Source organism: Micromonospora sp. NPDC023737 (genome assembly GCF_040639715.1).
Classification (GTDB): Bacteria; Actinomycetota; Actinomycetes; order Mycobacteriales; family Micromonosporaceae; genus Micromonospora.
Genome location: NZ_JBFAAL010000007.1, coordinates 168677 through 281981, shown reverse-complemented (window position 1 = coordinate 281981; position 113305 = coordinate 168677). Strand labels below are relative to the sequence as shown.

General features: G+C 71.2%; 104 protein-coding genes (2 of these 104 cut by a window edge). 57 read left to right on the top strand and 47 right to left on the bottom strand.

Annotated elements, in window-relative coordinates; all coding sequences use genetic code 11:
- From AB0F98_RS18300 to AB0F98_RS18250, 11 genes are all read left to right on the top strand, one after another.
- Positions 1 to 40: the 3' end of a proline racemase family protein gene (locus AB0F98_RS18300; RefSeq protein WP_357736472.1), read on the top strand. The gene continues 962 nt to the left of window position 1, outside the view; 40 of the gene's 1002 nt are visible here — the last part of the coding sequence; its start codon lies off the left edge, out of view; the stop codon is at positions 38 to 40.
- Positions 37 to 720, top strand: a complete 684-nt coding sequence (locus AB0F98_RS18295; protein WP_357736468.1) for a GntR family transcriptional regulator — start codon at positions 37 to 39, stop codon at positions 718 to 720. Before AB0F98_RS18300 ends, AB0F98_RS18295 begins: the two co-directional genes overlap by 4 nt.
- A complete protein-coding gene (locus AB0F98_RS18290) occupies positions 717 to 1955 on the top strand; it encodes an FAD-dependent oxidoreductase (protein ID WP_357736465.1) in 1239 nt (412 codons plus the stop codon). The genes AB0F98_RS18295 and AB0F98_RS18290 overlap by 4 nt, the downstream gene beginning before the upstream one ends.
- Positions 1952 to 2248, top strand: a complete 297-nt coding sequence (locus AB0F98_RS18285; RefSeq protein WP_357736462.1) for a (2Fe-2S)-binding protein — start codon at positions 1952 to 1954, stop codon at positions 2246 to 2248. The genes AB0F98_RS18290 and AB0F98_RS18285 overlap by 4 nt, the downstream gene beginning before the upstream one ends.
- On the top strand, positions 2241 to 3731 hold the full coding sequence (locus AB0F98_RS18280; protein WP_357736458.1) for an NAD(P)/FAD-dependent oxidoreductase: 1491 nt from the start codon (positions 2241 to 2243) through the stop codon (positions 3729 to 3731). The genes AB0F98_RS18285 and AB0F98_RS18280 overlap by 8 nt, the downstream gene beginning before the upstream one ends.
- Entirely contained in the window at positions 3724 to 5250 is a 1527-nt protein-coding gene (locus AB0F98_RS18275) for an aldehyde dehydrogenase (NADP(+)) (protein ID WP_357736455.1), read from the top strand. The genes AB0F98_RS18280 and AB0F98_RS18275 overlap by 8 nt, the downstream gene beginning before the upstream one ends.
- Positions 5251 to 5476: 226 nt before the next feature.
- On the top strand, positions 5477 to 6619 hold the full coding sequence (gene chvE / locus AB0F98_RS18270) for a multiple monosaccharide ABC transporter substrate-binding protein (RefSeq protein WP_357736451.1): 1143 nt from the start codon (positions 5477 to 5479) through the stop codon (positions 6617 to 6619).
- A gap of 176 nt (positions 6620 to 6795) precedes the next feature.
- Positions 6796 to 8334, top strand: coding sequence for a multiple monosaccharide ABC transporter ATP-binding protein (gene mmsA, locus AB0F98_RS18265; RefSeq protein WP_357736448.1), 1539 nt, complete (start codon positions 6796 to 6798; stop codon positions 8332 to 8334).
- Positions 8331 to 9584 (top strand): multiple monosaccharide ABC transporter permease, encoded by a 1254-nt coding sequence (gene mmsB, locus AB0F98_RS18260; protein WP_357736445.1) that lies wholly within the window; start codon positions 8331 to 8333, stop codon positions 9582 to 9584. The genes mmsA and mmsB overlap by 4 nt, the downstream gene beginning before the upstream one ends.
- A 165-nt stretch (positions 9585 to 9749) precedes the next feature.
- Positions 9750 to 9953: a hypothetical protein gene (locus tag AB0F98_RS18255; protein ID WP_357736442.1), complete on the top strand. Its 204-nt coding sequence runs from the start codon at positions 9750 to 9752 to the stop codon at positions 9951 to 9953.
- Positions 9954 to 10118: 165 nt separating this feature from the next.
- On the top strand, positions 10119 to 11084 hold the full coding sequence (locus AB0F98_RS18250) for a hypothetical protein (RefSeq protein WP_357736439.1): 966 nt from the start codon (positions 10119 to 10121) through the stop codon (positions 11082 to 11084).
- A 124-nt stretch (positions 11085 to 11208) separates the two neighbouring features.
- On the opposite strand, the gene AB0F98_RS18245 is transcribed toward AB0F98_RS18250, so the two are convergent.
- Positions 11209 to 12282 (bottom strand): hypothetical protein, encoded by a 1074-nt coding sequence (locus AB0F98_RS18245; protein ID WP_357736436.1) that lies wholly within the window; start codon positions 12280 to 12282, stop codon positions 11209 to 11211.
- A gap of 265 nt (positions 12283 to 12547) precedes the next feature.
- Here AB0F98_RS18245 and AB0F98_RS18240 point away from each other — a divergent pair, with 265 nt between their 5' ends.
- Positions 12548 to 14470: a DUF6461 domain-containing protein gene (locus tag AB0F98_RS18240; RefSeq protein ID WP_357736433.1), complete on the top strand. Its 1923-nt coding sequence runs from the start codon at positions 12548 to 12550 to the stop codon at positions 14468 to 14470.
- 32 nt (positions 14471 to 14502) lie between these two features.
- Here the strand turns inward: AB0F98_RS18240 and AB0F98_RS18235 are convergent, their stop codons facing one another.
- Positions 14503 to 16842 (bottom strand): heavy metal translocating P-type ATPase, encoded by a 2340-nt coding sequence (locus AB0F98_RS18235; RefSeq protein WP_357736430.1) that lies wholly within the window; start codon positions 16840 to 16842, stop codon positions 14503 to 14505.
- Positions 16843 to 17024: 182 nt separating this feature from the next.
- On the opposite strand from AB0F98_RS18235, the gene AB0F98_RS18230 reads away from it, so the two are divergent.
- Positions 17025 to 18035: a nitroreductase family protein gene (locus AB0F98_RS18230; protein WP_357736426.1), complete on the top strand. Its 1011-nt coding sequence runs from the start codon at positions 17025 to 17027 to the stop codon at positions 18033 to 18035.
- Between the two features lie 51 nt (positions 18036 to 18086).
- Here AB0F98_RS18230 and AB0F98_RS18225 read toward each other — a convergent pair whose 3' ends face one another.
- Positions 18087 to 19415 carry an alpha/beta hydrolase gene (locus tag AB0F98_RS18225; RefSeq protein ID WP_357736423.1) on the bottom strand — a complete coding sequence of 443 codons (1329 nt, stop codon included), beginning with the start codon at positions 19413 to 19415 and terminating at the stop codon, positions 18087 to 18089.
- A gap of 190 nt (positions 19416 to 19605) precedes the next feature.
- Between AB0F98_RS18225 and AB0F98_RS18220 the strand changes: the two genes are divergently transcribed.
- Positions 19606 to 20037, top strand: coding sequence for a VOC family protein (locus AB0F98_RS18220; protein WP_357736419.1), 432 nt, complete (start codon positions 19606 to 19608; stop codon positions 20035 to 20037).
- 184 nt (positions 20038 to 20221) lie between these two features.
- Here AB0F98_RS18220 and AB0F98_RS18215 read toward each other — a convergent pair whose 3' ends face one another.
- The 5 genes from AB0F98_RS18215 to AB0F98_RS18195 form a co-directional block, all read right to left on the bottom strand.
- Positions 20222 to 21556, bottom strand: coding sequence for a glycoside hydrolase family 18 protein (locus AB0F98_RS18215; RefSeq protein WP_357736416.1), 1335 nt, complete (start codon positions 21554 to 21556; stop codon positions 20222 to 20224).
- A 114-nt stretch (positions 21557 to 21670) separates the two neighbouring features.
- Positions 21671 to 22990, bottom strand: coding sequence for a cytochrome P450 (locus tag AB0F98_RS18210; protein ID WP_357736413.1), 1320 nt, complete (start codon positions 22988 to 22990; stop codon positions 21671 to 21673).
- Positions 22987 to 23742 carry an alpha/beta hydrolase gene (locus tag AB0F98_RS18205; protein ID WP_357736410.1) on the bottom strand — a complete coding sequence of 252 codons (756 nt, stop codon included), beginning with the start codon at positions 23740 to 23742 and terminating at the stop codon, positions 22987 to 22989. Before AB0F98_RS18205 ends, AB0F98_RS18210 begins: the two co-directional genes overlap by 4 nt.
- A gap of 283 nt (positions 23743 to 24025) precedes the next feature.
- Positions 24026 to 25066, bottom strand: a complete 1041-nt coding sequence (locus AB0F98_RS18200) for an aldo/keto reductase (protein WP_357736407.1) — start codon at positions 25064 to 25066, stop codon at positions 24026 to 24028.
- Between the two features lie 188 nt (positions 25067 to 25254).
- Positions 25255 to 27534 (bottom strand): hypothetical protein, encoded by a 2280-nt coding sequence (locus AB0F98_RS18195; RefSeq protein WP_357736404.1) that lies wholly within the window; start codon positions 27532 to 27534, stop codon positions 25255 to 25257.
- 387 nt (positions 27535 to 27921) lie between these two features.
- On the opposite strand from AB0F98_RS18195, the gene AB0F98_RS18190 reads away from it, so the two are divergent.
- Positions 27922 to 29319 (top strand): FAD-dependent oxidoreductase, encoded by a 1398-nt coding sequence (locus tag AB0F98_RS18190; RefSeq protein WP_357736401.1) that lies wholly within the window; start codon positions 27922 to 27924, stop codon positions 29317 to 29319.
- Between the two features lie 49 nt (positions 29320 to 29368).
- Here the strand turns inward: AB0F98_RS18190 and AB0F98_RS18185 are convergent, their stop codons facing one another.
- Together AB0F98_RS18185 and AB0F98_RS18180 are read right to left on the bottom strand one after the other, a co-directional pair.
- Positions 29369 to 30001 (bottom strand): hypothetical protein, encoded by a 633-nt coding sequence (locus AB0F98_RS18185; RefSeq protein WP_357736397.1) that lies wholly within the window; start codon positions 29999 to 30001, stop codon positions 29369 to 29371.
- A gap of 114 nt (positions 30002 to 30115) precedes the next feature.
- Positions 30116 to 31039: a LysR family transcriptional regulator gene (locus tag AB0F98_RS18180; RefSeq protein ID WP_357736394.1), complete on the bottom strand. Its 924-nt coding sequence runs from the start codon at positions 31037 to 31039 to the stop codon at positions 30116 to 30118.
- A gap of 132 nt (positions 31040 to 31171) precedes the next feature.
- On the opposite strand from AB0F98_RS18180, the gene AB0F98_RS18175 reads away from it, so the two are divergent.
- The 6 genes from AB0F98_RS18175 to AB0F98_RS18150 all read left to right on the top strand — a co-directional run bounded on the left by AB0F98_RS18175 (position 31172) and on the right by AB0F98_RS18150 (position 37296).
- Positions 31172 to 31873, top strand: coding sequence for a type 1 glutamine amidotransferase domain-containing protein (locus tag AB0F98_RS18175; protein ID WP_357736391.1), 702 nt, complete (start codon positions 31172 to 31174; stop codon positions 31871 to 31873).
- A 107-nt stretch (positions 31874 to 31980) separates the two neighbouring features.
- On the top strand, positions 31981 to 33501 hold the full coding sequence (locus AB0F98_RS18170) for an MFS transporter (protein ID WP_357736387.1): 1521 nt from the start codon (positions 31981 to 31983) through the stop codon (positions 33499 to 33501).
- A 10-nt stretch (positions 33502 to 33511) separates the two neighbouring features.
- Positions 33512 to 34306 (top strand): SDR family NAD(P)-dependent oxidoreductase, encoded by a 795-nt coding sequence (locus tag AB0F98_RS18165; RefSeq protein WP_357736384.1) that lies wholly within the window; start codon positions 33512 to 33514, stop codon positions 34304 to 34306.
- 90 nt (positions 34307 to 34396) lie between these two features.
- Entirely contained in the window at positions 34397 to 35350 is a 954-nt protein-coding gene (locus AB0F98_RS18160) for an NAD(P)/FAD-dependent oxidoreductase (protein WP_357736381.1), read from the top strand.
- A 17-nt stretch (positions 35351 to 35367) separates the two neighbouring features.
- Positions 35368 to 36453: an alkene reductase gene (locus AB0F98_RS18155; protein WP_357736378.1), complete on the top strand. Its 1086-nt coding sequence runs from the start codon at positions 35368 to 35370 to the stop codon at positions 36451 to 36453.
- Positions 36454 to 36657: 204 nt separating this feature from the next.
- A complete protein-coding gene (locus tag AB0F98_RS18150) occupies positions 36658 to 37296 on the top strand; it encodes a hypothetical protein (RefSeq protein WP_357736375.1) in 639 nt (212 codons plus the stop codon).
- Between the two features lie 97 nt (positions 37297 to 37393).
- Here AB0F98_RS18150 and AB0F98_RS18145 read toward each other — a convergent pair whose 3' ends face one another.
- The 9 genes from AB0F98_RS18145 to AB0F98_RS18105 form a co-directional block, all read right to left on the bottom strand.
- Entirely contained in the window at positions 37394 to 38377 is a 984-nt protein-coding gene (locus tag AB0F98_RS18145; RefSeq protein ID WP_357736372.1) for a LacI family DNA-binding transcriptional regulator, read from the bottom strand.
- Between the two features lie 163 nt (positions 38378 to 38540).
- Positions 38541 to 40046 (bottom strand): L-arabinose isomerase, encoded by a 1506-nt coding sequence (gene araA / locus AB0F98_RS18140; protein ID WP_357736368.1) that lies wholly within the window; start codon positions 40044 to 40046, stop codon positions 38541 to 38543.
- Between the two features lie 16 nt (positions 40047 to 40062).
- Positions 40063 to 41073, bottom strand: a complete 1011-nt coding sequence (gene yjfF / locus AB0F98_RS18135; protein ID WP_357736365.1) for a galactofuranose ABC transporter, permease protein YjfF — start codon at positions 41071 to 41073, stop codon at positions 40063 to 40065.
- Positions 41070 to 42143, bottom strand: a complete 1074-nt coding sequence (locus tag AB0F98_RS18130) for an ABC transporter permease (RefSeq protein ID WP_357736614.1) — start codon at positions 42141 to 42143, stop codon at positions 41070 to 41072. The genes yjfF and AB0F98_RS18130 overlap by 4 nt, the downstream gene beginning before the upstream one ends.
- A gap of 73 nt (positions 42144 to 42216) precedes the next feature.
- Positions 42217 to 43764, bottom strand: coding sequence for a sugar ABC transporter ATP-binding protein (locus tag AB0F98_RS18125; protein ID WP_357736362.1), 1548 nt, complete (start codon positions 43762 to 43764; stop codon positions 42217 to 42219).
- A gap of 186 nt (positions 43765 to 43950) precedes the next feature.
- Positions 43951 to 44958 carry an ABC transporter substrate-binding protein gene (locus AB0F98_RS18120; protein ID WP_357736359.1) on the bottom strand — a complete coding sequence of 336 codons (1008 nt, stop codon included), beginning with the start codon at positions 44956 to 44958 and terminating at the stop codon, positions 43951 to 43953.
- A 154-nt stretch (positions 44959 to 45112) separates the two neighbouring features.
- Positions 45113 to 45811: an L-ribulose-5-phosphate 4-epimerase gene (locus tag AB0F98_RS18115; RefSeq protein ID WP_357736355.1), complete on the bottom strand. Its 699-nt coding sequence runs from the start codon at positions 45809 to 45811 to the stop codon at positions 45113 to 45115.
- The gene (gene araB, locus AB0F98_RS18110; protein WP_357736352.1) at positions 45808 to 47505 is read right to left on the bottom strand and encodes a ribulokinase; all 1698 of its coding nucleotides are present in this window, start codon (positions 47503 to 47505) and stop codon (positions 45808 to 45810) included. The genes AB0F98_RS18115 and araB overlap by 4 nt, the downstream gene beginning before the upstream one ends.
- A gap of 364 nt (positions 47506 to 47869) precedes the next feature.
- Positions 47870 to 50962 (bottom strand): beta-L-arabinofuranosidase domain-containing protein, encoded by a 3093-nt coding sequence (locus AB0F98_RS18105; RefSeq protein ID WP_357736349.1) that lies wholly within the window; start codon positions 50960 to 50962, stop codon positions 47870 to 47872.
- 399 nt (positions 50963 to 51361) lie between these two features.
- On the opposite strand from AB0F98_RS18105, the gene AB0F98_RS18100 reads away from it, so the two are divergent.
- Positions 51362 to 52552: a cytochrome P450 gene (locus AB0F98_RS18100; RefSeq protein ID WP_357736346.1), complete on the top strand. Its 1191-nt coding sequence runs from the start codon at positions 51362 to 51364 to the stop codon at positions 52550 to 52552.
- 27 nt (positions 52553 to 52579) lie between these two features.
- On the opposite strand, the gene AB0F98_RS18095 is transcribed toward AB0F98_RS18100, so the two are convergent.
- The 5 genes from AB0F98_RS18095 to AB0F98_RS18075 form a co-directional block, all read right to left on the bottom strand.
- Positions 52580 to 53593: a LacI family DNA-binding transcriptional regulator gene (locus AB0F98_RS18095; RefSeq protein ID WP_357736343.1), complete on the bottom strand. Its 1014-nt coding sequence runs from the start codon at positions 53591 to 53593 to the stop codon at positions 52580 to 52582.
- A 178-nt stretch (positions 53594 to 53771) separates the two neighbouring features.
- Entirely contained in the window at positions 53772 to 54842 is a 1071-nt protein-coding gene (locus AB0F98_RS18090) for a LacI family DNA-binding transcriptional regulator (RefSeq protein ID WP_357736340.1), read from the bottom strand.
- Positions 54843 to 55238: 396 nt separating this feature from the next.
- Positions 55239 to 55898 (bottom strand): 4-carboxy-4-hydroxy-2-oxoadipate aldolase/oxaloacetate decarboxylase, encoded by a 660-nt coding sequence (locus AB0F98_RS18085; protein WP_357736337.1) that lies wholly within the window; start codon positions 55896 to 55898, stop codon positions 55239 to 55241.
- The gene (locus AB0F98_RS18080; protein ID WP_357736334.1) at positions 55895 to 56611 is read right to left on the bottom strand and encodes a PIG-L deacetylase family protein; all 717 of its coding nucleotides are present in this window, start codon (positions 56609 to 56611) and stop codon (positions 55895 to 55897) included. Before AB0F98_RS18080 ends, AB0F98_RS18085 begins: the two co-directional genes overlap by 4 nt.
- Positions 56608 to 57543 carry a DUF6282 family protein gene (locus AB0F98_RS18075; protein WP_357736331.1) on the bottom strand — a complete coding sequence of 312 codons (936 nt, stop codon included), beginning with the start codon at positions 57541 to 57543 and terminating at the stop codon, positions 56608 to 56610. The genes AB0F98_RS18080 and AB0F98_RS18075 overlap by 4 nt, the downstream gene beginning before the upstream one ends.
- A 356-nt stretch (positions 57544 to 57899) precedes the next feature.
- On the opposite strand from AB0F98_RS18075, the gene AB0F98_RS18070 reads away from it, so the two are divergent.
- From AB0F98_RS18070 to AB0F98_RS18060, 3 genes are all read left to right on the top strand, one after another.
- A complete protein-coding gene (locus AB0F98_RS18070) occupies positions 57900 to 58916 on the top strand; it encodes an ABC transporter substrate-binding protein (protein WP_357736328.1) in 1017 nt (338 codons plus the stop codon).
- An 18-nt stretch (positions 58917 to 58934) separates the two neighbouring features.
- On the top strand, positions 58935 to 59714 hold the full coding sequence (locus tag AB0F98_RS18065) for an ABC transporter permease (RefSeq protein ID WP_357736324.1): 780 nt from the start codon (positions 58935 to 58937) through the stop codon (positions 59712 to 59714).
- A 114-nt stretch (positions 59715 to 59828) separates the two neighbouring features.
- Positions 59829 to 60728 carry an NAD(P)-dependent oxidoreductase gene (locus AB0F98_RS18060; RefSeq protein ID WP_357736321.1) on the top strand — a complete coding sequence of 300 codons (900 nt, stop codon included), beginning with the start codon at positions 59829 to 59831 and terminating at the stop codon, positions 60726 to 60728.
- Positions 60729 to 60755: 27 nt separating this feature from the next.
- Here the strand turns inward: AB0F98_RS18060 and pobA are convergent, their stop codons facing one another.
- The 8 genes from pobA to AB0F98_RS18020 form a co-directional block, all read right to left on the bottom strand.
- Positions 60756 to 61928 carry a 4-hydroxybenzoate 3-monooxygenase gene (pobA, locus tag AB0F98_RS18055; protein ID WP_357736318.1) on the bottom strand — a complete coding sequence of 391 codons (1173 nt, stop codon included), beginning with the start codon at positions 61926 to 61928 and terminating at the stop codon, positions 60756 to 60758.
- A gap of 76 nt (positions 61929 to 62004) precedes the next feature.
- Positions 62005 to 63207, bottom strand: a complete 1203-nt coding sequence (locus tag AB0F98_RS18050) for an MFS transporter (protein WP_357736315.1) — start codon at positions 63205 to 63207, stop codon at positions 62005 to 62007.
- Between the two features lie 40 nt (positions 63208 to 63247).
- The gene (locus tag AB0F98_RS18045) at positions 63248 to 64708 is read right to left on the bottom strand and encodes a benzaldehyde dehydrogenase (protein ID WP_357736312.1); all 1461 of its coding nucleotides are present in this window, start codon (positions 64706 to 64708) and stop codon (positions 63248 to 63250) included.
- A gap of 41 nt (positions 64709 to 64749) precedes the next feature.
- A complete protein-coding gene (locus AB0F98_RS18040) occupies positions 64750 to 66357 on the bottom strand; it encodes a thiamine pyrophosphate-dependent enzyme (protein ID WP_357736308.1) in 1608 nt (535 codons plus the stop codon).
- Positions 66354 to 67193 carry an ABC transporter ATP-binding protein gene (locus AB0F98_RS18035; RefSeq protein ID WP_357736305.1) on the bottom strand — a complete coding sequence of 280 codons (840 nt, stop codon included), beginning with the start codon at positions 67191 to 67193 and terminating at the stop codon, positions 66354 to 66356. The genes AB0F98_RS18040 and AB0F98_RS18035 overlap by 4 nt, the downstream gene beginning before the upstream one ends.
- Positions 67190 to 67984 (bottom strand): ABC transporter permease subunit, encoded by a 795-nt coding sequence (locus AB0F98_RS18030; protein ID WP_357736302.1) that lies wholly within the window; start codon positions 67982 to 67984, stop codon positions 67190 to 67192. Before AB0F98_RS18030 ends, AB0F98_RS18035 begins: the two co-directional genes overlap by 4 nt.
- On the bottom strand, positions 67981 to 68817 hold the full coding sequence (locus AB0F98_RS18025; RefSeq protein WP_357736299.1) for an ABC transporter permease: 837 nt from the start codon (positions 68815 to 68817) through the stop codon (positions 67981 to 67983). Before AB0F98_RS18025 ends, AB0F98_RS18030 begins: the two co-directional genes overlap by 4 nt.
- The gene (locus AB0F98_RS18020; protein ID WP_357736295.1) at positions 68814 to 69782 is read right to left on the bottom strand and encodes an ABC transporter substrate-binding protein; all 969 of its coding nucleotides are present in this window, start codon (positions 69780 to 69782) and stop codon (positions 68814 to 68816) included. The genes AB0F98_RS18025 and AB0F98_RS18020 overlap by 4 nt, the downstream gene beginning before the upstream one ends.
- Before the next feature lie 302 nt (positions 69783 to 70084).
- Between AB0F98_RS18020 and AB0F98_RS18015 the strand changes: the two genes are divergently transcribed.
- From AB0F98_RS18015 to AB0F98_RS17970, 10 genes are all read left to right on the top strand, one after another.
- Positions 70085 to 70903, top strand: a complete 819-nt coding sequence (locus AB0F98_RS18015; RefSeq protein WP_357736292.1) for a CoA-transferase — start codon at positions 70085 to 70087, stop codon at positions 70901 to 70903.
- Between the two features lie 23 nt (positions 70904 to 70926).
- Entirely contained in the window at positions 70927 to 71667 is a 741-nt protein-coding gene (locus AB0F98_RS18010; protein WP_357736611.1) for a CoA-transferase, read from the top strand.
- Between the two features lie 8 nt (positions 71668 to 71675).
- Complete coding sequence (gene pcaH / locus AB0F98_RS18005) at positions 71676 to 72428, top strand: protocatechuate 3,4-dioxygenase subunit beta (protein ID WP_357736289.1); 753 nt, start codon at positions 71676 to 71678, stop codon at positions 72426 to 72428.
- Positions 72421 to 72990 carry a protocatechuate 3,4-dioxygenase subunit alpha gene (gene pcaG, locus AB0F98_RS18000; RefSeq protein WP_357736285.1) on the top strand — a complete coding sequence of 190 codons (570 nt, stop codon included), beginning with the start codon at positions 72421 to 72423 and terminating at the stop codon, positions 72988 to 72990. Before pcaH ends, pcaG begins: the two co-directional genes overlap by 8 nt.
- A complete protein-coding gene (gene pcaB, locus AB0F98_RS17995) occupies positions 72965 to 74305 on the top strand; it encodes a 3-carboxy-cis,cis-muconate cycloisomerase (RefSeq protein WP_357736281.1) in 1341 nt (446 codons plus the stop codon). The genes pcaG and pcaB overlap by 26 nt, the downstream gene beginning before the upstream one ends.
- On the top strand, positions 74302 to 75072 hold the full coding sequence (gene pcaD / locus AB0F98_RS17990) for a 3-oxoadipate enol-lactonase (protein ID WP_357736277.1): 771 nt from the start codon (positions 74302 to 74304) through the stop codon (positions 75070 to 75072). The genes pcaB and pcaD overlap by 4 nt, the downstream gene beginning before the upstream one ends.
- Positions 75073 to 75075: 3 nt before the next feature.
- Positions 75076 to 75456 (top strand): 4-carboxymuconolactone decarboxylase, encoded by a 381-nt coding sequence (gene pcaC, locus AB0F98_RS17985; RefSeq protein ID WP_357736274.1) that lies wholly within the window; start codon positions 75076 to 75078, stop codon positions 75454 to 75456.
- Positions 75453 to 76331: an IclR family transcriptional regulator gene (locus AB0F98_RS17980; RefSeq protein ID WP_357736271.1), complete on the top strand. Its 879-nt coding sequence runs from the start codon at positions 75453 to 75455 to the stop codon at positions 76329 to 76331. Before pcaC ends, AB0F98_RS17980 begins: the two co-directional genes overlap by 4 nt.
- A 224-nt stretch (positions 76332 to 76555) precedes the next feature.
- A complete protein-coding gene (locus tag AB0F98_RS17975) occupies positions 76556 to 77656 on the top strand; it encodes an aldo/keto reductase (protein ID WP_357736268.1) in 1101 nt (366 codons plus the stop codon).
- 88 nt (positions 77657 to 77744) lie between these two features.
- Entirely contained in the window at positions 77745 to 78350 is a 606-nt protein-coding gene (locus AB0F98_RS17970; protein ID WP_357736265.1) for a TetR/AcrR family transcriptional regulator, read from the top strand.
- A gap of 25 nt (positions 78351 to 78375) precedes the next feature.
- Here AB0F98_RS17970 and AB0F98_RS17965 read toward each other — a convergent pair whose 3' ends face one another.
- Positions 78376 to 79038, bottom strand: a complete 663-nt coding sequence (locus tag AB0F98_RS17965; protein ID WP_357736262.1) for a TetR/AcrR family transcriptional regulator — start codon at positions 79036 to 79038, stop codon at positions 78376 to 78378.
- A gap of 182 nt (positions 79039 to 79220) precedes the next feature.
- On the opposite strand from AB0F98_RS17965, the gene AB0F98_RS17960 reads away from it, so the two are divergent.
- Both AB0F98_RS17960 and AB0F98_RS17955 read left to right on the top strand, forming a co-directional pair.
- Positions 79221 to 79817, top strand: a complete 597-nt coding sequence (locus AB0F98_RS17960) for a DsbA family protein (RefSeq protein ID WP_357736259.1) — start codon at positions 79221 to 79223, stop codon at positions 79815 to 79817.
- A 66-nt stretch (positions 79818 to 79883) separates the two neighbouring features.
- Positions 79884 to 80426 (top strand): cupin domain-containing protein, encoded by a 543-nt coding sequence (locus tag AB0F98_RS17955; RefSeq protein WP_357736256.1) that lies wholly within the window; start codon positions 79884 to 79886, stop codon positions 80424 to 80426.
- Positions 80427 to 80442: 16 nt separating this feature from the next.
- Here the strand turns inward: AB0F98_RS17955 and AB0F98_RS17950 are convergent, their stop codons facing one another.
- Positions 80443 to 80967 (bottom strand): MarR family transcriptional regulator, encoded by a 525-nt coding sequence (locus tag AB0F98_RS17950; protein ID WP_357736253.1) that lies wholly within the window; start codon positions 80965 to 80967, stop codon positions 80443 to 80445.
- Between the two features lie 155 nt (positions 80968 to 81122).
- Between AB0F98_RS17950 and AB0F98_RS17945 the strand changes: the two genes are divergently transcribed.
- On the top strand, positions 81123 to 81608 hold the full coding sequence (locus AB0F98_RS17945) for a phage holin family protein (RefSeq protein WP_357736249.1): 486 nt from the start codon (positions 81123 to 81125) through the stop codon (positions 81606 to 81608).
- A 32-nt stretch (positions 81609 to 81640) separates the two neighbouring features.
- Positions 81641 to 82045 (top strand): ChaB family protein, encoded by a 405-nt coding sequence (locus tag AB0F98_RS17940; RefSeq protein ID WP_357736608.1) that lies wholly within the window; start codon positions 81641 to 81643, stop codon positions 82043 to 82045.
- 20 nt (positions 82046 to 82065) lie between these two features.
- On the opposite strand, the gene AB0F98_RS17935 is transcribed toward AB0F98_RS17940, so the two are convergent.
- Positions 82066 to 82665, bottom strand: a complete 600-nt coding sequence (locus AB0F98_RS17935) for a TetR/AcrR family transcriptional regulator (RefSeq protein ID WP_357736246.1) — start codon at positions 82663 to 82665, stop codon at positions 82066 to 82068.
- A gap of 124 nt (positions 82666 to 82789) precedes the next feature.
- On the opposite strand from AB0F98_RS17935, the gene AB0F98_RS17930 reads away from it, so the two are divergent.
- Positions 82790 to 83182 carry an ester cyclase gene (locus AB0F98_RS17930; protein ID WP_357736243.1) on the top strand — a complete coding sequence of 131 codons (393 nt, stop codon included), beginning with the start codon at positions 82790 to 82792 and terminating at the stop codon, positions 83180 to 83182.
- Positions 83183 to 83375: 193 nt separating this feature from the next.
- Positions 83376 to 84905, top strand: coding sequence for a metallophosphoesterase (locus AB0F98_RS17925; protein WP_357736240.1), 1530 nt, complete (start codon positions 83376 to 83378; stop codon positions 84903 to 84905).
- Between the two features lie 81 nt (positions 84906 to 84986).
- Here AB0F98_RS17925 and AB0F98_RS17920 read toward each other — a convergent pair whose 3' ends face one another.
- Genes AB0F98_RS17920 through ccsA form a run of 5 tightly spaced genes read right to left on the bottom strand, consistent with a single transcriptional unit; the run spans position 84987 to position 89508 of the window.
- Positions 84987 to 85877, bottom strand: coding sequence for a cytochrome c-type biogenesis protein CcmH (locus AB0F98_RS17920; protein WP_357736237.1), 891 nt, complete (start codon positions 85875 to 85877; stop codon positions 84987 to 84989).
- Positions 85874 to 86425, bottom strand: a complete 552-nt coding sequence (locus AB0F98_RS17915) for a redoxin family protein (protein ID WP_357736234.1) — start codon at positions 86423 to 86425, stop codon at positions 85874 to 85876. The genes AB0F98_RS17920 and AB0F98_RS17915 overlap by 4 nt, the downstream gene beginning before the upstream one ends.
- The gene (locus AB0F98_RS17910; RefSeq protein ID WP_357736231.1) at positions 86422 to 88356 is read right to left on the bottom strand and encodes a cytochrome c-type biogenesis CcmF C-terminal domain-containing protein; all 1935 of its coding nucleotides are present in this window, start codon (positions 88354 to 88356) and stop codon (positions 86422 to 86424) included. The genes AB0F98_RS17915 and AB0F98_RS17910 overlap by 4 nt, the downstream gene beginning before the upstream one ends.
- A complete protein-coding gene (locus AB0F98_RS17905; RefSeq protein ID WP_357736228.1) occupies positions 88346 to 88747 on the bottom strand; it encodes a cytochrome c maturation protein CcmE in 402 nt (133 codons plus the stop codon). Before AB0F98_RS17905 ends, AB0F98_RS17910 begins: the two co-directional genes overlap by 11 nt.
- Positions 88744 to 89508: a cytochrome c biogenesis protein CcsA gene (gene ccsA / locus AB0F98_RS17900; RefSeq protein ID WP_357736225.1), complete on the bottom strand. Its 765-nt coding sequence runs from the start codon at positions 89506 to 89508 to the stop codon at positions 88744 to 88746. Before ccsA ends, AB0F98_RS17905 begins: the two co-directional genes overlap by 4 nt.
- Before the next feature lie 134 nt (positions 89509 to 89642).
- On the opposite strand from ccsA, the gene coxB reads away from it, so the two are divergent.
- The 9 genes from coxB to AB0F98_RS17855 are packed head-to-tail and all read left to right on the top strand — an operon-like array spanning position 89643 to position 98431.
- On the top strand, positions 89643 to 90674 hold the full coding sequence (gene coxB / locus AB0F98_RS17895; protein WP_357736222.1) for a cytochrome c oxidase subunit II: 1032 nt from the start codon (positions 89643 to 89645) through the stop codon (positions 90672 to 90674).
- A gap of 15 nt (positions 90675 to 90689) precedes the next feature.
- Positions 90690 to 92618, top strand: a complete 1929-nt coding sequence (ctaD, locus tag AB0F98_RS17890; protein ID WP_357736219.1) for a cytochrome c oxidase subunit I — start codon at positions 90690 to 90692, stop codon at positions 92616 to 92618.
- 55 nt (positions 92619 to 92673) lie between these two features.
- Entirely contained in the window at positions 92674 to 93297 is a 624-nt protein-coding gene (locus tag AB0F98_RS17885; RefSeq protein ID WP_357736216.1) for a cytochrome c oxidase subunit 3, read from the top strand.
- Between the two features lies 1 nt (position 93298).
- Positions 93299 to 93700 (top strand): hypothetical protein, encoded by a 402-nt coding sequence (locus tag AB0F98_RS17880; protein ID WP_357736213.1) that lies wholly within the window; start codon positions 93299 to 93301, stop codon positions 93698 to 93700.
- Positions 93688 to 94569: a cytochrome c oxidase assembly protein gene (locus AB0F98_RS17875; RefSeq protein WP_357736209.1), complete on the top strand. Its 882-nt coding sequence runs from the start codon at positions 93688 to 93690 to the stop codon at positions 94567 to 94569. Before AB0F98_RS17880 ends, AB0F98_RS17875 begins: the two co-directional genes overlap by 13 nt.
- On the top strand, positions 94566 to 94955 hold the full coding sequence (locus AB0F98_RS17870) for a c-type cytochrome (RefSeq protein ID WP_357736206.1): 390 nt from the start codon (positions 94566 to 94568) through the stop codon (positions 94953 to 94955). The genes AB0F98_RS17875 and AB0F98_RS17870 overlap by 4 nt, the downstream gene beginning before the upstream one ends.
- 4 nt (positions 94956 to 94959) lie before the next feature.
- Positions 94960 to 95829 (top strand): c-type cytochrome, encoded by an 870-nt coding sequence (locus AB0F98_RS17865; RefSeq protein WP_357736202.1) that lies wholly within the window; start codon positions 94960 to 94962, stop codon positions 95827 to 95829.
- A complete protein-coding gene (locus AB0F98_RS17860) occupies positions 95826 to 96692 on the top strand; it encodes a Rieske (2Fe-2S) protein (RefSeq protein WP_357736199.1) in 867 nt (288 codons plus the stop codon). Before AB0F98_RS17865 ends, AB0F98_RS17860 begins: the two co-directional genes overlap by 4 nt.
- Entirely contained in the window at positions 96689 to 98431 is a 1743-nt protein-coding gene (locus AB0F98_RS17855; RefSeq protein ID WP_357736196.1) for a cytochrome bc complex cytochrome b subunit, read from the top strand. Before AB0F98_RS17860 ends, AB0F98_RS17855 begins: the two co-directional genes overlap by 4 nt.
- 16 nt (positions 98432 to 98447) lie before the next feature.
- On the opposite strand, the gene AB0F98_RS17850 is transcribed toward AB0F98_RS17855, so the two are convergent.
- The gene (locus AB0F98_RS17850; RefSeq protein ID WP_357736193.1) at positions 98448 to 100064 is read right to left on the bottom strand and encodes an ADP-ribosyltransferase domain-containing protein; all 1617 of its coding nucleotides are present in this window, start codon (positions 100062 to 100064) and stop codon (positions 98448 to 98450) included.
- A 214-nt stretch (positions 100065 to 100278) separates the two neighbouring features.
- Here AB0F98_RS17850 and AB0F98_RS17845 point away from each other — a divergent pair, with 214 nt between their 5' ends.
- Positions 100279 to 100950 carry a macro domain-containing protein gene (locus AB0F98_RS17845; protein ID WP_357736189.1) on the top strand — a complete coding sequence of 224 codons (672 nt, stop codon included), beginning with the start codon at positions 100279 to 100281 and terminating at the stop codon, positions 100948 to 100950.
- A 78-nt stretch (positions 100951 to 101028) separates the two neighbouring features.
- Here the strand turns inward: AB0F98_RS17845 and AB0F98_RS17840 are convergent, their stop codons facing one another.
- The 4 genes from AB0F98_RS17840 to AB0F98_RS17825 form a co-directional block, all read right to left on the bottom strand.
- The gene (locus tag AB0F98_RS17840; RefSeq protein ID WP_357736185.1) at positions 101029 to 102333 is read right to left on the bottom strand and encodes a vanadium-dependent haloperoxidase; all 1305 of its coding nucleotides are present in this window, start codon (positions 102331 to 102333) and stop codon (positions 101029 to 101031) included.
- A gap of 139 nt (positions 102334 to 102472) precedes the next feature.
- A complete protein-coding gene (locus AB0F98_RS17835; RefSeq protein ID WP_357736182.1) occupies positions 102473 to 102883 on the bottom strand; it encodes a hypothetical protein in 411 nt (136 codons plus the stop codon).
- A gap of 182 nt (positions 102884 to 103065) precedes the next feature.
- Entirely contained in the window at positions 103066 to 103743 is a 678-nt protein-coding gene (gene prfH / locus AB0F98_RS17830; RefSeq protein ID WP_357736178.1) for a peptide chain release factor H, read from the bottom strand.
- Positions 103740 to 104918: an RNA ligase RtcB family protein gene (locus AB0F98_RS17825; protein ID WP_357736174.1), complete on the bottom strand. Its 1179-nt coding sequence runs from the start codon at positions 104916 to 104918 to the stop codon at positions 103740 to 103742. The genes prfH and AB0F98_RS17825 overlap by 4 nt, the downstream gene beginning before the upstream one ends.
- Before the next feature lie 410 nt (positions 104919 to 105328).
- On the opposite strand from AB0F98_RS17825, the gene AB0F98_RS17820 reads away from it, so the two are divergent.
- From AB0F98_RS17820 to AB0F98_RS17810, 3 genes are all read left to right on the top strand, one after another.
- Entirely contained in the window at positions 105329 to 106147 is an 819-nt protein-coding gene (locus tag AB0F98_RS17820; protein WP_357736172.1) for an alpha/beta hydrolase, read from the top strand.
- Between the two features lie 132 nt (positions 106148 to 106279).
- Entirely contained in the window at positions 106280 to 106471 is a 192-nt protein-coding gene (locus tag AB0F98_RS17815) for a CsbD family protein (protein WP_350790136.1), read from the top strand.
- A gap of 82 nt (positions 106472 to 106553) precedes the next feature.
- On the top strand, positions 106554 to 106883 hold the full coding sequence (locus AB0F98_RS17810) for a YnfA family protein (protein ID WP_357736168.1): 330 nt from the start codon (positions 106554 to 106556) through the stop codon (positions 106881 to 106883).
- On the opposite strand, the gene AB0F98_RS17805 is transcribed toward AB0F98_RS17810, so the two are convergent.
- Together AB0F98_RS17805 and AB0F98_RS17800 are read right to left on the bottom strand one after the other, a co-directional pair.
- A complete protein-coding gene (locus AB0F98_RS17805; RefSeq protein WP_357736165.1) occupies positions 106864 to 108012 on the bottom strand; it encodes a low temperature requirement protein A in 1149 nt (382 codons plus the stop codon). The two genes, AB0F98_RS17810 and AB0F98_RS17805, sit on opposite strands and share 20 nt — an antisense overlap.
- Positions 108013 to 108090: 78 nt before the next feature.
- The gene (locus AB0F98_RS17800; RefSeq protein ID WP_357736162.1) at positions 108091 to 109497 is read right to left on the bottom strand and encodes a lysine 2,3-aminomutase; all 1407 of its coding nucleotides are present in this window, start codon (positions 109495 to 109497) and stop codon (positions 108091 to 108093) included.
- A gap of 152 nt (positions 109498 to 109649) precedes the next feature.
- On the opposite strand from AB0F98_RS17800, the gene AB0F98_RS17795 reads away from it, so the two are divergent.
- The 3 genes in view from AB0F98_RS17795 to AB0F98_RS17785 are tightly spaced (at most 52 nt apart) and all read left to right on the top strand, a layout consistent with a single transcriptional unit that may run on beyond the window.
- Positions 109650 to 110699: a zinc-binding alcohol dehydrogenase gene (locus AB0F98_RS17795; RefSeq protein ID WP_357736605.1), complete on the top strand. Its 1050-nt coding sequence runs from the start codon at positions 109650 to 109652 to the stop codon at positions 110697 to 110699.
- A 4-nt stretch (positions 110700 to 110703) separates the two neighbouring features.
- Positions 110704 to 112269 carry an amidohydrolase family protein gene (locus AB0F98_RS17790; RefSeq protein ID WP_357736159.1) on the top strand — a complete coding sequence of 522 codons (1566 nt, stop codon included), beginning with the start codon at positions 110704 to 110706 and terminating at the stop codon, positions 112267 to 112269.
- Positions 112270 to 112321: 52 nt separating this feature from the next.
- Positions 112322 to 113305, top strand: partial view of a lysine 5,6-aminomutase subunit alpha gene (locus AB0F98_RS17785; protein WP_357736156.1) — the 5' portion only. The gene runs 627 nt beyond the window's last position; only the first 984 of its 1611 coding nucleotides appear in the window; it begins with the start codon at positions 112322 to 112324; its stop codon lies beyond the right edge, outside the window.

Here is a 113305-nt window from a genome sequence, read left to right as displayed (position 1 = left end):
CGACCCCACCGACCCGTTCCCTGCGGGGTTCCTGCTGTGAGCCCGACGCCCGTCCCGGAGCTTCCCGACATCGGCCGCAGGGAGAACCTCCGCGACCGGATCAGGGAGGCCCTGCGCGCGGCGATCATCTCCGGCAAGCTGGAGCCCGGTGTCGTCTACTCGGCCCCGGCGCTGGGCGCGCAGCTCGGCGTCTCGCCCACACCGGTGCGTGAGGCCATGCTCGACCTGGTGAAGGCGGGCCTGGTCGTCACGCACGCGAACAAGGGCTTCCGGATCACCGAGATGTCCGAGGAGGACCTCGACGACCTGGCGGCTGTCCGGCTGCTCATCGAGCCGCCGACCGTGCGCAACGTCGTGCCGGTGATCCCGACGGAGGACTTCCCGGAACTGCGGACCCTCGCGCAGGCCATCGTCGACGCCGTCGAGTGCGGTGACCTGGTCGGCTACATCGAGGCCGATCACGTCTTCCACCTGACCCTGCTCGGCTACAGCGGGAACCGCTTCCTGATGGACGTCGTGTCCGACCTGCGGTCCAGGACCCGGCTGCTCGGCCTGACCCCGCTGCTGGAAAGCGGCAGGCTGGGCCGCTCGGCCGCGGAGCACCACGAACTGCTGGACCTCGTCGAGGCCCGCGACCCGGCCGGCGCCGAACTGCTGATGCACCGCCACATCGGTCACGTACGGGGGCTGTGGGCCGGCGGCGCCGGAGACACACCATGAGCGAGCGCCAGCCGACGCCGGACCCGGCACGACGGCGACCCGCCCGAGCGTCGGCGAGTGCGGAGTGGGGCGGCGGCACGAGCGCGGACCTGGTGGTCGTCGGCGCGGGTGTGGTGGGCGCGGCCAGCGCGTACTTCGCGGCGTCGGCGGGACTGCGGGTGGTCGTCGTCGAGCGTGGCGCGATCGCCGGCGGCACCTCGAGCGCCGGCGAGGGCAACGTGCTGGTGTCCGACAAGGAGGCCGGTCCCGAACTCGACCTGGCTCTGTACTCCCAGCGGGTCTGGCGTGCGGACCTCGCCGAACACGGTGACCTCTGGGAGTTCGAGTCCAAGGGCGGCCTCGTCGTCGCGGCCTCGCAGCGGGGCGTCGCGTCGCTGCGTGCGCTCGCCGTCCAGCAGCGTCGGTGCGGTGTCGAGGTCCGCGACGTCGCGCAGGACGAGTTGCGCGACTACGAACCGCAGCTCGCCCCGCAGCTAGCCGGAGGCGCCTTCTACCCCCAGGACGCTCAGGTCCAGCCGATGCTGGTCGCGGCCCATCTGCTCCGGCTGGCCCGCGAGCGCGGTGCCCAGGTGCGTACCCGCACCGAGGTGACCGGTTTCCTCCGCGACCGCACCCGGGTGACCGGGGTGCGGACCTCGTCGGGCGACATCTCCGCCGGCGCGGTGCTCAACGCCGCCGGCACGTGGGCCGGCGGCGTCGCCGACCTCGCCGGGGTGCACGTCCCCGTGCTGCCCCGGCGCGGTTTCATCCTGGTCACCCAGCCGATGCCGGCCCGGACGATCCGGCACAAGGTCTACGCCGCCGAGTACGTAGGTGACGTGGCCAGTTCCGACGCCGCGCTGCAGACGTCGCCCGTGGTCGAGGGCACCGCCGGCGGCACCATCCTCATCGGCGCGTCCCGGGAACGTGTCGGATTCGACCGGAGCGTGTCGGTCACCGCCATCGGCACGCTCGCGGCCAAGGCGATCGAGCTGTTCCCGATGCTGCGAAACGTCCGGGCGATGCGCACGTACCACGGATTCCGTCCGTACTGCCCCGACCACCTGCCCGTCATCGGGCCCGACCCCCGTGCGCCCGGTCTCTGGCACGCCTGTGGCCACGAGGGCGCCGGCATCGGGCTGTCCGCCGGGACCGGGAAGCTGATCGCGCAGGCGCTCGTCGGGGAGCGGACCGATCTGGATCTCGCGCCGTTCGCCCCGGACCGTTTTCCGGAGGCCGAGGAGGAACCCCGATGACCCATCAGATGACCTTCCGCGGCACGACCGTCGCGGCCGAGCCCGGCCAGAGCGTCGCCGCCGCGCTGATCGCCGCTGGAGTGACGGACTGGCGCACCACCGGCAGGGGTGGCCGTCCCCGTGGGGTGTTCTGCGGGATCGGCATCTGCTTCGATTGCCTGATCACGGTCGACGGGATCCCCGACCAGCGTGCCTGCCTCGTCGCCGCCGCCGACGGCATGCGGCTCGGCGCGTACGCCGAGCCGCATGCCGTTCTCGAAGACGCCGGCGGCCCGGGGGACGACGATGCATGACGTAGCCGTGGTGGGTGCGGGTCCGGCCGGACTTGCCGCCGCCGTCGAGGCCGCCGAGGCCGGACTCGGCGTCACGCTGATCGACACCGCCGCACAGCCCGGTGGGCAGTACTGGCGCCACTACGACCAGACCCACGCCCGCCCCGATGATCACCTCGGCCATCACGGCTGGTCCGTCTTCACGCGGCTGCGGTCCCGGCTGGACGCCCTCCGCGCCGCCGGCCGGATCCACTACCTGCCCGGTCACCAGGTCTGGCTCATCACCCGGGAAGCGAACGGCCCGTTCACGCTCCGGGTCACCGCCGCCACGGCCGCGGCCACCGCCGGCCGCTCCCCGGACGGCTCGGACCGGACACTCGCCGCGCACGCGCTGATCCTCTGCCCGGGGGGATACGACAGGCAGTTGCCCGTGCCCGGCTGGGACCTGCCCGGCGTGCTGACCGCGGGCGGAGCGCAGGCCCTGCTCAAAGGACACCGCACGCCGGCCGGGAAACGCGCTGTCGTCGCCGGCACCGGCCCGTTCCTGCTGCCAGTGGCCACCGGCCTCGCCCGGGCGGGGGTGACCGTCGCGGCCGTCGTCGAGGCCAACGGAACGCTGGGCTGGTTCCGCTCCCCGGCGGGCGCGGTGTCCGCGCCGGGCAAGAGCGTCGAAGCTCTCCGGTACGCCGCGCTGATGGCCCGGCACCGCATCCCGTACCGGACGCGAACCGTGATCCGTGAGGTGCTCGGCACGGACCGCGCGGAGGCGGTCCGGGTCGCGCGGGTGGACCGCGACGGCCGTCCGACCGGTCCGGACGAGGAGATCGCCGCCGACCTCGTGGCGCTCGGCTGGGGCTTCACCCCCTCCCTCGAGCTGCCGCTCATGCTCGGCGCGCGGACGGTGCTGGACACCGACGGCTCGCTCGTCGTGGCCGTCGACGACCGCCAGCGCAGCAGCGTCGACGGACTGTACGTCGCCGGCGAGGCCACCGGCGTGGGCGGTGCGGCACTGGCGGTCCACGAGGGGCGCCTGAGTGCCCTCGCCCTCGCCGCCGAACGTCGCCGTCCGGCCGACCCGGAGCTGATGAGACGGTTGCGCGGTGCCGTCCGGCGGGGCCGCCGGTTCGCCACCGCCATGCACCGGACCTACCCGTTGCCCCGTGCCTGGCCCGACTGGTTGACGGACACCACGCTCGTCTGCCGCTGCGAGGAGGTCGCCTACGGTGACCTGCGTCGGGCCCACCACGACCTCGGCGCGGAGGACGCCCGCACGCTGAAGATGCTGGCGCGGCCGGGAATGGGCTGGTGCCAGGGACGGGTGTGCGGCCTCGCCACCGCGGGCATCGCGGCCTGGCTGAGTGGACGCGAGACCGGCGTGGACGACCTGCGCCCGCTGGCCACCCGCAGCCTCGCCGTGCCGGTGCCGCTGGGCGAGCTGGCCGCACTGGTCGAGGAGACGACGCCGCCCGAGGCGGCCGAAGAAGGAGGACGAAACGGTGACTGACGTGCTGAGCCGTGACCCGCGTACCGGCAGGCCGCGGGAACGCGTCGCGACCGAGTCGACGGCGCAGGATGTGGATCGCGCGGTACGCGCCGCGGCAGCCGCCGGAGCTGCCCTGCGGGACCCCGTCCGTCGGGCGGACCTTCTGCGTACGGCCGCCGCGTTCCTGGAGAAGAGCGGCGAGGAGATCGTCTCGACCGCCGACGCGGAGTCCGCCCTCGGCCGGGTGCGGCTCACCGGGGAGCTCGCCCGCACCTGCTACCAGCTCCGCGCGTTCGCGGACGTGGTGGCAGCCGGCGCCTACCTGGACGTGATCATCGATCACGCCGACCCGTCGGCGGCACCCGCGCCCCGTCCCGACCTGCGCCGCTACAAGGTGCCGCTCGGTGTGGTCGCGGTCTTCGCGGCGAGCAACTTCCCACTGGCGTTCAGCGTGCCGGGCGGCGACACCGCGAGCGCCCTGGCCGCGGGATGTCCGGTGGTGGTCAAGGCCCACCCGGACCACCCCGCCACCTCCGTCCTGTGTGCCCAGGCGCTCCGGGCGGCGGCGGCCGAGGTCGGGCTGCCCGAGGACGTCGTCGGCCTGGTGCACGGCTTCGACGCGGGCCCCGCACTCGTACGCCATCCGCTGACCGCGGCGGTGGGTTTCACCGGCTCGGTGCGGGGCGGCCGCGCGTTGTTCGACATCGCGTCCTCCCGGCCCCGGCCGATCCCGTTCCACGGCGAGCTGGGCAGCCTCAACCCGGTGGTGGTGACCGAGCGGGCGGCCGAGACCAGGGCGGAGGAGATCGGGGCGGGACTCGCGGCCTCGTACACGCTCGGTATGGGGCAGTTCTGCGTGAAGCCGGGTCTGGTCCTCCTGCCGGCGGGCGCGGCGGGCGATGCCGTCGTCCAGTCGGTCGTGGCGGCGACGGTCCCGTCCGGGCCGATGCTCGACCCGCGCATGCGGGAGGCGTTCCTCGCCGGGGTCCGCTCCCGCGCGGCGCTCCCGGGTGTGACGGAGCCGATCGGGGCGGGCGAGGCCGGCGACGACCTGACGCCGCTGGCCGTCCGGCCGGGCGTGCTCTCCGTCGCGGCGTCGCGGCTCGCCGACGGCGGGCCGTACGAGGAGCTGCTGGAGGAGTGTTTCGGGCCGGTCACCGTGCTGGTCCGCTACGCCTCGTCGGCCGAACGGGACGCGGTGCTCCACGCTCTGCCGGGCAACCTCACGGCGACCGCACACCTGGCGGTCGACGAGCGGGACGACGTGGCCGCGGACCTTGTCGCCGGGCTGAGCGCGATCGCGGGACGCGTGGTGGTGGACGGGTGGCCGACCGGCGTGACTGTCGCTCCCGCCATGCAGCACGGTGGACCGTACCCCGCTGCCACCAGCGCTTCGACCTCGGTGGGCAGCACCGCGATCGAGCGGTGGCTGCGTCCGGTGTGCTACCAGAACGTCCCCGATCCGTTGCTTCCGCTGGAGCTTCGCGAGGCCAACCCGTTGGGCCTGCCCCGCACCGTGGACGGCGTCTCGACGAGCTGACCGCTGTCGCGTCCGCGATCGGTGTCCCGCCGCCGATCGCGGACCGTGGGTGATGCCGTCGTGACAGCGCAGCTGTTTCTCGTCGGGCTGACGCTCGATAGTCGACACCGTTACGAGACCGTGACGGGCGCATTTCGAGAACAAGTGTTGACGCCCTCTTTGTGAGCGCTAACACTACGGCTGTGTCACCCGCGTTTCCGGCGCGTCCGGAGAGGAGAGACAGCTTGTGAGTAAACGATTTCTAGCCGTTATCGGTGCGACGGTGCTGGCGTTGGGCCTGACGGCCTGCGGTGGCGAGGGAGCTGGCGGTGGCGGCGACACCAGCGCAGACAAGCCGGCCGACCTGACCATCGGCGTCGCCATGCCGACCCAGACCTCCGAACGGTGGATCGCCGACGGCAACTCGGTGAAGCAGAAGCTGGAGGCCAAGGGTTACAAGGTCGATCTCCAGTACGCGGGAGACGACATCCCCACCCAGTCCCAGCAGGTCGACCAGATGATCACCCAGGGCGCCGACGTCCTGATCATCGCGGCGATCGACGGCACCGCCCTCAGCGGCCAGTTGCAGGCGGCGGCGGACGCGAAGATCCCGGTCATCGCCTACGACCGGCTGATCCGGGAAAGCCCGAACGTCGACTTCTACGTCAGCTTCGACAACTACAAGGTCGGCGTCGCCCAGGCCACCGCGCTGCTCGTCGGTCTCGGCCTGCAGAACAAGGACGGCTCGAAGGGCACCGCGAAGGGGCCGTTCAACATCGAGCTCTTCGCCGGCTCACTCGACGACAACAACGCCCACTTCTTCTTCGACGGCGCCATGGACACGCTCAAGCCGTTCATCGACGACAAGTCGCTGCGGGTGAAGTCGGGCCAGACCGCCATCGAGCAGGTGGCGATCCTCCGGTGGCAGCAGGAGACGGCGCAGAAGCGCATGGAGGACCTGCTCACGTCGAGCTACAACGACGGCACGCGCGTCCAGGGCGTGTTGTCGCCGTACGACGGCCTGTCCCGCGGCATCATCACCGCCCTGCAGAACGCCGGTTACGGCGGTTCGGGCGCCAAGATGCCCGTGGTGACCGGCCAGGATGCGGAGATCGCCTCGGTCAAGCTCATCAACGACGGCGTCCAGCACTCGACGATCTTCAAGGACACCCGTCTGCTGGCCGAGCAGGCCGTGCTCGCGGCTGAGGCGTTCCTGCAGGAGAAGGAGCCGCAGGCCAACGACACCAAGACGTACGACAACGGTGTCAAGGTCGTTCCGTCGAACCTCCTGCCGGTCCAGACCGTCTACAAGGACGACATCAAGCCGGTCCTCGTCGACTCCGGTTACTGGACGGCCGAAGAGGTCGCCAGCGGCCAGGCCAAGGGCTGACACGTTCGTCGGGCCCGGCGCCGGCCGCACCGCGCCGGGCCCGACGGAATCTCCGAACCTTCTTCCATCTCCGCTCGCGGCCCGTCGTTGCGGCAGGTGCGGGCCGCGGCGCAGCCGACGCCCCGGTTCCGGTCGAACAGGGTTCATCCAAGACGGGTACGACCAGGACGGTGACCATGTCCGACAACATCCTCGAGATGCGTCACATCACGAAGACCTTCCCCGGGGTGAAAGCGCTCCAGGACGTCTCACTCGCCGTGCGGCGCGGGGAGATCCATGCCATCTGCGGCGAGAACGGCGCGGGTAAATCCACCCTCATGAAGGTGCTCTCCGGCGTCTATCCCAGCGGGTCGTACGACGGCGAAATCGTCTTCGACGGCAAGCCGGTGAATTTCCGCGGCATCAACGACAGCGAGGCCCACGGCATCGTCATCATCCATCAGGAACTCGCCCTGGTGCCCTACCTGTCCGTCGCGGAGAACATCTTCCTCGGCAACGAGCGCCGTGGGGCCGGCGGCCTGATCGACTGGAACCGGACCAACGCCGACGCGGCGGACCTGCTGGACTCCGTCGGGCTGCGGGAGAACCCGGTCACCCCGATCATCCAGCTCGGTGTCGGCAAACAGCAGCTCGTGGAGATCGCCAAGGCGCTGTCGAAGCAGGTGCGGCTGCTCATCCTCGACGAGCCGACCGCCGCGCTCAACGACATCGACTCGGCGCACCTGCTCGACCTGCTCCGGCGGCTCCGGAACGAGGGCGTCACCTGCATCATGATCTCCCACAAGCTCAACGAGATCACCGCGATCGCCGACTCCACCACGGTGATCCGCGACGGGCGGACGGTCGAGACGCTCGACATGAGCTCCGCCGAGGCGACCCAGGAACGGATCATCCGCGGCATGGTCGGCCGGGATCTCTCCAGCTTCTACCCGGACCGGGTCTCGGAACCGGGGGAGGAGGTCCTCCGGATCGAGGACTGGAGCGTCCGGCACCCGACCCAGGACCGGCTGGTGGTCGACAGCGCCAACCTCAACGTCCGCGCGGGTGAGGTCGTGGGCATCGCCGGCCTCATGGGCGCCGGCCGCACCGAACTCGCGATGAGCGTGTTCGGCCGGTCGTACGGCCGCAACGTCACCGGCCGGCTGTTCATCCGCGGCAAGGAGGTCCGCGCCCGTAACGTCGCCGAGGCCATCCGCAACGGAATCGCGTACGCCACCGAGGACCGCAAGCGGTTCGGGCTCAACCTCATCGACGACGTGCGCCGCAACGTCTCCGCCGCCGCGCTCGGCAAACTCGCCCGCCTCGGTTGGGTGAACGGCAACGAGGAGATCAAGGTCGCCGAGGACGGTCGGCGCGACATGAACATCAAGGCACCGAGCGTCATGTCGGTGGTCGGCAAGCTCTCCGGCGGCAACCAGCAGAAGGTCGTCCTGTCGAAGTGGCTGTTCACCGACCCCGACGTGCTCATCCTCGACGAGCCGACCCGGGGCATCGACGTCGGGGCCAAGTTCGAGATCTACACCATCATCAACCGTCTGGTCGCCGACGGCAGAGCCGTCATCCTCATCTCCTCCGAACTGCCGGAGCTGCTCGGAATGTGCGACCGGATCTACACCCTCGCGGCCGGCAGGATCACCGGTGAGGTGCCGGTCGGCGAGGCCACCCAGGAGAACCTGATGGAGCTCATGACGAAGGACAGGGAGCTCGCTCGATGACCAGCACCAAACCGTCGGCGACCCCGCAGCAGCGCTCGTCGTCCGAAGACGGCGCCACCGCCGCAATGCACACCGGCACCAGCGATCCGCGTACGCTGATCCTGGGCAACCTGCGCCAGAGCGGGATCTACGTAGCCCTCGTCGTGATCGTCGCCCTCTTCGCGGTCCTCACCGACGGCGTCTCGCTGAGCCCCGGCAACATCACGAACATCGTCCTGCAGTACTCGTACATCCTGGTGCTCGCGATCGGCATGGTCATCGTGATCATCGGCGGTCACATCGACCTGTCGGTGGGATCGGTGGTCGCGCTCACCGGTGCGGTCTCCGCCGTACTCGTCATCAGGCAGGGCCAACCCTGGTGGATCGGCATCCTGGCCGCGCTGGCCGTCGGCATCGCGGTCGGTGCCTGGCACGGATTCTGGGTGGCGTACGCGGGGATACCGGCGTTCATCGTGACCCTGGCCGGCATGCTCCTGTTCCGGGGACTCACCCTGCGGGTGCTCGACAACATCTCACTGTCGCCGTTCCCGGCCGAGTACCAGCGCGTCGCCGCCGGCTTCCTCAACGGGCTCATCGGCGGGCAGGGCTACGACGCCTTCACCCTGCTCATCGGAGCGGTGGCGGTGGCCGGCTACGCGGTCAGCGTCTTCCGGACCCGCCTCGCACGCGTCCGCTACCAGCAGCCCGTCGAGTCCTTCCCGCTGTTCGTGGCCCGGGTGGTGCTCGTCGGCGCGGTCATCATGTACTTCGCCTGGCAGCTGGCCCACGCGCGGGGACTGCCGATCGTGCTGATCATCCTCGCCGTCCTCGTGCTCGTCTACGGGCTGGTCACGCGGCGTACGGTCTTCGGCCGCCGGGTCTACGCGATCGGCGGCAACCTCTCCGCGGCGACGCTGTCCGGCGTGAAGGTCCGCACGGTCAACTTCTGGATGTTCGTCAACATGGGCTTCCTGGCGGCGGTGGCCGGCGTCATCTACTCGTCGCGGTCCAACGGTGCCCAGCCGGCGGCCGGCAACATGTTCGAGCTCGACGCGATCGCCGCGGCGTTCATCGGTGGCGCGGCGGTCACCGGCGGGGTGGGCACCGTCGTCGGCGCGATGGTCGGCGGCCTGATCATGGCCGTGATGAGCAACGGAATGCAGCTGATGGGTGTCGACCAGTCGACGCAGTCGGTGGTCAAGGGGCTCGTCCTGCTCGTCGCCGTGGCCTTCGACGTGTACAACAAGCGCCGGGCCGGATCGGCCCGCTGAGCGACGATCCGCGCCGGGCGACCCGGTGATCTACTCGGTGTTCGGCGAAGGCGCGCTGTCGCGGGAAGCGGGAGGCGCCGATGTCAGGAAATCCGGGTCGATCACCGAGGTCGGCCGGCGTGGATCGCACGGGTCCACTCGGGACGCCGAGATGTTATCGCTAACATGACTCGCCGCGTCGGTCAGGCCCTGCCCGGCGTCGGCGACGAGGCCTACGCAGGGCGCGACCGGGTCGTGGGTCGACGCGGCGACGTGGTCCTGCTCGTCCTGCGCCCGAACACTGCCCCGGGAGACGGCACAGTACTCGCCGGCCTGCTTGCGACCGCGCTGTCGCGCCTCCCGGCGGACGTGTCCACCCCTCGACCCTGAGCCGTGGCACGCCTGATGGCGGTCGGGGACAGCGTAGCCACGAGAGAACCGCCTTCATGATCCGTTCATCGGACCGCCCGCACCAGTTCGATGGATCGAGCGGAAAGCCGACGAGGGTCGACGGCGCGCCTTCCCGGCGCGGACGAGACTCGCACGGAGGAAAGTATGTCGACCCGAACCCGGATCGTCGCCGGCCTGGCCACCTCGGCGGCCGCCGGCGCGGTGGCCCTCGCCGCCGGCCTGACGGCCGTCGCGGTGCCCGCGCCGTCCGGCCTGGTGCCTGTGGCGGGCGCGCAGGCGGCCGTGGCCGAACCCCCGGTCGTATCGGCCACCCTGTCCCGCAGCTACGACGCGTTCGACGCGCGGCAGGGCATCGCCGTCGACGACCGCTACTTCTACGTCGCCGACAACCGCAGCATCACCAAGCACGACAAGGCCACGGGCCGGCCGCTGCTCCAGTTCGTGTCCGACCCGGACGGGCCGATCATCCACCTGGACAGCGCCGTCGTGGTCGACGGCAAGCTGTACGCGGCGCACTCGAACTACGACGAGTCGCCCATGGAGAGCTCGATCGAGGTGTTCGACACCCGGACCATGCGCCACGTCGCGACCCACAGCTTCGGGATCTTCCGCGGCTCGCTGACGTGGCTGGATCGTCACGACGGCGCATGGTGGGCGGGCTTCGCCAACTACGACGAGATTCCCGACGGCGGCACCGAGCCGTACGGGGAGACGTACCAGACGCAGGTCGTCAAGCTCGACGACCACTTCCAGGTCGTCGAGGCGTGGACCATCCCGAAACCGATCCTCGACCGGTTCAAGCCGATGAGCAACTCGGGCGGATCCTGGGGACCGGACGGCCGGCTCTGGCTCACCGGTCACGACCTCGGTGAGGCTTACGTGATGACGCTGCCGCCCGCCGGCTCCGAGCTGGTGTGGGCCGGCACGGTCACCCTGCCGGGGGTCGAGGGTCAGGGCATCGCGTGGGAGCACGCTGGTGCCCGGTCCAAGCTCTGGGCCATCAAGCGTTCCGCGAAGCAGGCCCTCAGTTTCAATGTGCCGCTCGGGGCGATCACCGACCCGGCCGCGCCGACGTGGCAGATCCTCGGACCCGGCAAGTTCCAGCAGTGACCCTGGGTTGATCGCCGGGCCTGCGTGGCGGAGCGCCGTCGCGTCTCCGGCGACCGCCGACGCGTGGCTCCGCCGCCGCGGGCGCGGCCGGTCCGCTCGGGCCGGCCGCGCCCGCGTTCCCGGATCAGTCGACGACCGGCGGCGCCGTCCTGGCCGCCTCTGCGATCTCCGCCGCCGCAGCGGCGTACGGGTTGTAGGTGTAGGTGCGGGACAACCCGGCCGGGATCGTGAAGTACTCGGCGGACAGCTTCGCCGGGTCGCTCGCCAGTTCACCGCGGGCCGGCACGTCGTTGCCGTCGTCCCAGCCCCACGGCGCGTTGGCCGAGTTGGTCGAACAGCCGAAGGTGCCCGATCCGCAGTCGCCGGAGGTGTCGCCCGCGAACGTGCCGAGACCGGCGAAGAGGGCCGAACTGGACCGCTGGGCCCACAGACCGTTGGTGGCGAAGACGTCGATCAGCTTGTACCGCACGTCACGGTCGTTGCCGTCGCTCGGCGTCTCGGCGACGGTGGACGGGTAGTAGACCAGGCCGTCCCCGTTGATCGCGTACTGCGGGTACGCCTTCAGGCCGTGGCCCTGCGCCTCCTGGGCCGTCACCGGGTGCTGGAACGAGTCGTGCGGCGACGCCTGGAACTGGAGGGTGCCGTCGACGGTCTCCCGCCCGCTCGTCCAGGTGCTGCCCGCCGGCGTGTACGAGTAGAAGTCGCTGTGCGCGACGGTGACCGCCCCGCGCAGGACCCCGTACGTGGAGCCGTCCCGCTCGACCGTGAGCAGTACACCCTCGCCGTCGTTCTCGTGTTCGGTCTCGAAGAACGGGTGGTCCGTCCAGTCCCGAGGGTGGAAGAACAGGTACGTGAGGTACCAGTGGGTGCTCGTCTCGACGACGGAGTAGTACGCGTGCGCGGCGAGGGACGTGCCGGCCTGGCCCGTCCGGTCCCAGTTGTTGCGGCCGTTCAGGTCGCCGTCGAAGTCGACCCTGGCGATGTAGTCGGACTGGCCGCCCAAGGCGTGCGTCCCGGTGGCGTCGACGTCCTGGTAGTGGATGGGTGCCCAGCGCAGGGCGAGCTCGGCCCGGCTGACGGCGGCGCTGGCCGGCGATGGCGCCACGAGTTGGGCCGCCGCCAGCGTCGCCGCGGCGCCCGCCGCCGTCAACGCCCGCACCACCCGGGACCGTCGTCCCCTGCTGCTCCTGTCGAGCATGTTCCGCTCCCGCGTTCGATCGGATAGGCCACTGTGGATTGTCATGATGCGGGACGCCGGCTGGGTGTCCGCCGAGCGAAGCCCGAATTGAGGAATCTCGACAGCCAGGAGCGGAACGACGGTCGCGGCGGCACCGGGGGTACGAACGGCGCCGCCGCGCAGTGGTCACGTCACCTTGATCGACGGCGGGCACTCGGGAACCGCCGTGCAGCATCTTCCGGTAGCCTGCGCTGGGCATCCAGCGATCGCGATCCGGGGGCAAGCCGTGCTCGACGTTCCCGACGAACTCATCGACGAACTCGCGCCACCCGTCGCCGCCGGGATGCGGCTGCTCCTGGGCCTGATCCCGGCGAGCCCCGCGGCTCGGCTGGGTCGGCTGGGCGCGGCTGAGCAGGCCGGGGCGGACACCCGACACACCTCTGTGCGGGCCCGTCATCGGCGGGTGCCCCTTCCACCCCCGCAGCGGCCCGTCTCCACGTCGAGCGAGTCGGTGAAGATACTCGGGCTACGTCGCCTGGGTGCGCTGCACGCCCAACGAGGACCCCGGGTGGCGGAGCATCGCATTCCCGCGCCGAGCGAGCCGGTGGGCCTGGCCGCGCTCCGGGAGCTGGGACCGCTGACCACCGAACGCCTGCTCGGCGCGCTGGAGCTGACCGTGACCGGGATGGAACCGGTCGACGTGTCGGCCCTGACGTCGTACCTGCCGGTTCCGCCCACCGGCGGCCGGTACGGATTCGCCTCGGCCGGCCACGACAGCGAGGCGTTGACCGCTGCGCTGCTGCTGGACGGGGTGCGACCCGGCCTCGCCGACCTGGTTCTCACCCTGGCCCGGCGGCTCGCCGTGCACCCGTCCGTCGTCCCGCTCCTGGTGGTACCGCCGGACGCCGGCGACGAGCAGGCCGTAGCGGCGCAGCACGGGCGGGCGCACCTCGCCCTCGCCGTGGCGGCGGCGCACGCCGTCGTCAGGCAGCTGCAGGTGCCATCGTCCGTCGAACGTGCCGCTGCCGTCGTCGGGATGGGAATCGGCGCGGCGGCCGTCGTGCTGGGGGAGACGCCGATGCCGCCCGCGTACGCCGCGGCGCTGCTGAACAAGATCCGAGCGGAGTACCTGCTGCCTCGCCAGTCGTTCGGCTCGGTGCGGGTGTCGCAGCACCGGTTCGGGTTGGTCGAGGGCAGGTTTCCCGAGACCGTCGACTTCGCCGGCAACGGGCTGGTCGCCGTGGTCGACGGCGGCGCCGTGATCCGGACCGGCACGGCCGACGGCCCGGCGCGCATCCAGCTGACCGTGCTGGCCGAGGAGCCGCCCGAGGTGGCGTCCGGTTGGGAGGAGATCGTCGAGGTCAGCTGGCACGCCACCGAGGGGCTCGCGTCGGTGCTCGGCCCCGACGGCACGACCGAACCGCAGCTGCGCGCCCAGACGCCGCCGTGGCCCGGCGACTACCGCCTACGAGTGCACGCGCGTGGTCGCGACGATCGCGACGACCCCGACGCGGAGACGTATGAGCTGGTGGTCTGGGCGGCACCCGCCGCACCGGAGGTCGTTCATCGCCGTACCGACCGGCTCGGGCACCGGCTGCGAGGCGAACCCGAACCGGCTCGGGCGGCGCGACCGGAGCAGGCGTACCGGTGGATACGTCGCAGCCTGCTGTCGGAGGCGGCGACGGTCACCGTCACCACCGGCGCGTCTGTCGAGGAGGTGCTGCGGGCGTTCGGCGCCGATCCGGACCGGCCGGAGTCGATCCGCTCGATCGAGGCGGACCTGTACGCCGGGGACTCGAACTTCCCCTGGGTCGCCGTGCTCGACACCGGGCCGGCGGTCCTCGCCGTCGAGTACAACGGCTTCCAGGGTGCGCAGGAACGGGTGCTGCGCCGGGCCTCCGCGCGCGGCCGGGCGGCGAGCATGTTCTGGAACGTCAACGCGCTCATGCGGCTGTCCTTCGCGGAGCAGGGGCGGCTGCTCGCCGGGTTCGAGCCGGGCATGAGCGCCGCCGAGCCGCAGTTCGACGCCGAGCCGACGGTCGCAGCCGCGACCGCCGGCCTGGAACTCGCCGGCCACGTCGATCGTCACCTGAAGGGCCTGGTCGCGGTCGAGAGGTTCACCGGGTACGGCATCACGGCAGCCGACCTCGACCGCGTCACGACAGCCGGGATCGGCTTCCGGATCAGCTCCGTCGTCGATGACCTGTGATGCGTGGGGCACCGAACGCCTCGCCCGGTTCGTCACCGCTGCGGGCGGTCGGCGGCGTTCAAGGAGAAGTAGTCCTCCTCTTCCTGCGCGAGGTGCAGTCGGAGCACGGCGTCCAGCCCGTACAGGGCTGCGAGGAGGTCGGGCACCTCGTCGGCGCGCAGCCGGCCGTCCGGCTGCCGGGCCAGGTGGCCGCCGATCCGGTCCACCAGCCGGCTGATCTCCACATGCTCCCGACTCATCGTGGAGGTCGCCTCGTCGCTGCCGAGCGGGCCGGCCAGTGCCGGGTAGAGCCGCTGTTCCTCCGCCGCCTCGTGCGGCAGCACCTCATCGACCAGCCGACGGTGCACCTCACGCAGCGCCGGCACACACTCCGGCCCGTCCGGGCGGGTCGCCACCAGGTCGGCGGTGTCCCGCAGTCGGGCCAGCACGTCCCGCACCCCGGCATGCTCGCCGGCGTACCGGTCGAGCAGCTCCCGGGTCTGCGGGGAGACCTCCCGGTGACGCAGGCCGCCGCCGAGGGCACGTAGCGCGTTGAGGATCACCAGCACGTCGATGCCTTCCTGAAGGAACGCGCCGGCGACCGGCGGCAACCTGCCCACGGCGGCGGCAACCATCGCGACGACGGCGAGGCCCATGCCGACGGTGGCGCTCTGCAGGGCGATGCGGCGCGCGTACCGGGCGATCTCGACGGCGTCGGCGAGCCGGTCCAGCCGGTCGACGGTGAGCACCGCATCGGCCACGTCCGCGGAGGCGGTGGCACCGGTGGCGCCCATCGCGACGCCCACATGCGCCTCGGCCAGAGCCGGGGCGTCGTTCACGCCGTCGCCGATCATAAGGGTGATCGCCCGCCCGGACTCGTCGCGGACCCGGTCGATCTTCTCCTGTGGCGAGCACTGGGCGATCACGTCGTCCACGCCGACGACCTGCGCCACCTGTCGGGCGGTCATCGGCCGGTCGCCGGTGACCATGATCAGCCGTTGGAGGCCGGCCTGCCGTAGCCGCCGCACGGTGCGCCGGGCATCGGGGCGCACCGGGTCCTCGAGAACGATCGCGCCGAGCAGTCCGTCTTCGTCGCTCACCCAGACGCTGGAGCGGCCGGTCGACTCGGCGCGCTCGCGCACCCGCTGCGCCCATTCGGGCGGCTCACCGGCGAGTTGCCCCACCCGCACCAGGCGTCCGGCCACCCGGCCGCGCACCCCACGCCCCGGCTGTTCGGTGACGTCCGTCGGCTCGTCCAGCCGCAGCCCTCGCTCCCGGGCCTGCCGAACGAGGGCGGTGGCCAGCACGTGTGGAGAGAGCTGCTCGACGGAGGCGGCCAGCCGCAGCACCTCGTCACGGTCGCCGCCCGGCGCCACCACCGTCTCCGCCGCGACGGGACGCCCGGCAGTGAGCGTGCCCGTCTTGTCCATGAGCAGGGTGCGGGCCCGGCCCAGCAACTCCAGCGACCCGCCGTCGCGCACCAGCACCCCGCGCCGCGCCACCCGGGACAGCCCGGCGACGATCGCGATCGGAGTGGCCAGCAGCAGCGGGCAGGGGGTGGCCACCACCAGCACCGCCACCGCCCGCAGGAACTGGCCGGTGAGCAGCCATGCGAGGCCCGCCAGCACTAGCGTGAACGGCACGAACGCGGCAGCGTACCGGTCGGCGAGGCGGACCATCGGCGCCTTGTGCGCGGTGGCCTCCTCCGCGAGCCGGACGATCCCGGCGTACGTGCTCTCCGCCGCGTTCTTCGTCGCCCGCAGCCCGAACCCGGCACCCGCGTTGACCACTCCGCTGGCCACCTGCTCGCCCGCGGCGCGAGTCACCAGCTGCGACTCGCCCGTGACCACCGACTCGTCCAGCGTCACGCCCTCCTCGACCGTCCCGTCCACCGGCACCACATCACCGGGACCCACCACCAGCCGGTCGCCGACCGTCACCCGATCCAGTGGCACCAGCTCGATCCCGCCGTCCGGAGTGCGCCGCCGCGCCTGCCGGGGAGCACGTTCCAGTAGCGCGCGCAGGTCACGGCTGGCCCGACGCTGCGCGTAACCTTCCAGCGCCTGCCCGGTGCTGACCATCACCGCGATGACCGCACCCGCCAGATACTCGCGAACCAGCAGTGTGCCGACCAGCGCCAGCACGGCGATCACGTCGACCCCGAACCGGCGACGCCACAGCTGGCGCAGCGTCGCCCACGCGGCCGGCACCAGCGCCACCAGGGTCACCGCCGCCCAGATCAGTTGCGGCACCGTGCGCAGCCCGGCGAGCCACAGACCGCCGCCCACCAGCGCGGCCACGGTGAGCAGGGTCAGCGGCGCCCACTCCCGCCAGGCCACCCGGCGCTGCCGCGCCGGCCGCTCCGGCACGCACTCGTCCGGTTCCGCTCCCACCTGCGGATCCTCTCAGCGGTCCGGTTCCCCGGACGAGGGAACCGGTGTGATCCGTCACGACCGGCCGACAGCGGGTCGGGCCCGCGTGCCGACTGCCCGGTATTCCGGAGGGGTGCGGCGGCAACAGCGCGCGCGACGCGTCCGGAGTGAGGCACGATGAAGGGAAAAGAAAGGTCGTGACGATGAGCCAGGAGACGCCGGCCGGGGACCGCCCGCTGACCACCGCGCTCACCCAGGCCGCCGCGACGGCCGGTCTCGCCCCGTCGGTGCACAACAGCCAGCCCTGGCGCTGGAAGGTTCTCCCCGACGCGCTGGAGCTGCGGATGGTGCACGAGCCGCAACTCGCCGCCACCGATCCGGAGAACCGGCTGGTGACGTTGAGCTGCGGATTGGCGCTGCACCACGCGCGGGTGGTGCTGGCCGCCGAGGGTTGGGCCGCCGAGGTGGAGCGGCTGCCCGACCCGGGCCAGCTTGAGCTGCTCGCCCGGCTCAGCCGGTTCCAGCAGAGCACGGCTGACGCGGACGCGACCCGCCTCGTGCAGTGCATACGGGCTCGGCAGACCGACCGGCGGCCGGTCAGCGACGAGCCGGTACCCGACGCGACGCTCAACGAGATCGTCAGCGCGGCGGTCGCGCAGGGTGCCCGGCTTCAACTGCTCGACTCCGACCAGGTGATGGATCTGGCCGCCGCGGCGGCCCAGGCCGCGGCGGTCTCGGCGGAGGAGCCGGAGCTGCGGGAGGAACTCGCCTACTGGACGAGCCGGGCCGGCACCGGCGCGGGGCTACCGCCCGAGGTGCTGCCCGAGCAGCCCCCGCAGACCACCGTGCCGGTACGGGACTTCGGCCAATCCGGGACGCTGCCGATCAGCTCCGGGCACGACCGTGCGGCCGCGTACGCCATCCTCTGGAACACCGACGACGAGCCGGACAGCTGGCTGAGCGCCGGTGAGGGGCTCTCCGCCGCCTGGCTGACCGCCACCCGGCTCGGTGTCTCGATGGTGCCGCTGAGCGGCGTGGTCGAGACCGACGGCACCCGGCAGACCCTGCGTCAGATGCTGGCCGGGCTCGGCTTCCCGTACCTGGCGATGCGTCTGGGGGTCGCGGACCGGACGAACGCCGCGCCACCCCACACGCCGCGCCTGCCCACCGAGCAGATCGTCGACACCTCCGCGCTGGACGCCGGCACCAGGTAGCGGGCCGTTCCCCGTCAGGGCTCGGCCAGCTGGCCGAGCCCTGACGCGCGGTCAGAAGTCATCGACGTTCAACGTCACCCGGTGCTCGCTCGACTTCCAGTTCGGCACGTTGATCATGTCGAACCCGCCGCCGCGTTGGTCTACCGCGACCGACACGAGGCCGAGGTGGGCGGGCGCGGCCGGAATGAACACGTCCATCCCGGTCATGAAGGTCTGGCTGAAGAACTCGGGCAGGGGAGCGGTCAGGTCGGTGACGCGGTCGCTGCCGTCGTCGAACGCGAAGATCCCGATCGTCCGCTTGGCGCGCGGCGTGTTCGCGGCGTTCAGGATGTCGCGGCCGTTGATCCATAGCTTGTCTCCGGCATCGCCCTGGTCGCCCCACCACTCCTTCTGGCGCTGGATGGTCAGCGCGGTGTGCCGGTCGCTGGTGTCGATCAGCGCGCTGAGACCCTCGCCCGGCCGGCTGGTGAGCAGGCGTACGAACGCATCGGATCGCAGGAACGGCTGGAAGTAGAAGTGGTGCGTCGGCGCGTCGGTCCGCACGATCGCGAACTCGTACCGGGCCGTGGCGAGCACCGGGACCGGACCGAACGACCCGTCGCCGGCCAGGGACAGCCGGTGCGCCGGACGGTTGGAGAGTCGACGACCCGTCAGCGAGCTGACCGGATAGACCTCGAGCGTCGCGTCGGTGACGCCGACGTTGCTGGGGAAGAGCACCGCGCGGCCGGAGACCCGGGCGGTGCCGAGGAGTTGCGGGACGATCCGCGTCGTGTGCGGATCCCGGCCCCGGAAGAAGCGGAAGATCTCCCGGAACGACTCCGCCGACGACACTGTCTGGGTGTGGGACTGCTCCGGGAAGTACACGTTGGTCGCGCCCGCGATGGTCCGGGCCGGGTCGCCCTCGCCCCAGATCGCGAGCGTGGGCACCCCGCCCGGCGGTGCCGCCGCGGTGCGTCCGTCCAGGTTGACGTAGTGCGCCACGCGGCCGGCGCGCGCCGGTGAGCTGCCGAGGTAACCCTGCATGACGAAGGTGCCCAGGCTGTGTGCGAGCAGGTCCACCTTGTCTGCGCCGGTGGCGGTCAGCAGCCTCTCGATCCGGGCGTCCAGCTCGGCGTAGATCTGGGGCAGGATCGTGGCGACGTTGGGTGAGTCGTACTCCTGCGCCTCGATGATGTCGATCGGGTAGCCGTTGCTGGCCAGGCGCTTGGCCTGCGTCTGGAACTGGGATGCCGATCCGGCGCTGCCGTGCACGAAGACCACGGGACGGTACGACGTGCCGGCGCTGGCGCCGGCGGCGGGCGGAGCGGTGGTGACGGACAGACCTGCCGCGACCGCGATCCCGGCCAGCAGGGCGAGTATCCGGCGGCGAACTGTGTGCATACGTCCTCCATCAGTCGACGGGGTTTTTGCACCGTGAGCGCAAGTATCGTGACAGAAGACGGCGGTCGATCCAACCCTTCCTCCGGCTACGCCCGATGGCGGAGGATGGCGGAACAGGCGGGGAATCGACCCCACCTCGATGCGTGACAGGGCGTTGACAGCAAGCCCTTCCGAGAGAGGACCAGCTCACGTGACCACCCTCAACTCGCCCATCCCGCGGTTCCACCTGGCCATGCCCGTCGACGACCTCGACGCCGCCCGCCACTTCTACGGGAAGGTCATCGGGTGCGAGCAGGGACGCAGCTCAGAGACCTGGATCGACTGGGACCTGCGCGGCCACCAGTTCGTGACCCACCTCGCTCCCGGACGTGGACCGGCGGCGCACAACCAGGTCGACGGCCACGACGTGCCCGTGCCGCACTTCGGTCTCCTGCTGACCATCCCGGAGTTCCACGACCTCGCCGAGCGGCTACGGGCCGCCGGTACGACCTTCGTCATCGAGCCCTACCTGCGGTTCGCCGGACAGCCGGGGGAGCAGTGGACGATGTTCCTCCTGGATCCGGCCGGGAACGCCCTGGAGTTCAAGGCGTTCGCCGATGACTCCCAGGTGTTCGCCACCTGAGGATCGCGCACGTCGGCAGTCGCGGCCGTACCGGTTCTGCCCGGGGTCGGGGGTCGTGCGGGCCACGGAAGACAGATGGAAGTCAGCTGCGCGGCGCACCGCCGACCGAACCACCGGCCCGGGCCGACCGAGGGGATCGGTCGGCGCGGGCCGATGGGGGGCGTCGATCGTCCGGGTGCAGGTGCTACCTGCCCGCCAACCCGAGGCCGATCGTCCTGGTCAACGTGGCGTTGTCGTCGTCGCCGTCCAGCGACCAGATCATCGCCCCGGCCAGGCCGGCCCGCCGGACGTACAGCATCTTCTGCAGGACGACGGCGGGATCGTCGTACGTCCAGAACGTCGTACCGTCGAACAACCAGGCGTGCCCGCCGCGCAGGTCGCGGTGGAGCGTGTAGCCGTCGCCGGTCAGCGTCTTGAGCCGCCGGTAGTCCTCGTACCCGGCCTCGAAGGTGGCCGGCGCGGGCCCCGTCGCGGCCTGGAAGAGTCCGTCCCCGCCGCCGGTGACGCCGGTCCAGCCCCGCCCGTAGTACGGCACGCCGAGGACCAGCTTCCCGCGCGGCGCGCCGCGGGCGATCCAGCCGTCGATCGCCACCTCGGCGGAGAAGTCCGGGTCGTCCGGCGCGCCCGCCGGCACCCGCAGCGCCGACTGCTGGTTGGTCACCGGATCCCATCCGCCGTGGAAGTCGTAGCCCTGCACGGTGGCGAAGTCCAGGTATCGGAAGATCTTCCGGCCCTCGTATCCGGCGTCCATCGTCGCCGGGTTGGCCGGCAGGAAGGCGGTCAGCTGGTAGTGCTTGCGGGTCTGCCGGCCGTACGCGTCGAGCTGCCGGCGGAACTCGGCGAGCAGCTTGGTGAAGTTCTGCCGGTCCTCGGGGCGGATCACGTTGCCGGGTTCACCCGGCCAGTTCGGCCACTCCCAGTCCAGATCGATGCCGTCGAACACCCCGGCGGCGGCACCCGGCCCGCCGCTGCCGCCGTCCAGGATGGGAAGGTTGCCCTTGAGGTAGAGGTCGATGCAGGAGGCGACGAACGCCTTGCGGGAGGCGTCGGTGCGGGCGGCGTTCGAGAAGTACGTCGACCAGCTCCAGCCGCCCAGCGAGATCAGCACCTTCAGGTCGGGATGCTTGGCCTTGAGCTTGGCCAACTGGCCGAAGTTGCCGTTCAGGGGTTCCCCCCAGGCATCGGCGACGCCGTCGACGCTCTCCTCCGCCGGGACGGGACGCTGGTAGTCGGCCCAGGCGTCTCCTTCGCCCGGCCCGCCGTCCACGTAGCAGCGGCCGTCCTCACTCACGTTGCCGAAGGCGTAGTTGACGTGGGTGAGTTGACTCGCCGCACCGGAGGCGTCGAGCTTGCCGACCGTGTAGGCCCGGTCGTAGATGCCCCACTGGGTGAAGTAGCCCACCCGGAGGTAACCGGCACGGTCGTGCGGTTTTCCGCCTGCGCTCGCGGCGGTCGGTGGGCCGGCGGTGATCAGCATGGTCGCCAGGGCGACGAGGGCGGTGAGACGGAATGTTCGCATGGCACTCCCAAAGGATTGCGCGAGATTCAGTAAAGAACCCTTCCTGATCGAAGAAGTTAAACGGATCACACTCCGCGGTCAAGCGTTGACATCCCGCGCTCGCGGGCGCTGCCGTCACCGGCGCCGCCAATGAATCGGTAGCCGCTTCACACCGCGCTGGAAGTTCGAGCGCAGACAGTCGGGTGCGCCCGCATACGAGACGCTGACCGTGCGCGCCAGCAGCGCCTCCAACAGCGCGCGCACCTGGCACCGGGCCAGGTGCGCACCGAGACAGAAGTGCGGGCCGTGACCGAAGACGAGGTGCGGATTGGGATGCCGCGTGAGGTCGAGCCGGTCCGGCTGGGCGAACATCCGCTCGTCGCGGTTCGCGGACGTGAACGACACCACCACCTTGTCACCGGCCCGCACCGGTACGCCGGCGATGGTGGTGTCCTCGGTGGCGGTGCGCCGGAACACCATCACCGGCGTCCACCAGCGCAGCAACTCGTCGACGGTGGTGTCGAACAGGGCCGGTTCCCGGCGCAGCCGCTCCATCTGCGCCGGGTGCTCCAGCAGGGCGATCATCGCGCCCGGCAGGCCGTTGCGGACCGTCTCGTTCCCGGCCACGGCGAACAGCCAGAACATGTTCTCGAACTCCTCCGTCGAAAGCTGCTCGTCCCCCTGCCGCGCCAGCAGGATGGACATGACGTCCCGCCCGGGACCGAGGCGCTTCGACTCGGCCAGCAGGTGCGCGTACGCGTAGAGATCCGCCATCCCGGTCCGGGTGCGCGGATCTGGCATCCGCCCATCGGGGCCCGGTGCCGGCCGGTGCCGCAACGCCGCACGCGCCGCCTCGGTGCCGTCCTGCGGGTCGAACGTGGCCGACACCGCGTAGTCCGGATCCTGAAAGCCGATCACCCGGTTCGACCAGTCGTACAGCAACCAGCGGTCGGGCTCCGGCACCCCGAGAACGTCCGCGAGGGTGAGCAGCGGCAGGTCCGCCGCTAGGTCGCGGGCGAAGTCGCAGACACCCTCGTCCGCAGCGCCGAGCGCACGCTCGACGAGCAGCACCGCGTTCGCCCGGATCGCCGTCTCCACGGCGGCGACCGCTCGCGGAGTGAACGACCGGGCGACCGGCCGGCGCAGGCGCCCGTGCTCCGGCGGATCCATGTTGAGCATCATGCGGCGGACGTAGTCGAGATCCTCACCGGTGGCCGGGTCGCGGATCTGGGTGGCGCCGAGCCAGGACGAGAACAGCCGCGGCTGCCGGAGCACGTCCGTCACGTCGGCGTGCCGGAGCACCAGCCAGAAGCCGGGCCCGCCGGGCAGCCCGAGCAGCGGCGGTTCCTCGACCCACACCACCGGACTGGTCGCGCGCAGTGCGGCGAGCAGTCCGTACGGGACGCCGTCGACGTAGGTGCGGGGGTCGACCAGCGGCGTCGGGTCGGCGGTCACTGCCCGAGAAAGTCCTCGATCACGGTGGCCAACCGCACCGGTGACTCGTACATGGCGTAGTGCCCGGCGTTCGCGAGCACCTCCAGCCGGGCGTTGGGATAGTGGCGCATCCAGGTCTCACGCATCGTGTCGGCGCCCAGTGCCGGATCCTGCTCGCCCACGATCGCGAGCGCCGGAACCGGATTGCCCTTCACCTCGTCCGTGAAGTCCGTCCGCGCCCAAGCCGTGAGGTACGCGCCGAACGCCTCGCGGTCGGAGTTCTCGACGGAGAACCGGACCATCTCATCCAGCCAGCGGCCGGAAAGCCGGTTGCCGGTGGTGAGGTCGATGATGGCGCGACGGTTGGCCGGGTCGGCGGCCGCGCCGTCGAACAGCGCCCAGCTCTGCAGGTCGAAGGGAACCCCGCCGGCCGGCACGGGGCTGATACCGACGAGGCGTTCCACGCGTCCCGGCGCGTCTGCGAGCACCCGCTGCGCCGCGCTCCCGCCCATGGAGTGCCCGACCACCGAGAAGGTGGTCCAGCGCAGGGAGTCGGTGAGATCCAGGGCGTCGCGGGAAATCTCGGCGATGCTGTATTCGCCGGTGACCTCGCAGCGCTCGCCGTACCCCCGGTAGTCCAGGAACGCCCAGGTGAAGCGCTCGGTGTCGAGCAGCTCCGGCAGCCACCCCCAGCCACGGGCGGACCCGAACCAACCGTGCAGGGCCAGCACCTTGTGTGGCCCACGACCGACGCTGATGTGGTTGATCGTCATGATGGCGAACCCTTCCGCTGCTACGGGCCTATGACGGGACCTGGTGCGTGGAAGCGACCGTAGTGCCCCTGGCGACCGATCGGAAGGGAGTCGTCGCCCGCTGTACAGACCTTGGCTCCGGCGTCGGACATCGCCCGGTTACGACGCCCGTGGCCGCCGGTCGAGCCGCTCGGGCCGAGCGGGCGCGCCGGGGCGTCCGCTCGATCGACGTCGAAGAGCCGGATCGGAGCCCCACCCGGGGTCCGATCCGGCTCTTCAGTGCGCGTTCGGCAGTGCGGCGGCGCTACGCCTGGTTGGCAGCCGGGATCCGGACCGGCCCGAAGCTCTCCTGGATCCAGTTCGGGTAGGCGGTCCGCGGACGGCTCACCGCGTCGAGTTCGGCGAGGTCCTGTTCGGTCAGGGTCAGCTCGCTGGCGGCGAGGTTGTCGGTGAGCTGGTCCAGCCGGCGGGCACCGACGATGACGCTGGTGATCGCCCGTTGGGCGAGCACCCAGGCGATCGCGACCCGGGCGGGGCTCACCTCGTGCCGAGCGGCGACGGCCCGCACCACGTCGACGATCTGGTGGCCCTTCTCCTCGTCGAACTGGACGAAGTCGCCACCGACCTGGCTGCGGCGGGAGACCTCTTCACTGTCGGTGCTGCCCGGCTTGAACTTCCCGGAGAGGAAACCACCGGCGAGCGGGCTCCACACCGTCAGACCCACCCCCTCGTCCTCGGCCATCGGCACCAGGTCGCGCTCGGCGTCGCGGGACACCAGCGAGTAGTGGATCTGGTTGGCGACGAACCGGGCCCGGTCCTGCCGTGCGGAGATGCCCAGCGCCTTGCTGACCTGCCAGGCCGCGAGGTTGGAGCTGGCGATGTAGCGCACCTTGCCCTGCCGTACCGCGTCGTCGAGGGCGGCCAGCGTCTCCTCCATCGGCGTCAGCTGGTCGTAGTTGTGGATGTGGTACACGTCGATGTAGTCGGTCTGCAGTCGGCGCAGGCTGTCCTCCAGCGCGCGCATCACGTGCAGGCGGGTGAGGCCCTGATCGTTGGGCCCCGGGCCGACCGGGGCGAGCAGCTTGGTGGCGAGCACGATGTCCCGCCGTCGGTTGTGGATCGCCCGGCCCAGCATCTCCTCGCTCTCACCGTCGGAGTAGACGTCGGCCGTGTCGATGAAGTTCACTCCGGCGTCGAGGGCCGCGCCGAGCATCCGGTCGAGATCCTCCTGCCCGAGCGCGCCGAGCTTGTCGTACACCGGGTGGCCCTTGCCGCCGAACGTCATCGTTCCGAGCGAGATCTCGGAGACCCACACGCCGGTACGCCCCAAAAGACGGTATTTCACCCTTGCTCCTATTGATCAGGTTGCCGCGCGGATTGCCAGCCACTTCCGGTGAGCGGCCCGGACACGATGTCGGACACGCTGTCCGGAGGACATGCTACACGGAGCCAGGGTCGAGCTCGGAAACCGACAAAGACTCACATAATGGCGGAAATGGGGTGTATCGGGTCAGGCCGGAGCGGGCTTCCCCGTCACCGGGTTCGCCGCTCGTAGGTGGCCGCGAGCCGATCCTGAAGGTCGGCGTGCCGGAACTGGTACACGGCTCCCACCTGGCGTAGCAGCCCCAGGCGGTGGCTGTCCTCCATGAAGCCCATCAGCCGCCACGGCAGCCGTCTGCTGACGAACAAGTGGCACTTGGCGACCACATACGTGACGCTGGGCTGCCGAGAAGCGGTTGCGACACTCAGCCCGATGGAAAGCCCGAACGAGACTCCGTAAGCCGCCCCGAAGGGAACGCCGAACGAAACGCCGACACCTACCACGGTCGCGGCCAGGACGAGCGCGGCCGACGCGAGGTCCCAACGCAGGGTGAAGGCTGGAGACGCCCGATGAGGAACGGCCAGCGGCCGCCGGGCCCACTCCCGCAACCCGAAGGCGATACCGAAGGACACTCCCACCGCGAGGGCGCCGGTGATGCCCACCTTCATGGCAGCGGTGAACCCGATACCGATGCTGAAGGCGAGCCCGATCGTGACGCCGAGCAGGAGCCCGGCGACGGTACCGACCGTCGTCCCGATAAGCATGTACCTGACCAGGGCCCGGACCCGTCCCCGCAGGCGCAGGTTGGCGTACGCCGGCGCCTCCATCCGCAAGCCGGCGATCAGGCCTACGGTGCCCGCGGCGAGAAGCGCGATGGTGAGCCCGAGCGCAAGCGCGAAGGCAACGCGGGCGGTGAGTCCGACCAGCGTGCCGGCCGCGATGCCGGCGCCCAGCCCTACCGACATGCACAGCGCGAAGAGCGGGACGATTCGTTGCGCGCGCCGGAACCATGGCAAGCTCGCGTAACTCGGGTCCTCGACGCTGGGTCTGACCGCGAGTCCGGCCGTGAAGCCACTGCTGGTGCCGGCGGTGAGTCCGACAACGAGCCCGACGTCGAGTCCGAAGGCCGGCGTGCTGGCCAATCCGACGGTGAGGCCGCCCAGGACCCCGCCGAACAGCCCCGAAACCACTCGCCGCTGACGTCGGAAGATGGCGTACTGCAGCCACCACCACGACAGATCCCTGACGCTCCTCCTGCTGAGCTGCACGGCGAGGTAGCGCAACCATTCCTGCGCCTTCTGCCAGTCCCAGGACCGCCGCGGCCGGAACAGGTCGTCGGCGTGCTCGTCCTTGGTCTGGGCGGGCCGCCGGGTGGCGAATGTTGCCTCGACCAGGTTGTCGATGAGGTGGTGGGTGATGGATTGCGGTGTGGGAAACGACACCGGGTCCGTCAGCAGAGCGGGATCTTGCCCGGCGCTCACGTACACGGCCCGGAAGAGCCACAGGTTCAGCGGCGTCGACAGCGCGGTGGCGAGCGGCCCGGTGGGGTGCAGGTACAGGTGGTTCATGAGCGTGCGCCAGGCTTCGGTGCCGGCCTTGGCTGGGCTCAGACAGTCATGCAGGTACTTCCGGACGTACGCTGCCGCCAGCTGGCTGGGGCTGATCACCATGGCGCGACTGAGCACATCGGCCCGGGTCTCGACGGCAGCCCGGTATTCGTCCGTCCGGCAGGTGACGATGACCTGATCCGCATCGGTCATCTGGGCGTTCAACTCGGCCAGGATCTGGGGGCGGGCCTCTTCCGACACCTCGTCCATGCCATCCAGCACGGGCAGGATCCGCCGGCTTCGCACCAGTCCTACGGCGGCACTGCCGCCGTAGGCGGGAAGTCGAAGTAGTGGATAGTCCTGGGCCACCTTGCTGCTGAGCCAGAGGTGGAAGGGCTCCACTCTCGGATCCCACGTCGAGAGGGAGAAGAGCACCGGCACCGGCTCGCCCGGGCGGCGGTCCGTCAACAGTTGGCGGAGCAGGAGCACGGCAAGGGAGGTCTTGCCGGTGCCGCCACCGCCCACGATCACCAGTCGCCGTGGGTGGAGGCGGCGGAAATTCTCGGTGAGTGCGGGGACGTCATCGGTACGCCCGGTGAACCGGACGTCGGAGCCGCCCAAGTTGCTGAGGTGATCCATCAACTCGGGTTCGGCCATCCGCCAGTGGACCGCAAGTGGCGTGGGATGGTCGAGTTGCCGGAGCGCGGCCTCGTCACGCCACTGGGCGAGCACCACCTCGGCCAATTTCCGCTGAGCGTCGTCGAGCTGATCCGACGTGGAGAGCGTCGATGACAACGTGCCGCGCACCCACCTGATCAGTGATGGAGCGGCGGTCAGCAGGGCCGCCGCGCCGCTGACGATGGCGACGACCGAACCTGTGGCCTCCAGGACTACCCGGTTCCGCCAGAGCCAGAGCATTGCTCCGGCCAGTCCAGCCACGATCACGATGATGATGATCTGTCTGGTCCGACGAGCCATCAGAACTATTTCCCCGGCCCGTGCCTCAGCCGCTGGTTGGCGGACGGACTCTCGTAGCGCGTCACCCAGCCGGCGAAGCCATGGTGCGCAACCGACCCCCGGATGCGTCGAGGCACATGCATAGACCATCCCCGTGTACGCCGATCAGCCCTCCTGGCCGATCATCGCATCGACCATCCTCCTACAAGGACGCCCCCGCGTGGGGCCCGAGCGATGCCGCGCAAGCGCTGCGGCGTCCCGCCCGGCACGAGAGCCGGACGCACGGGTGGGAGGATCGCCACCCGGTGAACATGAAGTCCGCAGCCCGCTGGAAGAATGCGATAGCGCGACGCCCTCGCACCCATGGAGAACACGATGTCATCCTCTCCGGCCCGGATCTTCGCCGAGCTGAACGCGGTACGGCCGCCGGAATCGGCGCGTCCGGTCATGGACCGGGCCGTCGTGATCGGCGGTAGCGTCGCGGGGCTGCTGGCCGCTCGGGTGTTGTCGGACTACGCGGAGAGCGTCGTCATCATCGATCGTGACGACCTGCACGCGACCGGCGCGCGGCCCGGGGTGCCGCAGGGAACCCAGCTCCACGCGCTGCTGCCCGGCGGGTTCCTCCAGCTCGAACTACTGTTTCCCGGCTTTCGCGAGCAGGCCGTGGCGCAGGGGGCGATCGATTCTCCGCCGCCGAGCAGGCGCAACTACCTCGACGGCCGCGTGAAGGTCGTCGTACCCGACGACGCCGACAGCCTGGCGGGCACCCGACCCTTCCTGGAGGGGCTGATCCGCCGGCGAGTGCTCGCGCTGCCCAACGTCCGGACCATGGTCGCCCGCGCGGTGGGTCTCGTCTTCGAGGGGGCCGCGACCACGGGAGTCAGGGTTGACGTCGACGGGACACCCGGCGTCGAGTCCGCCGACCTCGTCGTGGACGCCATGGGGCGGTCGAGCCGGCTCTCCGACTGGCTCCAGCAGGCCGGCTGGGACCGGCCGGTCACCCGACGGATGACGGTCAACCTCAACTACGCGACGGCGATGTTCCGGCGACGCGAGACCAACCCGCAGCCCGCGCTCGTCCTGGCCCTGCACAGTCCCGGGTTGTCCTCGGACGTGGCTGGTGCCGCGTTCTTCGCCGTCGAGGACGACCGGTGGATGGCCATGATGGCAGGCTACGGCGACAACCGTCCGGGGCGTACCGCGGCGGACTTCGTGCGCCGGATGCGCGAGCAGTTCCCGCCGGAGTTCGGCGAGGTCGCCGGGAACGAACTGCTCGGCGACGTCCAGACGTACCACCACGCCGACAGCCGGCGGCGGGACTTTCACGCGCTGACCCGATTCCCCGCCCGACTCGTCAGCGTCGGCGACGCGGTGGCGTCGTTCAACCCGGTCTACGGGCAGGGCATCACCGCCGCGACCCTGCACGCCGCCTGCCTGTCGACGTACCTGCGATCGAAGCCCGACCTCAGCGTGCCCGCCCGGGAGTTCCTCGCCCTGCAGAAGGTCGTGGTCGATGCCGCCTGGTCGACGTCGACCTCCGCCGACCTCGCGTTGCCGCACGTCGACGGCCCGTACCCGCGTGCGTACCGGCTCCGCAGCTGGGTCAGCAGGCAGATCGTCGCGGCGACCGTCACGGACGTGGGTGTCGCGCGGCGGTTCAACCAGGTCGTCTCCATGCGTGCGCACCCGAACTCGTTGATCACGCCCGGGGTGATTCTGGGGGCCCTGCGAGCGAACCGCCGGGCTCGCTCCGCGGATCAGCGGGCCCGCTGAGCGAACCGGCGGGCTCGCCCAGCGGACCCCGGCGGGCTCGATGCGCGGATCAGCGGAGCGAGACGTACGCCAGTGGCAGCGCGGTGTGCTGGCCCTCCCAGGACCCGGTCAGCCGGCTCCCCGGCAGGCCGCTGTGCTCACCGAGCCGCCGGGGCACGGTCAGCTCGACGGATCCGCAGACGATCCGGATCAGCTCGCCGTCCTCGACCTTGTCGATCGAGCCGACCGGGGGGACGGCGACCAGTCGGGGGCCGTCGGCGGCGATCGCCATGCTCGGTGCCCGCACCTCACGCCGGCCGTCCACCTCGAAGTACTCCTCGGACTGCCCCGTACCGGTGAGGACAGCCGTCGCCAGGGCGGCGCCGTAGACCGGGTCACCGCAGGCGTCGTACACCCAGCGGCGGCCCAGCACCGAATGCTCCATCGTGCCGACGAGCCACCCCTGCGCACCGTCCAGCGGAGCGTCGCGGTAGGTCAACGGCACCTGGTGGATCGGCCCGGCACCGGCGCGCACCAGCAGGGTCTCGATCCCGACCTGGCCCGCCGGGTCGTCGAAGCGGTATGAAGCGACCCGTTCGGGGGCGACGTCCGCCTCGCCCTGGAACCAGGGGCGGCCGGGTAGCCAGGCGGCCAGGAGCTCGAGCTTCGTGGGGCGCACTTCCGCCCGGTGCAGCAATGCCATGTCGTGGATCATAGGGATGGCCGGCACAGGGCGGCGGCCGGCTGAACGGCGGCGCAGCCGGGCGGCCCGCCAGGTAGCCCTGCCCAGCCGCACCGACCGCGGCGATGCCGCAGGTCACCACGCGCGAGCGGCCTGCCGGATCGCGTCGCGGACCCTGGCCACCTCCGGACGAAGTGTGGCGTTCGCGCGTTGCGCGATGAACCCGGTGTTGATGGGTGGATCGGCCGGCTCGAGCAGGGCGAGCAGGGCACCCGTACGCAGTTCGTCGGCGCAGAGGTAGCGCGGCAGCACCGTGACGCCGGCGCCCGCCACGGCGGCGGCCAGCACGCTGCGGAGATCGGGCACCACCAGTGCGGGTTGCACGGTCAGGCGCTCCCGGAAGACGTGGCGCCAGTAGCGGCGCAGGATCGGCACGTCCTCCGCGTAGCTGATCAGCGGTACGCCGTCGAGAGCCCCCACGTCGTCAGTGCCGAGAGGCCCGACGCGAGCGTGCCACTCCGGTGCCCCGACCAGGACGAACTCCTCATCCATCAGCGGCGCCGCCAGGACGGACCGTCCGCGCGGTCGGACGGCGGACAGCACGAGGTCGAACCGCCCGGTGCGCAATCCGTCGAGCAGGTCGTCGGCCAGCCCCGGGGTCACATGTAGTCGTACGCCCTGAGCGACGAGCGGAGCGAGGACCGGCATGATCCGGACGGCCAACATCTCCGCGGGGCCGCCCAGGTGCACCGGCTCGATGGGGGCCGCGGCGTCGCGGTTTGCCACCATCGCCAGTTCGTCCATCGGCGCCGAGATCCGCGCGGCCAGGTCGTTGGCGACGGCAGTCGGCACGACCCCGCGGGGCAGACGCTCGAACAGTTGACGATCGAGCTGCTGTTCGAGCGCGCGGATCTGGCCGGTCACGGTCGGCTGCGCGAGCCCGAGACGACGGGCGGCCTCGGTCAGGGAACCGGCCCGGTAGACGGCCAGGAAGGTACGCAGCTGGGTGAGATCGAGCGGTCTGCCGGCCGCCGAGCCATAGGAATTTCTGGGGGCCATGCCGGTAATCCTATTGGTTATCCGAGCGCACGCCTGCCTACCGTCGGCTCCGTGAACAGGCGTGAGACACCGTCGCGCCGACCCGCAACTCCTCCGGACGCGAAGTTCGGAAACGACCAACGGAGCGATGAAGTGGCAAAGATCTTGTTCGTCATGACGGGTGCCGACCACTGGACGCTGGCCGACGGCGAGCGGCATCCCACGGGCTTCTGGGCAGAGGAGTTCGCGGCGCCGTACCGCGCGCTCACCGAGGTCGGGCACGAGGTGACCGTCGCCACGCCGGGTGGGGTGGTCCCGACCGTCGACCGGGTCAGCCTGGCCCCCGAGTTCAACGGCGGCGAGCAAGGCGCCGCGGCCGTCGCCGCGTTGCTCGACGGCGCGACGGAGCTCCGTCGACCGGTGGCCCTGGCCGACGTCGACCCGGCCCACTACGCGGCGGTGTTCTATCCCGGCGGGCACGGCCCCATGGAGGACCTCTCCGCCGACCGCGAGTCCGCCCGGGTGATCACCGAGACCCTGGGCTCCGGCCGGCCGCTGGCGTTGGTGTGCCACGGCGTGGCGGCCCTGCTGGCGACCGAGGACGCCGACGGCGTCTCGCCGCTGCGCGGCTACCAGGTCACCGGTTTCACCAAGGCCGAGGAGGCCCGGACCGGGCTTGCCGAGCGGGCCAGGTGGCTGCTGCAGGACCGCCTGGTCGCGCTCGGTGTGCACTTCACCGAGGCTCCGGCGTGGTCGTCGCACGTCGTGACCGACCGCAACCTGCTGACCGGCCAGAACCCCGGTTCCTCCGCCGAGCTGGCCACCGCCCTGCTCGGACGGCTCGGCACGGTCTGACCGTCCGCCACGCTGCGACACACCCCACCACCGGCCGCTGGGTGAGGACGCCCCTCGGGCACCTCACCCGGCGGGCCGGACCCTCAAGTCACGGAAGCCCGCAATCGATGACAGCTGACGTACCTCCGAACACCCGGCTCCCGATGCCGGTCCTCGTCGCCGTCCTGGGACTCGGCGCTGTGGTCGTGTCCATGATGCAGACCCTCGTGGTGCCGGTCCTCGGCCTCATCCAGCAGGATCTGCGCGTCTCCACGACGGACGCGACGTGGCTCACCACCGCCACCCTTCTCGCGGCGGCGGTCTGCGCGCCATTGGCCGGACGACTGGGCGACCAGTACGGCGCCCGTCGGGTGCTGCTCGCCGTGCTGGCACTGACCGTCGCCGGGTCGGTCGTCGCCGCCGTCTCCAGCACACTCCCATGGTTGATCGTCGGGAGGGCGATGCAGGGGATCTCCACCGCGATATTTCCGCTCGCGCAGTCGGTCCTGCGCCACGGACTGCCCGCCCGTCGGCTGCCGGCGGCGATGGGAGCCGTCAGCGGCGCCCTGGCCATCGGCAACGGCGTCGCGCTCGCCAGCGCGGGACTGCTCGGCCGGGTGTCCACCTCGGACTACCACCTGGTCTTCTGGCTGGCCGCGATCGTCTCCGGGCTCGCGCTCGCCGCCACCGCCATGGTGGTACCCGCCACCGCCGCGTCCGGCGCACGGCGTACGGACTGGCTCGGGGCAGCGCTCCTGGCGGTCTTCCTCGTGCTGCTTCTGTTGCCGCTGTCCCGAGGCGCCGACTGGGGCTGGTCGTCGCCGCGGACCCTCGGCTGCCTCGGCGGAGCCCTGCTGCTGGGCGCCGTCTGGGTGGACGTCGAACGTCGACGACCCGACCCGGTGGTGAACCTGCGCATCGTCGCCCGCCCCGCCGTGGCGCTCGCCAACCTGGCCGGATTCCTGTTGGGATTCGCGATGTTCATGCAGTTCATCGGCGTATCGGCCGTGGTTCAGATTCCTGCCGCCCCCGCCGGGTACGGCCTGGGGGCCAACGTGTCGCAGGCCGCGATCGAATACCTCCTGCCGCCGGCCGTGGCCTCGCTGTTCGCCGCCCGGGTCGCGGGCGCGCTGACGCGGCGGGTGGGCGCCCGCCGCACGCTCGCGGCCGGCAGCGCAACCGGGGTGGCCGGCTTCGCGCTGCTGGCCGCCGTCCACAGCGGGGCCGCCGGCGTACTCGTCGGTGGCGTGCTGGTCGGCATCGCGGTCAGCTTCGGGTTCGCCGCACTGCCCGCCGTCCTGCTCGATGCCGTTCCCCTGACGCAGACCGCCGCGGCCAACGGCGTCAACTCCGTCTTCCGCTCGGTCGGCAGTTCGGTCGCCAGCGCGCTGCTGGGCGTACTGCTCGCCACCAGCGCCTCCGCGAACAGCCCGGCCGCCCCACCGGCCGAGAGCCGCTTCACGCTCGCCTTCGCGCTCGCGAGCGCGGCGTTCGCGCTCGTGACCGCCCTCGCGTTGCTCCGGCGGCACCGGCACACCGGGACCGCGTCACCGGACGCCGCTCCCGGCGCGCCGTCGACCGCCACCGGTGTCGGCCCGCTCGCCGCACGAACCGGCCACCCCACGACAACCGCGACCACTCACCAGTAAGGACAGGAACATGTCAACGATTTTGATCACCGGCGCCTCCGACGGACTGGGCCGGGCCCTGGCCGAAGACCTCGCGGCGGACGGCCGGCACCAACTCCTGCTGCACGGCCGCGACGCCGACCGGCTCGCGCAGGTCGCGCGGGCCACCGGTGGTGTACCGCTGCGAGCCGATCTCTCCTCGCTCGCCGAGGTGAAACGCCTCGCCGCGCGGGTCAGCCGGGCGTACGACCGGTTGGACGTCCTCGTCAACAACGCCGGCGTCGGCTTCCACGTGAACGGCACGGCACGTCGGCTCTCCCGGGACGGCTACGAACTGCGTCTCGCGGTCAACTACCTCGCTCCGGTGCTGCTCACCCGGGAACTGCTGCCACTGCTGCACCAGGCCTCGACGGCCCGGGTGGTGAACGTGGCCTCGGTCGGCCAACAACCGATCGACTTCGACGACCCGCAGTTCGAACACGACTTCCACGAGCCGGTCGCCTACAGCCGCTCCAAGCTCGCGCTGATCTGCCACACCATGGACCTGGCCGACGAACTCGCGGGCACCGGTGTCACCGTGAACAGCGTCCACCCGGCCTCGTACATGCCGACGAGCATGTCGACCCGCTCCGGCATGGATTTCGTCGACAGCCTGGAGAAGGGCGTGTCCGCCGTGCGGCGGCTGGTCGACGGAGCCGAGGTGGCCGGCGTGACCGGCCGCTACTTCGACAGCGGGCAGGAGGCGCGCGCCGCCGCGGAGGCGTACGAGCCCGACTACCGGCGGCGGCTAGGCGCGCTGACCCGTGATCTGCTGGCCGGTTTCTGACCGGCCGCCGTACGCCGGCCGGAAACTCGACCTTTGCCGATATCGCAACTTCATTTGCGATCCCGGTCGTGCTGACGCACCGTGGGGCGCATGAATCAGATTCCTTGGGATACGGCGGTGATCGGTGGAGGCAGCGCCGGGCTGAGCGCCGCCCTGATGCTCGGCCGAGCGCGTCGCCGCGTCGTCGTCATCGACGGCGGGTCGCCACGTAACAGGTTCGCCGCACACATGCACGGCGTGCTCGGACACGACGGCAAGCCACCGGCAGAGCTGCTGGCCGACGGTCGACGCGAAGTCGAGTCGTACGGCGGGAAGATCATGAACACCACCGCACGGCTGACGCGCCGCGAGGGCGACGGGTTCGCCGTCGAGACCACCGACGGCGAGGTCGTACGGGCCCGCAAGCTGCTGGTCGCGACCGGGGCCCGCGACGAGCTTCCCGAACTCGACGGCCTGGTCGAACGATGGGGACGAGGCGTCGCGGTGTGCCCCTACTGCGACGGATACGAGGTTCGTGACCAGCGGATCGGCATCCTCGCGACCGGCCCGGGAAGCGAGTTCCAGGCGCAACTGTTGCGGCAGTGGTCCTCGTCGATCATCTACCTGGCGGACGCCGTCGGTGTGCCCGAGGGCGAGACGCGTTCGGCGTTCGACGCCCGCGGCATTCGCGTCGAGGAGGGACCGGTACGGCGCGTCGTCTCGGGTGACGACCGGGTCGTCGGGGTGGAGATGGCCGATGGCCGGATCGTCGCGCTCGACGCCATCTTCACCATTCCGCGTCTGGTACCCCTCGACGAGCCCCTGCGGCAGCTCGGCGCGGAGCGGACGGAGCACCCGTGGGGCTCCTTCGCGACCGTCGACGGGAACGGACAGACCAGCGTCGACGGCGTCTGGGCAGCCGGAAACGTGGTCAACGCCATGGCGAACGTCGCCATCTCGATAGGGGCCGGCGCGCTCGCCGCCGGAGCGATCAACCACGCGTTGATCCTCGACGACATCCGCCTCGCCACCTCCGCCGAGCCGTCACCCATCCAGCACCCCTGACCAAAAAGGCAACGAAAATGGACCTGTTCACACCAACCACCCTGGGCGCCCTGACTCTGAAGAACCGGCTGGTCATGGCACCCATGACCCGGCTCCGCGCCGACGCCGCGGGAGTGCCGACCGACCTCCAGGGCGAGTACTACGCCCAGCGTGCCGGCTTCGGCCTGGTGGTCACCGAGGGCGTCTATCCGAGCCACGAGTCACGCGCCTACCCGTACCAGCCCGGCATCGTCACTCGGCAGCACCGCGACGGCTGGCGACACGTCGCCGACACCGTGCACGCCGGCGGCGGCACCATCGTCGTGCAACTCATGCACGCCGGACGCGTCTCGCACCTCAGCGTCACCGGAACCGAACGCATCGTCGCGCCCAGCGGCATCGCGCTCACCGGCGACGTGCACACCGCTCACGGCAAGCGGCCCTATCCCACGCCGCACGCGCTCGCGCCGTCCGAACTGCCCGTCGTACGCGACGAGTTCGTGGCCGCGGCCCAGCGAGCGGTCGACGCCGGACTCGACGGTGTCGAGCTGCACGCCGGCAACGGATACCTGCTGCACCAGTTCCTCGCGCCCAGCGCGAACCACCGCACCGACGAATACGGTGGTGACCCGCAGGCACGAGCCCGCTTCGTCATCGAGGTCGTGTCGGCTGTGGCCGAGCAGATCGGCGGATCCCGGCTCGGCATCCGGCTGTCGCCCGCGGTCAACATCCAGGGAGCACTGGAAACCGATCCCACCGACGTACGCGCGACGTACGACGCACTCGCCGACGGGCTCGCGCCGCTGGGCCTCGCGTACCTCAGCGTGGTGCATGTGGAACCGGCGTCGGCGCTCGTCCAGCGGCTGCGTGCCCGCGTGGGCGCGCCACTCGTCGTCAACACCGGATTCTCCGTGCCCAGCACCAGGAAAGACTCGGCGGCGATGATCGCGGAGGGCGTCGCCGACGCGGTAGCCGTCGGACGTCCGGCGATCGCGAACCCCGATCTCGTCGAGCGCTGGCGCCACGACCTGCCCGAGACCCAGCCGGACCCCACGACGTTCTACACCGGAGGCGCCGCAGGCTACACCGACTACCCGTCCTGGCACGCCTCCGCGCTGACCTGAGTTCACCGCCTTCCCCAGGCGAGGCCATCGAGGCGAGGCGGCATCGGACGGGGGAGTGGGAACTGCTCCGGCGGCGCGGAAACCCGACGAGCGATCCGGACCGCCGGGGCAGCGGCCCGGGCGCCCCTCCGGGAGAACCCTGGAGCCGTTCTCCGGGAATCCTCCGGTGTTGAACGCAGCATCCGAACGGCGACCATCGGATACGTGGTCAAACGTTGGCGTCAACTCACCGTGTGGTTGCACATCCTGACGTCGGTGGGATGGATGGCGCAGGCCATGGCGCTCTGCGTGCTCCTCGGCGTAGGCCTCGCCGCGGAGAGTCTCGCCGTCCGCGACGCCGCCACATCAATGGCGCAACAGATCGACGGCCGCCTGCTCGCCCCGATGGCCGGCGTATCGGCCTGCACCGGCATCGTCCTGGCGGCCGCCACCCCATGGGGGTTTTTCATCCATTGGTGGGTCCTGGTCAAGTTCGCCATCAGCATGGTGCAGGTGTACCTGGGCATCTTCGTGCTGTCGCCGAGGCTGACGGACGCGTTGACCGTGGGACCCTCGTCGCGCCTGGTCATCGGGACGGCGCTGATGGCGAGCGCGATCGCGTTCCAGGGCTGGGTCTCGGTACGCAAACCGTGGGGCACCGTTCGCGGGGGTCGCCGGGCAACGGCGGGCACAGGACCACGGTGGATCTTCATCGCCACGGTCCTGGGTGGGCTGGCCGAGCTGACGCTCGCCTTCGTGCTCGGTCACCCGATGCCGCTGTTCTCCCTGATCCTGATCATCATCGTGCTGTCGTGCCGGCCGCGCTGGTCCGGCTTTCGTCGGCTGCGACCGGCCCGGGCGTAAGCCCGACCGGTCGAGGCTGCGCCCGGAATCATCAGACCGCGGGCGGTGCCCGGCGCGACCCCGGTCATGGAAGGGCGGAACGGCCGAAGCGCCTCGGTCAGGACGTGCCGCCGCTGCTGGCCCGGACCACGAGCGTCGGCTCCACGGGGGACAGGTTCGATCCCTCCGCCGAGCCGTCCAGCAGATCCAGCAGCGCCGCGACACACCGGCGGCCGACCTCGTCGAAGTCCTGACGCACCGTGGTCAGGGGTGGGGTGAAGTACTCCGCCTCGGGAATGTCGTCGAACCCGACCACACTGATGTCGTCCGGAACCCGTACGCCCTGCTGATGCAGGGCACGGAGCAGACCGAGCGCCTGGTGGTCGTTGGCGCAGAAGATCGCGGTGGCGTCCCGCCGCTCGGCGAGGGACTGCCCGATCTCGTAACCCGCCCGGGGGCTCCAGTCGCCGGTGATGGCCGGTGGAACCCGCCGGCCGGCGGTTTCGAGGGCCAACCGCCAACCCTCGAGGCGGTCGCGGGCCTCCAGCCAGTCCCGCGGGCCGGTGATGTGCACGACCGTCTCGTGCCCGAGCGCGAGGAGGTGCTCGACGGCCAGCCGGGCACCGGCCACCTGATCGACCGAGACGCTCGGCAACTCGCTGCCGCCACTGGGCTCGACGAGCACGGCGGGCACGCCGGTGGGCAGGCCATGCATCGCGACGGCGGCGCTGACCATCGGGGCGATGAGGACGACGCCGGCCACCGACTGCGAGCTCAGGGCGTCGATGGCGGCCGCCACCCCCGACCGGTCCAGCCGTTCCAGGGTGACGATGTTGATGCCGTAGCCGGCGGCACGTGCGGCTCGCTCGATGCCGAGCAGGGTGGCGGCCGGGCCGTAGAGGATGGTGTCGAAGCTGACCACCCCGATGACCTTCGAACGTCGCGCGGCCAGGCCCCGGGCCAGGGCGTTGGGGCGGTAGTTGAGCTGGTGTACGGCGCGCAGTACCCGCTCGCGGGTTTCCTGGCGGACGCTCGGATGGTTGTTCAGAACCCGGGACACCGTCTGGTGCGAGACGCCGGCGAGCCGTGCGACATCGCTCATGACCGCGGCACGAGCAGCCGGCTGATGTTGCATTTTCATGTCCCCCTCATGGTCATCGTAGCCCCGCCGCCGGAGACGAAACGACCTCCTGCCTGGGACGGAGCCCGTCGGTGCGCCCTGACACGAGAGCGCACCGACGGGTGATCGACGCCGGCGGATCGGCTTAGAACCCCTTGGCCAGCCGGTAGTAGGCCTGGTTCCAGCGGATCTCGTTCGCGAGTCGTCGAGGGGTCGTCTCCGCGTCGATGACGAGGAGTTCGGTGCCGTTCATCTCGGCCAGGTCGTACAGCTCCTCGGTGCCGACGGCCTGCGAGAGGACCGTGTGGTGCGGTGCGCCGGCCGTGAGCCAGGCCTCCGCCGAGGTGGCGAGATCCGGACGGGGCCGCCACACCGCACGGGCCACGGGCAGCTTCGGCAGCGGCTGCGGGGGAGCGACGACGTCGATCTCGTTGGCCACCAGGCGGAACCGTTCGCCCATGTCGGCCAGCCCCAGCACCACACCCGGACCCGGCTGGGCGTCGAAGACCAGCCGTACCGGATCCTCGCGCCCGCCGATGCTCAGCGGATGGATCTCCACGTTCGGCGTCGCGGCGGCGATGCTCGGGCAGACCTCGAGCATGTGGGCGCCGAGCACGAGTTCCCCGCCCGGTTTGAGGTCGTAGGTGTAGTCCTCCATGAAGGAGGTGCCGCCGGTGGTGCCCACCGACATGGCCTTCAGCGTGTGCACGAGCACCGAGGTCTTCCAGTCGCCCTCGCCGCCGAAGCCGTACCCGTCGGCCATCAGCCGCTGCACGGCGATGCCGGGCAACTGACGTAGTCCACCGAGGTCCTCGAAGTTGGTGGTGAAGGCGTGGAATCCACCGTCGGTGAGGAACTGCCGCAACCCGGCCTCGATGCGGGCGGCGTAGCGGAGCGATTCGTGCCGTTCACCATCGGGCCGCAGCACCGGGTCGAGCCGGTAACTGTCCTCGTACTCCTTGACCAGTTCGTCGATCCGCGCGTCGGGGACGGCGTCGACGGCGCTCACGAGGTCGTTCACCCCGTACGTGTTGACCGAGACACCGAACCTCAGCTCCGCCTCGACCTTGTCACCCTCGGTCACCGCAACGTCACGCATGTTGTCGCCGAAGCGGGCCAGCCGCAGTGACCTCATCGCCGCGTACCCGATCGCGGCCCGGGTCCACGCCGCGATCCGCGAGACGACCTGTGGGTTGCTGACGTGTCCGGCTACCGTCTTGCGGGCGACGCCGAGCCGGCTCTGCACGTACCCGAACTCACGGTCGCCGTGGGCGGCCTGGTTGAGGTTCATGAAGTCCATGTCGATGTCGGACCACGGCAGCTCCACGTTCGCCTGCGTGTGCAGGTGCAGCAGGGGAGTGCGCAGGGCGTCCAGTCCGGAGATCCACATCTTCGCCGGCGAGAAGGTGTGCATCCACGCGATGACCCCGACGGCGCCCTGGACCGCCGCGTCGCGGCAGACGGCCAGGATCTCCGCGCTGGAGGTCAGTACGGGCTTCCAGACCACCCGGGCCGGGATGCCGGGGTCGGCGTCGAGCTGCGCGGCGATCTGCTGGGACTGGGCGGCCACCTGGCGCAGGGTCTCCGGGCCGTAGAGACCCTGACTGCCGGTGAGGAACCAGACCTCGGGGGCCGGTGAGGGGCGAGTCATGCGGTTTGCCTTCCGATCAGCGGGTGGAGAACGACTTCTTGCGGAAGCCGAGGAGGCGTTGGAGCACGATGAACGCGAACAGCAGGCCACCGATCACGATCTTGGTCCACCACGAGTTGAGGGTGCCGTCGAAGGTGATCAGGGTCTGGATCACGCCGAGCACCAGCACGCCGAGCACGGTGCCCAGGACGTAGCCGGCGCCGCCGATGAGCAGCGTGCCGCCGATGACCACGGCGGCGATCGCGTCCAGCTCCATGCCGACGGCGATCAGCGGGGCCCCGGAGAGGGTGTAGAAGGACAACAGGATGCCGCCGATCGCCGAGCAGAGGCCACTGATGGTGTAGACGGCGATCCGGGTGCGTCCCACCGGCAGCCCCATCAGCAGCGCGGACTGCTGGTTGCCACCGATCGCGTACACGTTGCGGCCCAGCCGGGTGTACGCGAGCGTGTATGCGGCCACCGCGACCACCAGGAGTGTGATCAGGACGCTCACGGTCACGAAGTTGTCGCCGATCCGGATCCGTTCCTGCGCGGCGCTGGTCCAGAAGCCGTCCGTGATGGGGATGGACGACGAGCTGATCCAGGTGCACAGGCCCCGGGCGAAGAACATGCCGGCCAGGGTGACGATGAAGGGCTGGATCTCGAAGAAGTGGATGACGCAGCCCATCACGAAACCGAGCGTCGGGCCGATCAGCAACGCGATCAGCAGGACCAGCGCGGGTGGCAGTCCGTCGCGTAGCAGCGCGGCGGAGACCATCGCGGTCATGGCCACCACCGAGCCGACCGACAGGTCGATGCCGCCGGTCAGGATCACGAAGGTCATGCCGACCGCGACGACGAGCAGGAACCCGTTGTCGATGAAGACGTTGAAGATGACCTGGATGTTCGAGAAGGCCCGGTACTGCGAGACGCCGATGCCGTACATCACCAGGAGCAGGCCGAGACTGACCAACACCGGTAGCTGTCGGCGGGGCAGCCGCCACCGTGTCGTGCGGTGCGGCCGCTCGGACAGTTGCGTGGTGCTCATGCCGCCACCTGCTCCTTCCTCTGCTCGCCGGCCGGAGCGGCCGGCGACCCTGCGGTGGTACGCCGACGCCGGAACTTGGCGCGGAAGGCGGGAGCCTGGATCAGGCACACCGCGATCACGACCATCGCCTTGAACAGCAGGGCGGTCTGCGGGTCGATGTTCATGGCGTAGACGGAGGTGGTCAGGGTCTGGATGAGCAGCGCGCCGACCACCGTGCCACCGAGGTAGAACCGGCCGCCGGCCAGCGAGGTGCCCCCGATGACCACGGCGAGGATCGCGTCGAGCTCGACCCACAGGCCCGCGGCGTTGCCGTCGGCGCTGGACACGTTCGCGGTCATCATGAATCCCGCCACGGCGGCGCACACGGCGCTCACCACGTACACGAGAAGCTTGATCCGCCGCGCGCGGATACCCGCCAGCCGGCTGGCCTCGGCGTTGCCGCCGACCGCCTCGATGATCATTCCGAGCGCGGTGCGCCGGGTCAGTACGGCCACCAGCAGCGTCACCGCGAGGGCGAGGACGATCGCGAACGGCAGGGTCAGCACGTGCCCGACGCCGATCATCCGGTACGGATCGCTGTTCACCGTGATGATCTGACCCGAGGTGATCAGCTGGGCCAGTCCTCGTCCCGCGACCATCAGGATCAGGGTCGCGATGATCGGTTGAATGCCGATGACCGCGACGAGTGTCCCGTTCCAGATGCCGAGGAGCAGGGCGATGCCGACCGCCATGGCCAGGGCGACCAGCACGCCACCGAGGCTGTTCTGATCCGGCTGCCGGCTGATGTGCAGGCAGGCCATCGCCCCGCTGACCGCGACCACCGACCCGACGGACAGGTCGATCCCGCCGGTGGCGATCACGAGGGTCATGCCCAGAGCGACCAGGATGAGCGGAGCGCTGAGCCGCAAGATGTCGATGAGGCTGCCGTAAAGGTGGCCGTTCTTGATTTCGACGGCCAGGAAGCTCGGCCGGTAGACCACGTTCGCGGCCAGTAGCAGCACGAGCACCACGACCGGCCAGAACAGCCGGTGACCGGTGACGGCCGGCAGGCGTGTCCGCCAACTGCTCATCCGCGTACCCCCTCCCCGCTCGACGCCGCCTGGCGGTGTCGACGCGCCGTGCGTCTCGGCACGTTGGCTGCGTTCACTCATGCCTCGTCCCGTCCTTCTGTTCCGCGCCGCCGGCGATGACGCGCATGATGCGATCGGCGTCGAGGCTGTCGTCGTTGGCGAGTTCGGTGACCAGCTGCCGGTCACGCATCACGGCGACCTTGTGGCTGAGTCGCAGCACCTCCTCCAGCTCGGCGGAGATGAACAGCACCGCCATGCCGCCGTCGGAGAGCTCAACCACCAGGCGCTGGATCTCCGCCTTGGCGCCGATGTCGATGCCACGGGTCGGCTCGTCGAGGATCAGCAGGCGCGGCTCCGTGATCAGCCACCGGGCGAGCACCACCTTCTGCTGGTTTCCGCCGGACAGGTTGCGTACGGGCATCTCCGGATCGGCCGGGCGGATGCTGAGCGCTTCGATGTAGCGCTGGACCAGTTCGTCCTGCCGGCGGCGCGGCACCGGCCGCAGCCAGCCGCGAGCGGCCTGCAGCGCCAGGATGATGTTCTCCCGCACCGACAGTTCGCCGACGAGGCCCTCGGTGCGGCGGTTCTCCGAGCAGAACGCGATGTTCCGTTCGATGGCGGCGATCGGGCCGCGGATGCTGACGGGACGTCCGTCCACCGCGAGCCGACCGCGGTCGGCCCGGTCGGCGCCGAAGAACAGCCGGGCGGCCTCGGTACGTCCGGAGCCCAGCAGCCCGGCCATACCGACCACCTCGCCCCGGTGGATGGTCAGGCTGAACGGCTCGACCGACCCGGCTTTGCCGAGATCGGTCGCCTCGACGACCGGGGTGCCCGTCTCGACGGCGGCCAGGTCTCGCCCGGCCTGTTCGTCGAGTCGCTCCAACGCGTCGAGCTCCTTGCCGATCATCTTCTCCACCAGGGCGAGCTGCGGCAGCTCGGCGGTGGGGTACTCGCCGACGAGACGCCCGTTGCGCAGCACCGTGATCCGGTCGGCGATCTCGTAGACCTGGTCGAGGAAGTGCGTGACAAAGACGATGGCGATGCCCTCGTCGCGGAGCTGGCGCATGATGCGCATCAGCTGCCTCACCTCGTCGGCGTCCAGGCTGGAGGTGGGCTCGTCGAGGATCAGCACCCGCGCCTGCACGTCGACGGCCCGGGCGATCGCCACCATCTGCTGCACGGCGAGCGACTGGTTCCCGAGCAGCTCGCCGACGTCGAGGTCGAGGTTGAGGCGGGCGAGCAGGGTGGAAGCGCGGCGGCGCATGTCGCGCCACCTGACCGCGCCGAGCCGGCGCGGCTGGCGGCCGATGAAGATGTTCTCCGCCACGGAGAGGTTCGGGCAGAGGTTGACCTCCTGGTAGACGGTGCTCACGCCGGCTTCGGTGGCCTGCATGGGGCCGGAGAAGGAGACCGGCCGGCCGTCGAGGGTGATGGTGCCGGTGTCGTGGCCGTACACACCGGTCAACACCTTGATGAGGGTGGACTTGCCGGCACCGTTCTCGCCCATCAGGGCGTGCACCTCGCCGGGGAACAGGCGGAAGTCGACACCGTCGAGGGCCCGGACCCCGGGGAAGAACTTGCTGATCGCGGTCATCGTCAGGACCGGACGCGTATCCGACATCCCACCAGACCTTTCGTGATTGTCGTCAGGTGTGCGGCCGTCGCGGCCGCACGGCGCTCCCGCAGTGGCGGTGCGGGGGAGGACCGACTGGCCGGGCCGGCGGTGCTGTTGGCACCGCCGGCCCGTTCCCTCGTGCCGGGCGGCCGTCCGCCGCCAGGCACGACAGTGCGCGAGGGCCCCGACCCGTCAGTACTTGCGGGTGGGCAGGGCCTCCTTGGCCGTCTCCTGGGTGAAGGTGGTCTCCTCGGTCTCGATGCGCGGGGGAACCTCCTCACCCGCGTGCACCTTCTTGGCGAGGTCCATCAGCTGGGGGCCGAGCAGCGGGCTGCACTCCGCGATGAAGTTGAACTTCCCGTCGGCCAGTGCCTGCATCCCGTCCTTGACCGCGTCGACGGTGATGATCTTGATGTCCTTGCCCGGCACCTTGCCCGCCGCCGTGATGGCTTCCAGCGCACCCAGGCCCATGTCGTCGTTGTGCGAGAAGAGCACGTCGATCTTCGGGTTGGCCTTGAGGAACTGCTCCATGACGGCCTTACCGCCGGCCCGCGTGAAGTCTCCGCTCTGCGAGGCGATGATCTTCAGGTTGGGGTTGGCGGCGATCGCCTCCCCGAAGCCCTTCTTCCGGTCGTTGGCCGGCGCCGAACCGGTGGTGCCCTGCAGCTCCACGATGTTCACCGGACCGGTCGCGGCCTTGGTCTCCTCGACCAGCCACTCGCCGGCGAGCCGGCCTTCCTTCACGAAGTCGGAACCGAGGAAGGTCTTGTAGAGCGACTTGTCGGCCGAGTCGACGGCCCGGTCGGTCAGGATGACCGGGATCCCCGCGTCCTTGGCCTCCTTCAGCACGGTGTCCCAGCCCGACTCCACCACCGGCGAGAAGGCGATCACGTCGACCTTCTGCTGGATGAAGTTGCGGATGGCCTTGATCTGGTTCTCCTGCTTCTGCTGGGCGTCGTCGAACTTCAGCTCGATGCCGGCCTCGGCGGCCGCCTCCTTGACGGAGGTGGTGTTCGCGGTACGCCAGCCGCTCTCCGCGCCGACCTGCGAGAACCCGAGGACGAGCTTGTCGTCGCCGCCCGTGCCAGCGGCGTCGCCGGTGTCGCTGTTGGCGCAGGCGCCAAGCCCGGTGACGAGCAGCCCAGCGGCCAGCATGGCGCCGAAGCCGCGGCGGGTGAGGGTGTTGCCCGTGATTCGCATGTGCGGACTCCTTGATGGGGGTGGGATGGACCTTCCTTGCGATACCTGCTCCGCCGGCGCGCCGCCGGGGCAGGCGATCGTGGTGCGTCACAGAGGTGCGGTCGACCGGCCGAGCGCCCGGGGGAGCGTGGTCGGCCGGGATGACGGGTTGTCGCTACCGGCGCGGCGACGGGACGGCGCTCTGCCCGTAGACGTTCTGGTAGCGCGCGTAGAGCGAGTCGACGTCCTTGGCGGCGATCGGCAGCGGCTCGCCGAGCGCCCTGGCCAGGTGGGCGGTGCGGGCGACGTCCTCGCACATCACCGCCGCCTTGACCGCCGCCTTCGCGTCGGGGCCGACGGTGAAGACCCCGTGGTTACGCATCAGCACCGCCGGCGAGCGATGCCCGGACAGGGTGGCCACGATCCCCTTGCCGATGTCGTCACCACCGATGAGGGCGAACGGCCCGATCGGAATCTCGCCGCCGAACTCGTCGGCCTGCGCGGTGAGGTAGCAGGGGATCGACTCGCCACACGCGGCCCAGGCGGTCGCGTAGCCGCTGTGGGTGTGCACGACCCCGCCGACGTCGGGCATCGCCCGGTAGACGTAGGCGTGCGCCGCGGTGTCGCTCGACGGCGACAGGTCCCCCTCCACCACGACCCCGTCGAGGTCGCAGACGACCATGTTGTCGGGCCGGAGGTCGTCGTAGGAGATCCCACTCGGTTTGATGACCATCAGGTCCTGACCCGGCACCCGTGCCGACACGTTGCCGGAGGTCCAGGCGACGAGGTTGTACCTGACCAGTTCGGCGTGCAGGGCGGCGACCGTCTCACGCAGCCGCGCCAGCGTGTCGTTCCTCCTGAGCTGCTCGCTCATGCCATTGCCTCCTGGGACAGTGCGACCTCGCCGGCCGGTGCCGGCACGGCCGCCGATCGGGCGGCGTTACGGATGGTGCGCAGGCGCAGCAGTACGTCGTCGCCACCCCTGCCGAAGTGGTCGTGCAGCCGCCGGTACTCGGCGTAGAGCGCGTCGTAGGCGCGGACCCGCTCCGGGTCCGGCAGGTACGCGTCCTGGATGACCCGGCCCATCACCGCGGCGGCCGCCGGCACGTCGGGGTGGGCCCCCGCGGCGACCGCCGCGTGGATCGCCGAGCCCAGCGCGGGCCCCTGGGCGGAGCCGATGATGCTCAGCGGACGGTTGGTGACGTCCGCGTAGATCTGCATCAGCAGCGGGTTGTTGGTGAGCCCACCCGCCACGACCAGCTCGTTCACCGGCACGCCCGCGTCGGCGAACGCCTCGATGATCATGCGGGTGCCGTACGCGGTGGACTCCAGCAACGCCCGGTAGATGTCCGGTGGGCGGGTGGCCAGGGTCAGCCCGACGATCACTCCGCTCAGGTCGTGGTTGACCAGCAGCGACCGGTTGCCGTTCCACCAGTCCAGCGCCACCAGCCCGTGCGCGCCCACCGGCTGCTTGGCGGCCTCCTCGCTCAACGACTCGTGCGAGGCGTACCCGTCGGGTGCGGCGTGCTCGACGTACCAGCCGAAGATGTCGCCCACACCGCTCTGGCCGGCCTCGTACCCCCAGTGGCCGGCGCTGATGCCGCCGTCGACCACACCGCACATGCCGGCCACCTCGGCCAGCTCGGTGCCGTTGACCACGTGGCAGGTGGAGGTGCCCATGATGGCGACCAGCCGGCCCGGCTCGAGAGCCTGCGCGGCCGCGGCGGTGACGTGGGCGTCCACGTTGCCGACCGCCACGGCGATGCCCTCCGGCAGCCCGGTCCACGCCGCGGCCTGCGCGGTCAGCCCACCGGCCCGCTCACCCAGCGCGGCCAGCGGACCGTCGATCTTCTGTACGAAGTCCGCGAAGTCCGGGTTGAGCGCGGCGAGGTAGTCCCGCGACGGGTAGCGCCCGTCCTGGTGGATCCCCTTGTATCCCGCCGTGCACACGTTGCGGGTCTCCGTGCCGCACAGCTGCCAGACGATCCAGTCGGCGGCCTCGATCCACCGGTCCGCCCGGGTGTAGATCTCGGGGTCCTCCTCGAGCAGCTGCAACGCCTTGGCGTACTGCCACTCGGCGGAGATCTTGCCGCCGTAACGGCCGATCCAGGGCTCGCCGCGCTGGTGCGCGAGCTCGTTGATGCGGTCGGCCTGGTGCTGGGCGGCGTGGTGCTTCCACAGCTTGACGTAGGCGTGCGGGCGGGTGCGCAGGTCGGGCAGCTCGCACAACGGGGTGCCGTCGGCCAGGGTGGGCAGCACGGTGCAGGCGGTGAAGTCGATCCCGATGCCGTCGATCCGGTCGGCCGGGACGCCGCTCGCGGCGAGCGCCGCCGGCACGGCGTGCCGCAGGACGTCCCGGTAGTCGTCCGGGTCCTGCAGCGCCCAGTCGGCCGGCAGCTGCTGCCCGTCGGCGGCCAGCACCGAGTCCATGACGCCGCTGCGGTAGGCGTGCACCGCCGTGCCCAGCTCGGCGCCGTCACGAACGCGCACCACCAGGGCGCGCCCGGACAACGTTCCGAAGTCGACGCCGATGACGAACCGGTCTTCCGGCTCCGCCGAAACGCTCATGCCATCCTCCGCTCACTTCCTGGCCATAGTGTTAGCGCTCACATAAACATCCGTCAAGGCCCCGTTGGAAACATGCGTGTAACGCTCTGGTCCAACCCCGTTGGCCGACCACAATCACCTCAGACCCAGCGGTGACCGACGTACGGACGTGCCGGTTCGGTGACGGCGCGGCGGAGCCCGCTCGAGCGCCGCCGGCGTCCGTCCTGTTAGCGCTCACAGATGTCACCGCCGACGCCGGCGCCGCACCGGCCTACCGCGCGGTCCCATCCGGCTGCCGGTGGGCACGCGCGAACGGCGGCCCGGTCGTGGACCGGACCGCCGCCCGCGCGCGGACGCCGTGCCGTCAGTTACGGACGACCCGGCCTCACGATTCGAGTTCCTGGTTGGCCCGGGCCGCACCCGAGACCACACGAGCCGACTCCACCGCGGTGAAGACTCCCGCCCGGCGGAACGACTCGGCGGTGCTGGTCACGGCCGACACGAACTGACCGTGATTGGCGAAGGGTGCCTGGTCCCACACCAGGTCGAGGAAGGTCGGGCCGTCGTCGCCGGGGGAGGTGATGCCCGACACGGGTACGTCGTAGTTGGGCAGCCCGTCGTTCCGCTTGCGGTTCGGGACCCCGGTGTCGATGGACCCGAACACGATCGTCGGCTCGGCCCGGCGGAAGTACGAGGAAGCGGGCTGGGTGTCGCTGATGTAGTACGGGCGCAGGGTGAGATCGTGCGTCGTGAACAGCGGGTCTCCCGCGGCCGTGGTGCTCGCGTGCGTGATGGCCGAGCGGGCGTAGTCGCCGTCCCGCTTCAACTGGCTGTAGAGGGTGAGCTCGCGGTAGGCCCCGTTGCCGGGGTTGCCGAGGATCTGGAGGAGGACCGGACCCCAGAAGACCGACTGGGTGTCGGGACGGTCGAGCGCCCGCTCGATCCGGATGCTGAACGGCATCCGGATGTCGATCGTGTCGCCACGCGACCAGGTACGGCTCAGCGTCAGGTAGCGGCCCGCCTCGGCGTCGACCTTCTGCGCCTCACCGTTGATCGAGACGAAGAAGCCCTTCCGCACCCAGCCCGGCACCCGCAGCTTGATGTCGAGCTGACCGCTGCCGTTCACGGTCAGCCTGGTGTGGTCCTCCCGCGGGTAGTTCGTCTCCTGGACGATGGTGAAGCCCTTCTCCGCCCAGGTCAGCGTCGAGGCCGCGTAGAGGTTGACCCACAGCGTCCGGCCGTCGGCGGACTTGAAGTAGATCGTCTCCTGGTACTTGGTGTGGTTCTCCAGGCCGGTTCCGCCACAGCACGTTCCGGTGTTGCCGTAGCCGCGGCTGGTACCCGGCGTCAGCGGCTGGAAGTAGGTGACCTGCGGGTTGCTCACGCTCGTGCTGTCGGCGCGGGAGCCGGTGATCATGTTGAGCAGGCCCCGCTCGTAGTAGTCCATGTAAGCGGCGTCGTGTTCGTGGAGGAACAGGTTGCGGGCCAGCTTGAGGAGGTTGTACGTGGTGCAGGTCTCCGCGCCGCCCTGGGCCATCGCGTTCGCGATGTTGTCCCGGTTCTGGAACATCTCGGTGTTGTTGTTGGAACCGGGGTAGTTGCCGCCCGTCCCGCCGTGGGCGAACATCCGGTGCGGTACGACCATCCCGTAGAAGTTCTTCGCCGCCTGGAAGTACTCCCGGTCGCCGGTGTGCTCGTAGACCCGCATGTACCCGATGAACTGCGGCACGTGGGTGTTGGCGTGCAACCGGTCCGGACGGCGACGGCCGGGCCGGTTCTCCGGGGTCACCACGAGGATGTCCCGGTTCTGCACGCAGGCGTCGAACAGCGACTCGCGGTTGTCGAAGCACTTGGCGGTCTCCAGGTGCTTCGCGTCGCCGGTGAGCGCGTAGATCTCGGGGAACACCTCGTTCGCGCCGCCGGACTCGCCGGCGATGTAGAGGTCCCACATGTAGTTCAGGTTGTCCCGGGTGATCGGGCCCGTGTAGTCGGGGTGGTTCTTGTCCCCGACGGTCAGGGCGAGATGAGCCCAGTTGGCCATCTTGACCACCACGTCGAGCGCCTTCTGGTTGTCGGTGTGGTAGTAGGCGTCGAGCAGGCCACGCATGATCTTGTGTTGCGTGTACCAGGGGGCCCAGGTGTTGGTGTCCTTGTTTCCGCCGTAGACCGCCCACCGCGGCGGGCCGAGGCGCAGCACGGCGTCCTCCGGGATGGCGCCCACGTAGCCGGGGTGGGTGGGGATCCACAGCTCGGTCTCGGCCTGGTTCGCCACGATGCCGGCGTCCCGGCCGTTGCGGGAGGAGTCCTTGAGGGTGGAGCCACCCTCCTCGTCGAACCGGTACCAGGCGATCGTTCCGCCGCCGGTGGTGCCGGCCGCCGAGTCCAGCAGGGACTGGACCTCCTGCTGGCTCAGCGCTCGGTCGAAGATGTGGAACTCGTCGATGGTCGCGTCCAGGAACGGGTCGCCGTACTGGGACCGCCCGATCCACCGGTTGCCGGGGTTTCCGAGGTGCATCGGGTTGAGGGTCATGTTCGAGTTCGTGCCGGCCGCCCGACCGTTCACGTACAGCGTGCCCGTGTTCTGCGTCAGCGTGACCGCCAGGTGTACCCATTCGTTCGTCGGCAACGCCGCATCGCCGTTGATCTGCTGCTCAGCACCGGAGCCGCCGGTCGTGATGGCGAACCGCGGCACGTTGCCGGTGACGCCCGCGCGCGCGGTCAGGAACATGTTGACAGTGCTGTTCTGACCGAAGTCGAACACCCGGCTCCAGTTCTGGGCGGACGCGAGGTTCACCCAGGTGGCGATCGTGAAGTCGGTGAGCTGGCTGATCGCCTCCTGGGGGAGGGTCACGTGCTGCGCCGCGCTGGGACCGTTCAGCCGGAGTCCGCTGCCGAACTTGCCCGGCGTGCGACCGATCTGCGGCTCCTCCGGGTCGCCACCGCCCGGGCCGCCGCCACCCATCCGGGCGGTGATCGCGTCCTGGCAGGCGGCGATCTCGTCGACCATCCAGTCGAGCTTGGTCTTGAAGATCGGCTCGCCCTGGTCGGCGTACGCCTGCGCCAGGCCGGTCATGAAGTGGCCGGCCCAGTGGCCGCTGAGCAGCCCGCCGTCCTCCCAGCCACCGGGTACCGAGACGCCCGGCGGGTTCGGGCGGCCGGCCTGGTTGTTGAACAGCACCAGGAAGCGGCGCTCGTCGTACTGCCGGAGGTAGTCCTTCATCCGGTCGCGCTTCTCCTGGAGCAGGCCGTTGCCCAGCTTCACGTCGCGCAACTGGAAGGGCCGGACAGGAGCCGTGCCGCCGGGGCCGGGCTCAGGCGCGGCCGGAGCCGAAGGCGCCGGGCCGGCCGGCGGTGCGGTCTGCGTTGCCGCGGCGGCCGCGGCCGGGAGCGCGCCGACGCCGGCCACTGCGGCGGCGCCGACCGCCGATGCCTGGAGCAGCTGACGTCGATTGACGGAGGGCGTGTCGGATTGGGCCACTGAAGATCGTCCTTCCGCGTTGGGGCTGTGGGCAGACCACCCGGCCGGGGGTCCGCGCGGTGGGTCTGGATCGCGGTTCAGTTGGTCCCGGCTCGCTTGGGTGCCGGGCGAGATCCGTGGAAGCCGGTGCCGGGCGCGGTCTCGTTCATGGTGCGCGCGCTACCGCAGACGAGGCCGCCGCTGCCAGGGAGTGTGAGCGTTAACTTACGCAGCCGTCAATCCCTACGATGCAGTAGATTCGATGTTTGACACGCCCCCGAAACATATCTATGTTAACGCTCAACCCGCCTGCACGGGCGGGCCCGCCGAGTGTCCACACTGCCCGTTCACGGCCGCCGCGACCGGACCGACGCTAGTGCGGTGTCCGGGGCGGACGGACCTTCGAATCGAGGAGGCTGGGTGGCCGCCAGGTTCGACGTGTCGGAGCTGTGGGACCCGGCGGTACGCCATGACCCGCACGAGTTCTACGACCGGGTCCGGGCGGCCGGGCGTCCGGTGCTCCAGATCGACCCGGCGGGCAACCGGCTCTGGGTGGTGGCCGGACACGCCGACGTGTTGACGGGCCTGCGCCATCCGGCGATCGGGCACGAGGTCCACCGGCACTGTCCCGTCCCGCATCAGCCTGCCCTGAACCATCGGGACGAGGTGGCCAGGATCGAGGCACGCCAACTGATCAACCTCGACCCACCCGACCACACCCGGCTACGTGGACTGGTCAGCGGCGGATTCACGGCACGCGCGGTGGCGCGGCTGGAGCCCTGGATCAACGCTCTGGCCGACCGGCTCGTCGCGAACGCACGACGACTCGGCCGGATCGACGCGGTGGCGGACCTCGCGGACCCGGTGCCGGTGAACGTCATCGCGGAGCTGGTGGGCGTACCCGAGCCGGACCGCCGGAAGTTCCGCGCGTGGTCCGCCGCGATCGTCTCGGCCAGCCCGGACGGCCCGACGGCCACCGTCGAGTTCGCCGCCTACCTCGACGAACTGGCCGCCCAACGGCGTGTGGATCCGGCGGACGACCTGATGTCCGAGCTGGTCGCAGCGGAAGACGGGGGAGAGCGGCTCGACCGCGACGAACTCGTCGCCCTCGTCCAGCTGCTGCTGATCGCGGGGCAGGAGACGACCGTCGACCTGATCGTCAACGGCATCCGGCTCCTGCTCACCCACCCGGCTCAGTGGCGGGCGCTGAAGGAGGAGCCGGCGTTGGCGGCAGCGGTCGTCGAGGAGACCCTCAGGTTCCGGGGACCGGTCGAGATCGTGCCGCCCCGGTTCGCCTTCCGCGACATCGAGATCGGTGGCGGGCGGATCCCGGCGTACGACCGGGTGGGACTGTCGCTGTGGGGCGCCAACCGTGATCCCGCGGTCTTCGACCGGCCGCACGAGTTCGACATCCACCGCGCCGACGTCCGCAAACACATCGCGTTCGGGTACGGCATCCACTTCTGCCTGGGGGCTCACCTGGCGCGGCTGGAGAGCCGGATCATTTTCGAACGGATCGCGCAGGAGTTGCCCGACCTGCGACTCGCGGTCGACCCCCGGGACGTCGACGCCTTCCGGCTGCACCGCAACGAACTTCCGCTGCGTGTGTGAGGAAGGCCGGCAACAGAACCGACCCGATCACGCGCGTGGCCGGCTGGAGCTGGCCCGCCGGACCAGCTCGGGAGAGAGCAGCATGTGTTCCGTCGGCTGACCGGTTGAGTCGATCTTGCTCAGCAGCATGTCGATGCTGCGTCGGCCCAGCTCGGCGAAGTCCTGACGAACGGTGGTCAGCGGCGGCAGGAAGTACTCCGAGTCGGGCATGCCGTCGAAGCCGACGACGCTGACGTCCTCGGGCACGCGCCGACCCGCCTCGTGGAGCGCGCGCAGCACGCCCAGCGCGATCTGATCGTTGGCGCAGAAGATCGCGGTCACGGTCGGATCGGTGGCGAGCAGTCTGCCCTGCTCGTATCCCGATCGCGCGTTCCACGCCTGCGGTCGCACCGGTGGCACTACCGCGCCGGCGGCGTACAGGGCCTCACGCCAACCGTCGACCCGCTCCACCGCCTCCGGCCAGTCCGCCGGACCGGCGACATGGTGCACGGTGGCATGGCCGAGGTCCAGCAGATGGCGGGTGGCGAGCGCCGCGCCGACCCGATTGTCGACCCGGACCGTCGGGACACTGTCGTCACCGGCACCGCCGCCCACACCCACGCAGGCCAGAACCGGCGCGACCTGTACGAGCGCGTGGGTGACCGCGGGCTTCGGCGAGATCGCGATGATGCCCTCGACCGACTGCTGCGCGAGCCGGTCGACGGCGTCGAGCACCGACTGCCGGTCGAGGCTGCGAACAGTGGCCACGCTGACGAAGTATCCGGCGGCGCGGGCGGCGTCCTCGATCGCGTACAGCATCGAGGCCGGACCGAACAGGGTGCTCTCGAAGCCGACGATACCGAGCGCCCCGGAGCGTCGGGTGACCAGCGTGCGAGCGGCCAGGTTACGCCGGTAGTTGAGCGCCTCCATGGCCTGGACGACGCGGTCCCTGGTCTCCTGCCGGACGTTCGGATGGTTGTTCAGCACCCGGGAGACGGTCTGGTGTGACACTCCGGCGAGTCGCGCGACGTCACGCATGACGGTGGCACGGGGCCGATTCACGCTGCCGGTTCCCGCCTGACTCGGTAAGCCTCCCGGTGGCACCTGGTCCTACCTTCTGCTCGATGTCATCGATCACTCTAACGTCACGGCGGGGGCACCTCACTCGCGTGCCGCCCCGGCGATGCCGGCGAGTCGGACGATCCCCTCGGCGACGCACCCTACGCCGCCGGAGACCACCTCACGGCTGCCTCCGCGGTGAGTCCGAGGGGTGCGGACGCCGTTGCCCGGGCGGTGCCGACGGGCCGGTGGACTCCCGGACGACCAGGCGGCAGGGCTGGCGGAGGACGCCGTGCGACGGTGTGCCGTCGAGCGCGGAGAACAGGTGCATGACCGCGCTCGCCCCGAGTTGCTCGAGATTGAGATCCACGGTGGTCAGCGGTGGCCGGCAGTCGGTCGCGAAGTCCTCCCAGTTGTCGTAGCCGACGATGGCCACGTCGTCGGGGATACGACGACCGAGGTCGAGCAGGGTCTGCGCGACACCGGTCGCGATCTGGTCGTTGCCGCAGAAGACGGCGTCGACGTCGGGATCGGCGCTGAGCAGCATGTGGGCGGCGTGCCGGCCCCAGCGCTGTGACCACTCGCCGTACAACGGTTCCCTGCCGGCCAGGGGCAGCCCGTGTTCCTCGAGTACGGCTCGCAGCCCGGTGACCCGGTCGCGGGCCGCCCGGTAGCTGTGCGGTCCGGTGACATGGGCGATCCGCCGTCGGCCCAGCGCCACGAGGTGTTCGGCGGCGAGCCGGGCGCCACCTTCGTCGTCGGCCAGCAGCGAGACGTCGTCGGGGTCTGCGGACTCGCCGTAGACGTAGACGACCGGGACCGGGATGTCACGGGTCAACGACGGTCGGATGTCGTTGCTGTCGCCCAGCACGATGAACCCGTCCACCCGGCGGGCGAGCAGCGTCCGGATGTAGTGCTGGCGGCGGATGGCGTCGCCGCGCGCATCGCAGAGCAGGACCGACATCTGTTCGTTGCCGAGCGCGTTCTCCGCGCCCAGCAGGATCGGCATGGAGAAGCGGCCGCCGAGCTCGTCGGTGAGCAGGCCGATGGTGCGGGTGCGGCCGGAGATCAGCCCACGCGCGAGTGCGTTGGGCTGGAAGGACAGTTCGCTCGCCGCTCTGAGCACCCGCTCCCGCGTCGCCGGCGCGACCTCACCGCGGTCGTTGAGCGCCTTCGAGGCGGTGGCGACGGAGACGCCGGCCCGACGTGCGACGTCGCTCAACGTCACCGCCTGCGTGCGATGCCTTGCCATCGAAACCCTTTCGACGTGCTATTTCGGAATCGATACCGAGCCTAGCGGTCCACAGTACGCCTTCCAGGTCGCCTGGTTGTTACCTGACAGGCCTCTTGCCGAAAAGGTTTTCGTGAGACAGGCTGACTGACACCCGGGCCGGGGTCGCGGGTCGGACCCGGTGACGGCCGGATCATGCTCCGACGGCCGCCGATACGACGCCGGCGCGATGCCGGTCGCCGTCAGCGCCGCCCGAGCGGAACCGGCGGTCACCGAAGGTGAGATCTCCCGGCTCTCGCCGCTGTCACCACAGGGATGGCATCGCGCGCAGGGTGGGAACCACGGACGCCTCCTCGAAGTCGAGATGCTCGAGCAGACGACGATTCGCCGCCGCGGCGCGGGGAAGCTGGTGCGGGGTCAGCCGGCGTGCGCGTCCTCCGCCCGCATTCCGTGCAGGTCGTAGCTGTACTCGCCGGCCTCGAGCCGGGCCCGCAGGCCGGTCTCCCGTTCGATCCGGGCACTCGTCGCGGCGGCCACGTCGGCCGCGCCGCGCCGCGCCACGACCACGGCCCCGTCGGCGTCGAGCACCACGACGTCCCCCGGCTCGACGGTCGCGCCGCCCACCCGTACCGGGACGTCGAGCGCGCCCCGTTCGCGCTTGGTGGCCCCACGCACCCGGGTCCACCGGGCCCAGATTGGCAGGCCGAGTTCCCGCAGCTCGTCCACGTCACGTACGGCGGCGTCCACCAGCACACCGACCGCGCCCGCCACCTTGGCCTGGGTGGCGAGCAGCTCGCCGACCAGGGCCACCGGGGCCGGTTGCGGCATCGTGAGTACCAGCACCTCGTCGGGGCGCAGCCGGGTCATCGCCTCGTGCACGGTCCGGTTGTCGTCCTGACCGCACCGGACCGTACGGGCCGGGCCGGCGACCCGCGTGCCCGGCACGATCTGCACCAGGTCGGCGTCGATGAGACCTCGCCGGCCGGCGGCCTCGTAGACGGTCGCCACCCCGGCCGCGGCCAGCGTCGCGATCACCGCCGAATCCACGACGGCCGGCTCGTCACCGACCCGGCTCACAGCGAACCCACCACATTCGGGATCAACCGCTGGAAGGCCTCCGCCTGCCGGATCGCTGCGTCTCCGGTCACCCGGCGGGCGTGGTTGCCCCGCTGGTCGGCCCGCTGCGTGTAGTACTCCCGGAGGTAACCCTGGGCGCTCATCGCCGCCATCGCCTCCTGCTTGGCCGGCATCACGTCGGTTATGTCGACGAAGACGGTGGGAACGAAGCCGCACAGCTCGGGTTGGTGCGGCTCGAAGACCAGGAACTCCGACGGCGGGGCGGTCTTGAACCCGCTGGACACCCCGGCGCCGGCGGTGAGTTGCCGTGCGGTCGCCACCGCGGCGTGCGCCACCGGGTGATCGGGATTGAACGGATCACGATCCGGGTGGGTGAGCACCACGTGCGGGGCGTACTCCCGCATCAACCCGGCCAGCCGGTCGACGTCCTCGTCCCGGATCCGCAGCGGGTAGTCGCCCAGATCGAACGCCTCGAACGTCGCGCCGACCGCGACCGCGGCGCGCTCCGCCTCGGCGTGCCGCAACCGCTTGACGTTCTCGACCGTCTGGTTCGGCTCCTTCCAGAGCTCGCCGGACTCACCCCGCTCGCCGTAGGACAGGGCCAGCACGATGGCCTCGCCCCCGGCCGCGGTGTGCTTGGCGACCGCACCGGCGGCCCGCCACACGAAGTCGGCCGAGTGCGCGCCCACCACCAGCATCCGTCGCCCGGTCATGCCGGCACCGCCGTCCTCGGCATCGCCACCCGGCGCGAGTTGACCACGGCCATGGTGTGAATCTCCTCCTCGGTGAAGCCGGCCTCGAGCAGACGGTCGGCGAAGAGGGCCAAGCCGTCCTCGACCGGCGGGTTGAACGGCTGCCCCAGATCGCTGGAGAGGACCGAGTGCTCCACGCCGACCGCCCGGATGTTGGCGAACAGGTCCGCCCAGGCGACCTTCCCCGTGTGCGGCGTGGTGAAGCAGCGTTCCAGCAGCGCGCCCGCCGCGGCCAGCGCCCGCTGCTGCTCCAGCGGCAACCGCTGCGACGTGAACTCCGGATGGGTGACCACGATCCGGCGTACCCCCTCCGCGTGGGCGGCCCGGACCACGGCGAGGATCTCGGCGCCGCTCAGGTGCCCGGTGGCGAGCGCCATGTCGTGCCGGGCGATCACCCGCAGCACCTGGCGTACCCGGTCGAGGACCACGCCTTCGTCGTCGACGACCTCGACGACGTCCGGGACGATGCCCTGGGCGTGCAGGCCGGCCTGGAACGCCCCCCACATCGCCGGCTTGGCGCCCGGCAGGTCGGGAACGCTGCTGCGCCGCTGGTTTCCCGAGTCGACCGTGGGCAGCCAGACGATCCGGGCGCCCAGCCGTCCGGCGACCTCGACGGCGGCCGGATTGATGCCACCCATGGCGCCGTTGAGGGTGATCGAGCCGAGAACGTCGACGTCGGGCACCACCTTGCGGACCACGGCCGCCCGCTCGGCGGTCGTCACGTAGTGGGACTTGAGGACGAAGCCGGCGAGCCCGACCTCCGCGCACCGGTACGCCAGGTCCACGTCGTCGATCCGACGCGCCATCACATCGGGGGCCACGTGTACGTGTGTGTCGTAGGCCCCGGAGACCAGGGCGCGAGCACGCGAAGACGGGACTGGGTGCGCAGACATGCGGCTCCTTCGGGTGTGCGCCACAAGGGCCGGCCCGGGACGGACGAACGACGCCGAGCGACCGGAACGGGCCGGTCGGGCGCGCGGAACCGAACCCGCTCGGCCGAGGTGGCGTCGCGTTGCTGACAGGATTCCGGCCCGGACATCCATTGTCAACGATGCGGTGAGCTGGCCAAACCCGTTGTACGGCAACGGATCCGCGCCGGTCCGGCAGATCTTTGCGGTGACAGTTGTGATCCGGGTCATCTACGCTTCCCGATCGATGGGTCCTGGGCGCGAACCGCGCCAGGCCCTCCGGATGCCGCTGGCGCGGGTGTGCCGGCGCTGCCCGTCGACGCTCGAGGCTGGAGGCACGGATGATCAGGCGCACTCGCGCAGTCATGGCGGCGCTGTTGGCCACGGCTCTCGCCGTGACGGGTTGCGGCGGCTCCGACGGTGGCAGCGACGACCCGGCCGGCAAGGAGACCGACAAGGTCGCCTACATCACGGCGTTCGGTGCCGTGGGCCGGGACGCGTTCGCCTGGGTGGCGAAGGAGAAGGGCTATTTCGCCGAAGCCGGCATCGAGGTCGACATCAAGGAGGGCGCCGGCAACCAGCAGAACCTGACCGCGCTGAAGGCCGGTCAGGTCCAGTTCGCGGCACTCGACTTCACCGGCGCGGTGATCCAGGCCGGCAAGGGCGAGTTCACCGACTGGCGGGCCGTCGCCGCCGTGCACCAGCAGACGCTGATCTCGGTGATGACCACCGAGGACACCAACATCACCACACCGAAGGACCTGCAGGGAAAGACGATGGCGACCGGCGCCGGCTCGGTGACCGAGCTGCTCTTTCCGGCGTACGCCAAGCTGGCCGGACTCGACCCGGCGACTGTGAAGATCGAGGGAGTGCAGGCCACCGCGCTCAACGGGCTCATGGCGGGCCGGAAGGTCGACGCCCTCGGCACCTTCCTGCTCAGTCGCGGCGCTCTCCAGACCGCCGCCAAGAAGGAGGTGGTGGTCCTGCCGTACAGCGACTATCTGAAGGACCTGTTCGGCAACGCGATCATCACCACTCCGGCGCTCATCGAGAAGGACCCCGACCTGGTGCGGCGGTTCACCACCGCGGTGCTCAAGGGGCTCGCCTACAGCATCGAGCACCCGGACGAGGCGGCGACGATCCTCAACAGGGTGAAGCCGACCCACACGGTGGCGGCGGGCAAGAGTGAGATCGAGGTGATGACGCCGCACGTGCGCCCTGCCGGCGGCGCACCCATCGGATTCATGGACGAGTCACGGGTGGCCAGCACCATCGCCGTTCTCCAGAACGCCGGCCTGATCGGGCCGGGACTCGAAGCGTCCCAAGTGGTCGACTTCAGCTTCGTGAAGAAGCCCTGACGAACCGGCGCAGTCATCGTGACCGACAACCTCGCACCGTCCCAGCGTTGGCGAAGCGTCGGCCTGCCCGCGCTGGGCGCCGTCCTGGCGATCACCCTCTGGTGGCTGGTCACCTGGGCCTTCGACATCGACCCCTTCTTCCTCCCCGCGCCCCTGGACGTGGTCGACGCGTTCCTCCGGCTCCCCGGTTACCTCGCCGAGCAGGCGTGGGTGACCTTCCTCGAAACGATCATCGGGTTCGGGATCGCCGCGGTGGGCGGGCTCCTGCTCGCCGTCCTGCTTGCCGCGTCCCGGACGGTCGAGCGGATGACCCTTCCCTTCATCGCCGGGATCAACGCGGTGCCGAAGGTGGCGCTCGCGCCCCTGCTGCTCGTCTGGATCGGCTTCGGCTACGAGACCAAAGTCGTGATGGTCGTCCTGCTCTGCTTCTTCCCGATCCTGGTCTCGACCATGGCCGGGCTCACCTCGACCCCCAGCGACCTCGGCGAACTCGCCCGCTCCCTCTCCGCCAACTGGTGGCAGACCTTCGTGAAGGTGCGGCTTCCGTGGGCGCTGCCGCAACTCTTCGTCGGGCTGAAGGTGGCGACCTCACTGGCCATCATCGGCGCGATCATCGGCGAGGTGATCAACCCCGAGGCCGGACTGGGCTCGGTGATCGCCAGCTCCGGCCAGTCCGCCGACACCCCACTCGCCTTCGCCGCGCTGACCCTGCTCGCCGTGATGGGCGCGGTCCTCTTCTACCTGATGGCCGGCCTCGAGCGGCTGCTCGCGCCGTGGGCGAAGGCGATCACATCGTGATCACTGCGCCCCGGCAGCGGGCGTACCCGGCGGCGACCCTCGTGCGGCGATCCCGGACCGGGTAGGCCGGACCCGGCAGTGGGTGAGCCAGGCCGCAGGAGAAAGATGGGCACCATGACCCACCCCGCTTCCGTTACCGCACTTCCCAGGCGCGTGGTCGTCACCGGGGCCACCGGCAAGCTCGGACGCGCCGTGGTGGCGCACCTACGCGACGTGGGCGTCGACGTGCTCGCCGTCGACCGCGCCGCCGGGGGAGACCCCCGCGACGTCGGCGGCGAGTTCCTCCAAGCCGACCTGACCGACTACGGGCAGGTGCTGGAGGCTCTTCTCGGTGGCGCCGACGAGCACGGCGGCACGGTCGACGCGGTAGTGCACCTGGCCGCGATCCCGGCCCCCGGGCTGCTGCCCAACGCGACGACCTTCGCCAACAACTCGTCCGCGACGTACAACGTCTTCGCCGCCGCGAGGGCGGCGGGCATCAAGCGGGTGGTCTACGCGTCGAGCGAGACCGTGCTCGGCCTGCCGTTCGACACCCCGCCGCCGTACGCCCCCGTGGACGAGGAGTACGCGCCGCGCCCGGAGTCGACGTACTCGCTGAACAAGGCGCTCGAGGAGGAGATGGCGGGGCACTTCTGCCGTTGGGACCCCGCGCTGATCATGCTGGGCCTGCGGTTCTCCAACGTCATGGACGTCGAGGACTACGCCCAGTTCCCGTCCTTCGACGCGGACCCTCGCCTGCGCCGGTGGAACCTGTGGGGCTACATCGACGCTCGCGACGGCGCCCAGGCCGTCGAGCGGGCACTCGCGTACGACCGGCCCGGCGCCGAGGTGTTCATCATCGCCAACGCCGACACCGTCATGAGCAGGTCCAGCGCCGGCCTCATGAGCGAGGTCTACCCGGATGTCGAGATCCGTAAGGAACTGGGCGAGCACGAGACCCTGCTCAGCATCGACAAGGCGCGCCGGGTGCTCGGCTACGAGCCGCGGCACACGTGGCGGAACCATGTGAGCTGACGGCTGGGCCGGGCAGAGCGGCGACGCTCACACCTCGGGCAGCCCGACGTAGTTCTCCGCCAGACTGGTCGCGTAGGCGGGCGAGGTGACGACGTACCGCAACGTCGCGGCCTGCAGCTTCGTCTCGTACGGGTCGTCCTTCTCCAGCCGGTGCAGCATCGAGGTCATCCGCCAGGAGAAGTGCTGGGCACGCCACACGCGGCGCAGCGCGGCAGCCGAGTAACCGTCCAGCAGGTCGGTGCGGTGTTGCCCGTACCAGGCGGCGAAGGCGTCGCCGAGCAGCGCGACGTCGGCGAGGGCCAGGTTCATGCCCTTCGCTCCCGTCGGCGGGACGATGTGCACGGCGTCGCCGGCCAGGAACAGCCGTTGCCACTGCATCGGCTCGACCACGAAGCTGCGCATCGGAGTGATCGACTTCTCCAGGACGGGACCCTCGTTCAGCGACCAGCCCGCGACGGTCTCCAGCCGCGTACGCAGCTCCGCCCAGATCCGCTCGTCCGGCCACGCGGCGAGGTCCTCGTCCGGGGCGACCTGAAGATACAGCCGGGAGATCTCGGGCGATCGGAGGCTGTAGAGGGCGAAGCCCCGCTCGTGGTTGGCGTAGACGAGTTCGTCCACCGCCGGGGGAGCGGCGGCGAGCACGCCCAGCCAGGCGAACGGGTACGTCCGCTCGTAGGTCCGTAGCACGCCGTCCGGCACCGCGCCGCGGCTGACGCCGTGGAACCCGTCGCAGCCGGCCACGAAGTCGCAGTGCAACTGCTCGTCCCGTCCGTCGCGGCGGAAGTGGATGACCGGCGAATCCGAGTCGAGTCCGGCCAGGCGTACGGCCTCGGCCTCGAAGAGGATCGAACCGCCGGCCGCCAGCCGGGCCGCGATGAGGTCCTTGACCACCTCCTGCTGCCCGTAGACGGTGATCGCACGCCCGGTGAGCTCCGTCATCGGCACCCGGTGTGACTCCCCGTCGAAGCGCAGCTCGATGCCCTCGTGCCGCATCCCCTCCCGATCGAGTCGCTCACCGATCCCGGTGCGGCGGAGCAGATCCACCGAGCCCTGTTCGAGAACTCCCGCGCGAACCCGGTGCTCGACGTACTCCCGGCTGCGGCACTCCAGCACCACGGACTCGATGCCGTGCAGGTGCAGCAGGTGCGACAGCATGAGTCCCGCCGGTCCCGCTCCCACGATGCCGACCTGGGTACGCATCCTTCGTGTCCTCCTCGTCCGATGTTCCGGTGCCGTCGTCGGCCGCGTGCCGTCGTCGTTCGCGTCCGCGGGTGCGTCACACCTGCCGGTCGCGCCCGGCGTTGAGCGCGGCCACCGCCATCACCACCACCGCGACGCACAGGGCGCTGAGCGGCAGCACCCAACCGCCGGAGCCGTCCCGCAGCAGCCCGACGAGCAGCGGCCCGGTCGCGCCCAGCAGGTAACCGACGGACTGCACCGTGCCGGACAGGTCGCGGGCCGATTCCGGCGTACGGGCCCGCAGCACGAGCAGCGCCAGCGCCAGACCGATCCCCGCACCCTGCGCCAGCCCACCCATCGTGGCCCAGAGCAGGTACAACGCCGGCACGCCGAGCAGCCCGAGCAGGCAGACCGCCCAGGCGGCGCAGACCAGCAGGCCGAGCCCGCGCTGGTCACGCATTCGGGTCGCGAGCGCCGGAGTGAGCACCGCGGTGGCGATGCCGAGCAGGTTGAACAGGGCGAGCGCCCAGCCGGCGTCGGCGGCGGAGACGCCCTCGTCGCGCAGCAGCGTGGGCAGCCAGGCGAGCATCGCGTAGTAGGTCAGCGACTGCATCCCCATGAACGCGGCGAGCGCCCAGGTGACCGGGGACCGCAGAAGTGCCGTCACGTTCCGCGCGAGCGTGGGTGCGACGTGCCGCCGGCGCAGCTGAGGTAGCCAGAGAGCCGCCGCCACCGCCGCGGGCGCGCCGACCACGAGCAGGGCGTCCCGCCAGCCCCACCCGCCATGGGCCAGTGGTGCGGTGACGGCCGCCGCGAGGGCGGCACCGCCGGTCAACGCGGCCGTCGTGAGCGCCGTCACGGAGCCCTGCCGCTGCGGGAAGTCCTGTTTGACGACGCTGGGGACCAGCACGTTCCCGACCGTGATGCCGGCGCCGATCAGCACGGTGCCGGTGATCATCCACCAGATCCCCGGTGCCGTCCGCACCAGACTGCCGACGACGATGCCGAGCATCGCCACCAGCAGCGCGCGCTCGACGCCGATCCGGCTTCCGAGCAGCGCGGCGGCCGGGGAGAGCAGCCCGAAACACAGCACCGGCAGGGTGGTCAGCAGCCCGGCCGTGCCGCTGCCCAGCCCGAGGTCGAGCCGTACGTCCGGCAGGAGCGGGGCGAGGCCGGCGATCGCCGCACGCAGGTTGAGCGCCAACAGCACGATGCCGAGCAGGGTGAGCGGCCCGGCCCGCCGACCCGTTGGGCCGGTCCTGGCCGGGTGGTCGCCCACCTGCGACTGGCTGCGTACCATCGTCAGACGCCCGCCACGATCGTCTCCCCGTCAGCGGACATCAGAACGGATACCGGGTGATGTCGCCCTGCACGGTCAGCCACTGCGTCTCGGTGAACGCCTCGATGTTGGCCGCCGCCCCGCCGAACCGGGAGCCGGTGCCGGAGGCCCGGACGCCGCCGAACGGCGCCACCGCCTCATCGCTGACCGTCTGGTCGTTGATGTGCACGATCCCGGTGGGGATCCGTTCGGCCAGCGCCATCGCCTTCATCACGTCGCGGCTCAGGATGCCCAGCGACAACCCGTACTCGGTCTGCCCGGCCAGGGTCGCGGCCTCGTCCAGATCGGAGAAGGCGAGCACCGGTGCGACCGGGCCGAAGACCTCCTGGGCGTATGCCGGGGAATCGACGGTGACCTCGGCGAGCACCGTCGGGCGGTAGAACAGCCCGTCGTACCTGCCGCCGGCGGCGAGGCGGGCACCCGCCTCGACGCTCGCCGTGACCAACGTGTGAATCTTGTCGCGTTGCCGCTCATCGATGATCGGTCCGAGCGCCACCTGTTCCTTGGCCGGGTCACCGACCGGCAGCTGGTCCGCCTTCTCGGCCAGCTCTTCGACGTACCTCTGGGCGAGGCTCTCGTGCACCAGGTGCCGGCCGGTGGTCATGCAGATCTGCCCCTGGTGCAGGAACGACCCCCAGGCGCCGGCCGAGACGGCGAGACCCAGGTCGGCGTCGTCGAGCACGATCAGCGCCGAGTTGCCGCCGAGTTCCAGGTGCGCCCGCTTGAGGTGGCGGGCGGCGGCCTCGCCGACCCGGCGGCCGGCGGCGGTCGAACCGGTGAAGCTCACCACCCGTACGTGGGGGTCCGCCACCAGCGCCTCACCCGCGTCGGCCTCGCCGGGCAGGACGTGCAGCAACCCCGCGGGCAGGCCTGCCTCCTCGAAGACCCGCGCGATCGAGACGCCGCCGGAGACGGCGGTACGGGCATCCGGCTTGAGCACCACCGCGTTGCCCAGGGCCAGTGCCGGAGCGACGGAACGGATCGCCAGCACCAGCGGGAAGTTGAACGGCGCGATGACGCCGACCACACCGACCGGCAACCGGCGCGCCAGGCTCAGCCGCGGCTGCGCACTGGCGAGGATCTCGCCCAGCGGCCGCGACGCGAGCCCGGCCGCCTCGTAGCACTCCTGCGCCGCGGTGTCGGTCTCGACGCCGGCCTTCGGCGGGATGGAGCCCGCCTCGCGCACGAGCCACTCGCCGATCCCGGCGGCGTGCTGTGCGAACAACTGCCCGGCCCGGCGCAGAACGGCGGCGCGCTCCAGGTAGCTGGTCGCGGCCCAGCCGCGTTGCGCTTCGGCGGCCCGGGCACAGGCTCGCGCCACGTCGCCGGCGTTCGCCACACCGATCCGGCCGATCTCCTCCCGATTCGCGGGCGAGACCACGGCCCGGGTGCCGCCGGCCGCCTCCACCCAGCCGTCGCTGTAGAGCATGCCCTGCCACGTCGCCGTGTCGAGCAGTGTCATGGCGGTCCTCTCGGGTAGGGCGCGCTGCGGCGCCGATGGGGTCAGGGTTCGAAGCCTCGTTCGATGCGGACCGGCACGTCGAGCAGGAGCGGCTCGATGCGACCGGGAAGCGTCGGGACGACCTCGTCGAGGACCGCCAGGAGGTCCGCGTGGTCGCTCACCCGACGGGCGGGGCAGCCGAGGGCCTGAGCCAGGCCGTGCACCGACACGTCGTCGAAGGCGGGCCAGGGGGCCTTCCCGCCGGCCCGGTCGGCGAGCCGGTCCATGACCGCGTACCGTCCGTTGGAGAGGACCACGAAGAGCGCCCCGCAGCCGTACCGTGCGGCACTCCACAGACCCTGGATGCCGTAGAGCGACGACCCGTCGCCGAGCACGGCGACGACCGGCCGAGTCGGGTCACCCATGCGCAGTCCCGCGGCGGCCGGCAGCCCGAAGCCGAGGCCGCCCATGGCCGCGCTCACGAACCCGCGCGGCTCCCGGGCGGGCAGCAGCCGGTGCAGCTCCGGCCGGGTCGACGGGGTCTCCTCGACCAGCACGACGTCGCGGGGCAGCCGCTCGGCGAGCGCGGCGAAGACGTGCCGCGCCCGCATCGGCTCGCCGGCAGCGGGCGGATCGACAGGCTCGGGGCGTACCGCGGTCACCGCCTCGCCCGCCGCCCGCCGGGGCGTGATCCGGTCGGCGACCGCGGCGCAGAGCGTCGCCGGATCGGCGAGTACGGCGAGATCCGCTCGGCTGTGGTGCAACTCGTCCGGGTCGTCGGAGACCACCGCGACGGTGAGTCCGTCCGGCACCAGCGGCCCCGGCTCGTACGGGTACTGCCGGAACGCGCCGGTGCCGACGACGAGCGCCACGTCATGCCCGTCGAGCACGGACCGCAGCCGTGACCGGCCGGCGGGTAGATGCCCCGCGAACCGCGGATGGTCCTGGGGGAACCCGGCTCGGGCGCCGAACGCCTCCTGCCATACCGGTGCGCCGAGCCGCTCCACCAGCGAGACCAACGCGTTCCAGGTAGCCCGGTCGTCGGCCCCGGCGCCGACCACCACCACCGGATTCGCGGCGTCGTCGAGCAGGCCGGCCACCTCTTCGGCGGCCGGCCCGGGCGCCGACCCGGCACGCCGTACGGTGCTCGGCGCGGCCAGCCCGAGCGCCGGGTCGACCCGCGCCGACCAGTCGTCCATCGGCACCACGACGATCGCGGGGCCGCGATGCTGGACCGCCTCGTGCCAGGCCCGGCGCACCGCCGCCGGCACGTCCTGGGCCAGGACCGGCTGGTTCACCCAGACCGGGTACGGCCCGGCGAGCCCGTCGAGGCGGCCGGCGAGGAACGGTTCCAGCGCCAGGTGGCGACGGTCCTGCTGGCCGACCACGACGACCAGCGGAGCCCGGTTGACCCGCGCGGTGGCGAGCGCGCCGACGGCGTTGCCGAGCCCGGCGGTGGTGTGCAGGTTGACGAACGCCGGCCGGCCGGTCGCGATCGCATGGCCGGTGGCCATACCGACCACCGATCCCTCGTGCAGGGCGAGGACGAACTCCAGGTCGTCCGGCAGATCGGCGAGGAAGGCCACCTCGGTGGAGCCCGGGTTGGCGAAGACGCGGTGCATCCCGCACTGCCGCAGGACGTCGAGGGTGGCCTCGCGGACGCTGCTCATTCGACCACCGACGCTCCGCTGCGCTGTTTCGCCCGTTGGATCTGTTCGAACACGTGGCCGCGCAGCTCCGTGAAGCGGGCCGACGAGCGGGTGGTGAGCTGGTCCCGCTGTGCCGGCAGGTCGATGGTGACGTCGTCGAGCACCACTGTCGGCGACGACGAGAGCACCAGCACCCGCTGGGCCAGGTAGACGGCCTCGTCGATGTCGTGTGTGACGAACAGCGTGGTGACGCCGAGCCGCTGCCACAGCGAGCGGACGAGGTCCTCCAGGTCGGCCCGGGTCTGCGCGTCGACGGCGGCGAACGGCTCGTCCATCAACAGGATGTGCGGCTCGTACGCGATCGCCCGGGCGATGGCGACCCGCTGCTGCATGCCCCCGGAGAGCTGCCACGGGTACGCCCCGTGCACGTCGCCGAGTCCGACGGCGCTCAGCGCCTGGTGGACCAGTTCCTCCCGGCGTGCCTTCGGTAGCTTCTTCTGCTTCAGTGGCAGCTCGACGTTCTTCCGGACCGTCATCCAGGGGAAGAGGCTGCGACCGTACTCCTGGAACACCACCGCCATGCCCGGCGGCGGTCCGTCGACCGACTCGCCTTCGAGGACCACCTCGCCGGAGGTCGGCGCCAGCAGGCCGGCGATGCACTTGAGCAGTGTGGTCTTGCCGGCGCCGGACGGGCCGACCACGCAGACGAGGTCACCTCTGGCGACGGTGAAGGTCAGGTCGCGTACGGCCTCCACCGAGCGGCCGCGCCCCTCGTACACCTTGCGCACGGCGCGGACGTCCAGCAGGACCTCGGTCAGCGGGCCGGCCGCTGTCTGCGTCTGGCTCATGACACTCATCGACTCCCACCTCGCTGCGCTTGGCGCAGGCCGAAATACCAGCTGAGGACGCGTCTTTCGAACACCCGCATGAGCGTGGCGAGCAGGAAACCGAGCAGGCCGAGCAGGAGGATGCCGGTCCACATCTCGGTGACGGCGAACGTGCGCTGGAACTGGATGATGCTGAAGCCGAGGCCGTTGCTGGCGGCGAACATCTCGCTGATGACCATGAGGATGAAACCGATCGACAGGCCCTGCCGCAGGCCGGTGACGATCTGCGGGCTCGCCGACCGGACGACCAGGTGCCACAGCCGGGCCGGCCCGCGTATTCCGTAGCAGCGCGAGGTCTCCACGAGGACCTCGTCGACGGCGCGGACGCCCTCGACGGTGTTCAGCAGGATCGGCCAGAGGCAACCGGAGAGGATCACCAGCACCTTCATGGTGTCGCCGATCCCGGCGAAGAGCATCAGCACCGGCACGAGCACCGGTGGCGGGATCGCCCGTAGGAACTCCAGCACCGGCTCGCAGCAGGCCCGCAGCCGGCGGGACGACCCGATCGCGACCCCGAGCGACACGCCCAGGGCCACCGCCAGCAGGAAGCCACCGAACAGGCGCAGCAGGCTCGGCAGGACGTCCACGCTCAGCCGGTCGGTGCGCAGCCACACGTCGTCGAAGGTGGCGAGGATCTTCGACAGCGGTGGCAGGTAGTAGCTCTCACTGTCGGCGGTGAGGATCCACCAGAGGGTGAGCAGGGCGGCGGGCAGCGCGAGGGCCGCCGCGACGGTGCGGGTGACCCGGCCGGCGAGTCTCACGCGGGCACCTCCCGTCGTAGCGACGGGTGCCAGGACAGCAGCCATCGTTCCAGCCGCCGGGCCAGCACGTTGACCGCGACGCCGAGCAGCCCGGTCACGACGACCAGCGCGTACATCCGGGCGACGGCGCCGCCGGACTGCGCCACGCCGATCTCGTTGCCCAGTCCGGGGGCGCCGATGACGAGTTCGGCGGTGATGGCGAGGATCAGTGCGACGGCGGCGGCGAGGCGCACGCCGGTGAGCACGTACGGCAGGGCGGTCGGCCAGGTGACGTACCGGGTACGGGCCCAGCGGCCCAGCCCGAAGGTGCGGGCGGTCTCGCTCGCGACGGGGTCGACGTCCTGCACGCCGTAGAGCACCTGGACCAGGACCTGCCAGAACGACGCGTACACGACCAGCAGCAGCACGGACCGCAGGTCGGTGCCGAAGACCAGGACCGCGAGCGGAATGAGCGCCACCGACGGGATGGGCCGGAGGAACTCGATGGTCGAGGCGGTGAACTCGCGCAGCACGGGTAGCGTGCCGATGACGAACCCGACGGTGATCCCGAGGATCACCGCGATGGACAGCCCGACGAACCAGCCGCGGACGGTGTCGCCGAGGGCCGTCCAGAATCCGGCCTCCCCGGCGAGTTCGACGAGGGCCGTGCCGATCCGGCTGATCGGCGGCAGGTAGTCCGGCGAGACCAGGCCGATGCGCGGCACCGCTTCGAGTGACGCGAGGAACACGGCGAAGCCGACGACCCCCGACAGGGCGTTGCCTCCGGTCAGCCGACCGGCCTTGCCGGCCCGGGAACTCCGGGCCGGCGCGGCGCGGGTGGCCGCCGACGTCACGGAAGCAGCTCCGCCACGTCGACCTTCTCGGTGACCAGACCGTCGGTGAGCATCAAGTCGGCCAGCGTCTGGACGGACTCCCGGTTGATCTGTCCCGACCAGGCCGGGAGGGTCATCTTTTCGGCGACCGCCGGGTCGATCTTCGTGTACGTCAGTAGCACCTTCCGTGCCTCGTCAGGGTGCTCCTGGGCGTACTTCAGCGACTTCTCGATCGCGACGGTGAAGCGCTTGGTGAGGTCCGCCTTCTGCTGGATCGTCTTCTCCGTGGTGAAGTAGGCGGCGATGGTCAGGTTCGGCGCGGCGTCGACGAAGTTGGACGCGACGACCCGGGCGCCCTGGTCCTGTGCGACGGTGAAGAACGGTTCGACGATCCAGGCGGCGTCCACGCGCTTCGCGTCGACGGCCGCCGGCATGTCCGGGAACGGCAGCTCGACGAACTTGACCGACGACGGGTCGCCGCCGGCCTTGCGGATCGAGGCGCGGACCGTCGTGTCCCCGATGTTCTTGAGGTTGTTGACGGCGACGGTCTTGCCGGCGAGTTCGGCCGCGGTCGTGATGGGGCTGTCCTTCGGCACGACGATTCCGCCGAAGTCCTTGCCCTGCTGGCCCGTCGAGGAGTTGCCCTCCGCGATCGCCTTGAGCGGCAGCTTCTGCGAGCGGGCGACGATGAGCGACACCACGTTGCCGAAGGCGAAGTCGAACTCTCCGCTGACGACGCCCGGTACCGCGGCGGCGCCGCCGGTGGTGTTGACCACCTCGACCTCGATGTTCTGCTCGGCGAAGAAGCCCTTCTCGATGCCGAGATGCAAGGGCGCCACGTCCACGATCGGGATGGCACCGACCTTGACCTTGGTGGTGCCCCCGCCCTGCGCGCCGGAGCCGCCGGCGTCGTCGGAGCTGCCGCAGGCGGCGGTGGCCGTGAGCAGGGCCGCGGCGGTGATGGCGCTGATGACAAGACGGCGCATGCAGGTACTCCCGCGTCCGGCGGTCCATGCTGGACCGGGGGGTGGTGGGCCTCCGTTGCGGGGAGACCTCCGAGGGGATGTTCGCTAGCCGAACGGCTGTTCTCATCTGGAACGTTGGCACGTGACCTGCCTCACGTCAACGGGTCGTCGCGACATTTCTGTCGCCGCCAACGCGACCTGAGTCTGGTGTGGACGGTCATCGTTGACGGGAGCCGTCGGCGGGCATTACGTTCGATATAAGTACGGCAGTCCGCATAGCGAACAGTCGGCTGTTCCCGGATTCGCAGGAGGCGGTGAGGCCAGTGGCGAAGCTCGTCTCGCTTTCCGACGGCGTCGCGGACCTGGTCCACGACGGTGACGTGGTGGCCCTGGAAGGGTTCACGCACCTCATCCCGTTCGCCGCCGGACACGAGATCATCCGCCAGGGACGACGCGACCTGACCCTGGTACGGATGACCCCGGACGTCATCTACGACCAGCTCATCGGCGCCGGCTGCGCCCGGCGCCTGATCTTCTCCTGGGGCGGCAATCCCGGCGTCGGATCACTGCACCGCTTCCGGGACGCGGTACAGAACTCCTGGCCGGGACCGCTCGAACTCGAGGAACACAGCCACGCCGGCATGGCGAACCGCTACGTGGCCGGAGCCTCCGGGCTACCGTTCGCCGTCCTCCGCGGCTACACCGGCACCGACCTGCCCCGGCACACCACCAACATCCGCACCATCACCTGCCCCTTCACCGGGCAGACCCTCACCGCCGTTCCCGCCCTGCGCCCCGACGTGACAGTCGTGCACGCGCAGCGCGCCGACCTCGCCGGCAACGTGCAGATGTGGGGCATCACCGGAGTCCAGAAGGAGGCCGTGCTCGCCGCGCACCGGTCGCTGGTCACCGTCGAGGAGATCGTCGACGAACTCGACCCCGTACCCGGGCAGGTCGTCCTGCCCGGCTGGGCGGTCACCGCGGTGGCCGAGGTGCCCGGCGGCTCCCACCCCTCCTACGCCCAGGGCTACTCCGTCCGGGACAACGCCTTCTACGTCGAATGGGACGAGATAGGCCGGGATCGGAACACCTTTCAGACCTGGATCGCACGGCACGTGCTGAAGACCGAGGCGAGCGCGTGAGCCCCGACTACACCGCCGACGAGATGATGACCGTCGCCGCCGCCCGGCAACTACGCGACGGCACCGCCTGCTTCGTCGGGATCGGACTGCCCAGCACCGCGGCGAACCTCGCCCGCGCCAGCCACGCCCCGAACCTCGTGCTCATCTACGAATCCGGTTGCCTCGGCGCGAAACCGGACCGGTTGCCGCTGTCCATCGGCGACGGCGTCCTGGCCGACACCGCCGACGCCGTGGTCTCCGTGCCGGAGGTGTTCAACTACTGGTTGCAGCCCGGTCGGATCGACGTCGGGTTCCTCGGCGCCGCGCAGCTCGACCGGTACGGCAACCTCAACACCACGGTCATCGGCGGCCACTACGACGACCCGGAGGTCCGGCTGCCCGGTGCCGGTGGCGCCCCGGAGATCGCCGCCTCCTGCGGCGAGGTCGTCGTGATCGTCCGACAGAACCTGCGGACGTTCGTCGAGCGCGTCGACTTCGTCACCTCCTTCGGCTACGGAAGCGGGCCGCAGGACCGGAAACGACTCGGGCTGCGCGGCGGGGGCCCTCGCGTCGTCATCACCGACCTCGGCGTACTCGAACCCGATCCGGTCAGCTGCGAGCTGACCCTGACCCGCCTGCACCCCGGCGTGACCGTGGAGCGGGTACGGGCCGCCACCGGCTGGGACCTCGCCGTCGCCGAGCGGTTGACCACCGGCGACCCGCCGACCGGGCACGAACTGACAGTGCTAAGGGCGCTGGAGGCGACCAAGAAGGCGGCCGGATGAGGAGGAACATGACCCAGGACACCGTCGACCAGACCGGCAGCGGCCTGGTCCTGCCGCGGTACCGGCGCGACGACGTCGACGCGCACCCGCCCCTGCTCAGTCCCGGCTACAAGTCGACGGCCCTGCGCGCGCCGCGACAGCCGCTGACCTACCTGCCGCACCGGCTGACCGAGATCACCGGCCCGCTGCTCGGCGAGGGGCGGCTCGGCGAGCTCGACCACGACCTGACCCGCCAGCACGACGGCGAGCCGCAGGGCCAGCGGATCATCGTGCACGGCCGGGTCCTCGACGGCGACGGCCGACCGGTGCCGCACACGCTGGTCGAGATCTGGCAGACGAACGCCGCCGGACGCTACCGCCATGCGGTGGACAACTGGCCGGCACCGCTCGACCCCAACTTCGACGGCGTCGGCCGAGCCCTGACCGACGATCGCGGCCGCTACCGGTTCGTCACCGTGCAGCCGGGCGCCTACCCGTGGAAGAACCACGACAACGCCTGGCGGCCGGCCCACATCCACTTCTCGCTCTTCGGCCGCGCGTTCACCCAGCGACTGGTGACCCAGATGTACTTCCCGGGTGACCCGCTCTTCTTCCAGGACCCGATCTTCAACTCGGTCCGCGACCCGAAGGCCCGCGAGCGGATGATCGCCCGGTACGACCACGCCGGCACCGTACCCGAGTGGGCGCTGGCGTACGAGTTCGACATCGTGCTGCGTGGCCGGGAGAGCACGCCCTTCGAGGACGAGGACGACGATGAGTGAACGGTTGGGTGTCACCCCCGCGCAGACGGTAGGGCCGTTCCTGCACCTCGGCCTGCGCTGGCCCGACGGCCCGTACGTCGTACCCGAGGGCACGCCGGGTGCGTTCTGGATCCGCGGCCAGGTCTTCGACGGCACCGGAGCGCCGGTGGTCGACGCACTGGTGGAGAGCTGGCAGGCCGATCCCGACGGCCGCTTCGACCACCCCGACGACCCTCGCGGCGCCCGGCCACCCGTGGTACCGGGTTTCCGCGGATTCGGACGCAGCGAGACCGATGCGCACGGCAGGTACGCCCTGCTGACCGTCAAGCCGGGACCGCTGCCCGACCCGGACGGAGCCACCGAGGCACCACACCTGACGCTGTCCGTCTTCGCGCGTGGACTCCTGCACCGCGTCGTCACCCGGCTCTACTTTCCGCACGAACCGGCCAACGCCACCGACCCGGTGCTGGGCAGCGTCGACGCGGAACGGCGCGGCACGCTGCTCGCCGGCCCGGCACCGGACGGGTTCCAGTTCGACATCCGTTTGCAGGGCGAGAATGAAACCGTCTTCTTCGCGCTCTGACACGCTGCTCGGCGGGCTCTCCGGCACACCGGACGTCGACGCGGAACTCACCGACGCGTCCCTGTTGCAGGCGATGCTCGACGCGGAGGCCGCGCTCGCCCGTGCCGCGGCGGACTGCGGCGTCCTGCCCGCGTCGGCCGCCCAGGCGATCGCCGCCCACTGCCGCGCCGAGCGGTACGACCCCACATCGCTCGGCCGGGCGGCCGACGGCACCGGCAACCCGGTGGTGCCGCTGGTACGCGAACTGACCACCGCCGTGCCCGAGCACGCCCGACCCTGGGTGCATCTCGGGGCGACGAGCCAGGACATCCTCGACACCGCACTGGCCCTGGTCACCAAGCGGGCGACCGAGCCCCTGCTGCGTCACCTCGACGTCGCCGCCGACGCCGCGGCCCGGCTCGCCGACACCCACCGCGCCACGGTGACGGTCGCCCGGACACTCGGGCAGCAGGCGGCGCCCACCACGTTCGGACTCAAGGCCGCCGGCTGGCTGGTCAGCCTGGTCGAAGCGCGGGCCGGGTTGCTCCGGGCGCGGGCGACACTGCCGGCGCAGCTCGGCGGCGCGGTCGGCACACTGGCCGCGCTCGGATCCGCCGGTCCGGCGGTGTCCGAGCGGTACGCGGAACACCTCGGCCTCGCCGCGAGCCCGCTGCCCTGGCACACCCGCCGCCAGCCCGTGCTCGACCAGGCCGCCGCCCTCGGCGGGCTCCTCGCGGCCACCGGCAAGGTCGCGGTGGACGTCGGCCTGCTCGCCCGGACCGAGGTGGGCGAGGTGGCCGAGGGCGGGCCCGGACGGGGCGGCTCGTCAGCGATGCCGCACAAGCGCAACCCGGTCGACTCGGTCCTCGTCACCGCCGCGGCGCGGCGTGGCCCGGGGCTCGTCGCGACCCTGTTCACCACCGCGGTTCAGGAACACGAACGGGCGGTGGGTGACTGGCACGCCGAGTGGGAACCGCTGCTGGACCTGCTGCACGTCGCCGGTGGCTCCGCCGCCCGGTGCGCCCGGATGCTGGACGGGCTGCAGGTTCGTCCCGAGCGGATGCGGGCGAACCTCGACGCGACCTGCGGACTCGTGCTGGCCGAGGCCGTCGCCGTGCGCCTGGCGCCCGCTCTCGGCCGTGCTGCGGCGGGTGACCTCGTCGCCCGCGCCGCGACCCGGCCCGCGTTCCGGGACGCGCTGGTCACCGACCCGGACATCCGCGCCCACCTGTCCGAGCGGGAGATCGACGAGGCCCTCGACCCGTACGGTTGGCTGGGGTCGGCCGAACGGTTCGTCGACCGCGCGCTCGCCGCCCACCGGGGGACGCAGCCGTGAGCGGCCGCCTGCACGTCACCGTGGACGGGCCGGCCGACGCCCCCGTGCTCCTGCTCGGCGGTTCGCTCGGCACCACCTGCGCCATGTGGGCGCCGCAGATGGCGGCGCTCGCCGAGCGGTTCCGCGTCATCCGCTACGACCACCTGGGCCACGGCCGCTCGGCGGTGCCGGTCGGGCCGTACACGATGGACCTGCTCGGCGCGGAACTGCTGCGCCTAATGGACGACCTCGAAGCGGCGCGCGTCGACTACGCGGGTCTGTCCCTCGGCGGCATGGTCGGCATGTGGTTCGCCGCGCATGCGCCCGACCGGCTGCGGCGGCTGGCGCTGCTCTGCACGTCCGCGTCCCTCGGCCCGTCCCAGGCATGGCGCGACCGGGCGGCGGCGGTACGCGCCGAAGGCGTCGGGGCGGTCGCCGACGTGGTGGTCGCCCGTTGGTTCACCCCCGCCTACGCGGCGACCCGACCGGACGTCGTCGACGAGCACCGGGCGATGCTCACCGCCACGTCCGCGGAGGGCTACGCGGCGTGCTGTGAGGCGATCGCCACGATGGACCTACGGGACGACCTGCACAAGATCGAGGCGCCGACCTTGGTGATCGCGGGAGCTGACGACCCGGCCACGCCTGTGGAACACGCCCGCGCGATGGTCGAACGGATTCCGCAGGCGCGGCTGGCCGTTGTCGACCAGGCGGCACACCTGGCCAACGTCGAGCAACCCGAGCAGGTGTGCCGGCTGCTGTTGGAGCACTTCGACGAGGAGTGGTGAACTGTGGACGACCGCGATCGGCACGAGGCAGGCATGACGGTACGCCGGCAGGTGCTGGGCGACGCGCACGTCGACCGGGCGATCGCCGGCACCGACGAGTTCAACGCCGACTTCCAGGACTTCATCACCCGCTACGCCTGGGGGGAGATCTGGACCCGGCCCGGCCTCGACCGGCGTACCCGCAGCTGCGTCACCCTCGCCGTGCTCGCGACCCTGCACCACGACGAGGAACTCGCCATGCACGTACGTGCCGCACTGCGGAACGGGCTGACGCCGGAGGAGGTCGGTGAGGTCCTGCTCCAGGTCGGCGTTTACGCTGGCGTACCAGCGGCGAACCGGGCCTTCAAGGTGGCCCGGGAGACCCTGCGGCAGGAGGACCAGTGAGCCGGCTTCAACCTCCCCTCGCCGCCACCCGGACCGCGAGCTCGGACGCGGCGACCGCCCACCGGCCGGTGCAGGTCGAGAAGGGCTCGGTGACCGACGAGACGACACGATCTCCGGAGTTCGTCCAGTCGCTGGAACGCGGGCTCGCCGTCATCCGGGCCTTCGACGCCGAGCATCCCCAGCTCACGCTCAGCGACGTGGCCCGCACGACCGGACTGACCCGGGCCGCCGCGCGCCGGTTCCTGCTCACCCTCGTCGAGTTGGGGTACGTGCACACCGACGGCCGGCTCTTCTCGCTGCGGCCCCGGATCCTCGAACTCGGGTACGCCTACCTGTCGAGCCTGAGCCTCCCGGAGGTCGCGCAGCCCCACATGGAGGCGCTGGTCGCGCAGGTCCACGAGTCCTGCTCGGTGTCCGTGCTCGACGGCGGTGAGGTGGTCTACGTCGCCCGCGTCCCCACGAAGCGGATCATGACGGTGGGGATCAGCGTCGGTACCCGCTTTCCCGCGTACGCGACGTCCATGGGACGGGTACTGCTCGCCGCGCAACCGGCGGACTGGCTGGACGGCTACCTCGCCGAGGCGGAACTGCGGCCGCTGACCCGCCGCACCGTCACCGACCCGGCGAAGCTGCGCACCGTGCTCAAGAAGATCGCCGCGCAGGGGTACGCGATCGTCGACCAGGAACTCGAGGAGGGACTTCGGTCTCTGGCCGCGCCGATCCGGGGTGACAACGGGTCGGTGATCGCTGCCGTGAACGTCTCGGCCCACGCCAGCCGCGGCTCGTCCGAGACGATCCGCAGGGAGTTGCTGCCGCCGCTGCTCGCGACCGCCGAGCACATCGAGCAGGATCTGCGGGCCGGCCCCAACCGTTAGGAACATCTGGGTCGACCTCGCCGTCTCGGCTGATCCGACCGATGTCACCGGCCGGACTGTGCGGTGCCCGGCGTCCGCGACGCCGGACGGGTTGCACCGGGACCGGCCGATCAGCCTCCAGTTCTGGACTTGCCGGTCCAATTTTGTCGCGCCACAGTGTGGTCCGGCGGTCCGAACCGGGCCGGCCACGAATCTGGCGGACAAGGCAACTGGAGTACCAGACGATGCACTACTACCTGCTCGGCCGGTCCGGGCTGCGCGTCAGCCGGCTCGCCCTCGGCACCATGAACTTCGGCACCGCGGGCTTCCACGCCCCGTACGGCAAGACCGAGGCCGAAGCCGAGCCGATCTTCCGGCGCTACCTGGAGGCGGGCGGCAACTTCGTCGACACGGCCGACTTCTACACCGCCGGTGAGAGCGAGCGGATCCTCGGCCGGCTGATCACCTCCGCCGGGGTGCGGGACCGGCTGGTGTTGACCAGCAAGTTCACCAACAGCACCGATCCCGGCGACCCCAACGCCAGCGGCAACGGCCGCAAGCACATGATCCGCGCCCTGGAGGCGTCGCTGCGCCGACTCGGCACCGACTACCTCGACCTGTACCTGCTGCACACCTGGGACCGGATCACCCCGGTCGAGGAGGTCGTGCGGACCTTCGACGACCTGGTACGCGCCGGCAAGATCCGCTACGCCGGCCTGTCCGACGTGCCGGCCTGGTACGCCGCCCGGGCGCAGAGCTACGCCGAGGCGCACGGCCTGACCCCGATGATCAACCTGCAACTGCCGTACTCTTTGATCTCGCGCGGGATCGAGCCGGAATACCTGCCGATGGCGCAGTCCCTGGGCCTGGGCCTCACGGCGTGGAGCCCCATCGGCGGCGGGCTGCTCACCGGCAAGTACCGGCGAACGGCGGACGGCCTGGCGGGCACCGGACGACTCGGCACGGACGGCGCGAGCGGACGTCCGGTCAGCGACCGCGAATGGCGGGTGATCGAGGCGCTCGACGGCGTCGCCACCGAGCTGGGCCGGAGCATGGCCCAGGTGGCGATCAACTGGGTGGCCACCCAGCCCGCCGTCGGCTCGGTGATCATCGGGGCGAGCAGCCCGGAGCAGGTGGACGGCAACGTGGCCGCGCTCGACTTCGAGATTCCGCCGCAGCTGCGCGAGCGGCTGGAGCAGGCCAGCTCCGAACCGCTGCCGCTCCCGTACTCGATGTTCACGCCGGAGTACCAGTCCTGGATGGTGAGCCCCGGCCTCGGTATCGGCGACAAGCCGGCCGGGTACGCCCCGCCGATCGTCAACGGCGCCGCCCAGCCGGTCGGCTGACGACCCGTCCCGCGGTGGGTGCCGCCCACCGCGGGACGGCAGGGCCGCCGTGCCGATACCGTTGACCAGCATGACCCGAGGAGGCCTCATGACGCGCCCGCTGACCAGCAAGGGCGAGGCGACCCGAGCGCGGATCGTCGCCGGCGCGGCCACCGAGGTACGTGAGCGCGGCGTGGACGAGGTCCGCCTCGAGGATGTGATGGCCCGCACCGCCACCAGTAAGAGTCAGCTCTTCCACTACTTCCCTGGCGGTAAGGAGGAACTCCTGCTCGCGGTGGCCGAGCATGAGGCCGACCAGGTGCTCGCCGACCAGCAGCCGATGCTCGGAGACCTGACGTCCTGGGCGGCCTGGCAGGCGTGGCGTGATCGGGTGATTTCGCGCTACCAGGAGCAGGGCGACACCTGCCCGCTCAACGGTCTGCTCGGGCAGACGGGTCGTCGCGCACCGGCCGCCCGTGCGGTGCTCGTCGGGCTGATGCAGCGCTGGGAGCAGGCGATCGCCGTCGGGATCCGGCACATGCAGTCGACCGGCGAGATGACCGCGGAGGTGGACGCCGGACGCGCGGCCGCCGCCATGCTGGCCGGCATCCAGGGTGGCGTCCTGCTGCTGCTCTCGACCGGAAAAATCGACCATCTCGAGGCCGCGCTCGACCTCGCCATCGACGGTCTCCGGCGGCCGCAGTCTTCCGGGTGACGGCACCCCGGCCACCCGGGCCGGATCAGTCGCCCTGCTGCTGGTCGGCAGAGACGGCCGGCCACAGCGTGGCCACCACCCGTTCGGGGAGTCCCTCGATCGACTCTCCGGCATAGAAGGCGGCGAAGTAGCTACCGAAGCACATCAACGCGATGACGCGGGTGTCGATGTCGGCTCTGACCGCGCGTCGCTCCCGCAACTGCTTCAGCACCTCCTCGACCAGGGCGACCCGGGGTTCGACGGCGTGTTCGCGCAGGATCTCCAGCAGGTCCGGCGTGCGGCGCGCCTCGCCGGCGAAGTTGCCCATCAGCACCATCGCGTCCGGGTTGAAGTAGGCGGGATCGAGCCGGCGGACAGCCTCCACGAGCGCGTCGCGCGGCGCCAGCTCCGCGAGGTCGACGGTGTGCATGTCGCGCTGTTTGCGAAAGCCGTAGTCGAGCGCGTCGACCACCAGGTCGAACTTGTTCTTCCAGCGGCGATAGAGCGTGGGTCGGGTCACCTTGGCGTCGGCGACGATGTCACCGATCGTCATCCTCGAGTAGCCGTCGCGCACGAGGCGCTCCCGGGTGGCCAGGATGATCGCCTCGTCGATGGCGGCGTCCCGGGGCCGGCCGCCGGGGTGCGTGCGTTCGCCCCCGCCCGTTGCACTGTCCCGGTCCGGTTCGCCCTCTGGTCGGGTTCGAGCCATGGTTCACCTCGTGGGCAGCGACTGTGGTCGGCGCAGGTTACGTTACAACCAGTGACTGTAACACAAAACACCAGCGCGACGGGTCACCGGAGTGGGCGCGTCGATCATGGCAAGTTGCAGTCAAGTGCTGTAACGAAACATGCCGAGTCGCGCCGACCGGCTCCCGAAGGCAAGGGGCTGACGTGGAACCGAGCAATTCCGTCCTGCACTGGTTCGACTTCATCTGCCCGTTCTGCTACGTCGGGCAACAGCGCAACGAGATCCTCGAACGACGCGGCCTGGAGGTCGTACACCTGCCGTTCCAGATCCACCCCGAGATCCCCGACGGGGGCGTCGAGGCCGGACCGCGTACCGGACCGATGTATGAGGCGCTCGAGCGCGAAGCGGCGGAAGCCGGCCTGCCGTTGAACTGGCCGCGGCGGCTGCCCAACACCCGGAAGGCGCTGACGGCGGCCGAATGGATCCGCCGCAGCCGGCCGGACGTGTCGGGCGACTTCAACCGAGCCTTGTTCGCCGCGCGCTTCGAGCTCGGTGAGGACATCGGCGACCGGGCGGTCGTCGAGCGGCACGCCGCCGAGGTCGGTGTCGATCTCGACGCGCTGCGGGCCGCGTTGGACGACGGCAGCGCACTGGCCTTCCTCGCCGAGTCCGAGTCGTTGGGCGCGCGCCTCGGCGTACGAGCCACCCCGACCTGGCTCATCGCGGGCGAATTGGTGTCCGGCCTTCTCCCGCGACCGGAGTTCGAACGGCTCGCCGAGAAGGTGACGCCCCGTGGATGACGCCGCGAACCCGGTCACCCGACCAGCGGGGTGCGCGGAAGACCTGATGAACGAGAGGAGACGTCGATGGGCCTGAGCGATGCGCCCGAGTTGAAGGTGGTCCCACCCGGCGGCGGCGAGTCGGCCGACATTCCGGGGTTCGGCGCGGTCTTCAAGCTCTACAGCCGCGACAACGGGGGCCGGGTGGCCATCGTGGAGCATCCGTTCGCCGTGGGCACGATCACCATGCCGCACCGCCACACGCGCGAGGACGAGCACTCCATCGTGCTCGAAGGTGAGATCGGTTTCCGGTCCGACGGCGACGAGGTCGTCCTCGGCCCCGGCGGCTACATCACCAAACCACGCGGGCAGATGCACGCCATGTGGAACGCCGGCGGCGTGCCCGGCCGCATCATCGAGGTGATCGCACCGGGCGGCTTCGAGAGCTACTTCCGGGAACTCGGCGAGCTGTTCACCTCCGTGAAGCCGGCGCCCGGCGTGAGCATTCGCGAGACACCCGAGTTCGGCGAACTCGCCGCGAAGTACGGCCTCACCTACGGCACGCCCGACTGGCTCGACAGCATCGTCGCGCGGTACGGACTGCGCCACCCGCTCGGACGGGCCGACTGACCTGTCCCGGCGTCGCTCAGCCAGTCCGTTCGTCCGGGGCGACCACCGGCTCAGTGCAGCGCTCCCACTGCTGCCACCACTGCCGCTCGGTGGGCTCGCCGGCGGCGACGACCAGCGCTTCGACCAACTCGGCCAGGTCCCGAGCCGACTCGGCCCGCCGGCTGCGGACCAGTTCGCGGATCTGGTCGGTCCGTCGCCGCATCACCTCACCCACGAGTTCCTTCCCGCTGCTGGTCAGCCCCAGCCAGGAGACCCGCCGGTCGGTGGCACCGGGGTGCCGGGCCACGAGGCCCCGGCGCACCAGCCGGTCGCAGGTCCGGGTCGCGGTCGACGGATGGACGTGCAGGGCCGCGGCGAGATCGACGGTCCGCAGCGGCCCCCGGGACGCGAGTACGACGATCGCCCGATACTGCGACAGCGTGACGTCCACGTCCAGGGTGGCGAGGGTGCGAGTGGTGATACCGACGAGGGTCCGACTCAGCGCGGCGAGGCTCTCGACGAGCCCGGTCTCCGGGCCTGTCGACGTACTCGCAGGGAGCACGTTCGCGACCATGCGGCAATGATTGCACGGGCGCAGGAGGCGCACTGATGGTGATCCGCCGGTCGTGACGGGTTCAGCTCCGGGGGAGCCGGCCGGTGTGCCGCCGGGGAAGGTGGGTACCAAGCCGCGTCGGCAGCGAGCAGCGGGAGGACACCATGGCAGGCGCAGCTTCTTCTGACCAGCCCGGCTGGGGCGACCGGACGGGCAACCCCGCCGGGCGCTTCACGGACGAGATCGCCGAGGTCGTCCGCGGCGAGATGGGCGCGGTCCGCCGCCAGCTCACCGAGGCCGCCCGGCCGGCCGGCACCGGCATCGCCCTGCTCGCGGCGGCCGGTGGCTGCCTCATCCTGGGGGTGGGCGCGGCGTCGACCACCGTGCTGCGCATGCTGGAGACGTTCCTGCCCCGCCGTCTGGCCGTCGCCGGGCTGGCATCCGGCTACCTCGCCGCGGCCGCCGTACTGGGGCGGCTCGGACTGCAGCAGTTGAGCGCGGCGGGCGACAACTCGGCCCGGGTCGCCGACGAGGTACGCGAGGCCGTCTCCGCGACGGCCGGTGCGGTGGTGCCCGCCGGGTCCGCGGCCGCCCGCCAGGCGCTGGGAGGCGGTCGTGGCCCCGAAGCCGACGGACGGAACGAGGCGTGACCTTGTCGGACAAACATGAGCAGGCCGAAGAGATGCGTGACGACGTGCCGTCGACCGTCGCCCGCTCCGACGACAAGGCGGTGCGTACGTACAAGAAGACGCTGGAGTCGGCCGAGGAGACCTACGGCGACGGGGAGCGGGCGCACCGTACGGCGTACGCCTCGCTGAAGCACACCCACGAGAAGGTGGGCGACCACTGGGAGCCCAAGGAGCGCCCCGGGCCCTCGGATCCGCAGGCGGAGTTGGGCACACCGGCGTCCCGGGAGCGCACCCGCCCCACCGCCGGGGGTGTGGACGCCAATGCGAGCAAGGAGCATCTCGACGACGTCGCTCGCCGGGTGGGCATCCGGGACCCGCAGGACCTGGAGAAGGACGACCTGGTCCAGGCGATCGAGAAGGCAAACGCCCGGGCCACCGCGCGCGCCCGGAAGCGGTGAGAACGTCCGGGCCTCGCCCGTCAGGCCGGTGGCCAGTTCCGCAACGCGGCGTCGGCCACTTGTTGCAGGTCTTCGCATGTGGCGCCGCCGGCTGCCTGGACTGCGACGCCGTTGGCGATGGTCATGACGTAGCGGGCGATCTTCTCCGGATCGGCGCCGGCGGGCAGGTCGCCCTCGGCGACGGCCTGCCTGAACCGGTCACCCAGTAGCGCCTGGCCGCGGGCGCGCCACTCGGCGAGGAAGTCGCGCGCGGTGCGCCCGGTGTCGCCGGCGGCCAGCGCGCCCTGGACGCCGAGGCAGCCTGCGGGTAGTGCGGGCAGGGTGTTGGCGCGGGCCGCGCCGGCGAGGAAGGACATGGCCACCTCGCGGGCGGTGGGCGCTCGTAGTGCTTCGGCGACGTAGGCGCCGGGGCCCTGCTCGTAGTGCTTCAGCGCTTTGCGGAACAGCTCCTCCTTGTTTCCGTAGGCCGCGTACAGGCTCTTGCGGGAGATGCCCATGGCCTCGGTCAGGTCGGTGAGGCTGGCGCCCTCGTAGCCCTGGGCCCAGAAGACCACCATGGCCTTCTCGAGCGCCACCTCGGGGTCGAACTCTCGCGGGCGGCCGATCGACGACGTGCGCATCACCACACCCTAGCACTTTGGTACCGATCGGTGCAGAACTGCTACGGTCGCCTTCTGCACCGATCGGTGTAAAAGTCTATACAGCTCAGACGCCACGCCTTCCGGCACAGGGGAGAGGAACACCATGACCGAGAGTGATCTGCGCGACTGGTACATGCGCTACGCCGAGGCGCTCAACGCCCATCAGTTCGATCGCATGGCCGAGTTCATCAACGACGAGGTCCTGCTCGGCGGTCACCCCGGCAGCCGCGACGACGTGGTCACGGTCCTGAAGGGGATCGCGGACGCCGTCCCGGACATTCGCTGGGAGGTCGACGAACTGCTCATCGACCGAGACGGCATCGCCGTACGCGCCATCAACACCGGCACCCCCACCAAGGAATGGCTCGGCATTCAACCGTCCGGCGCCTCGTTCAAGATCGTCGAGTACGCCATCTACAAGGTTCGTGACGGCCGGTTCTCCCAGATGACGAACCTGCACGACTCGGCCGAGATGCTCCGGCAGTTGACCGCCTGACCGCTGAGGGGATCCGGAATGGATCGCCAGAAACCACGAGCGGGGACACCGCCGTCGGTGTCCCCGCTCGCGGGTGGACCGAGCGCCGTCGGCGGTCGCCCTGACTCTCGTCAGTCGCCGGTCGCACGGCGTACCCTTGGTCGCCACGAATACGTGCATCCTTGCATGTTTCGGTCCCGGGGGAGGGGGAGCCGTGAGGCGAGGCGCTGCCCGCTGGGCGCGGCGAGGGCTGGTGGCCCTGGCCATGATCATCGTTACCCTCGCCGGCGTGATCGGCGGCACCATGCTCGGCGGCCGGGTCACCGGGGACGTGGGACCGCTGCGAGTGCAGTTTCAGGTCAGCCCGTCGACCAACGGCGGCAGCGAGATCGCCGTGCCACCGCTCGGCTCGCTCTTCCTGGACAGCCACTCCGGACCGGCCCGGCTCACCGCCCGCCTCGACTCGCTCGACCAGAAGCGCGCCGAGGCGCTGATCCACGAACCGGGCGGGCTGGCCGCCGCCGGGGCCTCCGCGCCGGCCGACATCCGCGACGCCCTGCTCCGCCTGGGCCTGCGCACGATCGCGGTGTCCGTCCTGGTCACCATGCTGCTCGCGGCACTGACCTTCCGCTCCACCCGCCGGACGGCCTGGGCGGGGACCCTCGCCCTCGCCGTCACCGGCGGCGCCCTCGGAGCGGCCGCGCTCACCGTACGACCCGGCGCCGTCGCCGAGCCACGCTACGAAGGGCTCCTGGTCAACGCGCCCGCGCTGGTCGGCGACGCCCGCCGGATCGCTGACGACTACACCCGCTACGCCGACCAACTGCAACGACTCGTCGGCAACGTCAGCAAGCTCTACAGCACCATGTCAAGCCTGCCCGTCTACGAGGCGGCGCCGGACACCACCCGGATCCTGCACGTCTCCGACCTGCACCTCAACCCGTCCGTCTGGCCGGTGATCAAGACCGTGGTCGAGCAGTTCGACATCGACCTCGTGATCGACACCGGCGACATCACCGACTGGGGCAGCGAGCCGGAGACGTCGTACGTGTCGATGATCGGCCAGCTCAAGGTGCCGTACGTCTACATCCGCGGCAACCACGACTCGCCCCGTACCGCGCAGGCCGTCGCCGGGCAGCCGAACGCCGTGGTCCTGGACGACTCGATCACCAGCGTCTCGGGTGTACGCATCGCCGGGATCGGCGACCCCCGGTTCACGCCGGACAAGCAGGAGCAGGAGGCCGGCCCGTGGGAGGAGGGGCCGACGAGCCTGCCGGGCTCCGGCCTGCGACTCGCCGACACCATCCGGGCCGCCGGCGTCCCGGTCGACATCGCCCTGGTGCACGACCCGGCGTCCGCCGAGCCGCTCGCCGGGACGGCGCCGCTGATCCTCGCCGGGCACACCCACCAGCGGGAGGTCCGCATGCTGCCCGGCCCCGGCGGCGGACCCGGCAGCCGGCTCGCGGTGCAGGGCTCCACCGGCGGAGCGGGCCTGCGTGGACTCGAAGGCGAGGAGCCCACACCGCTGGCCATGTCCGTGCTCTACCTGGGCCAGAACCACCGTCTCGAGGCGTACGACGACATCCGGGTCGGTGGCACCGGCCTGGCTCAGGTGAGCCTGAACCGGCAGGTGATCGACCCGGACGTCGCGGCGGACACGGGCGGCGCCGGCGCCGGCGCCACCACCCCGGCGGCACCGCCGCCGTCGCCGGATATCCCGAGCCAGGCGCCCGCCGGCCGCTGACCGCCTGTCCGCCGCGCCCCGGCCGACGAGCGGGTGCGGCGATGCGGGCACCCGCACCAGGGCGGTGCCCGCGGGCGCGGGTCAGGCGCCGAGCAGCCGGCGGATCTCCGGGGCGGCCGGATGGCGCGGCGCGACGGCGAGGAACCGGCGCAGCGTGTCCGGCGCGTCCCCCGGTCGGGTGCTGCGTTGCGCGAGCCCGAGCACCAGCAGGCCGTCCGGCGAGTCGGGGGAGCGCGTCAGCACCTCCCGCACCGTCCGCTCCGCACCGGCGGCGTCACCCGCACGCAACAGCGCGAAGGCGAGCCGGAGCTGGACGCCGTCGTCCGGGCGGTCCCGCAAGGCCTCCCGGTACAGCTCGGCGGCGGCGTCGTAGCGCTGATCCCGCTCAAGGTCGCGGGCCAGCTGGAGGGTGACGGCGACCGGGTCTGCGGGTCCCGCCTGCGGCTGCGCGTCGTCCAGGCGGTCGGCGGCGAGCGCCACCGCGGCCACCAGCACCACCACTCCGGCGCAGGACACCCACCAGACACGGTGCGCGGCAGCGCCGACCGAAGCGCGGCCGGCCGCGGCCGCGACGGGCCGTCGGCGCCGCGACGGACGCAGCGTGCGTACGGCGGCGGCGCCGGCGCCCAGCAGGGCCAGCGCCGGTACGGCCCAGAGCAGCAGCGACAGCCCCCGGGCAGGCGGGTCGGCGAGCACGTCGTCGCCGTAGCGTTCGACGAACCAACGGCGGATCTCCGCCGGGCTGCGTCCCTGGGCCAGTTGCTCGGCCGCCGCCTGTCGCATCGCCGCGGCGATCGGCGACTGCGAGTCGGCCACCGACTCGCCCTGGCAGGCCGGGCAGCGCAACCCTTGCGTCACCGTCCGGACCGGGTCGGCGTCCGGGGCCGCCGCCGACGAGCGGAGCAGTCCCGCGACCGCTCCGGCGACCAGTGCCGCGACCACCAGCGCCCCGAGCAGCCGCCGCCAGCTCATGCCAGCTCCAGCAGCGGCGCCACCCGCTGGTCGAGCCACTGCCGGGTGACCACTCCCTGCTGGCGGGCGACGATCCGCCCGTCGCGGTCCACCACGAAGGTCTCGGGGACTCCGCGTACGCCCCACCTGACGGCCTGGGTGCCGTCCGGGTCCGGCAGCACGGTGAGGCCCGTCGTCCCGGTCTCGGCCAGCAGCGCCCGCACGGCCTCCGGTCCGTCGCGCAGGTTCAGCCCGACGACCCGCAGCCCGTGCGGGGACCAGCGTCGGACGGTGTCGGCGAGCAGCGGCAGTTCGTCGCGGCACGGCCCGCACCAGGAGGCGAAGACGTTCACCAGGACCACCTGTCCGCGCGCCTCGGTGAGGTCGAACCGTCCGCCGTCGAGCGTGGCCCCGTCCAGCGCCGGCGCCGGGATCGGGTCGCCGGCCGCTCCGGTGGTCGGGGCCGTGCCGGTGCGCAGCCCGGCGGCCAGTACGACGGCGACCGCGACCACCAGCAGCAGCAGCGTCGCCCTGCCCACCGGCAGTCGGCGCAGTCGGCCGGCCGTCACGCCGGGACCTTCGCGGCGGCGGGCGGGGCGGCCGGAGTCGACGTCGGTGGCCGCCGCCGGATCCGCCGCACGCTCGCGGCGAACGCGAGGAGTCCACCGCCGACGATCAGTGCCGCGCCGCACCAGAGGACACCCACCAGTGGGTTCACCGCGAGCCGCACCGTCGCGGTGCTGCCGTCCGCGGCGACGGCGAGCAGCGTGACGTAGGTGTCACGCCGCGGGCCGGTGTCTATCCACGGCACGGTGACCGCGGTGTCCCGGGCAGTGTCGTACCAGAGTCGCGGAGCGACGGTGCGGTCGGCGCCGTCACCGGTCAGTGCCAGCCGGGCCCGCACCGCCATCCGGCCGTTGCTCGCCGATCGCTCGACCGCCAGCAGCCGTACCGACACGTCCGACACCCGTACCGTCTCTCCGGTTCGCACGGTCCGCTCCTGGGCCCGGCCGTACGCCGAGGACCCGGCGACGCCGAGCGCGACCAGCGCGAGGCCGGCGTGTGCCAGTACGGCTGCCAGGCGTACCGCCCGTACGCCCCGGCGGCGGCGCAGCAGCGACCCGAGCTGTCCGGCCAGACCGGTCAGGGTGAACGCCGCCGCCCCGAACGCGACAAGTGCCGGCACACCCGGCCGGCTGAGCAGGCTCGCCGCGGCCACGGTCACCGACCCGGCGACCGCGGGGAGCACCAGTTGTCGTGCCGCCGCCCGGTCGCCCGCTCGCCGCACGGCGGGAGCGACCCCGGCGAGCAGGAGCACCACGATCGCCAGCGGGACCGCGGTGCGCTGGTAGTAGCCGGGACCGACGCTGCTGCGCGCACCGGTCAGCGGCTCGGTGAGCAGTGGAAGGACGGTGCCGATCAGCACGACCGCGGCGATCGTCACCAGCAGCACCCCGTTGACCAGGACGGCCGTGGCCCGGGACAGCAGGGGAGGGTGGCCGGGATCGGGCGGCGACGGGTCGCGCCGGCCGGCGAGCAGTGTCGATGCCAGGACCGCCAGCAGCACGAGACCGAGCAGCAGGGGGCCGAGTGGGGATTCGGTGAACGCGTGCACGCTGGCGACCGCGCCGGAGCGGGTGAGGAACGTGCCCAGCAGCACCAGCAGGAAGCTGGCGCAGGCGAGGACGGAGTTCCATCGAGCCCGCCGGAGGGCACCCGACAGCATGGTGTGCAGGAACGCGGTCGCGGTCAGCCAGGGCATCAGCGAGGCGTTCTCCACCGGGTCCCACGCCCAGTAGCCACCCCAGCCGAGTACCGCGTACGACCACCAGGCGCCCATCGCGATCCCGGCGGTCAGGGCCGACCAGGCGGCCAGGGTCCACGGGCGGGCGATGCGGAGCCAGTCCCGGCCTTCGGGGCCGGCCAGCGGGGCGGCCAGGGCGAGGGCGAACGGCACGACCAGGCCGAGGTAGCCGATGTAGAGCAGGGGCGGGTGCACGCCCATCGCCGGGTGTTGCTGGAGCAGAGGGTTCGGCCCGGGGCCGTCGACCGGCGCCGGGTGCACCGACCGGAACGGGTTCGCCGCGAGCGCCGACAGGGCGAAGAAGAACGTGGCCACGACGCCGACGACCGCCATCGCGTACGCGTGCAGCCGGGGCGGGTGACGTCGGCGGGCCAGCAGTGCGGCGTATCCGCAGAGCACCAGCAACCACAGCAGCAGCGAACCGTCGAGCGCCGACCAGAGACTGGTGACCGTGTCGTAACCGGATACGTGCCGCCCGCCGTTCTCGGCGACGAAGCGGACACTGAAATCGTGTCGGAGCAGGGCCGTCTCCAGCACCGCGCACGCCAGGGCGGCGGCCAGCAGGGTCACCACGGTGGCCACCCGCGCCTGCCGGGCGGACCTGCCGAGCAGCGCGACCCGCAGCCAGAGCAGAACGGTGACCGAGGCGCTGATCAGTCCGGCGGCCAGGCTGGCGGTGCCCAGGTCACCGAGCATCCGACGGCCCCACCTCGGCCGGCCGGTACTCGTTGCCGTGCCGGACCTCCACGTGGTCCGAGCGGAACACGCCGTCGGTGGAGAGACGGCCTTCGACGACGGCGCTCTCACCCTCGCGGAACGTCTCCGGCGGGACACCGCGCTGGTACACCACGATCTCGTGTCCCGCCTCGGTCAACTTGAACACCACCAGATCGCCCTCGTGGCGCAGCGAGCCGGGCACCACATCGCCGCCGAGCCGTACGCGCTCGCGCGCCAGCTCCGGATCGGCCAGCACCTCGCCGGGCGTCCGGTAGTAGGTGAGGGTGTCCCGTAGGGCGCTGGTGACCAGCAGACCCCCGCCGGCGAGCAGCACGCCGATCAGTGCGACTCGACCGGGGCGCCGGATCATCCGACCCGGGCCGGGGCGCGCCGGGCCGGGTCGGCGGGCGTGGCCGCCGGCACGGACCGCCGGCGTTCCAGCCGGACCACCCGGTGCAGCAGGACGCAGAGCGCGACGACGCTGGCCGCCGCCACGGCGAGCAGCAGCGCGAGGCCCATCCGTGGATCGATCGGCGGGCGTTCCGGGGCGAGCATCGTGGCCTGCTGGTGCAGCGATCGCCACCAGAGCACCGAGAAGTGCACCACCGGGACCAGCAGGAAGCCGGCCACGCCGACCACGGCCGCCGGCCGGGCCACCGGACGGTCGCCGTCGCGGCTGCCGGTGCGTTCGGTCAGCATCCGTCGCAGCGCCAGGTAGCCGGTGTAGGTCAGCAGCAGTAGCGCCGTGCTGACCAACCGGGGATCCCAGGCCCACCAGGTGCCCCAGACCAGGTGCCCCCAGTAGGACCCGGTGCCGATGGCGAGCGCGGTCAGCACGACACCGATCTCGGCGCCGGCCCGGGCGAAGCGGTCCCAGCGGGGGTCGGCGCCGATCAGGTACGCCACGCTGGCCGCCAGCACGACTCCGAACGCGAGGTACGCCACCCAGGCGGCCGGCACGTGCAGGTACATGAGCCGTTGTGCCGGACCCTGCGCGGCGTCGGTCGGGGCCAGGAATCCACCGGCGAGAGCTGCGGCGGCGGACAGGCCGCCGGCCGTCCAGCCCAACGTGCGCCGGCCGGCAGCACCGCCGCGAGTGTCGAGGGCGAGGTCCACGGTGGTCGCTCGCATGATCTCCCTGTCCGCGCCGTCGGCGCTTGCCCGGGCCGTTCCTGCGTGCCGACTCTATTCCGAGTAAATGCTCTATTCATCGCATTTGCCTATATAAGGCGTAGGAAGGGATGAGCTGGTTAGGGTCGGTGCCGGTGAACAGAGCGCACGACCTCGAGCATCCCGGGCGACGCCGGCCGATCCGGCGCGTCGGCCCGGCGCTGACGCTCGCCGTCGTGCTGCCACTCGCGGCCTGTTCGGCCGGCTCGCCCTCCACGCTCGACCCGGCGGGTACGGGCGCCGCCCGGATCGCCGACCTGTGGTGGGTCCTCTTCTGGATCTCCGCAGCGGTCTTCGCCGAGGTCATGGTGCTTCTGGTGTGGGCCCTGGTGTTCCGCCGGGGCCGCGACACCCGGGTGCGGCACGGCCAACCACTGCGGTTCGTCGCGATCGCCGGCGCCGGGGTGCCACTGGTGATCCTGGTGGTGGTCTACGCCCTCGGACTCCGCGACCTGGCCGCGCTCGGCGCCGGGCCCGGACGGGACGCGCCCACCATCGAGGTCACCGGCCACAAGTGGTGGTGGGAGGTGCGAGTGCCGGGGATCGACGGCGCCACCGCGAACGAGCTGCACATCCCGGTCGGGGAACGGGTCCGGGTGCGGCTGCGCACAGCGGACGTCCTGCACAGCTTCTGGGTGCCGCAACTGATGCCGAAGACCGACCTGATCGCGGGCGAAATGCGTGAGACCTGGCTGCACGCCGACCGGGCGGGCACCTACCGCGGGCAGTGCGCCGAATACTGCGGCACCCAGCACGCGCACATGGCGTTCCAGGTGATCGCCGAACCGCGCCCACAGTTCGAGGCCTGGTTGGCCCGCCTCGGAGCGCCGGCGCGCCAACCGACGACCGAAGCCGAGCGGCGCGGGCAGCAGGCCTTCGTCCAGGGCAGCTGCGCCGGCTGTCACGCGATCCGCGGCACCGGCGCCGACGCCCGGGTCGGGCCGGACCTGTCCGACGTCGGCTCGCGCTGGAGCATCGGCGCCGGCGCCGTGCCCAACGACGCCGGACACCTGGGCGGGTGGATCGTGAACCCGCAGACCGTCAAGCCCGGCAGCTACATGCCGCCGCAGCCGGTCGACGCGCAACGACTGCCCGACCTCATCGCCTACCTGCGGTCACTCGAGTAGAGCGGGAGGCAGGACATGTCCACGACGATCGCGCCGTCATCCGGCGCCGGCCAGGAGGACCTGGCCCGCCTCGAAGCGCACTGGGGGGAGCGGCCCTCGCTGCGCTCCTGGTTCAGCACCGTCGACCACAAGCGGATCGGGCGGCGCTACCTCGTCACCGCCTCGCTGTTCTTCGTCCTGGCCGGGATCAGCGCGCTGGCCATGCGCACCCAGCTCGCCCGGCCCGAGTCGAACCTGCTCTCGCCGGAGGAGTACAACCAGCTGTTCACCATGCACGGCACGGCGATGATCTTTCTGTTCGCCACCCCGATGCTGTTCGGCTTCGGCAACTACCTCGTCCCGCTGATGATCGGTTCGAGGGACATGGCCTTCCCCAAGTTGAACGCGTTCGGCTACTGGGTCTTCCTCTTCGCCGGGCTGTTCATGTGGGCGAGTCTGCCCTTCGGCGCGGCGCCCAACGGGGGTTGGTTCGCGTACGTGCCGTTGACCGACGGCCGGAACACCCCCGGGCTGCACATGGACGTCTACACCCTGGGGTTGCTCTTCCTCGGCATCGCCACCACCGCAGGCTCGATCAACTTCATCGTCACCGCGCTCAAGCTGCGGGCGCCCGGCATGTCCCTCAACCGTGTCCCGCTGTTCGTCTGGGCGATCGTCGCGACCGCCTTCATGGTGATCTTCGCGCTGCCGGCGTTGAATCTCGACAACGCGATGCTCTTCCTCGACCGCCGGTTCGGCACCCACTTCTTCGACCCGGAGGCTGCCGGCAACGTGCTGCTCTGGCAGCACCTGTTCTGGATCTTCGGCCACCCGGACGTGTACATCATCGTCATGCCGGCACTCGGGATCGTCTCGGCGGTGCTGCCCGCCTTCACCCGCCGCGGCGTGGTCGGCTACGTCCTGATCGTGCTCGCCATCGTGTCCATCGCGATCATCTCGTTCGGCGTCTGGGTGCACCACATGTTCGCCACCGGCCTGCCGCACCTGTCCTACAGCTTCTTCAGCGCCGCCAGCACGATCATCACGATCCCCTCGGGCATCCAGATATTCGCCTGGCTGGCCACCATGATGCTAGGCCGCCTGGTCGTACGGGTGCCGCTGCTGTTCCTCATCGGGTTCATCGTGACCTTCGTGCTCGGTGGTTTCACCGGCGCCATGTTCGCGCTGACCGCCTTCGACCAGCAGGTCACCGACTCGTACTTCGTGGTCGCCCACTTCCACTACGTGCTCATCGGCGGCGCGGTGTTCCCGATCCTCGCCGGCATCTACTACTGGCTGCCGAAGATGACCGGACGGATGTACCACGAAGGACTCGGCAAGTGGGCGTTCTGGCTGTTCTTCACGGGCATGCAGGTCGCCTTCTTCCCGATGCACCTCTCCGGCCTGTTCGGCATGCCGCGCCGGGTCTACACCTACCGCGACGAGCCCGGCTGGGACGTGTGGAACATGGTCAGCACCATCGGGGCGTACATCCTGGCCGTCGGCCTGCTGCTCGTGCTGATCGGCGTGGTGCACGCCATCCGCCGCGGCCGTCCCGCACCACCCGACCCGTGGGGCGGCGACACCCTCGAATGGTCCACCGACTCGCCGCCGAGACCGTACAACTTCCCCGTCCTGCCGCAGGTGCACAGCCTGCACCCCACCTGGGACCAGCCGAGCCGGTCCTCCATGACGGAGGACGCCACCCCGGACCGGATCCTCGCCGACGGCCGGCGGACGTTGTTCACCAGCGAACTGGACGGCCGCCGCGAACGCGTGGTGGAGATGCCGGAGGCTTCCCTGCAGCCACTGCTGCTCGCCCTGGCCATGCTCGTGTTCTTCACCGCGATGCTGTTCGCCTGGTACCCGTTCGCCGTGGCGGCGGCCGTCGCGGTGGCCGTGATCATCGCTTGGTGGCTGTGGCCGCCGCGGCGTCCCGAAGAGGAACTGGGGGTGGCCCGATGAACGGGCGCCGCGCGGGTCAGCCGCGTCTCCGCACCGACCGCGGGGCGTGGCCCGGATGAGCGCCCGCAACCTCGCCGCGGCCACCAGCACCGAGGCGCTGACCACCGAACTGCCGGTCGGCCGCTCCACCGGGTGGTGGGGCATGGTCATGTTCGTCACCACCGAGGCGACCCTGTTCGCGTGCCTGCTCGGCAGCTACTTCTACCTGCGCTTCCAACACGGCGGCGAATGGCCACCCGGCGGCATCGAGCAACCCAAGCTGCTACGCCCGTTGGTGATGACGGCGGTGCTGTTGCCCAGCAGCCTGCCGATGATCTGGGCGGATCGCGGCATCCGCCGCGGCTCCCGCCGGCGGCTGCGGTACGGCCTGGCCACCACCATCCTGCTCGGAACCACCTTCCTGGTCCTGCAGGCCACCGAGTACGCCGAACTGTTCCACGAGTTCACCCTCACCACGAACGCCTACGGCTCGCTCTTCTTCGTCATCACCGGATTCCACGGCCTGCACGTGCTCATCGGGCTCACCATGCTGAGCTGGCTGCTCGCCGCCGCGCTGCGCGGCGGCAGCTTCGGCGCCCACCGCCACGACCGGGTCCGCAACGCGGCCATCTACTGGCACTTCGTCGACGCGGTCTGGGCCGCCATCCTGTTCACCATCTACCTCTCGCCGAGGCTGTGACGTGAGCGCGCAACCCGGCCCGCGTACCCGTCTCGCCGGTGGGCTGCTGCTCTGGTACGCGGTGCTGGGGGGCGCGCTCGCGTGGGCGATCCACCTGATGCTGGCCTGGGGCATCGACGAACTCACCTGCGCCAGCGGCTCGGATCGCGTCGGCGCCGTACCGCTGCGGGTGGTCGTCGCGCTCGCGGTGGTCCTGCCGGCGCTCGCCACCGTCGGTGCGCTCCTCGCTGCCGCGCTCGCCTGGCGACGGACCGCCCACACCCGGCCCGACGGGATCGCCGAAGGGACCCTCGGCCGCACCCGGCTGCTCGCCGCCCTGGGCCTCTGGGCGAACCTGCTGTTCCTGGCCATCATCCTGCTGGGTGGCGTCGCGTTGCTGGTGTTCCCGCCATGTCAGCGTTGAGCGCGGCCGGCTCCGTCGAGGCCGGGCTGCTCACCATTCTGCTCGCCGTGGCAGTCGCCCTGCTGGCCGCCGGCTACGGCCGGGGTGTCCACGAGCTGTGGGCGCGTCGGGGAGCCGGGGAGGTGCTGCCGGGCTGGCGGGTCGTCGCCTTCGGCGGTGGCGTGCTGGTCGTGCTCGCCGCCGACAGCGGACCGCTGGCCGGGCTGGCGCAGCGGTCCTTCACGGGTCACATGACCCAGCACATGGTGCTGCTGCTGGTGGCCGGCCCGCTGCTCGCCGCCGGCGCCGCCGGGTTGCCGCTCAGCCTGGCCTGCCCGGTCCGGCTGCGGCGACGGCTGGCCCGGCTCCGGTCCGCCCGCGGCACCCGCTGGCTGCGTCGGCCGGTGAACACCGCCCTGATGGCCGGCGCGGTACAGACCCTGGTGCTGTGGGTCTGGCATCTGCCGGCGCCGTACGTCGCGGCACTGGACCGGCCCGTCGTGCACGCCCTGGAACACGTCTGTTTCGTCGCCGGATCCTGGCTGCTCTGGGCTCCGATTCTGGGCGTGGCCCGGCACCGGCTGCCCGCACCTGTCGCGTTGCTGCTGCTGGTCGCAACGATGCTGCCGGCCTCCGCGCTGGGTGCCGTCCTCACCTTCGCACCCCGGCCGGTCTACCCGCTCAGGGCACTCGGTCCCGAGCCACTCGCCGACCAGCAACTCGCCGGCCTGCTCATGTGGGCGCCGATGGACGTGGCCGTCCTCGTCGCGGCGTTGACGGTGTTCCTGCGCTGGCTGCTGCGGCTGCAGCGGCAACATCCGGACACAGTGGGTCCGACAGAGCCGGCCGGGCCCGCGGCCGCCGCCCGAACCGAGGGAGTGCTGCGATGACCAGACCTTCGCGTGCCCGGTGGCTCGCCCTGCTGGTGCCGGTGGCGGTGCTCGCCGCCACCTCCTGCGCCCGCGCCGACCGGCCGCCGCCCCCGGAGATCCGCGCCGGTCAACCGGACCGGGGGGCCGCCCTCATCACCCAGTACGGCTGCGGCTCCTGCCACACCATTCCCGGCATCGACCGGGCCGAGGGGCTGGTCGGGCCGCCGCTGACCCGGTTCGGCGCGCGCTCGTACATCGCGGGGGAGCTGGTGAACAACGCCGACAACCTCCAGCACTGGATCGTCGACCCGCAGGCCGTCGAGCCGGGAACCGCCATGCCGGATCTCGGTGTCACCCCGATCGACGCGCAGGACATCGCCGCCTATCTCTACACCCTGGACTGACCGGATGCAGCAGCACGCCTCGACCGGTGCGGCGCAACGGCACAGGCCCCGCCGGATCCTCGCCGTCGGAACGGCTCTGGTGCTCGCCGCCGGGCCGGCGGCGTTGGCCACCCAACCCGACCCCGACCCGACACCGACGGCCACGCCCGCCACCGCCATGCCCGCTACCACCGCGCCCGCCACCGCCACGCCCGCCACCACCGCACCCGCCACGCCCGCCACCGCCATGCCCACCGGCGAGCGTGGCGCGGAGCTGTACCGGCAGCACTGCGCGAGCTGCCACGGCGAGCAGGGCCAGGGCAGTCAACGCGGCCCCTCCCTGGTCGGGGTCGGCCCCGCCTCGGTGGACTTCCAGGTCGGCACCGGCCGGATGCCCATTCCGGACGAGCTGCCGCAGCCCCGCCGCGACGAACCGGTCTTCTCGGCCGACGAGATCGCCGCGCTGGTCGACCATGTGGCCAGCTTCGGCGGGGGCGGGCCGCAGGTTCCCCGGGTCCTCCCCGGCGACCTCCCGGCCGGGCGGGAGATCTTCGCCGCCAACTGCGCACCCTGTCACGGCGCCACCGGCGCGGGTGCCGCGCTGACCGACGGCCGCGACGCCCCACCCCTGTACGAGGCCACGGCCGTGCAGATCGCCGAGGCGGTGCGCGTCGGACCCGGGCTCATGCCGGTGTTTCCCAGCCAGGTGCTCACCGATCAGCAGGTCGACGACCTCACCACGTACGTGCGGCGGCTGCAGAGTGAGCGGCTGGACCGGGGCGGGAACCCGCTGGGCCGGCTCGGCCCGCTCGCCGAGGGCCTGGTCGCCTGGATCGCCACCCTCGGGCTGCTCGTCGCGGCGGCCCGCTGGCTGGGCAGGAGGGCGGAGGAATGAGCAGGCGCCCGCCGGTACCGCCCGCCCCGCCCGGGGTGAACCGCCGTATCGTGTTCTCCTTCCTGGTCAGCGCCGCCGGCGCGATCGGCTTCGCGGTGACGTACGGCCTCGGCGGACAGACGCAGTGGGAGGGTGTCTGCCTCGCCGTCGCCTTCGCCGGCCTGGCGACCGGCCTCGCCATCTGGGGAAGGCGACTGGTGCCGACCGGCGGGTACGTCGAGGAGCACGAGGGGCTCATTCCGCCGCCGGGGGAGCAGGCGATGGCCGGCGAGGCGCTCGCGGCTCCGGACAGCCCGATCCGTCGACGCGGCCTGCTCGGTGCGCTCACCCTCGCGTTGACCGCCCTCGGCGCCGCGGCCCTGTTCCCGCTCCGCTCACTGCTGCCGTGGGACCGCACCCGCCCGGTCGAGGCGCTCAAGGACACCCCGTGGCGACCCGGCGTCCGGCTGGTCACGGCCGACGGTAGACCGCTGCGCCCCGCGGACGTACCCACCGGCACGGTGGTCGCGGTCTTCCCGGAAGGTGACCTCGAGGCCGGGGACGCTCCCGCCTTCGCGGTCCGCCTGCAACCGGAACGCTTCACCCGGCCTCCCGCCGGTGGTCACCTCGACGGGCTGGTCGTCCACTCCCTGCTCTGCACGCACGCCGGCTGCCCGGTCCGGCTCTACCTGCACGGGACCGGCCGGGTGCTCTGCCCCTGCCACCAGTCGTCCTTCGACCTGTTCGCCGGAGCCAAGCCCGTCGCCGGCCCGGCCGCCCGAGCGCTGCCCGGTCTGCCGATCGAGGTGGGCCCGGACGGGTTCCTGCGCGCCACCGGGGAGTTCACCGCGCCGCCCGGCGCCGGCTTCTGGAGCCGGCCATGATCCTCGATCGGCTCGCCCGCGCGGTCGACGACCGGCTGCGGCTCTCCCCGATCACCCGGAAGGCACTCGCGAAGGTCTTCCCGGACCACTGGTCGTTCATGCTCGGCGAGATCGCCCTCTACTCGTTCATCGCCCTGATCCTCACCGGCGTCTACCTCACCTTCTTCTTCGAGGCCAGCTCCGCCGACCGGATCTACCACGGCGAGTACGCGCCGCTGGACGGCAGCACCACCTCCGCCGCGTACGCCTCCACGGTCCGGTTGAGCTGGGACGTCCGGGCAGGGCTGCTGATCCGGCAGACCCACCACTGGGCTGCCGTGGTCTTCGTCGCCGCGATCGTCGTGCACCTGATCCGGATCTTCTTCACCGGAGCGTTCCGCAAGCCTCGGGAGCTCAACTGGCTGGTCGGGGTCACCATGCTGACCCTCGCCCTGGCCAACGGCTTCACCGGCTACTCGATGCCCGACGACCTGCTCTCCGGCATGGGACTGCGGATCATCGTCTCGGTGGTGGAGTCGATCCCGGTGGTCGGAGCGTGGCTGGCGTTCCTCGCCCTCGGCGGCGAGTTCCCCTCCGACGAGATGATCCCGCGGCTGTTCGTCAGCCACGTGCTGCTGGTACCCGCCGTGCTGGTCGCCCTGATCAGCGTGCACCTGGCGATGGTCGTACGGCAGAAGCACAGCCAGTTCCCCGGCCCGGGACGCACGGAGCACAACGTGGTCGGCTCCCGGTTCTGGCCCAGCTACACCCTGCGGTCGCTGGCGCTGTTCGCCTGGGTGGTGGCGGTGCTCTTCGCGCTCGGCGGGCTGGTGCAGATCAACCCGGTCTGGCTCTACGGCCCGTTCTCTCCGGCCGAGGCCACCTCACCGGCGCAGCCCGACTGGTATGTGACCTGGGGCGACGGTGCGTTGCGGCTCTTTCCCGCGTGGGAGGTGCGCATCGGCGGGTACCTGGTGCCGTCACCGTTCATTCCCGGCGTGGTGATCGGCGGCGTCACGTTCCTGGCCCTGTACGCCTGGCCGTTCCTCGAACGGCTGCGGACCCGCGACCGCCGGCAGCACCACCTGCTGGACCGGCCACGCGACCATCCGGTTCGGATGGGCGTCGGAGTCGCGGCGCTCACCTTCTACGCGGTGCTGGTCGTCGCGGCGGGCGACGACATCATCGCCCGACTGCTGCGGGTGTCCGTCTACGACGTGCTCTCGGTGCTGCGCGTCGTGGTGCTCGTCCTGCCGCTGCTCACCGGGACGTTGGCGTTTCTGCTGGCCAGGGCCCTCAGCCACGGCGACGCCGCCCGCCTCGGCGAGCTGACCCGCGCCGACCTGGCGAAGGCGCGGGACGTGCACCGGCCGCCCGCCGGTCACCGTGCCGCTGTGACAGCGGACGTGAACGAGCCGGAACAACCGGCCCGGGACCGCCCCGGCGAGCGGATCGAGCTGTGGCCGGAGGGTGAGGTGTGGCGCTGGCGCTACCGGGACGCGCCGGGCGGGGTCGCGATGCTGGGCAACCGGGCGGCGTCGACCGAGCAGGAGGCGGCTTCCGCCGCCCAGCTCGCCTACCCGGGCGTCGACCGGGTCGTCGTACCGGGCCCGCCGCCGCCCCGACCGCCGGGCAGGGTTCGTGCCGTGCTGCGCCGCGGGGCCAACACCGCGATGGGCGTGTCGCTGCTGGTCGCGGCGCTACGGCAGCGGCGGGCACGCCGGAGCGGAGCCGACCGGCCCGGCGACCCGCCGCGCTGACCGCCCTCGCCGGTGCTCACGCCACCAGCCGCTGCTCGGCGAGCTCGGTCAGGCGCACCGTGCACAGGCCGCCGCGCTCCGCCTTCACCTCGGTCACCGTGAGCTGTGTGCCGGGAGCGAGGATGAACTCCTCCTCACCGGTGAAGGCCGAGAACCGGCGGATGCCGACGGCCCGCGCGGGGGTCACCTCGAACAACGTCCGCTTGCCGCGGTCGCCGAGGAACGCCTGAGCCACACCGAGCTTCGCCGTGCAGGACGAGACGCCCCACCACGTCACGGTGCGACCGAGCGGGTACTGGGCGCGCAGGTCCAGCGACACCCCGCGCCACAGCGGCTCGCGGCGGACCGGGAGCCGCGACACGGCTGAGAACAGCAGGCGCAGGTACGGCAGGTACGGCACGACCCGGCCGCGGTCCGGGTCTCGCAGCGCGGCGTTGATCTGCCGGTAGAAGGCCGACTCGCACGTGTAGAGGTACAGGGCGGCGACCTCGTCGGCGGACAGACCGTCGGCCGTGTCCTCGGCGCGCTCCGCACCGAACTGGTACGACTGCGTCACCTGCCAGTCGAGCCCGGGCAGGAGTTTCGCGACCGGGGCGACCGCCTCCCGGAACTCCATCAGCGGGGTGTCGAACACGCCGGTGATCGCCGGTAGGACGAGGCCCTCGTCCTTGACGCTGGCGAGCCGGTCGAGGTAGAGCTTATGCAGCTCCATTGTGGAGGCGATGAACGCGCCCATCCGGTCGGCGGTGCCCCCGTCCGCGCCACCGGAATGTGCCGCCACCGTGCTCCACCCCTCGCTGGGCAACCAGTCGACCTCGTCGGCCCCGAGCGCCCGCAGCGCGTCGTTCACCTCGGCGAAGTGGTCCCCGTCGCAGAAGATGTCGCCCTGCGCCGCCGGGTTGGGGTGGTCGATGTGCCGCACCTCCACCGCTGGGTACTTCTTCTCGAGGCGGAGCACGATCCTCTTCAGGTTGCGGGCGTGCGCCCCCCACCACGCGAAGACCACGCCACGGTCGGACTCGTCGGCGTTCTGCTTGGCGCGCAGGATCTCCTCGACGACCTTCTCGACGACCGGCTGCCAGAACGCGGTGTGACTCGCCGTGGCCATCGCGCCGTCGCTGCTGGCGGTCAGTGCCGCGTTCAGCAGCAGCACGCCCTGCGCGAGCATCGCCTGGAACCACTCCGGTGGGGGCACGATGTCGTGCTCGCGCAGGAGGGACCGGATGTCGGCGATCGGCGTCTTCTTGGGGATGCCGTACTTCCACATCGCCGCGGCCTTGATGATGCAGCGGATGCTCACGACCCTGCCGAACTGGCTGTCCGACCAGTCGTGGAAGGTGTTGTCGAACATCGCGATGCCGGTGGCGCTCTCCGGACGCGGGTACGGGTTCTGCCCGAAGACGACCACCTTCCACTTCTCCGGTGGATTGGGCTTGAGCGCCTGGAAGGTCAGTTCCCGCACGGGCACGACGTGCGGGCCGCGGCTCGGACCGATGAAGGTGGCGGCGGCCGGCTGCGCCTCGATGACGGGTTTCAGCAGCGGCAGCCACGGCTCGCCGCCGCCGGTGAACAGCCCGGTGAGGGCGAGCGGGTCGTTCGGGTCGGCCGGGGTGGGGGTGTTCGCGTCGCTCATGCTCGGGCTCCGGGTGGTGGGGGACCGCGCCGACGCGGCGCGGGTGATCAAGGCGCGGGCATTGTGCCGTACGACACCGACATCGGTCACGCCCGAGGCCAGCCGGCGTCGACGGGTCGGATCGTTCACGATCGATGCGGCGTCCACAGTGTCGGTGGCGCACAGTAGGTTGATCCACGTTGCAGACGCCCCCGCTCAACCCCTGGAGTTCCCCATGCCCCTCGAAACCGGGAAACCGCTGCTCAAGGTGGTCCTGACCGACGTCAACGCGAAGGTGGTGCAGGCGTGGCAGGCGGCGTTCGCCGACACCCCCGAGGTGGAGATCCACAAGGGTTCGATCCTGACCCGGCACGTCGACGCCTGGGTCAGCCCGACGAACTCTCGAGGGCTGATGGACGGCGGCGTCGACGCGGTCATCAAGCGGCACCTCGGGGCGGGCATCCAACTGCGGGTGCAACGGGCGATCCGTGACCAGTTCGGTGGATCGCTGCCGGTGGGCAGTGCGGTGTGCGTGCCGTCCGGAGCGACCAACCCGAAGTTCCTGATCTCGACGCCGACCATGGAGCAGTCGGCGCAGAACGTGAGCGAGACGTTGAACGTCGCGCTGGCGTGCGCCGCCGCGTTCCAGGCCGTCCACGTGCGCAACGCCAAGAGCCCGGGCAGCATCAGGTCGGTGGCGTTGGTGGGCCTGGGCGCGGCGACCGGCCGGGTGCCGGCGCGGGTCTGCGCCAACCTGATGTGGACCGGCTACACCCTCTTCAACGACTACCACTTCGAGGACTACGACGAACTGCGGACGACGATCCACGCCCAACTGCGCGACATCGACAGCCAGCCGGAGGACGAGCGGGTGCGCATCGAGCCGCCGGCCCGCACCCGCGGCTGACGGCCGGGGCGGCCGCGACTCGACGAACCAGACGTGGGACCGTCGACGATGTCGCTGCTGAGGCTGGTGCGGGCCGGGTTACCGCAGCGGGCGGAAATGGTGCCGGACCGCGTAGCGGAAGACGGCGTCACCGAGCGCGGCACCGTCGACGTCGGCGCTGCGGAAGTGCACGCCGCCCCAGACGCGCGCGCCGATGAGCTCGTCGAGCGCCTGGGAGAAGCTGCTGAAGTGCCGGGTCGTGCCGGAGTCGACGCTGGATCCACTGAACGTCACGTCGTCGGTGCCGAAGAAGTGCCGGTACAGCGACATGCGCGCACCGGTGCCGCAGGCGTGACCGGACGGGTATTCGGGGAAGGGCGGCGTGACGAGCAGCGGTGTCCAATCCGGGTCCACCGCCGTCCGCGGGTTGCCGTCGCTGTCGGCCCGCTGGATCGCGGTGACAGGACGCCAGTAGCTCCAGTACTCCTTCTGGCTGAAGCAGGCAACGCCCGAGTCGGCCACGATGAGGTCGGTCATCGCGAAGAAGCGCGCGGTTTGCAGGGTGTCCAACCGTTGGGTGGTGGCGAGCTGACGCTTGATCTCCCACGAGGCGGAGCGCCGGTCGTGCCACCAGAGCGCAGCCTCGGTCTGGTCCTGGGTGCGTACCGTGCTCGACACCGCGCCGACCTGCTTGACCTCGGCGACGTCACGGGCGTACGCCTCGCTTGTCACCGGCGGCGGGCCGGGCGTGCGGAACAGCGACGCGCGGGGCAGCAGGAACGGACGCATGTGCCCCGTCCACGCTCCCTGCGACAGGTACGGCGGCGGCGTGGGACGCCATTCACCGGGCTCGGTGCCGACCGCCCACTGCTGGTCGCCGTACGCTCCGTCGTCCTGCCGTGCGGCGACCATCGCGGCGGCGGCCCGGGCGCCGACCCTGACGCCGCCCCGCTTCGGCGGGCCGTCGGGAATCAGGCTGAGCGCCTCGTCGTACTCGGCCCGGAGCCGTTCCTGCTGGGCGGGGAAGAGCGCGGCGAGCACGCCGTGAGCGGCGGTGGCGACGGCCGCGTCCACCGATTCGGTGCCCCGGGTCGCCGGCGCGACCAGGTAAGGCTGGTACGGGGTTCCCGCGATGGCGTTCACCGCGTCGTAGACGGCGCCGTTCACCATCGCGAAGCTGCGTACCTGCTCGTTCGGCTGCTGCGCCGCGACGTCCCAGATCGCCGTCTGCGCCTGGAGGTCCCAGGCGACGACGGGATTGGTCGTGCCGCTGCCGGAGGGCCGGGCCGCGGCGGCGGTCGCCACCGGCGTCGTGGCCGTCATCGCGATCAACAGGCCGAGCGCGAGGGCTGCCGGGACGGTGCGGGGCCAGCGTTTCCGCAGTGCCGGACGATGGCTCGACATGGGTTCCCCCGACGTTGATCAGCGGGCGGTGTGGCCGACGACGGGCGATCGCCGGCCGCAGGCAGCGCGGATAATCAATCGACGATTGTGAACGCTAGCACGAGTTTCACCATTGGTGGTCCCGCTGTCGTATGCCCACTCAGGGCACCGGCTCAGGCCGTTCACCGACGGTGTCGCCGGGCACCGGTTCGGCCGGTGCCGGCTGCTCCTTGACCGGGCCGCGGGCGATGACCGCCTGCTGGAGCGGGGTGTGCCGCAGCAGTCCGGAGTAGAAGACGACCGCCAGGCCGAAGTTCACCACCACCGCGTATGCCGTTTCCGCGACGTTGAACGCGGTGTCCGCGTCGACGGCGACCAGCCACGCCTCGAGGAAGGTCTTCACGGCCGACACGAGGAGCAGCACGAGGCCCTTGCGAAAAGCCGACCAGGAGGTACGCATGAACAGCGCGGCGACCAGCGGCAGCACGAAGGTGAGGGCCAACGACAGGACGCCGGCCAGGTTGGGGGCGAAGAGGTAGGTGGGCAGTTCGGGCAGGATGACGGAGTCCATCTTTCCTCCCTCGGGGCGAGAGGCTGTGTACGAGATGGTCGCCCGCCCACCGTCTCTGTGGCGTCACGACGCGGCCGGGACAGGCCGCCACGGCCCGCGGGCCGGGACAGGTCGCCACGTCCCGCGGGCCGGGACAGGTCGCCACGAGCCGCGGGACGGCCGACGACCGCCGGGCGCGGCGGTCAGTGCGCCGAGCGGGCGCTGCCGGCCTGCCGTCGTCGCTGCCGTGGGGCCGGGTCCTGACCCGATGCCGGCGGGCGTTCGATGCGGGTCGGGTTGCCGCGTACGAGTTCGTCGTGGATCCGCCACCGGTCGGTGAGCAGGTGACGTCGGTCGGCCTCGTCGCCGTCCTCGATGCGCTGCCGCAGCCGCCGCAGGGCGATGCGGCGGTTCAGGTTGAAGTGGCGCTCGGTGTCGACCACGACGACGAGGCCTGTGGGGCGGTGGGTGGCCCGTACGGCCGTGCTGGCCTTGTTCCGGTGTTGGCCGCCCGGGCCGCCGGTGCGGCAGGCGACGACGTCGACGTCGGCCTCCGCGAACCTCGTCGTCGGGATGTCGAGCTGGCAAGGCCGGGCGACGACGTACCAGTTCTTGCGACCGGTGCTCGCCCGGTAAGGGCTTGGTGCCTGCCAGCACAGCGTGCCGGTCCACGAGGCGGCGAACGACTCGGCGTCATCACCGTCGATCAGGACCAGCGCGGACCGGTGGGTGCCGGGCCGCTCGCCGGCCACGGCCTGGATCCGGCGGGTCGTCAAGCCCTGCCGGGCGGCGTCGGCCTCCAGGCGGTGCAGCAGCTGGGTGAGCGCCCACGCGCACTCCTGTGGGCCGCGCCCGGCGGAGAGGAGCAGGTGGACGCTCATGCCCGCCTCCGCCCACGTCGGCGGTCGGCTCGTCGCCCGGTTCCGATCTCGGCCGTCTTGTAGGTGACCAGGGGCACCGTGGTGGCCACGGGGGTGGCCAGGTCGTGCTCGACGAGGTCGGCGACGACCTGCTCGATGCGTTTGTACGCCGAGGGAGCCTCTTCGAAGAGCAGCTGTCGTTCGCCGCACACCACCACCGAACCGACCGGGGTGCGACGCAGCTCCTCGACCGTGTGCTTGGCGCGGCCCCGCCGCAGGGCGTCCGCGCGGGACATCTTGCGGCCCGCGCCATGGGCCACCGAATGGTTGGCGTCCGGACCGGCGTGGGCGGCCACCAGGTAGGACGGGGTGCCACGAGTGGCGGCGACGAGCACGTCGCGGCCGTCACCCGGCGCCGCCCCCTTGCGGTGCAGGTACCGCCCGTCGCGGATCTCGACGAGGTTGTGGCACTCGTCGACGACCGGTTCGGTCGGTTCGGCGCCCAGCGCGTGGGCGACTCGGGCGGCGAGCAGCCGCCGGTTGAGTGATCCCCACCGCACGGCCTCGTCGTGCGAGGCCAGGTAGGCGGCGACGTCGGCGCCCGGGCCGGCGCCGTGGACCTCGGTGTGTGCGCGCAGGATCCGCTCGCCGAGCCCGCGGGAGCCGCTGTGCACGACCAGCACCAGATCTCCGGTGGCGAGCCCGAGACGGGCCGCGTGGTCCGGCTCGAAGACCGTACCGACCTGGGCCAGCTCGACGAAGTGGTTGCCCCGGCCGACCGTCCCGAGGCCGTCGAGATGACCGGCGGGGATGTCGCCCGCCACGACTGCCCAGGCCGGGTCGTCGGCGTCCCGCTCCGGGTCCAGCGGCTGGTCGAGGTCGGGAAACCGGGTGGCGAGCTTCTCGGGTACGGCCCGCTTGAGTTTGATCGGGAACACCGCGATGCCGCAACCGATGTCGGAGCCCACCAGGAACGGATACAGCACGGTGGACGACATGGCGGCGCCGATGGGCGCGCCCTTGCCCGGATGCAGGTCCGGCATGCCGGCTACGTGGATCATGCCATCGAGCGCGGCCACCTGCTGGCACTGCCGGAGCGCATCCGACTCGATCCAGCTCTCGGGCGAGGCGAACACGGTGACGGTGGCGGGGGTGGACGGTGGGAGGGCTTCCGAAGGGGAGGCGTGCAGAGACAAGGACGCTCACTTTTCGCGGAGGGGAGAGCGGGCGGACGACCGTACGGCGCCGGTCGGGTCACGGCGCCGCGGAGAAACGTGGCTGCTGTCCGTCAGAACCTCATGGGCACACCCTCGCGGAACCCGCCCGGGCCCCGCAACCGAGTTTCGACCCCGACCGTGGGGTGGCGCCACGGACGGCCGAGCGTCGCGTCACGACCCGGTCGGGGGGACAGCCCGCTGGGTTTCCCGCCTCAACCGGACACCGTGTCCGACGGGCGTTAGAGTACTGACCCGCCCATGGCGTCGCCCCGTGTGCTCCGGCTCGGCGGGGTGAGCGCGGCGGGGTGACGCCGAGGTTCATGAACGAGGCCACCTGGGGCGTGCCGGTCATCTGATCTCCGATCAGTCGTCGACGGAATGAGAGGCTCATGGCTTCCTTTGATGCGTTCGAACTCCGCGAAGGTTCACGCCGGCGCGCCGCCGACCGGCCCCGGGGTCCGGAACTGGCCGGCGTGGAGGACGTCGAGGGGCCGAACGGTCTGCGCCTGCGCCACTACCGCCCGGCGGCGCAGGCGCGGCCGCAGGTGGTGTTCGCGCACGGCGGTGGCTTCGTCCTGGGTGACCTGGACACCCATGACCGCCTCTGCCGGCGCCTCGCCGACGCCTGTGACGTGGAGGTGCTGGCTGTCGACTACCGGCGCGCTCCCGAACATCCCTACCCCGCCGCCATCGACGACGTGGTCACGGTGCTGCGCTGGGCCCGGCCGGCCGCGGTCGCCGGCGACAGCGCCGGTGGCTACCTGGCCACCATGGCCTGTCTTCGACTGCGGGACGCGGGGGAGCGGCTGCCCGCCGCGCAGATCCTGTTCTTCCCCAACACCGACCTGACCCTCTCGCAGCCGAGCGTCGTCGAGGAGGGTTCCGGTCACGCGTTGGACACCGACTTCCTCACCTGGGCCGTCGAGCAGTGGACGCCCGAGGCCGCCGACCGGGCTGCGGCCAGCCCGATGCTGGCGCCGGACCTGCGCGGCATGCCGGACACGATCATCGTGACCGCCGAGCACGACGCGCTGCGCGACGAGGGAAACGCCTACGCCCGTCGGCTTGCCGAGGCCGGGGTGCGCGTACTGCACCGCCAGGAGCCTGGCCTGGAGCACAACTTCGTCCAGCAGGACGCGTCCTCCCCGCAGGCCGCTGCCGCCGACGATCGGGTGTTCGCGGACATCAGGACCCTGCTCCAGCTCTGAGCCGGGCAATCGCGGCCGTTCGAGTCGTAACCTATCTTCCTAGGATGCCTTACGCGATGTGCGCCCGCACACCCCGTTTGCACCGAGCCACACCGGGCACCCACGGGGGAACGCCGCAACCAAGGAGGCGAGATGAGCTTCACCGACAAGGCCAAGAACAAGATGGAACAGATGACCGGTGCCGCGAAGGAGCGGATCGGCGATATGACCAACAACGAGAGCATGCGGGCGGAGGGCGCCACGCAGCAGAGCGAGGCGCGGGTCAAGCAGGCCGGTCAGAGCGCCAAGGAAACCGGCAAGAACGCGCGCGACGCCTTCCGGTGACGGTGTGAGCGGCGGCGGTCCAGGGTCTACCCCTGGGCCGCCGCTCCGTATCCGCCGCAGCCGGTCGAACTACCCTCAGGGCGTGACCGTGCTGCGTTCGTTGCTGCTCTTCGCCCTGGCCGCGCTCGCCGAGATCGGCGGGGCGTGGCTCGTCTGGCAGGGGTGGCGGGAGCACCGGGGGCTGTGGTTCGTCGCCGCCGGGGTGGTCGCGCTCGGGATCTACGGCTTCGTGGCGACGTTCCAGCCCGATCCGAACTTCGGCCGGATCCTCGCTGCGTACGGTGGCGTGTTCGTGGCCGGGTCGCTGGCGTGGGGTGTGCTGGTGGACGGGTTCCGCCCGGACCGGTGGGACGTCACCGGCGCCGTCATCTGCCTGTTCGGAGTCGCGGTGATCATGTACGCGCCGCGTTGACCCGACGGCCACCGGGGTGGCCGTCGATCAGCAGCATCCCGGCCAGGAGCACGATCACCACGGCGAGGTGCAACGCGGCACCGACGGTGGCGCCGAGGGGGATGGTGGCGAGCACCAGGGCGGCGGTGATCAGGCGGCTGGGGCGCCGGCCGGTACCGAGGACCCGTCGGGCGTCGGCGATGGCGAGCAGGAACAGGGCGACGCCGGCGGAGAGGGCGAGAGCGCTGGCCCAGCCGGCGGGGTGGCCGGGGTGGCTGACGGCGGCGTGCAGGCCGGTGGCAGTGGTGATGACGCCGAGCAGCAGTACGAAGTGCGCGACGATGTAGACGCGGGCGGCGTACCGGCTGCGGGTGCCTTGGTCTGTGTTGTCGAGGGCGGCTTCGTCCGGCCCGCTGTCGGTGAAGTAGGTCCACCAGAGTGCGGCGGGCAGGGCGAGGGCCATCACGACGGCGAAGGCGTTGTCGGAGCCGAGGTGGTGTGGTGCGCTCATGCCGATGGCGACCACGGTTTCGCCGAAGGTGACGATGACGAGCAGGCTGTGCCGTTCGACGAAGTGTGGGGCGCGGATGTGGAAGCTGGCTGCCGCGCTCAGCCAGGAGTGACCGGGCAGCAGGTATGGCAGGGCGGTCTGGGTGAAGACGGCGGCGGCCCAGAGCGCGGGTACGGCGGGTCCGGTGACCAGGCCGGCGGCGATGATCAGCAGTGCGGCGCCGAGGTTGTACGGGGCGAGTCGTTGGACGGCGGCGCGGGCGGCGCTTCGGCTGAACAGGCCGAGGTGGACGGTGACGACGATCAGGTAGCCGATTCCGAAGAGCAGGCCGCTGCCGGTGAACGCGTCGGGGATGGCGACGGCGGTGAGCAGGAAGCCGGCCATTCCGGCGAAGAGCAGGAGTTTGCGGGTGGCGGTGCGGGGCGGCACGTGGTTGGTGAGCCAGGCGTAGCCGGAGTAGAGGTACCAGAGCAGGCCGAAGATAAGGATGACGCGGCCCAGCCCGGTCCAGTCGAGGTTTTCCTCGAGCAGGGTGACGAGCTGGGTGATGGTGAGCACGAAGACCAGGTCGAAGAAGATTTCGACGGGGGTGGCGCGGTCGGCGTTGTCCTGATCGGTGTCGCGCCGCGCGGGGGTCATGTGGGTGCAGGTTAGTCGGCTGGTCGGGGGTGGCGGCCCGTCACCCCCACCCACCACGGGGGTGACGGGCCGTCGTCGTCAGTCGTCGCGGTGTTCGGTCCACCAGGCCTGGCCGGATTCGGGCAGGGTGTCGATCGGGTCGTAGTAGGCGTACCGCTTGTTGAGCGCCTCCAGGTCGGCGGACTCGATGGAGGTGCGGTAGTTCTTGGTCCAGTAGGAGATGCCGCGCTCGCGGTCGTATTCGGTGAGCATGTGCACCCAGCGCTTGCCGACGAAGGGGACGTCGCAGACGATCCGCGGGGTGGCGTAGCCGGGCAGGTAGCCCATGATGTCGTGCTGGAGCTGCTGGGCGTGCCAGACGGGGACGCGCCAGTGTTCGGCGTTGGGGATCATGTCGCACATGTAGAAGTAGTACGGCAGGATGCCCGCTTCGCCTTGGAGGGCGAAGCACAGGTCGAGCAGGTCGCGGCTGGTGGCGTTGACGCCGCGCATGAGGACGCCCTGGTTGCGGACGTCGCGGACGCCGACGTCGAGGGCGGTCTGGGCGGCGCGGGCGACCAGTGGGGTGAGCGACTGGGCGTGGTTGACGTGGGTGTGGATGGCGAGGTTGACCCCGCGGCGGGCGGCGGTGCGGGCGACGCGTTCGAGGCCTTCGACGACGTCGGGCTGGAGCCAGTGCTGCGGTAGGCCCATGAGGGCCTTGGTGGCGAGCCGGATGTCGCGGATGGTTTCGATCTCGAGCAGGCGCATCAGGTACGACTCGAGGTTGCGCCACGGCACGTTGGCCACGTCGCCGCCGGAGACGACGACGTCGCGGACGCCGGGGTGGGCCTTGAGGTAGGTGATGTGGGCGTCGTAGCGGTCGACGGGTTTGAGGGTGAGTTTGAGCTTGTCGACGGCGGGGGTGGAGTTCCCCACGAGGTCCATGCGGGTGCAGTGCCCGCAGTACTGCGGGCAGGTGGAGAGCAGTTCGGCGAGGACCTTGGTGGGGTAGCGGTGGGTGAGGCCTTCGGCGACCCACATGTCGTGTTCGTGCAGTGAGTCGCGGCTGGCGTAGGGGTGTGAGGGCCAGTCGGTGCGCCGGTCGGAGGCGACGGGGATCATGTAGCGCCGGATCGGGTCGGCCAGGAACGCCTCGGTGGTCATCGGGGCGAACGGGACCATGGTGTTGAGCATCTGCGGCGGTACGAGCATCGACATCGTGGCGTGCGCGCTCTGGTCGGTGGCGAGGTCGTCGTAGAAGGTGTCGTCGACGAGGTCGCCGAGGACGGCGCGGAGTTGCTTGATGTTCTTGATGCAGTTGACCCGTTGCCATTGGGCGGATTCCCACTGTTCGCGGGTGACGTTGCGCCAGCCGGGGAAGCGGGTCCAGTCGGGTTCGACGAGTGGGGTTCGTCGGTATTCGTAGGGCTGGCCGGCGGTGGGCGCGGCGACCGGGGTGGGGCGGGCAGTGGGGATGGTCTCCACTGGTTGGGTCTGGGTCACGGCCCCTCCTCGTGTGGTGCGGTTGATCAGCCGCCCGAAGGCTACTGGAAAATCTCCGGCCTAGAAATTAGTCTGCCGGAAGTTTTCCCGCGATGCGAGCCTTGACCGGGGCTTCGGGCGGTTGGACAGGGGAGGTCGGCGTGACGTCACCGGTGGGTCTGCACCGCGTAGTGGAACCGGCGGGGGTGCTGCCGCAGGCGGCCTGGCGGCTGGACGCGAGTCCGGAGATCGCGGCGAACGAGGTGCGGATCCGGGTGGAGCGGCTGAACCTGGACGCGGCGAGCTTCCGGCAGTTGTGGGAGAAGCACGGCGGTGACGGGGATGCGGTGCGCGCCGAGGTGCTGGGGATCGTCAGCACCCGGGGGAAGATGCAGAACCCGGTGACCGGTTCGGGCGGGATGCTGATCGGCACGGTGGACGAGGCCGGGCGGCGTTCGCCGCTGGGGCTCAAGCCGGGGGACCGGGTGGCGACGCTGGTGTCGTTGACGTTGACGCCGCTGGTGATCACCGACGGGTTGGCGCGCTGGGACGGGCGTAGCGAGCAGGTGCCGTGCGACGGGTACGCGATCTTGTTCGCCCGGTCGATCGCCGCGGTGTTGCCGCCGGACGAGGATCCGCAGTTGTCGCTGGCGGTGCTGGACGTGTGTGGGGCGCCGGCACTGACGGCGCGGGTGGTGTCACGGTACGTGACGGATCGGGCTCGTGAGGCGGATGCGCGGCCGGTGACGGTGGCGGTGATCGGCGGGGCGGGCAAGAGCGGCTCGCTGTCTCTGGCGGCGGCGCGGCGGGCGGGTGCGGGCCGTACGGTCGGGGTGGTGCCGGTGGCGGCGGAGCGGGACGCGCTGGCGGCGGCGGGGCTGGCCGACGCGGTGACGTTGGCCGACGCCCGGGATCCGGTGGCGGTGTCGACGGCGGTGACCACGGCGTTGGGTGTGCCGGCGGACGTGACCGTGGTGTGCGTGGACGTGCCGGGTTGCGAGCACGGGGCGATCCTGGGCACCGCGGACGGCGGCACGGTGATCTTCTTCTCGATGGCGACGAGTTTCGCGGGCGCGGCGCTGGGCGCGGAGGGCCTCGCGGCGGACGTGACGATGCTGGTGGGCAACGGGTACGTGCCGGGTCACGCGGAGTTGGCGTTGGCGTTGCTGCGGGGCGAGCCGGGGGTGCGTCGGCTCTTCGAGTCCCGGTTGGCGGCAGACTGAGGTCATGACGAACCCCTCGACGTTGTACCGCGGCGGCGTGCTGCACTGCCCCGCCGACCCGAACGCGACCGCGCTGCTGGTGTCCGGTGGGCGGATCACCTGGCTGGGGGTGGACGCGGACGCGCCCGCCGCCGACCGGGTGGTGGATCTGGGTGGGGCGTTGGTGACGCCGGCGTTCGTGGACGCGCACGTGCACGCGACGGATACCGGGTTGGCGTTGTCGGGGCTGGATCTGTCGGGGGTGCGTTCGGCGGGGGAGCTGCTGGAGGCGGTGGCCGGGTTCGCCGCGGGGTTGCCGGCGGAGGCGGTGGTGCTGGGCCACGGCTGGGACGAGTCGCGTTGGGGCGCGCCGCAGCTGCCGGACGCGGAGGCGTTGGGTCGGGCGGCCGGTGGTCGGCGGGTGTACCTGTCGCAGGCGTCTATCCATTCGGCGTTGGTGTCGCGGGCGATGCTGGCGGCGGTGCCGGAGGTGGTGGCCGCGGCGGGGTACGACGAGTCGGGGTGGCTGCGGCGGGACGCGCACCACGTGGTTCGGGCGGCGGCGTTCGGGTCGGTGACGCGGGCGCAGCGGGTGGCGGCGCAGCGGGTGGCGTTGACGCACGCGGCGTCGCTGGGTGTCGCGGCGGTGCACGAGTGCGGTGGGCCGGGGATCTCCGACGAGGAGGACTTCACGGGTCTGCTGGGCATCTCGGGCGCGGGTGTGCCGGAGGTGTACGGGTACTGGGGTGAGTTGGGTGGTGCCGCGCGGGCCCGGGAGCTGGGTGCGGTGGGTGCCGGTGGTGACCTGTTCGCGGACGGGGCGTTGGGGTCGCGTACCGCTCATTTGTCGCAGCCGTACCTGGACGGGGAGGGTGTCGGGCACGGCTATCTGTCGGCGGAGCAGGTGCGCGAGCATCTGCTGGACTGTGCGGCGCACGGGTTGCAGGGCGGGTTCCACGCGATCGGGGACGCGGCGATCGGCACGGTCCTCGAGGGGTTCGCGGCGGTGGTGCGGCAGTTGGGTGTGGAGCGGGTGCGCGCGGCGCGGCACCGCGTCGAGCATGCGGAGATCGTGGACAAGCGGCTGATCGCCGGGTTCGTGGAGTACGGGATCGTGGCGAGCATGCAGCCGGCGTTCGACCGGTTGTGGGGCGGCGCGGGTGGCATGTACGAGTCGCGGTTGGGGTTGGCGCGGTCGTTGGCGTCGAACCCGATGGGTGCGATGCACTCCGTCGGGGTGGCGTTGGCGTTCGGGTCGGATTCGCCGGTGACGCCGGTGGATCCGTGGGGGTCGGTGCGGGCGGCGGCGGCGCATCACAGTGCGGCGCAGCGGATGAGTGTGCGGGCGGCGTTCGCGGCGCACACGCGTGGCGGGTGGCGGGCGGTGCACCTGGACAACGAGGGGGTTCTCGCGTTGGGTGCGCCGGCGACGTTCGCGGTGTGGGACACGCCGGCGGGGGTTGATCGGGGTTTGCCGGTGTTGCTGGCCGACGATCCGGAGTTGCGGGGGCCGCAGGATCCGACGCCGCTGCCGGTGTGCCGTCGCACGGTGTTGCGCGGTGACGTGATCTATGAGGAAGGGTCTGCGTGAGGAAGCGAACCATCGGGCACGGCGGTGTGGCGTGTCGAAGCGGGGCGGCGGCGTGACCGGGAAGCTTGATCTTGATCCGGTGCTGGTGGCGCGGGCGCGGGAGTTGGCGCGGCGTGCCGGGCAGCCGGTGGTGGACCTGGCCCGTAGCCATACGACGGTGTCGGTGGAGCGGGCGGTGTTGCGGCTGGCCGGGGTGAGCGGCGCCGACCCGGATGGTATTCCGTGGGTGAATCGCCTGGTGGATGCGGTCGTGGCGGATGTGGGTCTGGGTCACGGGGTGGCGGCGGCGGTGTTCGACGCGCTCGCGCGGGAGGATCTGACCGATGTGACGTTGCTGGCGCAGAAGGCCGCCGCCGGGTCGGTGCGGTTCAGCCAGCCCACCGGCAAGGCCGCTACGGCTGCCCGGCGGGCTGCCCGGCGGGCGGTCGCGGCGGGGGTGCGGCAGATCGACCGGCGCAGAGCCGAGCGGGATCGTCTGGTGAAGCGGTACGGGGATCCGAAGCAGCGGCCGTGGATCTACCTGATCGTGGCGACCGGTGACATCTATGAGGACATTCCGCAGGCGCAGGCGGCGGCGCGGGCGGGCGCGGACGTGATCGCGGTGATCCGGTCGACGGGGCAGTCGTTGCTGGACTACGTGCCGGAGGGTGCGACGCGGGAGGGTTTCGCCGGTACGTACGCGACGCAGGAGAACTTCCGGTTGATGCGGGCGGCGTTGGACGTGTCGTCGAAGGAGCTGGGCCGGTACGTGCGGTTGACGAACTACGCGTCCGGGTTGTGCATGCCGGAGATGGCGACCCTGGCGGGCCTGGAACGCCTGGACATGATGTTGAACGACTCGATGTACGGGATTCTGTTCCGGGACATCAATCCGATTCGGACGTTCGTGGATCAGCGGTTCTCGCGGCAGGTGCACGCGCGGGCGGGGATCATCATCAACACCGGGGAGGACAATTACCTCACCACCGCCGACGCGGTGGAGGAGGCGCACACGGTGACGGTGTCGCAGCTGCTGAACGAGTTCTTCGCGCACGAG

What these genes read in the sequence shown, in the direction of transcription:
- AB0F98_RS17840 (WP_357736185.1), bottom strand. Translation starts at nt 102,333, where the DNA reads ATGTCGAGCCATCGTCCGGCACTGCGGAAACGCTGGCCCCGCACCGTC.
- AB0F98_RS18075 (WP_357736331.1), bottom strand. Translation starts at nt 57,543, where the DNA reads ATGTCTGCGCACCCAGTCCCGTCTTCGCGTGCTCGCGCCCTGGTCTCC.
- AB0F98_RS17845 (WP_357736189.1), top strand. Translation starts at nt 100,279, where the DNA reads ATGCCCCTCGAAACCGGGAAACCGCTGCTCAAGGTGGTCCTGACCGAC.
- AB0F98_RS18165 (WP_357736384.1), top strand. Translation starts at nt 33,512, where the DNA reads ATGTCAACGATTTTGATCACCGGCGCCTCCGACGGACTGGGCCGGGCC.
- AB0F98_RS18185 (WP_357736397.1), bottom strand. Translation starts at nt 30,001, where the DNA reads ATGGCATTGCTGCACCGGGCGGAAGTGCGCCCCACGAAGCTCGAGCTC.
- AB0F98_RS17940 (WP_357736608.1), top strand. Translation starts at nt 81,641, where the DNA reads ATGCGTGACGACGTGCCGTCGACCGTCGCCCGCTCCGACGACAAGGCG.
- AB0F98_RS17850 (WP_357736193.1), bottom strand. Translation starts at nt 100,064, where the DNA reads ATGAGCGACGCGAACACCCCCACCCCGGCCGACCCGAACGACCCGCTC.
- mmsA (WP_357736448.1), top strand. Translation starts at nt 6,796, where the DNA reads ATGTCCGACAACATCCTCGAGATGCGTCACATCACGAAGACCTTCCCC.
- AB0F98_RS18080 (WP_357736334.1), bottom strand. Translation starts at nt 56,611, where the DNA reads ATGACCGGGCGACGGATGCTGGTGGTGGGCGCGCACTCGGCCGACTTC.
- AB0F98_RS18010 (WP_357736611.1), top strand. Translation starts at nt 70,927, where the DNA reads ATGATGACCGTCGCCGCCGCCCGGCAACTACGCGACGGCACCGCCTGC.
- AB0F98_RS18170 (WP_357736387.1), top strand. Translation starts at nt 31,981, where the DNA reads ATGACAGCTGACGTACCTCCGAACACCCGGCTCCCGATGCCGGTCCTC.
- AB0F98_RS17835 (WP_357736182.1), bottom strand. Translation starts at nt 102,883, where the DNA reads ATGGACTCCGTCATCCTGCCCGAACTGCCCACCTACCTCTTCGCCCCC.
- AB0F98_RS18070 (WP_357736328.1), top strand. Translation starts at nt 57,900, where the DNA reads ATGATCAGGCGCACTCGCGCAGTCATGGCGGCGCTGTTGGCCACGGCT.
- AB0F98_RS18250 (WP_357736439.1), top strand. Translation starts at nt 10,119, where the DNA reads ATGTCGACCCGAACCCGGATCGTCGCCGGCCTGGCCACCTCGGCGGCC.
- AB0F98_RS17920 (WP_357736237.1), bottom strand. Translation starts at nt 85,877, where the DNA reads ATGAGCTGGCGGCGGCTGCTCGGGGCGCTGGTGGTCGCGGCACTGGTC.
- araA (WP_357736368.1), bottom strand. Translation starts at nt 40,046, where the DNA reads ATGACTCGCCCCTCACCGGCCCCCGAGGTCTGGTTCCTCACCGGCAGT.
- AB0F98_RS17955 (WP_357736256.1), top strand. Translation starts at nt 79,884, where the DNA reads ATGGGCCTGAGCGATGCGCCCGAGTTGAAGGTGGTCCCACCCGGCGGC.
- prfH (WP_357736178.1), bottom strand. Translation starts at nt 103,743, where the DNA reads ATGAGCGTCCACCTGCTCCTCTCCGCCGGGCGCGGCCCACAGGAGTGC.
- AB0F98_RS17885 (WP_357736216.1), top strand. Translation starts at nt 92,674, where the DNA reads ATGAGCGCCCGCAACCTCGCCGCGGCCACCAGCACCGAGGCGCTGACC.
- AB0F98_RS18255 (WP_357736442.1), top strand. Translation starts at nt 9,750, where the DNA reads ATGACTCGCCGCGTCGGTCAGGCCCTGCCCGGCGTCGGCGACGAGGCC.
- AB0F98_RS18060 (WP_357736321.1), top strand. Translation starts at nt 59,829, where the DNA reads ATGACCCACCCCGCTTCCGTTACCGCACTTCCCAGGCGCGTGGTCGTC.
- AB0F98_RS18145 (WP_357736372.1), bottom strand. Translation starts at nt 38,377, where the DNA reads ATGAGCGATGTCGCACGGCTCGCCGGCGTCTCGCACCAGACGGTGTCC.
- AB0F98_RS17930 (WP_357736243.1), top strand. Translation starts at nt 82,790, where the DNA reads ATGACCGAGAGTGATCTGCGCGACTGGTACATGCGCTACGCCGAGGCG.
- AB0F98_RS18120 (WP_357736359.1), bottom strand. Translation starts at nt 44,958, where the DNA reads ATGCGAATCACGGGCAACACCCTCACCCGCCGCGGCTTCGGCGCCATG.
- AB0F98_RS18125 (WP_357736362.1), bottom strand. Translation starts at nt 43,764, where the DNA reads ATGTCGGATACGCGTCCGGTCCTGACGATGACCGCGATCAGCAAGTTC.
- AB0F98_RS17970 (WP_357736265.1), top strand. Translation starts at nt 77,745, where the DNA reads ATGACGCGCCCGCTGACCAGCAAGGGCGAGGCGACCCGAGCGCGGATC.
- pobA (WP_357736318.1), bottom strand. Translation starts at nt 61,928, where the DNA reads ATGCGTACCCAGGTCGGCATCGTGGGAGCGGGACCGGCGGGACTCATG.
- AB0F98_RS17870 (WP_357736206.1), top strand. Translation starts at nt 94,566, where the DNA reads ATGACCAGACCTTCGCGTGCCCGGTGGCTCGCCCTGCTGGTGCCGGTG.
- AB0F98_RS17875 (WP_357736209.1), top strand. Translation starts at nt 93,688, where the DNA reads ATGTCAGCGTTGAGCGCGGCCGGCTCCGTCGAGGCCGGGCTGCTCACC.
- AB0F98_RS17935 (WP_357736246.1), bottom strand. Translation starts at nt 82,665, where the DNA reads ATGCGCACGTCGTCGATCGGCCGCCCGCGAGAGTTCGACCCCGAGGTG.
- AB0F98_RS18290 (WP_357736465.1), top strand. Translation starts at nt 717, where the DNA reads ATGAGCGAGCGCCAGCCGACGCCGGACCCGGCACGACGGCGACCCGCC.
- AB0F98_RS18035 (WP_357736305.1), bottom strand. Translation starts at nt 67,193, where the DNA reads ATGAGTGTCATGAGCCAGACGCAGACAGCGGCCGGCCCGCTGACCGAG.
- AB0F98_RS18215 (WP_357736416.1), bottom strand. Translation starts at nt 21,556, where the DNA reads ATGCGAACATTCCGTCTCACCGCCCTCGTCGCCCTGGCGACCATGCTG.
- AB0F98_RS17975 (WP_357736268.1), top strand. Translation starts at nt 76,556, where the DNA reads ATGCACTACTACCTGCTCGGCCGGTCCGGGCTGCGCGTCAGCCGGCTC.
- AB0F98_RS18180 (WP_357736394.1), bottom strand. Translation starts at nt 31,039, where the DNA reads ATGGCCCCCAGAAATTCCTATGGCTCGGCGGCCGGCAGACCGCTCGAT.
- AB0F98_RS17945 (WP_357736249.1), top strand. Translation starts at nt 81,123, where the DNA reads ATGGCAGGCGCAGCTTCTTCTGACCAGCCCGGCTGGGGCGACCGGACG.
- AB0F98_RS17965 (WP_357736262.1), bottom strand. Translation starts at nt 79,038, where the DNA reads ATGGCTCGAACCCGACCAGAGGGCGAACCGGACCGGGACAGTGCAACG.
- AB0F98_RS18045 (WP_357736312.1), bottom strand. Translation starts at nt 64,708, where the DNA reads ATGACACTGCTCGACACGGCGACGTGGCAGGGCATGCTCTACAGCGAC.
- pcaG (WP_357736285.1), top strand. Translation starts at nt 72,421, where the DNA reads ATGAGTGAACGGTTGGGTGTCACCCCCGCGCAGACGGTAGGGCCGTTC.
- AB0F98_RS18230 (WP_357736426.1), top strand. Translation starts at nt 17,025, where the DNA reads ATGAGCCAGGAGACGCCGGCCGGGGACCGCCCGCTGACCACCGCGCTC.
- AB0F98_RS18205 (WP_357736410.1), bottom strand. Translation starts at nt 23,742, where the DNA reads ATGACGATCAACCACATCAGCGTCGGTCGTGGGCCACACAAGGTGCTG.
- AB0F98_RS18160 (WP_357736381.1), top strand. Translation starts at nt 34,397, where the DNA reads ATGAATCAGATTCCTTGGGATACGGCGGTGATCGGTGGAGGCAGCGCC.
- AB0F98_RS18280 (WP_357736458.1), top strand. Translation starts at nt 2,241, where the DNA reads ATGCATGACGTAGCCGTGGTGGGTGCGGGTCCGGCCGGACTTGCCGCC.
- pcaH (WP_357736289.1), top strand. Translation starts at nt 71,676, where the DNA reads ATGACCCAGGACACCGTCGACCAGACCGGCAGCGGCCTGGTCCTGCCG.
- AB0F98_RS17815 (WP_350790136.1), top strand. Translation starts at nt 106,280, where the DNA reads ATGAGCTTCACCGACAAGGCCAAGAACAAGATGGAACAGATGACCGGT.
- AB0F98_RS18090 (WP_357736340.1), bottom strand. Translation starts at nt 54,842, where the DNA reads ATGGCAAGGCATCGCACGCAGGCGGTGACGTTGAGCGACGTCGCACGT.
- mmsB (WP_357736445.1), top strand. Translation starts at nt 8,331, where the DNA reads ATGACCAGCACCAAACCGTCGGCGACCCCGCAGCAGCGCTCGTCGTCC.
- AB0F98_RS17790 (WP_357736159.1), top strand. Translation starts at nt 110,704, where the DNA reads ATGACGAACCCCTCGACGTTGTACCGCGGCGGCGTGCTGCACTGCCCC.
- ctaD (WP_357736219.1), top strand. Translation starts at nt 90,690, where the DNA reads ATGTCCACGACGATCGCGCCGTCATCCGGCGCCGGCCAGGAGGACCTG.
- AB0F98_RS17905 (WP_357736228.1), bottom strand. Translation starts at nt 88,747, where the DNA reads ATGATCCGGCGCCCCGGTCGAGTCGCACTGATCGGCGTGCTGCTCGCC.
- AB0F98_RS17910 (WP_357736231.1), bottom strand. Translation starts at nt 88,356, where the DNA reads ATGCTCGGTGACCTGGGCACCGCCAGCCTGGCCGCCGGACTGATCAGC.
- AB0F98_RS18225 (WP_357736423.1), bottom strand. Translation starts at nt 19,415, where the DNA reads ATGCACACAGTTCGCCGCCGGATACTCGCCCTGCTGGCCGGGATCGCG.
- AB0F98_RS18050 (WP_357736315.1), bottom strand. Translation starts at nt 63,207, where the DNA reads ATGGTACGCAGCCAGTCGCAGGTGGGCGACCACCCGGCCAGGACCGGC.
- AB0F98_RS18155 (WP_357736378.1), top strand. Translation starts at nt 35,368, where the DNA reads ATGGACCTGTTCACACCAACCACCCTGGGCGCCCTGACTCTGAAGAAC.
- AB0F98_RS18245 (WP_357736436.1), bottom strand. Translation starts at nt 12,282, where the DNA reads ATGCTCGACAGGAGCAGCAGGGGACGACGGTCCCGGGTGGTGCGGGCG.
- AB0F98_RS17820 (WP_357736172.1), top strand. Translation starts at nt 105,329, where the DNA reads ATGGCTTCCTTTGATGCGTTCGAACTCCGCGAAGGTTCACGCCGGCGC.
- AB0F98_RS18020 (WP_357736295.1), bottom strand. Translation starts at nt 69,782, where the DNA reads ATGCGCCGTCTTGTCATCAGCGCCATCACCGCCGCGGCCCTGCTCACG.
- AB0F98_RS17860 (WP_357736199.1), top strand. Translation starts at nt 95,826, where the DNA reads ATGAGCAGGCGCCCGCCGGTACCGCCCGCCCCGCCCGGGGTGAACCGC.
- AB0F98_RS17855 (WP_357736196.1), top strand. Translation starts at nt 96,689, where the DNA reads ATGATCCTCGATCGGCTCGCCCGCGCGGTCGACGACCGGCTGCGGCTC.
- AB0F98_RS17805 (WP_357736165.1), bottom strand. Translation starts at nt 108,012, where the DNA reads ATGACCCCCGCGCGGCGCGACACCGATCAGGACAACGCCGACCGCGCC.
- AB0F98_RS18285 (WP_357736462.1), top strand. Translation starts at nt 1,952, where the DNA reads ATGACCCATCAGATGACCTTCCGCGGCACGACCGTCGCGGCCGAGCCC.
- AB0F98_RS18115 (WP_357736355.1), bottom strand. Translation starts at nt 45,811, where the DNA reads ATGAGCGAGCAGCTCAGGAGGAACGACACGCTGGCGCGGCTGCGTGAG.
- yjfF (WP_357736365.1), bottom strand. Translation starts at nt 41,073, where the DNA reads ATGAGCACCACGCAACTGTCCGAGCGGCCGCACCGCACGACACGGTGG.
- ccsA (WP_357736225.1), bottom strand. Translation starts at nt 89,508, where the DNA reads ATGCGAGCGACCACCGTGGACCTCGCCCTCGACACTCGCGGCGGTGCT.
- AB0F98_RS17865 (WP_357736202.1), top strand. Translation starts at nt 94,960, where the DNA reads ATGCAGCAGCACGCCTCGACCGGTGCGGCGCAACGGCACAGGCCCCGC.
- AB0F98_RS18190 (WP_357736401.1), top strand. Translation starts at nt 27,922, where the DNA reads ATGTCATCCTCTCCGGCCCGGATCTTCGCCGAGCTGAACGCGGTACGG.
- AB0F98_RS18130 (WP_357736614.1), bottom strand. Translation starts at nt 42,143, where the DNA reads ATGAGCAGTTGGCGGACACGCCTGCCGGCCGTCACCGGTCACCGGCTG.
- pcaB (WP_357736281.1), top strand. Translation starts at nt 72,965, where the DNA reads ATGAAACCGTCTTCTTCGCGCTCTGACACGCTGCTCGGCGGGCTCTCC.
- araB (WP_357736352.1), bottom strand. Translation starts at nt 47,505, where the DNA reads ATGAGCGTTTCGGCGGAGCCGGAAGACCGGTTCGTCATCGGCGTCGAC.
- AB0F98_RS18040 (WP_357736308.1), bottom strand. Translation starts at nt 66,357, where the DNA reads ATGAGCAGCGTCCGCGAGGCCACCCTCGACGTCCTGCGGCAGTGCGGG.